The sequence below is a fragment of the Rathayibacter sp. AY1D5 genome, from assembly GCF_002932515.1.
Taxonomy (GTDB): domain Bacteria; phylum Actinomycetota; class Actinomycetes; order Actinomycetales; family Microbacteriaceae; genus Rathayibacter.
The window spans coordinates 56,172-169,328 of the sequence record NZ_PSVU01000001.1 but is presented as its reverse complement, the minus strand read 5'-3'; the positions used below and the strand labels follow the sequence as shown (position 1 = coordinate 169,328).

The following is a 113,157-nucleotide window of genomic DNA, read 5'->3' as shown; positions in this document are numbered from 1 at the left end:
GGCGATCGCCGACACCGACGCGGTGCTCGTCGCCCCCTCCAATCCCGTCGTCTCGATCGGCACGATCCTCGGAGTGCCCGGGATCGCGGACGCCCTCCGCCGGACCTCCGCACCCGTCGTGGGCGTCTCCCCCGTCATCGGAGGCGCGGTGGTGCGCGGCATGGCCGACGCCTGCCTCGCCGCGATCGGCGTCGAGACCTCCGCCGAGGCCGTCGGCCGGCACTACGGAGCCCGGAGCGGGGGCGGCCTCCTCGACGCCTGGCTCGTCGGCGAGGAGGACGCGGACGCGGTCCCGGCGCTCGAGTCGGCGGGGCTCCGCGCCCGCTCCGTGCCGCTCTGGCTGACCGGCCGGGACGCCTCCGTGCGGCTCGCCGCCGACGCTCTCGCCGCCGCGAGGGGCTGAGCGGAGCCTCCTCCCGGGGCCGCGGACCGCGTGTCGCAGCGCGGATGCGGTCACGCCTCCCACGGGGCGCCCCGTTCCCTTGTACGGTCGGAGGCGGACGAACTCCCCGATTCACCCCCGCACCGGACCCGGAATCCCTCGGTCGCGCCCCCGACCGCGTCCTCACCACGTCTCCGAGCCCTGCGGAACCGCGTGCCGTCCCGTCAGGAGGAAACCATGGAGCCCAGCTCGAGGATCAGCACCGAGCGGATCGAGCCCGACATCGTGGTGATCCGCCCCGTCGGCCGGCTCGACCTGTCCACGGCGTGGGAGCTCGAAGCGGTCCTCCAGCGCGCGCTCGAGGCGGGAGAGGTCCGCGTGGTCGTCGACCTGGCGGCCGTCGAGTTCCTCGACTCGTCCGGGCTCGGCGTCCTCGTCGCCGGACTCAAGGAGGCGCGGAAGGCGGGCGGCGAGCTGCGCGTGGCCGCCGCCGGCGAGCAGCCCGCCATGGTGCTCGGCCTGTCCAACCTCGACCGCCTGCTCGGGAGCGCCGAGACCGTCGAGGAGGCCTACCGTGCCTGAGCGCTCCTTCGTCGTGCGCACGCCGCCCGAGGACGGCGTCACCGCCGTCCACGAGGCGCTCGAGGAGCTGTGGCTCGAGGAGCCGGGCGTCGCGCCGGTCGACCGGATGTCGTTCGAGACCGCGCTGGTCGAGCTGACCTCGAACATCGTCCAGCACGCCCGGTCGTACCGGCACATCATCTGCCTGGTCGAGATCCGCGTCGACGCGACCGAGCTGCGCGCCTCGCTCAACGACTCCGCCGAGGAGGCGCCCGCCGAGGTCGCCGACCCCCGCGACATGCCGGACGAGTGGGACGAGGCAGGCCGCGGGATCCCGTTCATCCACGCCCTCGTCACCGAGTTCTCCTACCGCCGTGTCGACGGGCAGAACCTCTGGGCACTCGCCCGGACCCGCACGTGAGCGAGCCGACCGAGCGCGCCCGCCTCGCCGCGATCGCCGAGCTCGGGATCGGCCTGAGCACCCCCCAGGAGCGCTTCGACAGGATCACCCGCGTCGCCCGCCGACTCCTGCGCGTCCCCCTCGCCGAGATCAACATCCTCGAGGAGTCGACGCAGTTCACGAAGTCGCCCCAGCGCTCGGCGCGGGCGAGCAGGATGCTGCGCGCCGACTCGATGTGCGACGTCACGGTCCAGCAGGGCGACATCCTCGTCGTCGAGGACGCCACCGCCGATCCGCGGTTCGCCGACCGCGGAGTCGTCACCGGATCCCCTCACGTGCGCTTCTACGCGGGCCGCCCGCTCGTCGTCGGGGACGGCCTCCGCGTCGGCACGATCTGCATCATCGACAGCGAGGCGCGCGGCTTCTCGGAGGAGGAGCGCGAGATCCTCGAGGACCTCGGCCGGTGGGCGGAGCGGGAGCTGCGCGAGATCGCCTTCTCCGGACGCGCGAGCGAGACGCAGGAGCGGCTCTGGCCCCCGCGCCTCGACCTCGGCGAGTGGAGCCTCGACTCGCTGACCACGCCGCTGCACGACGTCGCCGGCGACTACACGGCGTGGCGTCGCAGCGGGGACGACCTCTCCCTCGAGCTGGTCGACGTGATGGGCAAGGGGGTGTCGGCGGCGATCGTCGCCTCCGCGATCCGCTCCGCGTTCCAGGCGCGGCCGGAGCTCCCTCCCGCGGCAGCCGTCGAGGCCGTCAACCGCCAGCTCCTGCCCGACCTGACCGCGACCGGGATGTTCGCGACCGCGCTGATCGCCCGGGTCGACCTCGCGAGCGGCGCCGTCGCGTTCGTGGACAGCGGCCACGGCCTCACCCTCCTGCTGCGCGCCGACGGCACCACGGAGCGGCTCGCCTCCACCGGCGTCCCGCTCGGCATCGCCGCCGACGTCTCCTGGGAGGAGGAGCAGCGCGTGCTCGCCCCCGGCGACGCGCTCTTCTCCTGCAGCGACGGCCTGCTCGACGTCTTCGGCGGGCGCCTCGACGCGCTCGACCGTCTCGCCGAGCTGGTGCGGAGCAACGACGACCCCGCTCTCTTCGAGCGTCTGCATGCTCTCGCAGACGACGCGCACGACGATGTGACAGCGTTGGTGTTGCGGCGCTCCGCAGCGCCCGCCCCCTCCTGATCCTGATCGAAAGGACCTCCCCCATGCCTGGTGCACTCGTCCTCGCCGGCGGCGGCCTCGCCGGAATCGCCTGGGAGCTCGGCGTCCTCCGCGGCCTCGCAGACGCCTCCCCCGAGGCGGCCCGCCTCCTGCTCGATCCGTCGACGACCTTCATCGGCACCTCCGCGGGCTCCGCGGTCGCCGCGCAGTTGAGCACCGGCACCGGCCTCGACGAGTCGTACGAGGCCCAGCTCCAGGAGGAGTCCGCCGAGATAGGAGCGGACGTCGACGGTGAGCGCCTCCAGGCCCTCTTCGCCGCGGCCGTCGAGGGCGCGACCTCGCCCCAGGACGCGCGGCGCCGCATCGGCACCCTCGCGCTCGAGGCCGAGACGCTCCCCGAGGACACGCGCCGGGCCGTCATCTCGGCCCGCGTGGGCGACGCCGACTGGCCCGAGCAGCGTCTGCTCATCACCGCGGTCGACACGGCCACCGGTGAGCTGCGCGTGTTCGACCGCGAGAGCGGTGTCGGCCTCGTCGACGCGATCTCCGCCAGCTGCGCCGTCCCCGGGGTCTGGCCTCCCGTCAGCATCGACGGCGTCCGCTACATGGACGGCGGCGTGCGCTCCGGCAGCAACGCCGACCTCGCCGCGGGAGCCGACTGGGTCCTGGTCGTCACTCCGCTGCCGGGAGTCGGCACGCCCGGCGCGGGCCTGATCCCGACCGGCGAGCTCGACGCCCTCGCGGACTCGCGGGTCGAGGTGCTCTACGCCGACGAGGAGTCGGTGCGCGCCTTCGGCCCGAACTCGCTCGACCCGGCCGTCCGCGCCGCCTCCGCCCGCGCCGGACGTGCTCAGGGCGCCCGGCTCGCCTCGCGGATCGCCGCGCTGGTCGGCGCCGAGTAGCCGGTCTCATCGCCGCACGCTGTAGCGCGTGAAGACCGTGCCGTCGGCGAAGCGGTGCTCCTCGCGCAGGTCGAGGCGCGCGTGGAACCCGCACGGGAGGAAGTGGGTCCCGCCGCCCACCGCCACCGGCACCGTGTAGACCTGCACCTCGTCGACGATCCCGGCGAGCAGCGCGTGCCGGGCGAGGGTCGGCCCGCCGATCGAGACGTCGTGGTCGGCGGCGCTGACTTGCGCGGCGACGACGACCGGGTCGAATCCGACCTCGACGCGGGTACGGCGGGTCTCGGCCGACTCCAGCGTCGTCGAGTACACGACCTTGTCGGCCGCCCGCCACATCTCCTGGAAGTCGCGGATGAACGCGAACTCCTCCGCGAGGGCCCAGGTCTGCTCCCACGCGCGCATGACCTCGTACATGCGCCGCCCGTACAGGTACGTGCGCACCCGCCCCTCGCGCTCCGTGATGAAGCGGTGCACGGCGGGTCGCGGCTCCGCCCAGGCGAATCCGCCGTCCGCGTCGTTCACGTAGCCGTCGAGCGACGCGATCGAGCTGTAGATGAGCGCGCCCACGTCGGCCTCTCTCCGTGGCCGGCTTCGGGACCGCCCACGGGCGCGACCGTAGGCCTCCCGCCTCCGTCCGGCAATGTCCGCCGGGTCCTCTGGCGCGGATCGACGGGTCGCCGCTGCTCCCGACGGCGCTCCCGGCGGTCGGCGCCCCCTCCCGGACCGCGTACCGTGGTCGTGCCGCAGAGAGCGGCCGTGAAGGGTTCGGGATGAAGATCAGCCAGCTGCGCCACTTCGTGGCGGTCGCCGAGGAGCTGCACTTCGTGCGCGCCGCCGAGCGCCTCGGCATCTCGCGGCAGAAGCTCGACTCCTCCGTCGCCGCCGTCGAGCTCGACCTCGGCAAGCCGCTCTTCGAGCCCGGTGCCGCCGCCACGACCCTCACCGCGGCCGGGCGGCAGCGCCTCGCCTCGGCCCGCGAGGAGCTCGCCGCGCTCGGCGACGAGCCGGAGGCGGCCCCGAAGTCGGGAGGCAAGGCCAAGGCCTCCAAGGGGACCGGGCGCGCGCCGATCGTCAAGGGCCAGCCCAAGCCCTACAAGCGCCGCCAGTCCCGCTGACGCGCAGTGTCCGATCGCCGGACGTGGTGGGCCCTACCGGGCTCGAACCGATGACATCCACGGTGTAAACGTGGCGCTCTACCAACTGAGCTAAAGGCCCCCGTCGCGGTCTCACCCGCGGACGATCGACTCGATCCTACGGCAGGCGGAGCGGCCCCCTGCGGGCACTAGCCTCGGCACATGACCGCCGACAGCGACTCCCGGGCGAGGCGGCGCGCCGAGAGCCGCTGGCCCGCCTCCGCCGCGATCCTGGTGGCCGTCGCCCTGAACGTGGCCGGCCACAGCGCCGACACCTCGGTGGTCCGCCTCGTCGCCGCCGGCATCACGCTCGCGCTGCTCGTGCCGCTGTTCGTCGTGAACCCGCACCGACTCGACAGCGAGACGCGCTGGTCGCGCGGGGTCTCCATCGCGCTGGCGGTCGTGCTCGCCGTGGCGAACCAGGTGAACGTGGTCGCCGTGGTGATCGACCTCGTCGACGGGACGGCCGACGGCCCTCCGCTGCTGCTCACCGCGCTCCAGGTCTGGGTCACCAACGTCGTCGCGTACGCGCTGCTGTTCTGGGAGCTCGACCGCGGCGGTCCGGTCGCCCGCGGAACGCTTCCCCGCACCGAGCTGCCGGCGGCCGACTTCGCCTTCCCGCAGGACACCTACCGCGACACCGCGCCCGAGGTCGCCGCGACCTCCTCCGAGCGCGCCGACTGGCGGCCCGGCTTCGTGGACTACCTCTCGGTGTCGACGACGAACACCATGGCGTTCAGCCCGACCGACACGATGCCGCTGTCGAGCCGGATGAAGCTCCTGATGATCGCCGAGGCGTTCACCGGATTCGTCCTGCTGGCCCTCGTGATCTCCCGGGCCGTCAACATCCTCAGCTGACGACCGGGGCGGTCCGCCTCCGGAGGGTCAGACGTGCGCGGGGACGAGCGCGTCGATCGCGGCGCGGTATGCGTCGATCGAGCGAGGCTCGCCCGGGGCGGTCATGAACGTGTCCCGGATGACGCCGGCCTTGTCGATGAGGAAGGTCGCGCGGGTCGCGTAGCCCTTCGCCTCGGTGAACACGCCGTACTGCTTGGCGACGTCGCCGTGCGGCCAGAAGTCGGAGAGGAGCGTGAAGTCGTAGCCCTGCTTCTCGCCCCAGGCGCGCAACGTGTGCTTGGAGTCGACCGAGATGCCGATCAGCTCCACGTCGGCGTGCTCGAAGAGGGAGAGGTTCTCGCGCAGCGCGCAGAACTCGCCCGTGCAGGTGCCGGAGAAGGCGAGGGGGAAGAACACCAGGGCGACGTTGCGCCGCCCGTGGAAGTCGCCCAGCTGGATGCGCTCGCCGTACTGGTTCGCGAGTTCGAAGTCGGGAGCCAGGGTCAGCTTCTCGAGAGCCATCGGTCCGATGTCCTTCCGTGCGCACGAGAGTCGCGCGAGCACGAGGGGCAATGCTAGACCCGCTCCGCGCAGACTCCAAGGAACGGCCCGTCTCCCCCGATCACGGGCCGGTCGACGCGTCCCGGCTGGCGCTCTCCTACAGTCGTCGGCGCCCATTCCTCGTGGATCACCACAGTGCGATTCCAGGTTCGGGGCACGGGAATCGCTAGGCTGACGGAGGTGCCCGCGCGCGGCTCGTCATCCGAGCCCCGGATCCGCGGATCCGCACCGCTTCATGAGAGTGATGTCTCGGGCACGATCTGCCCCCAGAGAGAGGTCGAGGGTGACTGTTAACGATCAGGACCCGTATTCCGTCGGTCACGTGGACTCGGACCCCGAGGAAACGTCGGAGTGGAACGAGTCGCTCGATGCGCTCGTCGAGGAGCGGGGCCGGGGTCGCGGGCGCGACGTCATGCTCAGCCTCCTCAAGCGCTCCAAGGAGCTCCACCTCGGCGTGCCGATGGTGCCCACCACGGACTACATCAACACCATCGCGCCCGAGAACGAGCCCGACTTCCCGGGCGACGAGGACGTCGAGCGCCGCTACCGCGCGTGGATCCGCTGGAACGCGGCCATCCTCGTGCACCGCGCGCAGCGTCCCGGCATCGGGGTCGGCGGCCACATCTCGACGTACGCGTCGAGCGCCTCGCTGTACGAGGTCGGCTTCAACCACTTCTTCCGCGGCCAGGACCACCCGGGCGGCGGCGACCAGGTCTTCATCCAGGGCCACGCCTCCCCCGGCCCGTACGCGCGCGCCTTCCTCGAGGGACGCCTGAGCGAGCACCAGCTCGACGGCTTCCGCCAGGAGAAGTCGCACCGGGGCGGCGGGCTCTCCAGCTACCCGCACCCGCGGCTCATGCCGGAGTTCTGGCAGTTCCCGACCGTGTCGATGGGCCTCGGCCCGATCAACGCGATCTACCAGGCGCAGGCGAACAAGTACCTCACCAACCGCGGCATCAAGGACGCCTCCGACCAGCAGGTCTGGGCGTTCCTCGGCGACGGCGAGATGGACGAGGTCGAGTCGCGCGGTCAGCTCCAGGTCGCCGCGAACGACGGCCTCGACAACCTGAACTTCATCGTCAACTGCAACCTCCAGCGCCTCGACGGACCCGTCCGCGGCAACGGCAAGATCGTGCAGGAGCTCGAGTCGTACTTCCGCGGCGCGGGCTGGAACGTCATCAAGCTCATCTGGGGCCGCGAGTGGGACGACCTGCTCGCCCGCGACACCGAGGGCGCGCTGCTCGACCTGATGAACAAGACGCCCGACGGCGACTTCCAGACCTACAAGACGGAGGACGGCGCCTACGTCCGCGAGAACTTCTTCGGCCGCGACCCGCGCGCCAAGAAGCTCGTCGAGGGCTACTCCGACGAGCAGATCTGGGGCCTGCGCCGCGGCGGCCACGACTACCGCAAGATCTACGCGGCCATGAAGGCCGCGACGGAGCACAAGGGCCAGCCCACCGTCATCCTCGCCCACACCATCAAGGGCTACGGTCTCGGCCGCAGCTTCGAGGGCCGCAACGCGACCCACCAGATGAAGAAGATGACGCTGGACAACCTCAAGTCGTTCCGCGACACCATGCGCATCCCGATCACGGACGCGCAGCTCGAGGAGAACCCCTACCTCCCGCCGTACTACCACCCCGGTCAGAACGACGAGGCGATCGAGTACCTGCAGGAGCGCCGCCGCGCGCTCGGCGGCTACCTCCCCGAGCGCCGCTCGAAGTACACGCAGCTGAACCTCCCCGAGGACTCGGCCTACGCGGTCGGCAAGAAGGGCTCCGGGACGCAGGAGATCGCCACCACCATGGCGTTCGTCCGCATCCTGAAGGACATCCTCCGCTCGAAGGACTTCGGCAACCGCGTCGTCCCGATCATCCCGGACGAGGCGCGCACCTTCGGCATGGACGCGTTCTTCCCGAACGCGAAGATCTACAACCCGCGCGGCCAGCACTACACGTCGGTCGACCGCGAGCTCCTCCTGGCCTACAAGGAGAGCCCGCAGGGCCAGATCCTCCACGTCGGCATCAACGAGGCGGGAGCCCTCGCGGCGTTCACCGCGATCGGCACCTCGTACTCGACGCAGGGCGAGCCGCTCATCCCGGTCTACGTCTTCTACTCGATGTTCGGGTTCCAGCGCACGGGCGACGCGATCTGGGCGGCCGGCGACATGATGTCGCGCGGCTTCATGATCGGCGCCACCGCGGGACGCACCACGCTGACCGGCGAGGGCCTCCAGCACGCGGACGGGCACTCCCCGATCCTCGCGGCGACCAACCCCGCCGTCGTGAGCTACGACCCGGCCTACGGGTACGAGATCGCGCACATCGTGCAGTCCGGTCTCGAGCGCATGTACGGCGGGAAGCACACCGACCCCAACGTCATGTACTACATCACGGTCTACAACGAGCCGATCGTGCAGCCGAAGGAGCCGGAGGACGTCGACGTCGAGGGCATCGTCCGCGGCATCCACCGCATCTCCTGGGGTCAGTGGGACGGGCCGAAGGCCCAGCTCCTCGCCTCGGGCGTTGCCGTGCCGTGGGCGATCGAGGCGCAGAAGCTCCTCGCCGAGGACTGGGGCGTCTCGGCGGACGTCTGGTCGGTCACCTCGTGGAACGAGCTGCGCCGCGACGGCATCAAGGCCGAGCAGCACAACTTCCTCCACCCCGAGGACGCCGAGCAGGTGCCGTACGTGACGCAGAAGCTGGCCGACGCGAAGGGCCCCTTCGTCGCCGTCTCGGACTTCTCGCACCAGGTCCCCGACCAGCTGCGCCAGTTCATCCCGGGCGACTTCGCGACGCTCGGCGCGGACGACTTCGGGTTCTCGGACACCCGTGCGGCGGCGCGGCGCTACTTCCAGATCGACGGCCCCTCGGTCGTCGTGCGGACGCTGCAGCTGCTCGCCAAGCGCGGCGAGGTCGACCCCTCGCTCGCCGTCCAGGCGATCGAGAAGTACCGCCTCCTCGACGTCAACGCCGGCACCACCGGCAACGCGGGCGGCGAGAGCTGACGGACGAGTCCGTGCTCTCGCAGGAACCCGCACCGTCGAGTGCGCGGGGTCCTGCTCCTGCGGCGGAGCGTCCGGCCACCCGGCCGGGCGCTCCCCGCACGAAGGAGCAGACCCTCGCCTGGCTGCGCACCCTCGCCGGTGAGCTCTCGACGCAGACGATCAAGCGCCTCGAGGACACGCTGCCCTGGTACGGCAGCATGCCCCCCGGTCGGCGCTCGGCGGTCGGCCTCGTCGCTCAGGCCGGCATCACCTCGTTCATCTCGTGGTTCGACGACCCGTCGGCCACGCCGTGGATCGCGGCGGACGTGTTCGGAGCCGCTCCCCGCGAGCTGCTGCGCTCCGTCTCGCTGACGCAGACGCTGCAGCTGATCAAGGTGACGGTCGAGGTCGTCGAGGACCGGATCAAGAACGGCGGGGAGGACCTCCGCGAGGCGATCCTCCTCTACTCGCGCGAGATCGCCTTCGCCGCGGCCGACGTCTACGCGCGCGCCGCCGAGGCCCGAGGCCTCTGGGACGCGCGCCTGGAGGCGCTGGTCGTCGACTCGATCCTCACGGGCGAGGCCGACGACGAGCTGCCCAGCCGGATCGCCGCCCTCGGCTGGCACGGCCACGGCGAGGTCGCCGTCCTGGTGGGCACCGCCCCCAAGATGCTCGACGTCGACCAGCTGCGCCGCACGGCCCGGCACATGGACGCCGACGTGCTGATCGGCGTGCAGGGCAGCCGGCTCGTCCTGGTCATCGGCCGCGCCGAGCCGAGCGAGAACGCCACGGAGGAGACCGGCCCGCCGGTCGCGTTCCTCGAGATCGCGGAGGCGCTCGAGCCCGGCTTCGGAACGGGCCACCTCGTCCTCGGCCACGAGGTGCCGACCCTGGTCGAGGCGTCCCGCAGCGCCCGCGCGGCCCTCGCCGGCTTCGCGGTCGCCCGCTCCTGGCGGAACGCGCCGCGACCGGTCAACGCCGACGACCTCCTTCCCGAGCGCGCCCTCGCCGGCGACCCGCTCGCCCGCCAGAGCCTCATCACGCAGATCTACCGGCCCCTGCAGAAGCACTCGACCGAGCTGCTGACCACGCTGTGGGCCTACCTCGACAACGGCCGCTCCCTCGAGGCGACCGCCCGCGAGCTGTTCGTGCACCCGAACACGGTGCGCTACCGCCTCAAGCGGGTCGCCGAGGTGATCGGCTGGGACGCGACGGGCGCCCGCGAGGCGCTCATCCTCCAGTCCGCCCTCATCCTCGGCTCCATGAGCGACCCGGACGGCGCCGTCCGCCGGAAGCCGTCCCGACGCTGAGGCCCTCCGCTCGCCGAACCCCTCCCGCCCCAGAACACTTGTAGACCCGCGACAAGCTCTTTGTGCTTTGTCAGTGGCTCCACGCGCCGCACGTGCGAGCGCAGATCGGAAGACTGGATACCGTGATCGTCGTCGTCGCCCCGGGTCAGGGCTCCCAGACCCCCGGATTCCTCGCCCCCTGGCTCGAGATCCCCTCCGTGGCCGAGCAGGTCGCCGCGCACTCGGAGGCGGTCGGCATCGACCTCGCCGCGCACGGCACCGTCTCGGACGCGGACACCATCCGCAACACCGCGGTCGCCCAGCCCCTGATCGTCTCCGCGGGACTCGTGAGCCTCGCCGCCCTCCTCGAGGGCGGACGGCGCGAGCGCATCGCGGGCATCGCCGGCCACTCCGTCGGCGAGATCACCGCGGCCGCCGGAGCCGGGGTCCTCACCGAGGCCGACGCGCTGGTGTTCGTCCGCGAGCGCGCCCGTGCCATGGCCGCTGCGGCCGCCGCCGAGCCGACCGCGATGAGCGCGGTCCTCGGCGGCGACGAGCAGGCCCTGATCGCCCGTCTCGACGAGCTCGGCCTCGAGCCGGCCAACTACAACGGCGGCGGGCAGATCGTCGTCGCCGGCGCGGTCGACGCGCTCGAGGCGCTCAAGGCGGAGCCGCTCCGCGGGACCCGCGTGATCCCCCTGCAGGTGGCCGGCGCCTTCCACACCCGCTACATGGCGCCCGCCCGCGACTCCCTCGCCGGCGTCGCCGCCGGGCTGACCCCCTCCGACCCGACGCTCCGGCTCTGGACGAACCGCGACGGGTCGGTCGTCGACTCCGGTGCCGCGTTCCTCGAGCTGCTCGTCGGCCAGGTCGCCTCCCCCGTCCGCTGGGACCTCTGCATGGCGGCCTTCGCCGACGCGGGCGTCACCGGGATCATCGAGCTGGCACCCGCCGGCGCGCTGGTCGGCCTCGCCAAGCGCGGCCTCAAGGGCATGCCGAGCATCGCCATCACGACCCCCGACGACGTGGACGCCGCCCGCGCCTTCCTCGACGAGCACGCCGCCTAGCAGGAGAGACCCCATGACGACCCCTTCCCTCACCCAGTCCAGCGGCAGCGCCTACACCCGGATCCTCGGCATCGGCGCGGCCCGCGGCGACCTCGTCGTCCCGAACGACGACCTGATCGAGCCGATCAACTCCTCCGACGAGTGGATCCGCCAGCGCACCGGCATCATCGAGCGCCGCAGGGCCTCCGCCGACATCCACGCGGTCGACCTCGCGACCACCGCCTCCCTCGAGGCGATCGAGAAGGCGGGCATCCGCCCGGACCAGATCGGCGTCGTGCTCGTCTCCACGATCAGCAACACCGTGCAGACCCCGTCGCTGGCTGCGCTCCTCGCGGACCGCATCGGGGCGAACCCCGCCCCGGCGTACGACATCTCGGCCGCCTGCGCCGGCTACACCTACGGCATCGCCCAGGCCGATTCCTTCATCCGCTCCGGCCTGGCCGAGTACGTGCTCGTCGTCGGAGCCGAGAAGCTGTCCGAGCTGGTCAAGTCGACCGACCGCAGCATCTCCTTCCTCCTGGGCGACGGCGCGGGCGCCGCGGTCGTCGGCCCCAGCGACACCGCCGGCATCTCGAAGACCGTCTGGGGATCCGACGGCTCCAAGTGGGACACCGTCGGCATGGACAACCCGCTCGCGGCCTACCGCGACGGCACCGCCGAATGGCCCACCCTCCGCCAGGACGGCCCGTCGGTCTTCCGCTGGGCGGTCTGGGAGATGGCCAAGGTCGCCAAGCAGGCGCTCGCGGAGGCGGGCGTCCAGCCCGAGGACCTCGCCGCGTTCATCCCCCACCAGGCGAACATGCGCATCATCGACGAGCTCGCGAAGCAGTTGAAGCTCCCCGAGACCGTCGCTATCGGCCGCGACATCGAGACCACCGGCAACACCTCCGCCGCGTCGATCCCGCTCGCCACCCACCGCCTGCTCGAGGAGCACCCGGAGCTGCACGGCGGACTCGCGCTGCAGATCGGCTTCGGCGCCGGACTGGTGTTCGGCGCGCAGGTCGTGGTGCTCCCGTGACCGGCGCGACCCCACCCCTAAACTGACCTACGGTCACTGACGAACACCCGAAGAACCCCCAAGGAGAGAACCATGGCACTGTCCAACGAAGAAGTCCTCGCCGGCCTGGCCGAGCTTGTCAACGACGAGACGGGCATCGCCACCGACTCCGTCGAGATGGACAAGTCGTTCACCGACGACCTCGACATCGACTCCATCTCGATGATGACCATCGTCGTCAACGCCGAGGAGAAGTTCGACGTGAAGATCCCCGACGACGAGGTCAAGAACCTCAAGACGGTCGGCGACGCGGTCCGCTTCATCGTCAAGGCGTCCGAGTAGTCGTCGCCCGCGCACCCCGTCCTCGTGGCGGACACCCCGGCCGGCGATCGTCGGCCGGGGTGAGCCCGGCACCCACCCACACGGAACAGAGAAGCTCGTCATGACCAAGAAGATCGTCGTCACCGGAATCGGTGCCAGCACTCCCCTCGGCGGGACCGCCCGGGAGTCCTGGAACGCACTCCTCGCCGGCGAATCAGGCGTCCGCTCCCTCGAGCAGGACTGGGTCGCCCAGTACGACATCCCGGTCACCTTCGCCGCCCAGGCCAAGGTCCGCCCGGAGGAGGTGCTCTCCCGCCCGGAGGCGAAGCGCCTCGACCCCTCCAGCCAGTTCGCGCTCATCTCGGCCCGCGAGGCCTGGGCCGACTCCGGCATCACCGACGTCGACCCGCTCCGCGTGGGCGTCGACTACTCGACCGGCATCGGCGGCCTCTGGACCCTCGTCGACGCGTGGGACACCCTCCGCGAGCGCGGTCCCCGCCGGGTCCTCCCGATGACCATCCCGATGCTCATGCCCAACGCGGCCGCCGCCGCGATCAGCATGGCCATCCCCTCCCGCGCCTACGCCCGCACCGACGTGTCGGCCTGCGCCTCCAGCACCGAGGCCCTCGCGAACGCCTACGAGCACATGCAGCTCGGCCTCGCCGACGTGGTCGTCGCCGGCGGCACGGAGTCGGTCGTCCACCCGCTCCCGATCGCCGCCTTCGCGTCGATGCAGGCCCTCTCGCGCCGCAACGACGACCCGGCGACCGCCTCGCGCCCCTACGACGTCTCCCGCGACGGCTTCGTCCTCGGAGAAGGCGCCGCGACGCTCATCCTCGAGACCGAGGAGCACGCCCTCGCCCGCGGAGCCCGCATCTACGCGGAGCTCGCCGGCGGCGCCGTCACCAGCGACTCGTACCACATCACGGCGCCGGACCCCGAGGGCTCCGCCGCCGCCCGCGCCATGATCGGCGCCCTCGAGCAGGCCGGAGCCGCGCTCACCGACGTCACCCACGTCAACGCCCACGCGACGAGCACCCCGGTCGGCGACATCGCCGAGTACCGCGCCCTGCTGCGCGTCTTCGGCGACCACCTCCCGAACATCGCCGTCTCCGCGACCAAGGCGTCCACCGGCCACCTCCTCGGCGGCACCGGCGCGCTCGAGGCCATCTTCACCGTGCTCGCCCTCCACGTGCGCACCGCACCCCCCACCATCAACCTCTTCGAGCAGGACCCCCAGATCCCCCTCGACGTCGTCACCAGCCCCCGCGCCCTCGGCGACGGACCGCTGGTCGCCATCTCGAACTCGTTCGGGTTCGGGGGGCACAATGCTGTTGCCGCTTTCCGGACGGTGTAGCGGGGCGTAGCCCCGCTCCACCGTGCAGAAAGCGGGCTGCGCCGCTCCTTGCGCGGCGCAGGCGCGTCCGCTGGGGAGGGGGGCGGGGTTCCCGAGGGCCGGTGCGGTGCGGCGACGGTGATCCGCTGGAACGCGGATCCCCGGATACGCCTCGTGCCGCGAGGGAGCTGCGCCGCCGTCTGGTGCGGGCTGGTGAGCACGCGGTGCTGGTGGGGGCGCGGGCTTCGCCGCGACTCGGGTCGGATGATCGGATCAACGAAGCTGTCCGGGTGGGAGCGCGGGCTTCGCCGCGACTCGCGTCGGATACTCCGATCGCGGAAGCTGTCCGGGTGGGAGCGCGGGCTTCGCCGCGGCTCGGGTAGAAAGCTTCGGTTCAAGCAGCTGTGCTCGAGGGGAGCGCGGGCTTCGCCGCGACTCGGGTCGGATGCTCGGATCAGGGCGGCTTCGCTCGTGGGGAGCGTGCGACTCGCCAATACTCGGACCGTCGGTGTCGTGCGCGACAGAGGTGCGGGCGGCTCCACGAGTCTTCCGACGCCCTCCGCCGGAACGCGGTGCTCCGCCGACCGTCTGGTCGACGTGCCAGCGAGCGGCAACCGTGAGGCGACGACGCGACTTCGAGGCGGACCTCTGCCGGAACGGGGGTCCGCTGGCCGCCTGGTTCAGGGGTGCGGGAGCGAGCGGCCCCCGCGAGGCGTATCCGCCGATCCGCGTGCCAGCGGATCGGCGTCGCCGGACGCCGGCCGCTCCACGGAACCCGACCACCCGACCGAGCCGACTGCGCGACGCCGCGCGAGGAGCGGCGTCGAATGAGCTCAGCCGACCCCGTGCATCCAGACGACGGGGGCGAAGTCGCCGCCGTAGCGGAAGGGCTCGAGCTCGTCCTCCCAGGCCTGGCCGAGGGCGAGGCGCAACTCGCGGTGCAGCTCGATGGGGTCGGCGCCGGCGAGCTCCATGGCGGAGCGGATGCGGTCCTCGGGCACGACGGTGTTGCCCGCGCTGTCGGTCTGGGCGTAGAAGATTCCGAGCTCGGGCGTGTGCATCCAGCGGCCGCCGTCGACGCCGGGCGAGGGCTCCTCGGTGACCTCGTAGCGGACATCGGCCCAGCCGCGGAGAGCGGACGCGACGACGGCACCGGTTCCGACCGGGCCCTCCCAGGCGAACTCGGCGCGCAGTGTGCTGCGGAGCACGGGCTGCTCGATCCAGGCGAAGTTCACGGCACGACCAAGGGCGCGACCTGTCCCCCACTCGAGGTGGGGGCAGAGCGCGCGGGGGGCGGAGTGCACGAAGAGCACACCCCGAGTCTGCTGCGCCACCATGGTGTCCTCCGTTCGTCCCGGTGCGTCTTCCCCAACGACCCGGACCACGGAACACTCTGCGGTGCGCCTTCTTCGATTATGACGGTGGACGTGCCACCACGCCCGATCATGCAGGAGCGGCGGACCTCCGTCAAGGCGGCTCGCCGCGCCTGCTCGACCGGCCGGGGGCGGCTCCTGCCTATACTCAGGTCGTCCGCGCCGCCGGACGCCGCACACCGCCAGACGCCCGCCGGGAGGAGCACCGTGTCCGTCCGCGACGGCCTGCTCGCCCTGCTCACGCTCGGCCCCGCCTACGGCCTCCAGCTGCACGCCGAGCTCCTCGACCGTGCCGCGCACCGGCCCCGGGTCAACGTCGGCCAGATCTACTCGACGCTCGAGCGCCTGCGCGAGCGGGGTCTCGTCGTCTCGGCCGGGTCCACCGACGACGGCCTCCCCCTGCACGCGCTCACCAGCGAGGGCCGCGCGGAGGCGGCCGCCTGGCTGACGGGTGACGGAGCGTCCCCGGAGGAGGACTGGGACGACGTCCTCGACCGCGTGCTGCTGGCCTCGAGCCTGTCCGGCGCCGACCTCGCCGCCGTCCTCGACGCGTACGAGAGCTCGCTGCCCGCCACCGCCGACGAGCAGGCGGAAGAGGAGGACGCGCACCCGCAGCGCCGCCTCGCCGCGATCGCCGCCGGCGTGCGGGAGGAGGCCCTGCGGCGCCTCCTCGAGGCCGCCCGCGACGAGCTCACGGGCGACGGGCCGGGACGGGGCGTCCGCGGATACGCTCTCGAGCGTCCCCGCCGGGGCCGTCGAGCCTCGAGCTAGGACGAGACAGGCGCGGGTGCCGTCGCCTAGGGTGGTTCGCATGTCCCGCACCCCCCTCGGTCTCCGCGTCCCCTCCCGGGCGCGCCGGCGCCTCGTCGCCGCCGGAGCGGGCACGGTCCTCGTCCTGTGCGCCGCCCTCGCCGCCCCGCTCTCCGCGTCCGCCGCCTACGACCCGTCCGACTACCCCTCGTGGTCCGATGTCGAGGCCGCGAAGTCGAGCGAGAGCGCCACCGCCGCCGAGGTCGACCGCATCACCGCCTTCCTCGCCGACCTGCGCGACCAGGCCGCCGCCCTCACCGACGCCGCCATCAGCCGGGCCGCCGAGGCGGACGCCGCGCAGAGCGCTCTCGACGAGGCGACCCAGCGCGTGAGCGCCCTGGAGGAGCGCGCCTCCGCCGCCCGCTCGGACGCCGACGCAGCGAAGGAGCAGGCCGGCCGTCTCGCCGCGCAGCTCTACCGCAACGGCGGGACCGATGCGACGCTCAACCTCCTCATCGGCGGCGACGAGTCGAGCGAGCTGCTCTACCGCCTCGGCACCATGACGCAGCTCACCCAGCAGACCAGCCGGCTCCAGACCGCGGCGCAGTCGACCGAGAACCAGGCCGTCTCCCTCGCCGCTCAGGCCGAGCAGGCCCGGGGCGAGCGCGTCTCCCTCGCCACCGCCGCGGCCGACGCGCTCTCGGTCGCCCGCTCCGCTCAGGCCGAGGCCGACGCCAAGGTCGCCGACCAGGAGAAGTACAGCCAGGAGCTCTACACCCAGCTCGCCTCGCTCAAGAACACCACCGCCGAGATCGAGCGGGAGTACGCCGACGGCCAGGACGCGAAGTCGGCGTTCGAGGAGCAGCAGCGCCTCTCCCGCCTCGCCGCCGAGGCCGAGGCCGCCCGCCAGCGCGCCGCGTCGGCTCCCGCCGCGGCCGCTGCTCCGGCAGCGCCCTCCAACAGCGGAGGTGGCGGAGGCGGCCCGGTCGAACTCGGCGACGACGACCCGACCGGCGCGCGCAACAGCTCCGCCAAGACCATCGCCGCCCTCGGCACCTACGCCGGACGCACGGACGGCCTCTCCCCCGCGCAGGCCCAGGCCTACGCCCGCACCGCTGTCGGCCGCTTCGGCTGGGGCGCCGACCAGGTCGACCGGTGCCTCATCCCGCTGTGGAACGGCGAGTCGGGGTGGCGCTGGAACGCGCTGAACCGCTCCTCCGGCGCCTACGGCATCCCGCAGGCCCTCCCGGCGAGCAAGATGGCCAACTCGGGAGCCGACTACCAGACGAACGCGGCGACGCAGGTCGACTGGGGGCTCTCGTACATCAAGAGCGCCTACGGCTCGCCCTGCAACGCGTGGTCGAGCTGGAACAACCGCTCGCCGCACTGGTACTGATCCCGCGTCTCACTTCGCCTGGTCGTAGGAGTCGACGACGGCGACGGTGACCGGGAAGTCGACCTCGCCCTCTCCGAAGAGCGAGCGTCCGGCGCGCACCGCCGCCTCGCGGACGATCGCGGCGACCCGCTCGCCGACGTCGGCGGGAGCGTGCACGATCACCTCGTCGTGCAGGAAGTAGACGAGGTGCGCCCGGCCGACCGTGCCACCCTCGGCGCGCAGTCGCGCCCGCAGCTCGCCCATCCAGCAGAGCGCCCACTCGGCCGCGGTCCCCTGCACCACGAAGTTGCGGGTGAAGCGTCCCCACTCGCGCGCTCGCGCCGCATCGGCCGAGAGCCCCTCGGGGCCCGGAGGCGAGCTGCGCCCGAGCCACGTCGAGACGCTCTCGCCGCGCTCCCCCGCCCGAGCCGCCGCCTCGACGTGCGCGACCGAGCGCGGGTAGGCACGGGCGAGCCTCGGGAGCAGCCGTCCGGCCTCCCCGCTCGTCGCCCCGTACATCGCCCCCAGCATCGCGACCTTCGCCCGCGGCCGGTCGGGGACCACGCCGGCGTCGACGATGCCCTGGTAGAGGTCGCGGCCCCGCCCGGCGGCGGCCATGGCCGAGTCGCCCGAGAGCGCGGCGAGGATGCGCGGCTCGAGCTGCGCGGCATCCGCGACCACGAGGCTCCAGCCCGGATCCGCGGTGACCGCGGCGCGGATCTGCCGCGGCAGCTGCAGCGCCCCTCCGCCCGAGGTCGCCCAGCGGCCGGTGACGACGCCGCCCACCACGTACTCCGGCCGGAACCGGCCGTCGCGCACCCACGCGTCGAGCCACGCCCAGCCGTTGGCGGTGAGCAGCCGGGAGAGCTTCTTGTACTCCAGGAGGGGCGGCACCGCGGGGTGCTCGAGGGACTGCAGCTCCCAGGAGCGCGTCGACTCGACCGGCAGCCCCGCGCGCCGCAGCGCCTTGAGGAGCTCGGCCGGCGAGTCGGGATTGAGCTCGGGCGCGCCGAGCTCGTCGCGCAGACGGACGGCCAGCGCCTCCAGCAGGGCCGGGCGGCCGCCGAAGAGCGGGCGGGGGCCGAGCATCCCGGTGAGCACCCGGTCGTGCACATCGGCGCGCCACGGCAGCCCCGCGTGGGCGATCTCGCGAGCGATCAGGGCGCCGACGGACTCGGCGGCGAGCAGCAGGCGGAGCCGGCCGGCCTCGGCGACGCCGGAGAGCGCCTCCTCCTGCCGGGCCAGCTCGAGGACGGGGTCGAGCTCGTCGGAGCCGCCCGCCGCCTCCTCGAACCCGATCAGCGTGTCCTGCGCGGCGGGGGCCGCGGCTCCCGCGTCCCACGGGTCGAGGGGCGAGCGCGCGAGAGCCGATGCGGCGGCGGAGACCGAGCGGCGGAGGATCGCGCGGGCCAGCCGGAGGTCGTGGCACCGGGCGACGACCACGCCGGCCGACAGCAGTGCGGGGTACCAGCGCGCGGTGTCGTCCCAGACCCAGCGCGGGCGCTCCGGCTCCCGCTCCCGGACGAACGCCGCCAGCTCGGCCGGGCCCCTGCCGCTCCCGGCCTCGGCGCCGCCGACGGGGTCGACCGCCCGCCACGCCCCCGTGGGGCCGCCGACGAGTGCGAGGAGCATCGGGCCATTCTCCCCCGTGGCGGACACGGAGGCCGCCGTCGCGGGGACGGCCGGGCCCCCTCTCGCTGAAGGAGTCACGGCGACGGCCGCGAGGGCGGGTAGCCGGGGAAGGGCTTCTCCTGCGCCGTCGGCGGCTGATGGGCCCACAGGGCGGCCGCGATGGTGTCCATCGAGCGGGAGTAGCCCACGAGCGTCCGCCTCTCCGGCTCCGCCGCCCAGGTCACCGCGCGGAACCAGGTCTCGCGGTACGGGCCGGTCTCGATGCGGCGCACCAGGCCGATCCGGCCGGTGCGCAGGGCGTCGACCATCACCCACTCGTCCTGCCCGCTGCTGCGCAGCATCTGGAGCGGACTCCACTCGATCATCGCGCCTCCCACCGGTCGATCCGCGGCCGTGGCGAGCACGAGCGCCGCGGCGTACACTCGCAGACTATCGAACACATGTTCGAACGGCCAACCGGGTCCGGCGAGTGAACGGGAGCACGACGATGGCGGTGATCGACGAGACGGCGCTGGTCTCGACCGACGGCGAGGGAGTGCCGATCGCGCTCGAGTGGCGGGGCGGGAGCTACCGGGTGACCGACCGGCCGACGGTGTGGACCTGCACGAGCGAGTGGTGGGCGCCCCTCGAGGGGTTCCCGCCGACGTTCGGGCGCACACCGGTGAGCATCGGCGGCTGGCGCTTCCAGGCGACAGACGTCGCGACCGGCGGAGCGTTCGTGCTCGACGTGGTCGCGTCGACGGAGCCGCAGTGGAGCGTGGTGCGGATCTACGAGTAGTGCCGGCGCGAGGCCGGTCGGGCGGCTACTTGTCGGCCGACCAGGGCGCCCGCGTCATGGCGATGAGAGCCGCGACTCCGGAGACGAGGCCGACACCGGCGATGGCGGACACGACGAGCCAGAGAACGAGTTCCATGCCACCAGTCTATCGAGCCCCGGAGCGGATCCTCTCCTCCCCGCTTCCATCCCCCGGCTGTGGAATAGCCTGGGCAGAGTGACCGACGCCCCCACCCGCGCGAGTGTCGGACTGCGCTCGGAGCGCGGCCCGATCCTGCTGTCCCTGATGATCTCGACCGCTCTGGTCGCCCTCGACGCCACGATCCTCTCGACGGCCGTGCCGTCCATCGTCGCCGACCTGGGGGGCTTCGAGCAGTTCCCCTGGCTGTTCTCGATCTACCTGCTGGCCCAGGCCGTCTCGGTCCCCCTCTACGGCAAGCTCGCCGACGTGATCGGGCGCAAGCCCATCATGCTGATCGGCATCGCCCTGTTCCTGGTCGGCTCGCTCCTGTGCGGCCTCGCCTGGAGCATGCCCGCGCTGATCGCGTTCCGAGCCCTGCAGGGCCTGGGGGCCGGAGCGATCCAGCCGATGGGCATCACCATCGCCGGCGACATCTACACGGTCGCCGAGCGTGCGAAGACCCAGGGCTACCTCGCGAGCGTCTGGGGCATCTCCTCGGTCGTCGGGCCGACCCTCGGCGGCGTGCTCTCGGACCTGGGCGCCTGGCGCGGCATCTTCCTCGTCAACATCCCCCTGTGCCTCCTGGCGGCGTTCCTCCTGATCCGCAGCTTCCGCGAGACCACGCGGGGCGAGAAGCAGCGGATCGACGTGGCGGGCGCCTCCGTGCTCGCCGTGGGCACCGCGCTGCTCATCCTCGGGCTGCTCGAGGGCGGCAGCGCCTGGCCGTGGCTCTCCCCCGCCGGAGTCGGCGTGTTCGTCGTCTCGGCCCTCGCGTTCGCCGGCTTCGTCGCGATCGAGCGGCGCGCGGCCGCCCCGGTGCTCCCCCTCTGGGTCCTCACGCGGCGCGTGCTGATCTCGACCAGCCTGGTCTCGGTGACCGTCGGCGCGATCACGCTCGGCGTCACCTCGTACTTCCCGACCTTCGCGCAGGGCGTGCTCGGCAGCTCCGCCCTCGGCGCGGGATTCGCCGTAGCGGCGATGACGCTCGGCTGGCCGGTCGCGGCGAGCCTGTCGGGCCGGCTCTACCTGCGCATCGGCTTCCGCAACACGGGCTTCCTCGGAGCGGGGCTCGTCGTGATCGGCACGGCGCTGACCGTCCTGCTCGGCGCCTCCTCGACGCTGTGGGAGATCGCCGGCTTCTGCGTGCTGATCGGCGCCGGCATGGGGCTCGTGGCGACTCCGACGCTGATCCGGGCGCAGTCGAGCGTCGACTGGAACGAGCGCGGAGTGGTCTCCTCGACCAACTTCTTCGCCCGGAACATCGGCAGCGCCGTCGCCGTGGCCGTGTTCGGCGCGATCGTGAACGCGAAGGCGGGCGGCGGCGTCCCCGCACCGGCGGACCTCGCCGAGGGCACCCGCTTCGTCTGCATCGCGCTCACGGTCCTCGCCGTGGGCATGCTCGCCGCGGTCTGGGCGATGCCGAAGGAGGGGCGCACCGCGCGCGGAGACGATCGGGCGGCGGAGGCCGAGCCCGACGCGGCCCGGCCGGACGCGGCCCAGCCCTAGCCGACAGGCGGCGCCGTCGGTTCTCGTCGTCAGCCGGAGCGGCGCGCCGCGGCCGTCGCTCGCAGGCGGTCGCGGTGGGTGCGGCGCACCCGGTGCGTCCAGCGCTGCAGGGACGACCCCATCCCGGGGTGCCGCGCCAGCGTGTGCAGAGCGCGGTCGAACCGGCGGAGCATGTCGGCGAAGGCGCCGAAGGGGCGGGCCGAGATGCCGACCTCGAGGTGGCGGTCGAGCACGATCCGGTGCCGGAGTCCCAGGTGCACGCTGATCTCGACGTCGTCGTGCACGTAGGCGTCGTGCCGGTGCATCTCCTCCGCGATCTCCTCCCACGCCGACCGGCGGACGGCGCAGTTGGAGCCGAAGAGCGGCCAGTTGGCCAGCGCCGACCCCATCAGCACGAAGTAGGCGTCCATGTAGGCGACCCGCGCGATCACCCGGGCGATCGGGCCGAGCTCGTCGAAGCGTCCGGGACCGGTCACCGCTCCGACCTCGGGATCGGCGAAGTGGCCGGCCAGGCGCGCCAGCCAGTCGGGTCCCGGGCGGGAGTCGGCGTCGAGCCGTGCGAGGACGTCGCCGTGCGCCTCGTCGAAGCCGTGCGCCGTGCTCGCCGGGATCCCGGCTCCGTCGTGCCGCACCACCCGCGCGCCCGCCGCTCGCGCGACGGCGGCGCTGTCGTCGGTGCTCCCGTCGTCGACGACGACGATCTCGAACGGAGCGAGCGTCTGCTCGCGGAGGAGCTCGAGCAGCTGCTCGAGGTGGCGGGCGTCGTCCTTCACGGGGACGACGACCGAGATGCGCCGGTGATCCATCCGCCCAGTCAACGCGATCGGGGCGCTCAGCGGGGACACCGCCACGCGTCTCGCGCGAGCCCGGACCTGTCAACCGGCTCCCGAGCGCGTCGGATCCCCTGATGGGATCGACCCGTGTCCGCCGGATCGGCGGCCCGATCGAGACAGGAGACGACATGACCCAGGGACCTCGAGACTTCCGGCCCACCCGTGCACTGGTGACCGCCTCGGACTCCGGCATCGGCCGGGCGACCGCGGTGGCACTGGCCGAGGCGGGCATGGACGTCGGCATCACCTGGCACAGCGACGAGGAGGGCGCGCAGGGCACGGCGGAGGAGGTGCGCTCCCTCGGCCGGCGCGCCGAGATCGCGCGCCTAGACACGACGGATCTGGAGGGCGCGGGCGACGTGAACGACGACCTCGCGGATCGACTGGGCGGGCTCGACGTCGCCGTCAGCAATGCGGGCGGAGGCGGGGGCGAGCCCTTCCTCGAGCAGAGCCTCGACAGCTGGCGCTCGACCGTCGCCCTGAACCTCGACGGAGCGTTCGTCTGCCTCCAGCGCGCCGCGCGGCGCATGGCGGCCCAGGGCACGGGCGGCAGGATCATCGCGGTCACCAGTGTCCACGAGCACCAGCCGCGGGTCGGCTCTGTCGCCTACACCGCTGCCAAGCACGGGCTGGGCGGCCTGCTGAAGGTGGCCGCACTCGAGCTCGGCTCCCTCGGCATCACCGTCAACGCCGTCGCCCCCGGGGAGATCGCCACGCCGATGAACGACGCCGAGGACGTGGACCCCGTCACGATCGACCGCCCCGGCATCCCCCTCGGCCGCCCCGGCGACGCCCGCGAGATTGCGGCGGTGGTCGCCTTCCTGGCCTCTCCCGCCGCCTCCTCCATCACCGGATCCTCGTACGTCGTGGACGGCGGGATGCTGCAGATGGGGCCGCAGGCCGGCTCCCACCTCCGGCAGGACGACTGGCGCGAGGCCTGAGCCGCCGACCACGGCGCCCGCCCGCCGGGTACTCTCGAAGAGGTGCTCCGGCGGGCGGGGCGCCTGCTCCGGGATGTAGGTGACGCACGTGTGGTTCCGGCGTCGACGCAGGTTCAAGATGGAGCCGTACGACCCCGATGAGAACCCGTCGCGCGAGCCCGCCTCCGTCGAGGAGGCCGCCGAGGAGGGCCTGATGCTCGCGCAGTACGCGAGCCGCATGGCCGTGAAGAACCGGGTGCTGATGGACGGCCTCGGCGCTGACGTCCCCTTCGACTCGGGCCGCTACTCCGTCGTCGCCGCGGAGGAGCTCGAGAAGCTGGCGCGCGAGTCCGAGGCGGCCGCCGAGCGCCTGCGCGGCATCGCCGCCGACGTGACCTCGGTGGGCGGCCGCTCCGACCACGTGCACGACTACCGCTCGGCCGACGTCGACAACCTCGACCACCGCGAGCGGCTCTCGCTCCTGGTCGCCGACTCCCTCCACAGGCGGGCGCAGGACGAGGAGTACCTCACGACGCTCGTCGACGACGCCCGTCAGGACGCGTGGCGCGAGCTCGCGCAGTCGATCGAGGAGACCCTCGACCGCACCTCGCGGATCGACCCGGACGACGAGGAGTACCGCCGCGACCGCTCGGTGCGGATGGCGCTCGTGGTCGTCGACGACCTGGTCAAGCTGGCGGAGGAGCGCGGCGTCAGCCTCGAGGACTGACGGGCTCGTCGTGGGACGCCGGGACGGGGCTCAGGCCCAGCCGGCGCGGAACGACTCGGTCGCCTCGGCGGAGCGCTCCCGGACCGACTCCAGCAGCTCCTCCATGGTGGAGCTGCGGAGGAACGCGAGGCGGTCGAGCTCGGTGACCGGTGCGACGCCGGCGAGCTGCCAGGCGTGCGCGGCCGGATCCTCGGCGAGCTCGACGACCGCGCCGTAGCGCTGCTCGACGAACTCGCTCGCGACCGCCAGTGCCGTGCGGACCGCCGACTCCGCCGCAGCCAGCGCGGGGGCGTGCTTCTCGTCCCACTCCAGATCGGGCAGCAGGCGGACCTCGGCGCGCGGGTACGGGTCGTCCTCGTACCAGCGGACGACCTCGAAGCGCTCCTCGCCCACGGAGTCGAGCGTGACGAACGACTCCGCCCCGTCGATGTTCAGGATGCGCGCGCGGGCGCCGACCGCGAACCGCTGGTCGCCGCCGCCCACCTCCTGGCCGCGCTCGATGAGCACGACGCCGAACGCGAGGGTCTCGTCCTCGAGGACGTCGCCGAGCATCCGCAGGTACCGCGGCTCGAACAGCCGGAGCGGGAGCGGCATGTGCGGCAGGAGCACGGAGCCGAGCGGGAACATCGGAAGATCAGGCACGGGTTCAGGCAATCACGTCGAGCGGAGAGCGGCCAGTACGGGCGCGGCGCGTCAGGACGTGCTAGCGCATCGAGCCACCGTGTCGTCCGCTCGCGGATGCTCGCCACGCCCCGGACGATCTCCGACGGCCCGCCCTCACCCGCGAGGCTCCCACTCAGACTGGGAGCATGGATCTCGCCGAACTCCGAGCCGTCGTCCGCGCGGACCTGGCCGCCAAGGGCCACGCCTCCGACCGGCTCACCGTCCTCGTCCTCCGACTCGGGCAGTACTCGAGCTCTCGGAGGACCCGGCTCCCCCTCCACCTCGTCTACCGCCTGGTCGATCTCGTCTGGACCCGCATGATCGTCGGAGCCGAGCTGCCGCCGGCCGCTCAGGTCGGGCCCGGCCTGCGGCTCCCCCACTGGGGCCGCGGCGTGATCCTGCACCCGCGCACGGTGATTGGAAGGAACGCGTTCATCTACCACGGCGTCACCATCGGCGAGTCGAAGGGTCGGACGCCCGTCATCGGCGACGACGTCTACATCGGCGCCCGCGCGACGATCGTCGGGGACGTGACCGTCGGCGACCGTGTGCGGGTCGGAGCCGGCGCCGTCGTCGTCCGCAACGTCGCCTCCGACTCGTCCGCGGTCGGCGTGCCGGCGAGGACCGCGTCGGCACCGTCCTGAGGCACGGCCCGTCGGCCTGACGGGGCCGGACCGCCCGCCCCGACGAGACCGACATCAGGTGGATGCCCGACCCGGCGCTGGAGAGAAGGAACCACCGCGGGTGGAGCGGAGTAGGGCGTACGGGACTTGAACCCGTGACCGACGGATTATGAGTCCGCTGCTCTGACCGGCTGAGCTAACGCCCCGCGGCGGCCGTCCGAGCGGCCGTCAGGTGGCGGCGGGTGCGGACGCTGCGTCGGAGACCGGATCGGCCACCGGCTCCCCACGATACAGGCTCTCGAAGGTGCTGATCGTGCGGTTGATGTCGTGCGCGGCGACGATTTGGAGGGAGGCGCGCTTCATCGCCTCGAGGTCCTCCTGGTCGGCCGTGAGCACGGCGGTGAGGCGGTCGGCGAGGGCCTCGGCGCTGCCCGGCGCGAAGAGGTAGCCGTTCTCGCCGTCGTGGACGAGGTGCGGGAGGGCCATCGCGTCGGCGGCGACGACGGGGAGGGCCGAGGCCATCGCCTCCATCGTCGCGATGCTCTGCAGCTCGGCGATGGACGGCATGGCGAACACGGTGGCGCGGGTGTACGCCTCCTTGAGCTCGGCGTCCGAGACGTAGCCCGTGAAGCGGACGCGGTCGGCGATGCCGAGGGTCGCGGCGAGCTGCTGGAGGTTGCGCATCTGGTCGCCGCCGCCGACGATCTCGAGCTTCGCGTCGAGCGCCGGGTCGAGCAGGGCGACGGCGCGGAGCAGGACGTCGATGTGCTTCTCGCCGGTCACGCGGCCGACGAAGAGGATCGAGTCGCCGGCGCGCGCCGAGAAGTCGGGCGTGTAGTTGTCGGCGTCGATGCCGCAGGAGATGGCGTGGACGCCCCGGAGGCCCGTGTACTTCTCGAGGAACTGCGCGGCCTTGCGGGTCGGCGTGGTGACCGCCTCCGCCCGGCCGAAGGTGCGGCGCGCGGCCCGCCACGCCATCGCCACGGCCTTGGCCTGCACGGCCTTCGGCAGGAGGGTGAACTCGAGCATGTTCTCGGGCATGAAGTGGTTCGTGCCGACGATGCGGATGCCGCGCTTGGCCGCCTCGATCCCGAGGCCGCGGCCGACGATGATGTGCGACTGGAAGTGCACGACGTCGGGCTTCACCTCGTCGAGGATGCGCGCGCTGTTCTGCCGGATGCGCCACGGCATCGCGAAGCGCAGCCAGTCGTGCGGGTACCAGCGCCAGCTGTAGAGCCGGTGCACGATGATCCGCTGGCCCTCGTGCGTCTCGACCCGGGTGCCGCTCCAGCCGTCGGCCGAGGGGGCGACGACGTGGACCTCGTGGCCGCGCTGCGCGAGACCGGCGGCGAGGCGCTCGGCGAACTTCGCGGCTCCGTTCACGTCGGGCGCGAAGGTGTCGCAGCCGATCACGACCGTCAGCGGTCGGGAGTCGGGCGATCCCGGTCGGGACGCGTCGCGGGGATCTGACACGGGAGGTCCTATCGGTGTCGTGCCGCTCGGGGAGAGAAGGGAGCGATCGGCGGAGGTCGGTCGGTTTCGTGGCTCTCGGCGCGGACCCATTGTAGGCAGAGGACTCCTCACCACTCGGGATCCCGCGCCGTCAGCGCGCCTGCGGGTGGTGCTTGGCGAGGAGGAAGACGCCGTAGATGGCGACGGCACCGGCCGCGATGAAGAGCGGGATCGCCCACGGGGCCGCGTACTGCGCCTCCCCGAGCACGACGATGCCGATCGCGACGGCGACCAACGGGTCGATGACGGTGAGGCCCGCGACGACGAGGTCCGGCGGGCCGGAGGAGTAGGCGTTCTGCACGAAGTACCCGCCGAGCGCGGTCGCGGCCAGGAGCGCCACGATGCAGACCACCGTCAGCGGGTCGAACTCGCCGTACTTGATGCGGTTGAGCACGACCTTCGCGAGAGTCGCGACGAAGCCGTAGACCACTCCGGCGCCCACGATGTAGAAGATCGCCTTCGCTCCGCGGCGGAAGACGCGGAAGGCGATGACGAAGACCGTGAGCACCACGGCGAGGATCACGAGGATCGTGATGAGCTCGGGCGTCTGGATGGACTTGTCGACCGCGTTGAACGCCGCCACGAGGACGAACGTGCCGACGCCTCCGACGCAGAGCACGATCGCCCGGATCGACGCCGCGTTCAGGCGCACCCGGCTGACCCGCGCGTTGACGACCGCGGTGATCACGAGCGCCACCGCTCCGAGCGGCTGCACCACGATGAGCGGGGAGAAGCCGAGGCTCGTCAGCTGGAAGACGATCGCGAGGCCGAGGAGCAGGGTGCCGATCACCCACGAGGGGCGCGAGAGCAGCGCGACCAGCTGGCCGCCGCTGAGCCCGGAGGAGCCGGAGCGCTTCGAGAACCGCTCCACCTTCGCCACTCCCCGGTGCTGGAACTGCGCGCCGAGGGAGAGGAACACCGCGCCCACGAGAGCGATCGGGATGCCGATGAACTTCGCCGGGTCGTTGAGGAGTTCGGCGAGATCGGCGGGCATGGGGTCGACCCTACCCAGAACGCCTCCGGGAGTCCTCCGACGCACGGGTGAGGGGCTGAGCCCAGCGGATGATCCTCGCGGACCCGGTCGACGGCCCCGCGGTACCCTGTCCCCATGGCCGTCCTCCCCATCCGCATCGCCGGCGACCCCGTCCTCCACTCCCCCGCCGCTCCCGTCACCGAGTTCGACGATGCGCTGCGCACCCTCGTCGCCGACATGTTCGAGACGATGGACATAGCCCCCGGAGTCGGTCTCGCCGGCCCGCAGGTCGGCGTCCCGCTGCGACTGTTCGTCTACGACTACGCCGACGACGACGGCACCCCCCGCCGCGGCGTCGCGATCAACCCCGAGCTGTTCGTCACGCCGACCCCGCTCGGCGAGGCGGACGAGGACACGGAGTCGGAGGGGTGCCTCTCCTTCCCCGGCGAGCGCTTCCCGCTCCGCCGCTCCGAGCGCGCGATCCTCCGCGCGGTCGACCTCGAGCAGGAGCCGTTCGAGATCGTCGCGGACGGCTGGTTCGCCCGCGTGTTCCAGCACGAGTTCGACCACCTCGACGGCGTGCTCTACATCGACCGTCTCGAGCACGACTACCACAAGCCGGTCGCGAAGATCACCCGCAAGCGCGGCTGGGGCGGCCCCGGCGTCTCGTGGCTGCCCGGCGTGGAGCACCTCGAGGACTGACTCAGGCCAGGTCGACCCCGTGCACGCCGTTGTGGTGGCGGATCACGGGGAACGAGGCGGTGACGCTCCGGCCGACGCCGGGCGTCCGCTTCTCGGTCACGTCACCGCCGAAGAGGGCGGCCCGCTCGCGCAGCTCGGCGAGCGCGGGGCTGTCGATGCGCTCGGTGAGCGAGCGCAGATCCGCCTCGAGAGCGCTGGCGTCCTGCTCCGCAGCGCCGTGCTGCTCGCGGTCGTCGTCGACCTCCACCCGGAGGCCGGTGGTCGTCCATCGGGAGCTGATGCGGACCTCGGTCCCCGCGCCGCCGGTCTCCAGCGCCGAGTCGAAGGCGTACTCGAGCACCCGGAGCACGGCCACCTCGGCGCCGTCCTGCAGCGGGAACGGCTCGCCGAACGACTCCTCGCGGACGCTCAGGCCTCGCTCGCGGGCGCCCTCGATCAGGGGGACGGAGCCGCCGGTGCGCGGCAGCTCCCCCGGATCGACGGAGGCGACGGTCGCGATGCGGCGCAGCTGCGCCAGCGAGGCCTCGGCCGCCCGCACGGCACGCTGCGCCGACCGCGCGGCTGCGGCGGGGTCGCGGTCGATCGTGAGCCTGACGCTCTCGGCCTCCTCGACGACGTGCGCGGCGCTGCGGACCGCGAGCTGCTCGAGCTCGCCGACGATGCGGAGCCTCGCCTCCTGCTCGCCGACCGCCAGCTCGAGGCGGACGACGCGCGCCGCCTCCTCCGCACGGCTCTCGGCGGCACGGCGCTCGGCGCCGACGGCGCGGCGCCACAGCACGACGACCGCGACCAGGGCGATCAGGGCGAGGACGAGGACGACTTCGAGCACGACGGCCTCCGGGGGGACGGGACGGGTTCGGCACAGGAGCGCCGGAGAGAGATCGTACCCGCGCCGCGGACAGCGGACCTGAGGCCGCGGAGGGGGTTGCGGAGCCGTACTCAGCCGTCGGAGCGAACGGAGCGGGTGACGGTGAAGCGGCGGTCGCGCGCCACCACCGTGGTCGGCCCGACCGCACGGCGCAGCTCGGCCGGATGCGCGAGGTGGGAGTTGAAGACCGTCCACAGCACGCCTCCGGGGCGCAGCACGCGGCCGGCCGCGCGCAGCATGCGCCGGGCGACGAGGTCGGTGACGGCTCCGTCGGAGTGGAACGGCGGATTGCAGAGCACGACGTCGACGGAGGACGCCTCCAGAGTCGAGGCGTTGTCGTCGCGGAGGACGCGGACGGCCAGCCCATTGGCCGCCGCGGTCGCCCGGGCGGACTCGACCGCGGCACGCGAGGTGTCCGTCGCGATCACGGCGAGGTCGGGGCGGGCCCGGGCCACCACGGCGGCGAGCACGCCGGTTCCGCAGCCGAGGTCGAGTGCGGTGCCCGCGGGGAGGGAGTCGAGATCGAGGGCGGCGAGGAGGGCGCGGGTGCCGAGGTCCAGTCGTGCACCTGCGAAGGCTCCCGGCAGTGCGACGACCTCGAGGTCGAGCTCGTCCAGACGGCGCCGCTCGGGCCCTGGCGCGGGCGGCTGGTCGGGGAGCGCGCCGCTCGCGAGCAGGGCGCGCGACTTCTGCCGGGCGAGGGAGACGTCGATCCGCTCGTAGCGCACGGCGAGCACGTCGTTCATCGTGCGGGTCATGTGCTTGATGCGGCCGGCGCCGATCAGGGTCGCCGCCGGGTTCGCGAGTGCGGTCCCGGCCGCGACGGCGGCCAGCGCGTCGAGCGAGCGCGGCAGGCGCAGGAGCACCGCGTCGGCGTCGCGGACGGCCTCCGCGACGGAGTCGACGATCTCGATCGGCGCGAGATCGACGCCCGACCCCCGCACCGTCTCGAGGTTCTGCGCGAGAGCGCGCTCGGCGGTGATCGAGTCCTGCACGACGCGTACGGCACGGCCGTCGGCGGCGAGGCCGAGGCTCAGTGCCCCGTAGGCGTCCCCGATCACGGCGAGGCGGCCGCGATCGGCGGCGAGGTCGAGCAGCAGGCGGTCGCTGGCGTCGACGGCGACGAGATCCGGCGCCTCGACGTCGGGGCGGCGGCGCAGGAGAGCGAGCACGTCCTCGCGCATCGCCCCTCCGATCGTCGGTCCGAGCGGGTGGGCCCTCGAGGGCGACCGCTCGCGGGCACGAAAAAAGGGCCCGAGAGTGGAGTCCCGGACCCTTCGCTCCCCGACTTGGACTCGAACCAAGAACCTACCGGTTAACAGCCGATTGCTCTGCCAATTGAGCTATCGAGGATCATCCGACCACCCGGAGGCGATCAGCGCGGTACTACTTTAGCAAACTCTCCGCGAACGCAAAATCGGGCGCGCACTCAGTAGCCGGAGCCCGGGTCGACGCGGCCGACGAACGGCCCGCCGGCGGCACAGGCGGCCACGTTGGCGCGCACGCGCTCGGCCAGGAGCGGCGCGGTGATCTCGGGGGTGTCCGCGCTGTGGGGCGTGATCAGGCACCGGGGCTCGCTCCAGAGCGGATGCCCGTCCGGCAGCGGCTCGGGGTCCGTCACGTCGAGCGCGGCGCCCGCGAGACGGCCTTCGGCGAGGGCCGCGACGAGCGCGTCCGTGTCGACGAGGCTCCCCCGGGCGACGTTGACGAGCGCGGCGTGGGCGGGGAGCCGCGCGAGCAGACCCGCGTCGACCATCCGCTCCGTGCCCGCGGTGGCGGCGGCGGCCAGGACCAGCACGTCGGCGTCCGCCGCGGCCTCGGCGAGCCGCGACGCCGGCAGGGTGCGGGCGGCGCCCTCCACCGGCTCGTCTCCGCGGCGGACGATCGTCACCTGGCAGTCGAAGACGGCGAGCAGCCGCAGGAGCTCGCGAGCGATCCCTCCTGCTCCGACGATCACCACGGAGGCGCGGTGCAGCGTGACCGCCTTCTTCGGCCCCCACGACACGGCGCGCGCCCGCTCCGGCAGCGAGCGCAGGAGGGCGAGCACCAGCGCGAGCGCGTGCTCGGCCACCGGCTCCGCGTAGGCGCCCTTGGCGCTGGTCCAGACGACGTCCGCGCGGGACGCGGCGAGCACGGGCGCGAAGACGTCGACGCCGGCCCAGGGCAGCTGCACCCAGCGGATCGACGGGTGCTCCTCCAGCACAGCGGCCAGCTCGTCCGTGCGGCCGTAGGACAGCCAGAGCAGCGCGTCCGGACTCTCGTCGAGTCCGACGACCACTCCACCGCCCGACTCCACCGCCTCGGCGAACACCGGCTTCGGCCGCGGGAGCACCGCGACGCGCGGGACGGTCACTGGTCGGCCGCCTCGACGCGCTGCGCTCGGGAGGCGTCGAAGCGCTCGTACTCGGCGAAGGCCGCTCCGAGCTCGCGCACGTAGGGGTGCCGGGCCTCGATCAGAACCTCCAGCAGCGGCCCGTACGCGACGACCTCGCCGCCGACGAGCACGGCGATCCGGTCGGTCGCCCGGCTCAGCACGTCGATGTCGTGGCTGACCACGACGGCGGCGAAGCCCTCCCGGCGCCGCAGGTCGGCGAGGAGGTCCACGATCGACTCGCGCACCGTCGCGTCGATGCCCGAGGTCGGCTCGTCGGCGATCAGCACCTTCGGCCCGAGCACGAGCGAGCGGGCCACAGCCACGCGCTGGCGCTGGCCGCTGGAGAGCTCGTAGGGGTAGCGGTCGAGCAGGAACAGCGGCAGGTGCACGGAGTCGAGCAGCGTCGCCACCCGCACCGCCGCGGCCTTCGGGTCGTAGTGGCGGTCGCGGAGGAAGATCGGCTCGGCGATCAGCTCCGAGACGGTCAGCTCGGGGCGGAGGGCCGCACCGGCGTCCTGCGCGAGATGCGCGACGTCGACGGTGAAGCGCTTGAGCTCGCGGGCGGGGAGCGAGCGGAGGCGGTGCCCCGCGACCGTCGCGTCCCCTCCGATGATCACCGGACGCGTGCGGCCGCCGTCGTGCCCCAGGCCGTCGCCGCCGAGCAAGCGCGCGAGCGTGGACTTGCCCGAGCCGCTGCCGCCGAGGATCCCGAGCACCTCCCCCGGCTCCACGCGGAGGCTCACTCCCCGCAGTGCCGTCCACCGTCGGCTGATGCCGCGCGGCGGGTACTCGACGCTGAGGTCGTCGACGACGATGGGGGCCTGATCCTCGGCGGTCCGGCTCACGCCCGGCGCTCCGCCTCGACGATGCTGCGCAGGAGCTCGCGCCTCGAGGCCTGCTCGACCGGGTCGGGCACGGGCAGGGAGGCGAGCAGGCGCTGCGTGTAGGGGTGCTTCGGCGCAGCGAGCACCTCGGCCCCCGTCCCCTCCTCGACCAGCTCGCCGCGGTAGAGCACCGCGATGCGGTCGGCGAGCAGGTCGACCACGGCGAGGTCGTGGCTGATGAACAGGGAGGCGAAGCCGAACTCGCGCTGCAGCTCGGCGAACAGCTCGAGCACGCGGGCCTGCACCGACACGTCGAGCGCCGAGGTGGGCTCGTCGGCGATCAGCAGCTTCGGCTCGAGGGCGAGGGCCCGGGCGAGGCTGGCGCGCTGGCGCTGGCCGCCGGAGAGCTCGTGCGGGTAGCGGTCGCCGTAGGAGCGGGGCAGCTGCACCGCCTCCAGGAGCTCGTCGACGCGCGAGCGCGCCCCGGCGGCGTCGCCGGCCCGTCCGTGCACGATCAGCGGCTCGGCGACGCACTCCGCGATGGTGAGCAGCGGGTTGAAGCTCGACGCCGGGTCCTGGAACACGAAGCCGATGTCGCCGCGGACCGGCCGGAAGGCTCGCTCGCGGATGCCGCGCATCTCCTTGCCGAGGACCTTCAGCGACCCGCCGGTCACCGGCGTCAGGCCCGCGATGGCGCGCCCGATGGTTGTCTTGCCCGAGCCGCTCTCGCCGACGAGGCCGAGCACCTCGCCCGCGCGGATGCGCAGCGAGACGCCGTCGACCGCGACGAAGCCGGGACGGCCGAGCCGGCCGGGGTACTGGATCCGCAGGCCCTCGGCGGCGACGAGCGTCTCGGCCTCGGGGGCCTCGGCGCGCTCGACGGCGCGGACGCGGGCGCGCTCGACGCCCTGGCCCACGTGCGGGACGGCGGCGAGGAGCTTCCTCGTGTACTCGGCCTTCGGCGCCGAGAACAGCTCGGAGACCGTCGCCTCCTCGACCAGTTCGCCCTGGTACATCACGGCGACGCGGTCGGCCAGATCGGCGACGACGCCCATGTTGTGGGTGATCAGCACGATCGAGGTGCCGAACTCGTCGCGGCACCGGCGGAGCAGGTCGAGGATCTCGGCCTGCACGGTCACGTCGAGCGCGGTGGTCGGCTCGTCCGCGACGATCAGGCCGGGATCCAGAACCAGGGCCATCGCGATGACGACGCGCTGCTTCTGGCCGCCCGAGAACTGGTGCGGATAGTAGTCGACCCGCTTCTCCGGCTCCGGGATGCCGACGGTGCGGAGGACGTCGATCGCGCGCTTGCGCGCCTCCTTCTTCGAGACGGAGCCGTGAGCGCGCAGTCCCTCCGCGATCTGCCAGCCCACCGTGAAGACCGGGTTGAGGGCGGTGCCCGGCTCCTGGAAGACCATGGCGACGTCGGTGCCGCGCAGCTCCCGGAGGCGGGCCTTCGGCACGGAGACGACGTCGGTCGCCGCGCTGCCGTCCTTCTTCGAGAGCAGGACCACTCCGGAGGCGCTGGCCGTCTCGGGCAGGAGGCCGAGGATGGTCTTCGCGGTCACGGTCTTGCCGCTGCCGGACTCGCCGACGATCGCCAGGACCTCGCCGCGCTCGACGCGCAGGCTCACCCCGGCGACGGCGCGGACGGCGCCGCGGTCGCTCGCGAAGGCGACCTCGAGGTCGGTGATGTCCACGATCGGACGCGCTGAGGCGTCCCGGACGATGCGCTGGTCGCTCATCGCGTCTCCTCCACTCCGGCGACGGGGTCGTGCCCCGGCGTCTCCAGGCCGTCGGCGGCGAGGACGCCGCCCGGCACGACGGACGTCGCGGCGACGTCGCCGGCACCGGCGGCCACCGCGCGCCGACCGCGCAGGCGCGGGTCGGCGAGGTCGTTCAGGCTCTCGCCCACGAGGGTGATGCCCAGCACCACGAGCACGATCGCCAGGCCCGGGAAGACCGAGGTCCACCAGATGCCGCTCGTGACGTCCGACAGCGCCTTGTTGAGGTCGTAGCCCCACTCCGCGGCCGACGTCGGCTCGATGCCGAAGCCGAGGAAGCCCAGGCCGGCGAGGGTCAGGATCGCCTCGGAGGAGTTCAGTGTGAAGATCAGCGGCAGCGTGCGCGTCGCGTTCCGCAGGACGTGGCGGAACATGATCCGGGGCGTCGACGCTCCGATGACCTTCGCCGACTCGACGAAGGCGTCGCCCTTGATCCGCACGGTCTCGGCCCGGATCACGCGGAAGTACTGCGGGATGTAGACCACGGTGATCGAGACCGCTGCGGCGAAGATGCCGGCCCAGAGGTTCGACTGCCCGCCGGAGATGACGATCGACATCACGATCGCCAGCAGCAGGGTCGGGAACGCGTAGATCGCGTCGCAGATCACGACGAGCACGCGGTCGGGCCAGCCGCCGAGGTAGCCGGAGACGAGGCCGAGGAAGACGCCGAGGAAGATCGACAGGACCACGGCGACGACGATCACGAGGAACGCGGTCTGCGCTCCCCAGATCACTCGCGAGAGGACGTCGTAGCCGCCGACGGTGGTGCCGAGCAGGTGCTCCGCGCTCGGCGGCTCCTGCGCGCCGAACGACTCGCCGCCCGAGCGCAGCTGCGAGTAGCCGTAGGGCGCGATCAGGGGCGCGAACAGGGCCACCAGCAGGAACGCGCCGGTGATGATCAGGCCGGTGACGAGCATCCCCCGCTGGAGGCCGACGCTCTGCCGGAGCTGGTGGACGACCGGCAGGCGGTCGACGAGGCGGCGGCGCGGACGCGCCGGGGAGGTGGTGCTCATGCTCAGTACCTCACTCGCGGGTCGATGAGCGCCGCGATGACGTCGACGATGAAGTTGGTCAGCGCCACGATGACGGCGAGCAGGGCGACGATGCCCTGCACGGCCACGAAGTCGCGGGCCTGGAGGTACTCGGCGAGCTGGAAGCCGAGGCCCTTCCACTCGAAGGTGGTCTCGGTGAGGACGGCGCCGCCGAGCAGCAGGGCGATCTGCAGGCCGATCACGGTGATGATCGGGATGAGCGCCGGCCGGTAGGCGTGGGTGCGGACGAGCCGGAACTCGCTGACGCCGCGCGAGCGCGCCGCGTCCACGTAATCGGTGCCGAGCGTGCCGATCACGTTGGTACGCACCAGGCGCAGGAAGATGCCCGCGGTGAGCAGGCCCAGCGCGACGGCGGGGAGCACCGCGTGCGAGAGCACGTCCGAGATCGCGGCCGGGTCGCCGGTCTGGATCGCGTCGATCAGATAGATGCCGGTCTTGTTCTCGAGGAACTGGAGCGAGAGCTCGGTGCTCGTCGAGGCGCGCCCGGCGACGGGGAACCACTTCAGCCAGACGGAGAACACCAGCTTCAGCAGCAGGCCCGCGAAGAACACCGGGGTCGCGTAGCAGAGGATCGCGAAGATGCGCAGCACCGCGTCGGGCGTGCGGTCGCGGTGGTAGGCGGCGAGCATCCCGAGCGGGATGCCGACCAGGAACGCCACGATCAGGGCGTAGAAGGCGAGCTCGACCGTCGCAGCGCCGTAGGTGAGGAGCACCTCGGTGACGGGGCGGTTGTCGCTCAGGGTGGTGCCGAAGTCGCCGGTCAGCAGCTTGCCGAGGTACTCGAGGTACTGCACGATCAGCGGCCGGTCGTAGCCGGCGGCGGCTACGCGCTCGGCGAGCTGGTCCGCGGTCAGGCGGCCGCCGAGGGCCGCCGTGATCGGGTCGCCCGTGGAGCGCATGAGGAGGAACACCAGCGTCACGAGGATGAAGACGGTGGGGATGATGAGCAGGAAGCGGACGAGCAGGTAGCGCCCGAGTCCGCCCCCGGAGCCGCGCGGTCGCCGGGTGGGCGCCGTCGCCGCAGCCGTCGTGGCTGTCGTCACGTGATGCCTTTCGTGGAGAACGGCCGGCGCCTCCTGTCGGGGAGGCGCCGGCCGCGAGGGGGGTGGATCAGCCCTTGCTGAGTGCCGCGTAGCGGAACTTGAACGAGGCGTCGAGGGTGTCCTCGGCTCCGCTCACGGTGCTGCCGACGACCGCGACCTGCGAGCCCTGCAGGTAGGGGACGGTCGAGAGCTGCGCCGCGACCTTCTCCTGGATCTGCTCGATCAGCGCGGTGCGCGCGTCGGCGTCGGTGGTCGAGACCTGCTGCGCGATCAGGCTCTGCACCTCGGCGTCGTCGAAGTGGTTCGCGAGGAAGTTCTCCTTGATGAAGAACGGCGAGAGGTAGTTGTCGGCGTCGGAGTAGTCGGGGAACCAGCCGAGCTGGTACGCCGGGTAGACGTCGCTCGAGCGGTCCTTCGAGTACTGCACCCACTCCGTGGTCTGCAGGTTCACGGTGAAGAGGCCGGTCGACTCCAGCTGGTCCTTGATCAGCGCGTACTCGTCGCCCGAGGACGGACCGTAGTGGTCGTTCGAGTACTGCAGGTTCAGGGTGACCGGAGCGGTGACGCCGGCGGCCTCGAGGGTCGCCTTCGCCTTGTCCGCGTCGGGCGCGCCGTTGCCGTCGCCGTAGAGCGACTTGAGCGGCTCGACCGCGCCGGTCAGGCCGGCGGGGACGTAGGAGTAGAGGGGGGTGTAGGTGCCCTTGTAGACCTGGTCGGCGATCTCGTCGCGGTCGATCAGGTCGGCGACGGCCTGGCGCACGGCGAGGGCCTTGGCGCTGTCGGCCTCGCCGGTCGTCGCACCGAAGGGCTGGGTGTCGAAGTTGAAGACGATGTAGCGGATCTCGCCGCCGGGGCCGTCCACGACCTTGACCGTGTCGTTGCCGCGGAGGTCGTCGATGTCCGTCGCCGAGAGGCTGCGGAACGCGACGTCGATGTTCCCCTCCTGGATGTCCAGCTTGAGGTTGGACGAGTCCGCGTAGTACTTGACGTTGACGGTGTCCGTCTTCGCCTCGCCGAGAACGCCCTGGTAGTCCGGGTAGGCCTTGTACTGGATGAGGTTGTTCACGTCGTAGTTCGCGATCGTGTACTGGCCGGCGAAGGCGTCGCCCGAGACGATGTCGGCGTCCGCGGTCAGCTCGTCGGCCGAGAAGACCTCCTCGTCCACGATCGGGCCGGCGGGGCTCGAGAGGATCTGCGGGAAGGTCTGGTCGTTCTCGGACTTCAGCGTGAAGACCACGGTCGTGTCGTCCGGAGCCGCGACGCTGTCGAGGTTCGCCAGGAGCGAGGAAGGGCCGTTCTCGGCCGCGATGCCGACCTGGCGGTCGAAGGAGAACTTCACGTCGGAGGAGGTGAGGTCGTGGCCGTTGGCCCACTTCAGTCCCTCCTTCAGCTTCACGGTGTACTCCGTGGGAGCGGTGAACTCCGCCGACTCGGCGATGTCGGGCTCGACGTCCGGGCTGCCGTAGGGGGTGTTCATCAGGAACGGGAACACCTGGTTCATCACGGCGAACGAGCCGTTGTCGTAGGAGCCCGCGGGGTCGAGCGTCGTGATCTTGTCGGTGGTGCCGATGGTCAGGGCCCCTCCGGCGCTTCCGCCGGACGAGTCGTTCCCGCCGGCGGCGCAGCCCGTCAGCACGAGCGCGACCGCGGCGAAGCCTGCGGCGGCGGCCAGTGCACGGGTGCCGCGAGTGGATGCGGAATTCATCTCCGTCTGCCTCTTCCTGTCAAGGATGGGATGCGGGCGCGCTCCGGGCGCGCGGACTCTCGGCACACAGATCTCCTGTGGGCTGTGGCGTCACGACACTGGACGCCCGCATTGCTGTTCCTCATAGGTAACACAGTTGGAAGCGCTCTCCGAACCGGCACGGGCGTGCGGCCCATTTCTTCACACGACCGCAACACGCTCACTCCGTGCGCAGCGCCCGCTTCTCGCGCTCGAGCTCGACCAGGCGCACCTGCACCGCGCGCGCCATCACCGGATCGGCGGACGCGCGCTGGAGCGCCCCGCGCAGCTCGGCGATCTCGCGGAGCAGGTCGCGCTCGATGAGCGAGATCGCCACGTCGCGGGAGTAGCGGGCGAGCCCCTCCTCATCGGCGGCCGGGATCGGCGCCACCGCGAGCTGGCGCACCAGCGAGGCGAAGGGACCGGGGACGTCGTCGGCGACGTGCTCGACCCAGTCGCGGTCCTCCGCCCGCTCGAGGTTCGCGACCACGGCGTCGCGGACCACGCGGAGGGTCTCGTTGGTGACCGCCGCGTGCGCCGCCCGGGCCAGGAGCTCCGGACCCATCGCCTGGGGCAGCTGGAGCATCGCCATCAGCGCCTCCCGCTCGATGCGCGTGACGACGTCGACGGGGAGGTCGGCGATGCGCGCGCCGAGGGGCGCCTCGGCCGCGGGTGATCCGCCGCCGCCCCGGCCGCCCTGCTGGTCGCGGCCGTCGGGTCCGGAGGAGCGGGGCCGGGATCCGGCGGAGCGCACGGAGGAGTTGACCTCGGCCATGTCCAGGCCGAGCATCCGGGCGAGCTCGCGGGAGTAGCCGGGCCGCAGCGCCGGGTCGCGGATCTCGGCGACGACCGGGGCGGCCGCGCGCAGGGCCGCGATCCGGCCCTCGACCGTCTCGAGGTCGTAGCGGTCCAGCAGCTGCCGGATCACGAACTCGAACATCGGCTTCTTGTCGTCGATGAGGCGGCGGACGGCGTCGTCTCCGCGGTTCAGGCGGAGGTCGCAGGGGTCCAGGCCCTCGGGCGCGACGGCGACGAAGGTCTGCGCGGCGAAGCGGTGCTCCTCCTGGAACGCGCGCATCGCCGCCTTCTGGCCCGCCGCGTCGGGGTCGAAGGTGAAGACGACCTCGCCGACGCCGCTGTCGTCACCCAGCACCCGGCGCAGCACCTTGATGTGGTCGACGCCGAAGGAGGTGCCGCAGGTGGCGACCGCGGTGGTGACGCCGGCGAGGTGGCAGGCCATGACGTCCGTGTAGCCCTCGACGACGACCACCCGGTGCCCGCGGGAGATGTCCCGCTTGGCGAGGTCGAGCCCGTAGAGCACCTGGGACTTGTGGTAGACGGGCGTCTCGGGGGTGTTGAGGTACTTGGGGCCCTTGTCCTCCTCGAGGAGGCGGCGGGCGCCGAAGCCGACGGTCTGGCCGGTCACGTCGCGGATCGGCCAGACGAGGCGGCCGCGGAAGCGGTCGTAGACGCCGCCGCGGTTGTTGCTGCTGACCAGGCCGGCCGTGGTCAGCTCCTCCTCCGAGAAGCCGCGGCGCTTGAGCGCGGTGGTGAGCCCGTCCCAGCCGTCGGGTGCGAAGCCGACGCCGAAGCGGTCGGCGGCGGCGCGGTCGAAGCCCCGCTCGCCGAGGAAGCGCCGACCGACGTCGGCGCCCGGGGTCGCGAGCTGCTCGCGGAAGTACTCCTCCGCGGCGTCGTTCGCGGCGAGGAGGCGCGCTCGCCCGCCGGTCTCGGGCGCGCGGCCGTCGCCGTCCTCGTACTGCAGCGGGAAGCCGATCCGCCCGGCGAGGCGCTCGACGGTCTCGCTGAACGAGCTGTGGTCCATCTTCATGACGAAGCTGTAGACGTCGCCCGACTCCTGGCAGCCGAAGCAGTGGTAGAAGCCGGCCTGCGGGCGGACGTGGAAGCTGGGGCTGCGCTCGTCGTGGAAGGGGCAGAGGCCCTTCAGCGAGCCGATGCCGGCCGACTTCAGCGTGACGTACTCGCCGATCACGTCGCCGATGTTCACCCGCGCCTTGACCTCCTCGACATCTGACTGTCGGATCCGAGGCATGGGGTCCATCGTATCGGCCGCCGGGGCCGCCGAGCCGGGGTGGGGAGAACTGCACCAGGGCGGCGCGGATCACCCCGAGACCTGTGATCCACCCGCACCCCGAGATCAGGGTCATCCCTGATCCGCACCCGCCCGCCGTCTCCGAGGATCGACCCATGCCCCCTGCCGCCTCCCGCCCGCCTCTCCTGCGTGCTCTGCTCGTCGCCCTGCTCGGCGGTCTCGTCCTGGGCGGGCTCACCAGCCTGCTGCAGGGCTCCCTCCCGCCGTCGGTGAGCTCGTTCGCCAACTCCTCCGGGGGCTGGTCCATGCTCGTGTTCGCGCTCGTGCGCCTCGGCGGCGCCCGACCGGCGGCGGCGACCGCTCTCGGCCTGCTGAGCTTCTGGGCTCTGCTCGAGGGCTACGACCTGGTGACCGCGGCGCGCGGCTTCGGCTACTCGCCTCCCTTCACGGACGTCTTCTGGCTGCTCGCCGTCCCCGCCGGGCCGATCCTGGGCGCCGCCGCCGCACTCACCCTCCACGGCTCGAGGACGTGGCGCGTCCTGGCTGTCGCGCCGCTCTCGGGCGTGCTGATCGGCGAGGGCGTCTGGGCGCTGGGCGTGGTCGCCGACACCACGAGTCCGGTGTACTGGTGGCTCCAGATCGTCCTGGGCGCGGGCTTCCTCGTCCTGGGCGTCGTGCGGAGGAGGCCGCGCGCACTCGTCTCGCTCGCGGCGCTCGGCGTCACCGCGGCGGCCGCCGTCGCCTTCTCCGTCGTCTACTCCGCGCTGTGAAGCGTTCGAGAGGGTCGTCGCGGACCCTCCGCGCACTCGCGGGTTCCGCCCTCCTCCTGGCCCTCGCCGGGTGCACCACCACCGCGGACGCCCCGGTCGCGCCGCCGTCGTCCGCCTCCGTGCCGTCGTCGGCGTCCTCCGCCACCCCTCCTCCGATCGACGTCTCCGCCGAGCTGGCCGTGCTCGAGAACGAGTTCGACGCCCGGATCGGCGTCAGCGCCGTCGACACCGGCTCGGGTCGCCGGGTCGATCACCGGGCCGACGAGCGCTTCGGCTTCGCCTCGAGCCTCAAATCCCTCGCCGCGGCGGAGTTCCTGCGCACCGTCCCCGCCGCCGAGCGGGACGAGGTGGTCACCTGGACCGTGGCCGACGTCGAGGCGGCGGGCTACTCCCCCGTCACGGAGGAGAGCACCGCCACCGGCCTGCCGCTGTCGCAGCTCGCCGAGGCGGCCGTCCGCCGGAGCGACAGCACAGCGCTGAATCTCGTCCTCCGGCGCCTCGGCGGACCCTCCGCCCTCGACCGAGGACTGGAGGCTCTCGGCGACACCACCACCGAGGTGGTGAACGAGGAGCCCGCTCTGAACACGATCGAGCCCGGCAGCATCGACGACACCACCACCCCGGCCGCGTTCACGGCGGACCTCGTCGCGGTCGCCACAGGTGACGTGCTGTCCGCGGAGGACCGGGCACTCCTGCTCGACTGGATGAGCGGCAACGCGACCGGCGACACTCTCGTCCGGGCGGGCGCTCCGGCCGGCTGGAGCGTCGCGGACAAGTCCGGGGGCGCCGGCGGGATCCGCAACGACGTCGCCGTGGTGACGCCTCCCGGGCGGGACGCGGTCGTGCTGTCGATCCTCTCGTCGCGCAACGACCCCGAGGCGGACTACGACGACGCGCTGGTCGCCCGAGCCGCGGCCGTCGTGCTGGGAGCCCTGCGGTAGCGTCCGCCCGGCGTCAGCAGTGCCGGTTCACGTAGCCCGGTGCGCCACGGGGGACGACGTCGCGGTCGCGGAGGGTGACCGAGATGCTCCGGCCCTGCGCGGCGCAGGCCTCGGAGTAGGCGGACCGGCCGTTGTCGGTGTACTCGATCTCGTAGACCTGGCGCCCGTAGACGTCCGTGTACGCCGCGCACTCGTCGTAGACCTGGCACTCCTCGACGACGGCGAAGTCGAAGCCGACCGTCCTCTTCCCGGCAGCGGCGAGATCGGCTCCGTTCTTCTGGCCGATCGCCAGGCCGGAGCGGTGAGCGCGCGCCGTCAGGAGGATGGCGAACGCCAGCGCCTGCGACTTCGTCAGCCTCCCGCCCGAGCGGGTGTAGCTGTCCAGATTATCGGCCTCGACGGCGTCGAAGCCGTCCTCGGCGCAGCCGTCGATCCAGGCGCCGACGATCGCGAGCAGAGCGGTCCGCTTCGCGGCGGTCGAGACGTCGAAGAGGTACTCGTCCGGCCAGCCCGGATCGGCGAGGGGCTTCCCGTCCGCTCGCCTCACCAGGAGCTCGGGGTGCCGCTTCGCGAAGGCGGCGCTCTCGCCGGGCTGGGTCTGGAAGGCGTTCACGTAGCAGATGCTGTAGCGGCCGGCGGCGGGCGCGTCCGTGCGGTCGCGGTCGACGATGGTGACGCTCGACGCCGGAGCGTAGGCGCCTCCCAGCTGGTAGTCGAGGACGCCGTTCGCGGGAGGGAGCAGCGGTGCCGCCGAGGCCGCGGCGGGCTGGACCAGCAGCAGCCCCGCGACGACCAGGGCGAGGAGGCCGAGACGCGGCCGACGCGGTCTCATCCGGGAGCTCCCGGCGTGCGCCCTGCGGCTCGCACGCCCGTGGCCGCCGGCAGCGCGCCGAGTGCGAGCTCGCCGATCACCGCGATGCGGTCCGCCGGTGCTCCGTCGCGGGCCTGCGTCGACATCCCGCTGAGCACGGCGACGACGAAGGCGGCGACGGATCCGGCGTCCGTCTCCGGCGGCACGTCGCCCTCCTCGATCCCGCGTTCGACCCGGGCAGCGACGAGCGCCTCCATTTCGCGGCGACGGGCCTCGAGCCGCGGCTCGCTCAGCACGAAGCAGCCGGCAGGAGTGCCGGGCGCGGAGTACCCCTCCGCACTGACGCGGACGACGGCGGCGACGGCCTCGCGCCCCGTCGGCCGGTGCGAGTACAGCATCGGCTTGCTCATCCCCGACCGTGCCGCGATGCGGTCGACCCGCGCTCCCGCCAGCCCGTGCGCCGCGAACTCCTCCGTCGCCGCCTCGAGGATCCGCTGCCGTGTCCGCTCCGCTCCCACGCCCTCACCGTACCCGCCGCCCCGCGCCCCTCCGCGCCTCGCGGTGCGGTGCACTCCCCGCCCTCCGAGCCGACCGGCCGACCCGCACACCAGCACATCGCCTCAGACGACGCACCCGGCTCCCTGGAACCCACCACCCCGACAAGCCGACCGCGGTGACGCCTGGCGGTGACCGGCGTGCCCCGGCACCGCTGAACGGCCGATCCGCGTCCCAGCGGATCGCCCCAGGCGGACGCACCCCGCTCCACGAAACGCACCACGTCGCCAAGCCGACCGCGCCACGCCGGGCAGGGACCGGCGTGGAATCGAGCACCGCCGACCGCGCCGAGCCAGGCAGAGACCGGCGTGCCACCGGCACCGCCGAACGGCCGATCCGCGTGCCAGCGGATCGCCCTAGGCGGACGCACCCCGCTCTACGAAACGCACCACCCCGAGAGGCCGACCGCGCCACGCCGGGCGAGGACCGGCGTGGAATCGAGCACAGCCGAACGGCCGATCCGCGTGCCAGCGGATCGCCCTAGGCGGACGCACCCCGCTCCACGAACCGCACCACCCCGAGAAGCCGACCGCGCCACGCCGGGCGAGGACCGGCGTGCAATCGAGCACAGCCGAACGGCCGATCCGCGTAACAGCGGATCGCCCTAGGCGGACGCACCCCGCTCCCTGGAACGCACCACCTCGGCAAGCCGACCGCGGTGACGCCGGGCAGGGACCGGCGGCACAGCTGAGCCGGGCGCCGCCCGGCTCAGCGCATCAGCACAGCCTCTCGAACCAGGCGAGGGCGCTCTGGTCGGTGAGGTTGGCGACCTGGTCGACGACGACGCGGCGGCGGGCGTCGTCGTCGTCGGGGGCGGCGTGCCAGTCCTCGGCGAAGCCGGGCTCGAGGGTTCCCGGGCCGCGGTCGAGGAGCGTGTCGGCGAGGCGGGTGAGGACTTCGCGCTGCTGGGCGTAGATGGGCTGGCGGGTGTTCCGCGACATCACGAACGTCGCGACGATCCCCTTGAGCACGGCGATCTCGGCCTGCTGCTCGCGGGGGACGACGACGTGGCCGCCGAAGCGGACGAGGTCGGGGTGCTGGTACGCCTCGCGGGTGGCCTCGGTGGCGGCGGCGGCGAAGCGGCCGATGAGCTGGCTGGTGAGGTTCTTGAGCCGGGCCTGGTCGCGGCGGGAGCCGTCCCAGGAGGAGACCCACACGTCGAGCGAGTCGAGACGGTCGAAGGCGGCGACGAGCTCGTCGTGTCCGACCTCCCCGCCGACCCAGGAGTGCATCGACTGCACGAGGTCCTCGTGGTCGGCGCGGGAGCCGAGTGCTTCGACGTCGATGTAGCCGGAGACCACCGCGTCCTCGAAGTCGTGCACGGAGTACGCGATGTCGTCCGAGAGGTCCATCACCTCGGCCTCGATGCAGCGCACCCCCTCGGGGGCGCCCTCGCGCATCCAGGCGAACGCGGGGGCGTCGTCGGCGTAGAAGCCGAACTTGGCGCGCCCCGACGGGTCGGCGACCGAGCGCGTGTCGGGCCAGGGGTACTTGCAGCTCGCGTCGATGCTGGCGCGGGTGAGGTTCAGCCCGTAGGGGCGGGCGTCGTCGCCGAACACCTTCGGCTCGAGCCGCGTGAGCAGCCGGAAGGTCTGCGCGTTGCCCTCGAAGCCGCCGATCCCCTCGGCCCAGATGTTGAGCGCGCGCTCGCCGTTGTGTCCGAACGGCGGATGCCCGATGTCGTGCGCGAGGCAGGCCGTGTCGACGACGTCGGGGTCGAGGTCGAGGCTCGTGGCGAGCTCCCGGCCGATCTGCGCCACCTCGAGCGAGTGGGTCAGGCGGTTGCGCGCGAAGTCGACGCCCGCCGTGGGGCTGAGCACCTGGGTCTTCGCGGCCAGGCGGCGGAGCGCGCTGGAGTGGAAGAGCCGGGCGCGGTCGCGGGCGAAGTCGGAGCGGCGGGTCGAGTGGTCCTCCGGCAGGAATCGCTCGGTGTCGACGAGCGAGTACCCCCAGAGCGCGCGGTCATCCACCGCTGTTGTGGATCTCGGCGGCCGAGACCGCGTCGCGCTGCCCGGCGTCGAGCTCGCGGGACTCGAGCCAGCGGTTCGGGAGGGAGGGGACCTTGGGCGAGCCGGCGCGGCCCCGCTGCCCCTCGGCCGCCTCGCCCGGGTAGGGCTGCGTCCAGTCGAGCGTCGCCAGGAGCTCGTCGAGCTGCGCGAGCGTCTCGACCGTGGCCAGGCGGGCGCGGAGGTCGCCGCCGACGGCGTAGCCCTTGAAGTACCAGGCGACGTGCTTGCGGATGTCGCGGCAGCCGCGCTCCTCGCTCTCGAAGAAGTCGACGAGCAGCTCCGCGTGGCGGCGGAACGCCTCGGCGACCTGCCCGAGCGAGGGGCGGAACCGCTCGTCGGAGCCGGCGAACGCGGCGGCGAGGTCGCCGAAGAGCCAGGGGCGCCCGAGGCAGCCGCGACCGACGACGACTCCGTCGCAGCCCGTCTCGGCCATCATCCGCAGCGCGTCCTCGGCCGACCAGATGTCGCCGTTGCCCAGCACGGGCACGCTCGTGACCGTCTCCTTGAGCGTGGCGATCGCCGACCAGTCAGCGTGCCCGCTGTAGAACTCGGAGGCGGTGCGCGCGTGCAGCGCGATCGACGCGACCCCGGCGCCCTCGGCGGCACGGGCGGCCTCGAGGTAGGTGAGGTGGTCCGGGTCGATGCCCTTGCGCATCTTGACGGTGAGCGGGACGTCGCCGGCGGCCTTCACGGCGCCCTCGACGATCTGCCGGAACAGCGGGAGCTTCCACGGCAGGGCCGCTCCCCCGCCCTTCCGGGTGACCTTGGGCACGGGGCAGCCGAAGTTGAGGTCGATGTGGTCGGCCCGGTCCTCGGCGACGAGCATGGTGACCGCCTCGGCGACCGTGACCGGGTCCACTCCGTAGAGCTGGATCGAGCGCACCGACTCGCTGGGGTGGTGGCGGATGAGGCGCATCGACTCCGGCGTGCGCTCGACGAGCGCGCGGGAGGTGATCATCTCGCTCACGTAGAGGCCGTTGCCGAACTCGCGGCAGAGGCGGCGGAACGCCGTGTTGGTGATGCCCGCCATGGGGGCGAGCACCACCGGCGCGTCGAGTTCGAGGGGGCCGATCCGGAGCGCCGGCGCGGTGCGCGCGGGCGGGGCGGCCGTGAGAATGGAGGACATCGGTATCGATTCTCCCAGATCCTGTGTTGGGGAAGGCGGAGTGACGAGCAGAGAGGCGGAGAGATGAACGGGAGCACACCTGTGGAGGACGGTTCGCAGCGGCTGGAGGCGGACGCGTCCGCCCGCGGCCTGGCGGTCGAGATCGTGGAGAGGCCCGCTGCCGGCAGCCTGCACGAGGCGGCCGCGCTGCTCGGCATCGAGCCCGGCGACATCGTGAAGTCGCTCGTGGTGAAGCGCCACGACGGCGGCTACCTGTTCGCCCTCGTCCCCGGCGGGCGGCAGATCGCGTGGCCGAAGCTGCGCGCGGTGGTCGGAGTGAACAAGCTCCGCCTCCCGGACGAGACGGCCGCCCTCGAGGCGACCGGCTACCGGCGCGGCACGATCACCCCGATCGGCTCCACGAAGGCCTGGCCGGTCTACGCCGACGAGCGGATCCTCGGCCGCCGCGTCGCGATGGGTGCGGGCGCCGACGGGCGCAGCGCCTTCGTCGACGCGGACGCCCTCGTGGCCGCCTACGGCGCGACCGTGGCCGACATCACCGTGGAGGAGCCTCCGCGCTGATCGGCGGCACCTCGGCCTGCGCTTCCGCGGCCTGCGGCACGGCGCAGACGCCGTCCTCGCACAGCGGCCCGCCGGAGTCGCCGAGCATCTCGAACGGCCCGCTCACGCGACGGCCGCCCGCTGCTCCAGCACGTGCTCGAGGACCTCGGTGAACGCCGCCGGCTCCTGGGCGCCGGAGACGCCGAAGCGCCCGTCGAGGACGAAGAACGGCACCCCCGAGATCCCGTACTCGCGGGCCTGGGCGATGTCGGACTGCACCCGCCCGAGGTAGCGCCGGTCCTCGAGAGCGCGGCGCGTCTCCGCCGGGTCGAGCCCGACCTCGCCGGCGAGCGAGGCGAGCACCTCCGGATCGGCCAGGTCGCGGCCCTCGACGAAGTACGCGCTCAGGAGACGCTCGACGAGCTCGAGCTGCAGTCCGTTCTCCTTGGCGTGGTGGAGCGCCTGGTGGGCGGTGACCGTCTTGACGTGGCGCACCGACTCGAAGTGGTAGTCGAGGCCGACGCTCGCCGCGATCGCCGTGACGGAGTCGAGCATCTGCTGCGCCTGCGCCTCCGGGATCCCCTTGTGCTCGGCGAGGAACGCCGCCTCTCCCCCGCGGTAGTCCTCCGGCGTGTCCGGCGAGAGCTCGAAGCTGCGGTACTCCACGACGACCTCCGGAGCCTCGGGGTGCGCGGCGCGGAAGGCCTCGAGCCCGCGCTCGAACCGGCGCTTCCCGATGTAGCACCAGGGGCAGGCGATGTCGGACCAGACGTCGACGGACAGGGGGCTCGGCTCAGCACTCACCCCCAGGACAACGGAGGGGGCGCCCCGCTATTCCCGCAGCACGCGGACGAGCTCGTCCACGTCGGACTCGTCGTTCCAGAGGTGGAAGGCGATGCGGAGCCGGCCGCCGCGGCCCGAGACGCGCAGACCCGCGGCCTGCAGCCGCTCCAGGTCCGCTCCCCCCTCGTCCGGCCAGGACACGAGCGCCCGGTGCTGAGGCTCCCGGTCCAGCCGCTCGCACAGCAGGTCGCCGAGGCCGGAGGCGTGCGCCCAGACCGCGTCGAGGTCGAGCGAGCGGAACAGGGCGAGCGACGCCTCGGCGCCGGCGAACGCCTGCCAGGCCGGCGAGACGTCGAAGCGGCGGGCGTTCTCGGCCAGGTGCATGGCCGGTCCGTAGCAGGACGACCACACGTCCTCCCCCGAGTACCAGCCCGCCTGCACGGGGACGAGCTCAGCCGCGTAGTCGGGCGAGACGGTGAGGAACGCCACTCCGCGCGGCGAGCACAGCCACTTGTAGGCGTGGGTGAGGGTCGCGTCGAAGCGGGAGGCGTCGACCGGCAGGACGCCGGCCGCCTGCGTCAGGTCGCACGCGGTCCGCACTCCGTGGCGCGCAGCCGCCTCGAGGACGGCGTCGAGATCGGCGAGCGCTCCGCTGCTGGACTGCACGGCGGAGAAGACGACGAGGTCGTCCCCGTCCTCGACGGAGTCGGCCAGCGCCTCGAGCGCGACGGAGCGCACGGTCACTCCGCGGTGCGCCTGGGCGAGGAAGGGGAACACGATGGAGGAGAAGTCGCCGTCCACGCAGAGCACGCGGGCCCCGTCGGGCAGCGAGGCGGCGAGCACGGCGGCCATGGCGGAGGTCTGCGAGCCGATGGCGACCCGGTCGACCGGAACGCCGGAGATCGCGGCGAACGAGGCACGCGCGCGCTCGGCGACAGCGCCGTAGGCGGCGGCCGTGCTCTCCCCGGACGACCAGCCGTCGAGGTCCGCCCGCAGCGCCTCGACGGTCTCCCGCGGCGGCAGACCGAGGGTGCAGGCGTTGTGGTAGCCGCGGGCACCGGCGAAGCGCGCGCGCAGGTCGGCGGAGTTCGGCAGTGCGGTGCTCACCTCTCGAGGATGACGCTCCGGAGCCGGATCGCCAAGACCGGGGAGCGACCGGGCGCGTCGGCGGCGGGCCCGGTCAGCGGGCGGCGAGGGCGTGCGCCTGCTCGAGCACGGCGACGACCTCGCGGGCCTCGCGGACGTCGACCGGCGAGGGAGCGCCGTCCTGGAGGGACCGCGCGTCCTGCTCGAGGAACGCGGCGTATCGTCCCCGCTCACTCGGCACGGGGTGTGCGCCGGAGTCGTCGACGAGGACGCCCCATCCCTCCGGCGCGACCTCGCCGAAGCCGTCGTCGTCCGGTCGGGCGCCGCCGGTGCGGAGCGCGGTCTCCTGCGGATCGAGACCGTCGACGCTGAAGGCGGCGCGGGTGCCGAGCACGCGGAAGCGGGGGCCGGTCGCCCGGGCGACGCGGCTCATGGTGAGGTGGGAGCGGACGCCGCTGTGATGCAGGAGCGAGACGAACGCGTCGTCCTCGCTCGCGGAGCCCTCATGGACGGTCCGGGTCTCGGCCGCCGTGACGACCGCCGGGCCGAACAGCAGCAGCGCCTGGTCGACCAGGTGGCTGCCGAGATCGAAGAGGATCCCGCCACCCTCGGCCGGACCCGTCTCGCTCTGCCACCGGCCCGTCTTCGGCGCGCTCCAGCGCTCGAAGGTCGACTCGAAGCGGAGGACCTCGCCGAGGACCCCTTCGCCCAGGAGGCGGCGGAGGGTGAGCAGATCGGCGTCCCAGCGCCGGTTCTGGAAGACGAAGACGGGCGCACCGCTCCGCTCGGAGGCGGTGATGATCGCATCCGCGTCGGCGGCGCTCGGTGCGAAGGGCTTGTCGATCACGACGGCGACACCGGCCTCGAGCACCCGGACGGCCTGCTCCCGGTGCACCGACGGCGGCGAGGCGAGCACGACCAGCTCCGGCCGCTCGGCGAGCACCGCGTCGAGGTCGGGCACGATCCGGGCCTCCGGATGCGCGGCGGAGGCCGCGGCCCTCCGACCGGCGTCGCGGGTGGAGACGGCGACGACCTCGAAAGCCGGGTCGGCCGCGAGGAACGGACCGTGGAAGACGCTGCCGGCGAGCCCGAAGCCGACGATCCCGGCCCGGATCACGAGGAGGCCCCCGGCACGTCGACCGCGCCGCCGAAGCGGCGGGAGCGGCCGGAGTAGTGCTCGATCGCGTCCCAGAGGTCGGTCCGCGTGAAGTCCGGCCAGAGCCGGTCGAGGAACACCATCTCGGCGTAGGCGCTCTGCCAGAGCAGGAAGTTGCTGGTGCGCTGCTCGCCGGAGGAGCGCACGAAGAGGTCGACGTCCGGCATCTCGGGCACGTAGAGCGCCTTGGCGATGGTCTTCTCGGAGATGCCGGAGGGCTTGAGCCGCCCCGCCTGGACCTCGGCGGCGAGCCGCTGCACCGCGTCGGCGATCTCGGTGCGCCCGCCGTAGTTGACGCACATGGTGAGGGTGAGCACGTCGTTGCCCGCGGTCATCCGCTCGGCGAACTGCAGCTCGTTGATCACCGACGCCCACAGGCGCGGCTTCCGCCCGGCCCAGCGGATGCGCACGCCCCACTCGTTGAGCTGATCGCGGCGGCGGTGCAGCACGTCGCGGTTGAAGCCCATCAGGAAGCGCACCTCCTCGGGCGAGCGCTTCCAGTTCTCGGTCGAGAACGCGTAGACGCTGAGGTGCTTCACGCCGATCTGGATCGCTCCGGCCACGACGTCCAGCAGCGCCGTCTCGCCGCGCTTGTGCCCCTCGATCCTCGTCAGGCCGCGGGAGTTCGCCCAGCGGCCGTTCCCGTCCATCACGATGGCGACGTGCCCCGGAACGGCCTTCCGCGGGATCGCGGGCGGGTGGATCCCGGTCCAGTCGAGAGGGCGGTACGGCTCGGCGTCCTTGTGGGTGAAGGGCTTCATCGGGTGACGTGCTCCAGGGATCTCAGACCGCGTTCGAGGTGGAACTGCGTGTAGGCGGCGACCACTCCGCTCGCCCGCGACCGCGTGGTCGGCTCGGTGGTCTCGGCGTGGGCCCAGTCTCCCGTGAGCAGCGCACCCAGCAGGACCACGACCTCCGGAGCGACCCGCGGTGCTCCGGGCGGCGTGCAGTCGGCGCAGACGACGCCTCCGAGCTGCACCACGACCGCGCCGTGGGGCCCGGGGGCGCCGCAGCGCGCGCAGTCCTCGAAGCTGGGCGCCCAGCCCGCGATCGAGAGCGCCCGCAGGAGGTAGGAGTCGAGCGTCAGCACCGGCTCGTGCTCGTGCTTCGAGAGCGATCGCAGGGCCCCGACGAGCAGCAGGTACTGCTGCAGGGAGGCGTCCGCGTCGGTGAGGCGGTCCGCCGTCTCGACCATCGCGCTCGCGGCCGTGTAGCTGTCGTAGTCGGCGGCGATCAGCGCACCGTAGGCGCCGAGCGACTCGGCCTGCGTGACGATGTCGAGGCTCCGGCCCTCGTAGAGCTGGAGGTCGGCGACCATGAACGGCTCGAGCCGCGAGCCGAACTTGGAGCCGGTCTTGCGCACGCCCTTCGCCACCGCGCGGATCTTGCCGTGGCTGCGCGAGAGCAGCGTCACGATGCGATCGGCCTCGCCCAGCTTGTGCGTGCGGAGCACCACGGCTTCGTCGCGATAGGTGGGCATCCACCGATTATCCCCCCGACCCCCGACACCCGGCTGGCAGCCCGGCCGGAGCAGGGCCCGCGCCGTGGAACGATGTCCGGGTGGCAGCCTCCCTCTTCGAGATCCCGGCCTGGGCCGACCTGCTCGCGATCGCCATCGGCTGCCTCCAGGGCGCGATGTTCGCGGGCGAGTTCCGCGACCGCCGGATCGACCTGCTCGGCGTCACGATCATCGGCACGGCCACCGGCCTCGGCGGCGGCGTGCTCCGCGATCTGCTGCTCCAGACGCCCCTGGTGGCCCTGCACACCGACGCGTACCTGATCGTCGCGGTGACCGCCTCCCTGCTCGGGATGCTGCTCCAGCACCTGCTGAACCGGGTCGACGGGACGATCACCGCCCTCGACGCGCTGACCCTCGGGCTCTTCGGCGCGATCGGCACCACGAAGGCCCTGTCGCTCGGCGTGCCGGAGGTGCCGGCCGTGTTCGTCGGCACCGTCTCGGCCGTCGGCGGATCCGTCGTCCGAGACATCCTGCTGAACCGGCCGATCGCGCTGATGCACGTCGGCTCGCTCTACGCGGTCGCCGCCTCGGTGGGCACCGGCGTCCTGGTCCTCGCGCTGCGCTTCGGAGTGACGATCGACTTCGCCGCGCCGCTCGCGGTGGGCGTGACCACGGTCATCCGCCTGCTCGCGGTCCGCTACGGCTGGAGCCTGCCCGAGCAGCGCGCGCTCAGCGGGGTGCCGCGCCTGCGCTGGCGCCGCCGGACCTAGCGGCGGCCGACCCGGACGCAGGGAGCGGAGTCCCGCGCGGTCCGCGCACGGGAACGCCGGGGGAGCCGCGACGCATCACGGCTCCCCCGGCGGGGATCGGGCCCGATCAGGCGGAGGCGCCGGCCAGCTCGCGGACCGGGACCTCCTCGCGCAGGGCGCGGTTGACGGCAGAGACGATGGCCTTGAGGGAGGCGGTCGAGATGTCGGCGTCCACGCCCACGCCCCACAGGGTGCGGCCGTTCACCGTGCACTCGACGTACGAGGCGGCCAGCGCGTCGCCGCCGGCGCTGAGCGCGTGCTCGACGTAGTCGAGGACCCGGACCTCGACGCCCTGCTGCTCCAGCACGGCCTCGAAAGCGTTGATCGGGCCGTTGCCCCGCGAGCTGGCCGAGACGCGCTCGTCGCCCACCCGGAGGACCGCGTCCAGCGCGATGCTGCCGCCCAGATCGCTCGACGTGTTCGTGCGCAGCAGCTCGAAGCGGCCCCACTTCTCGTCGGCGCGCTCGGCGGGCGCCGGCAGGTACTCGTCCTGGAACACCGTCCAGATCTGCTCGCTCGTGACCTCGCCGCCCTCGGCGTCGGTCTTGGCCTGCACGACGCCCGAGAACTCGATCTGCAGTCGGCGCGGCAGGTCGAGCGCGTGGTCCGTCTTCAGCAGGTACGCGACTCCGCCCTTGCCGGACTGCGAGTTGACGCGGATGACCGCCTCGTAGGAGCGGCCCAGGTCCTTCGGGTCCACCGGCAGGTAGGGCACGGCCCAGGTGAGCTCGTCGACGCTGCGGCCGGTCCGCTCGGCCTCGGCGTGCATCGCCTCGAAGCCCTTCTTGATGGCGTCCTGGTGCGAGCCGCTGAAGGCGGTGAAGACCAGGTCGCCCGCCCAGGGGCTGCGCTCGGGCACGGGCAGCTGGTTGCAGTACTCGGCGGTGCGCTTGATGCCGTCCATGTCGCTGAAGTCGATCTGCGGGTCGATCCCCTGGGTGAACAGGTTCACGCCCAGCGCGACCAGGTCGACGTTGCCGGTGCGCTCGCCGTTGCCGAAGAGGCAGCCCTCGATCCGGTCCGCGCCGGCCAGGTAGCCCAGCTCGGCGGCCGCCACGGCCGTGCCGCGGTCGTTGTGGGGGTGCAGCGACAGCACGATGTTCTCGCGCTGCGCGAGGTTGCGGCTCATCCACTCGATCGAGTCGGCGTAGACGTTCGGGGTGGCCATCTCGACGGTGGCGGGCAGGTTCAGGATGACCTTGCGCTCGGGAGTCGGCTCGAAGACCTCGACGACGCGATCGCAGATCTCGCGGGCGAAGTCGAGCTCGGTGCCGGTGTAGCTCTCGGGCGAGTACTCGTAGTAGACGGCCGTGCCGGGGACGGTCGACTCCATCTCGCGGCACTTGCGGGCGCCGGCCAGCGCGATGTCGATGATGCCCTGACGGTCCTTGCGGAACACGACCTCGCGCTGCAGCACGCTCGTGGAGTTGTAGAGGTGCACGATCGCCTGGCGCGCGCCGCGGATCGACTCGTAGGTGCGCTCGATCAGGTGGTCGCGGGCCTGGGTCAGCACCTGGATGGTGACGTCCTCGGGGATCGCGCCCTCCTCGATGAGGCTGCGCACGAAGTCGAAGTCGGTCTGGCTCGCGCTCGGGAACCCGACCTCGATCTCCTTGTAGCCCATCCGGACCAGCAGATCGAACATGATGCGCTTGCGCTCGGGGCTCATCGGGTCGATGAGCGCCTGGTTGCCGTCGCGGAGGTCCACGGCGCACCAGCGGGGCGCGGCGGTGATGCGCTTCGACGGCCAGGTGCGGTCGGGCAGGTCCACGGCGATCAGCTCGTGGAAGGGGCGGTACTTGCCGATCGGCATGGGCGACGGCTTCTGGTTGTTCAGCATGAGGTGCTCTCCCGGCGCAGTGGTGCGCACGTGTCTGTTCTCGCTCGTGACCGATCCCGCTCGCGTGCGGCTCCGCTGGTGGGCGGTGCCGGTCGGGCGGTCTCGCGGGGATCCGGATGCGGATCGACCTCGCGGGCGAGGGATGGTTCAGCCGACGACGGACTCCGCGACGAGGATGGCCTGAGGATCAGATCTCGTCGCGGCGGAGAAGGAGGAGCTGTCCGAAGCGCACCCGGTCAGGGTAGCACCGCCCCCGCGGCGCGTCACCCCGGCGTCCCGCGCTAGGAGACCAGGCCGTTCTCGTAGGCGTAGACCACCAGCTGCACGCGGTCGCGCAGGCCGAGCTTGCCGAGGGTGCGGCTGATGTGCGTCTTCACCGTCGCCTCGCTCAGGAACTCGGCGCGCGCGATCTCGGTGTTGCTCATCCCCCGCGCGGCCAGGTGGAAGATCTCGCGCTCGCGGTCGGTGAGGGTCGCGAAGGCGGGCGGGGTCTCCCGTCCGCTGCCCGCCGCTCCGAAGTGCTCGAAGAGCTCGCGGGTCGCGGAGGCGGCGACCACGGCGGTCCCCGCGTGCACGGTGCGGACGGAGGCGAGGAGGAAGCCGGGCTCCGTGTCCTTCAGGAGGAAGCCGCTCGCGCCCGCCCGGATGGCGCGCGCGGCCGCCTCGTCGAGGTCGAAGGTGGTCAGCACGAGAATGCGCGGAGGCTCGACCCGCCGCTCCTGCGCGTCCGCGAGGATCCGCCGGGTCGACTCGATCCCGTCGACGCCCGGCATCCGGATGTCCATCAGCACGACGTCGGGGGCCAGCCGCGCGACCAGCTCCGCGCCCTCCGCCCCGTCCGAGGCCTCCCCGACCACCTCGAGGTCGGGCTGCGAGCCGAGCAGCATGCGGATGCCGGCGCGGAAGAGGGCCTGGTCGTCGACGAGGACGAGGCGGATGGTGTCGGTCATGCGGGGCTGCCTCCGGAGGCGAGGGGTGGGGCGGTGCGGGCGAGGGACGGGGAGGAGGGCAGGCGCGCGTCGACGACGAAGTCGTCCCCGACCGGGCCGGCGGCGAGCACTCCCCCGACGAGCGCGGCGCGCTCGCGCATGCCGACCAGGCCGTGGCCCTCGCCCGGCAGGGAGTCGCGCTCGACGTCGGCGCACCGGGCGTTGCGCACGGTCAGGGCGAGCTCGCCGCCGTCCTGGCGCAGGGCGATGTCGAGCGGCGAGCCCGGGCGGCCGTGGCGGAGAGCGTTCGTGGTCGCCTCCTGGGCGATGCGGTACAGGGCCAGACCGACGGCGCGCGGCACCGCCTCCAGGTCGACGGCGAGCTCGGCGCGGACGGGGGCTCCCGCTCCGCCCACGCTGTCGAGGAGGGCCGGCAGGTCGCGGGCGCCGGGCTGCGGGCCGTCGCTCTGCGAGTGCCGCAGCTGGGCGAGGAGCACGCGCACGTCGCCGAGGGCGTCCCGGGCGACGGAGGAGATGGTCAGCAGCGCGGCGTCGGTCTGCTCGGGGCTGGTGGCGCCGAGGTAGCGCGCGCCGTCGGCCTGCGCGATCACGACGGCGAGGGAGTGGGCGACGACGTCGTGCATGTCGCGGGCGATCCGGTTGCGCTCCTCCACGGTGTCGAGCTCGCGCTGCGCCCGCGCGCGCTCCTGCTCGGCCTGCGCGCGCAGGGTCTGGCCCTCCCGCGCCCGGCGGACCGAGCGGGAGAGCAGTCCGATGGTCCAGGAGAGGCCGAGCGTCGCGAGGATCCCGCCGAAGGTGGCGCCGGCCGACAGCAGGCCGTCGTAGGCGCTCGCGACGAGGTCGAAGACGAGGACGAGGTAGACGACGGCGACCACGGCGCCGAGGACGGCCGACACCGCGCCCGCGATCCGCACCCGCCGCGACTCCGACGCGCCGGCGCCGAAGAGGACGGCCAGGATGGCCAGATCCGCGGGTCCGGGAGCGAGGCTCGCGCTCATCTGGAGGGCGGCACCGGCCCAGGCGATCGAGAGGGCGAGGACCGGGGACCGCCGGTGCAGCACCAGCGCGACCGCGAGCACGCCCGCGACCAGCAGCTGCATCGCGCCGTCCACCCCGGCGAACGGGAGGCCGGCGACGAGGAGGAGCACCAGCGCCTGACCACCGGCGACCCCCACCGCGAAGGGGTCCTGCGGACCGGCGACCCGGGTCAGCAGCGCGTCGATCCGATCGCCCGCGAGGACCGGCGCCCGCAGCGCGTTGAGGTACACGAGGACCTTCGCCGCACCGAGCACGGAGGCGACCGCGAGGGCGACCAGGGCGAGGACCACGAACTCCACGCGCGCCGGGAGCCCGGACGGATCGAGCGGGCCGGAGAGGCCGAGCGCGACGGTGACGCCGCCGATCCCGGCGAGGATCAGGCCGCCCGCGAGCGCCAGGGCACGGGTCCAGGGGCCCACCCGGCGGGTCGTCTGCCAGAGGACGACCAGGCCGACGAGCACCCCGTCGACGGGGACACCGCCGAGCAGGACGCCTCCGTCGGCGAGCGCGCCGACCGCGACGAGCGAGGGGGCGAGCGCGGGCAGGAATCCCGCGACGGCGAGGGCCAGCGCGAGCACGAGGCCGCCGGCGATCCGCTCGGTCGGAGTGACCCCGGTGAGCCCGAGCAGCAGGTGGAGGGCGGCGAGCAGCGCCCCGGCGATCGGCAGGGCCGCCGGTCGGTCGAGGAGGGCGCGCATGAGGACCACGCTACGGGTCCGCGCGCCCGGGGGCGTCGTCCTGGAGGGTGACCGCGGTCGTCCTCCGGCGTCAGAAGCCCAGGCGCCCCAGCAGCTTCGGGTCGCGCTGCCACTCCTTGGCGACCTTCACCCGGATGGAGAGGAACACGCGGCGGCCCAGCAGGCGCTCGATCTGCTCGCGGGAGACGGCTCCCACCTCGCGCAGGCGCTGGCCGCCCTTGCCGATGATGATGCCCTTCTGGCTGTCGCGCTCCACGAAGACGTTGGCGTAGATGTCGATCAGCGAGCCGTCCTCGCGCTCGACCATGTCGTCGAGCGTCACGGCGAGGGAGTGCGGCAGCTCGTCCGAGACGCCCTCGAGGGCGGCCTCGCGGATGAACTCGGCGATCCGCGAGGACAGGTCCTCGTCGGTCACCGCCTCCTCCGGGTAGAGGGCGGGCGAGACCGGCATCAGGCGCAGGAGCTCGACGGCCAGGACGTCCAGCTGCTCCTCGGTCACGGCCGAGATCGGCACGATCGTGTCCCACTCGCGCAGCTCCGAGACGGCGAGCAGCTGCTTCGCCACGGACTTCTTCGAGGAGAGGTCGACCTTCGAGACGATCGCGACCTTCCGGGCGCGCGGGAAGGAGTCGAGCTGCTCGTTGATGAAGCGGTCTCCGGGGCCGATCGGCTCGTCCGCCGGGAACAGCATCCCGATGACGTCGACGTCGCCGAGGGTCGAGGTGACGAGCGAGTTCAGCCGCTCGCCGAGAAGCGTGCGCGGCCGGTGGATGCCGGGGGTGTCGACGACGATCAGCTGGCCGTCGGTGCGGTGCACCACTCCGCGGATAGCGCGCCGCGTGGTCTGGGGCTTCGAGCTCGTGATGGCGATCTTCTCGCCGACGAGGGCGTTCGTGAGCGTCGACTTGCCCACGTTCGGGCGGCCGACGAAGGACACGAAGCCCGCCCGGTAGGGAGCGGCGGCGGGAGTGGTGTCGGTCATCGTGCGTCCTCGTGCTGATCGCCCGTGGCTCCGCGGGTGGGAGCCGTGCTCGGGCTGGGGGTGGTGGTGCCGCCGTCCGCGATGATCGCGACGGGGCCGGTGCCGGGCTCGCCGGCGGTGTCCAGATCGGGATCGCGGCGGACGATCACCGTGGAGATGGTCCCACGGCGCGGGTCCGCCTGCTCGGCCTCGAGCAGCACTCCGCCGATCCGCGCCGTCGCGCCGCGCTCGGGGAGGCGCCCGTAGGCCTTGGTCAGCAGTCCGCCGACCGAGTCGACGTCGTCGTCCTCGAGGTCGAGCTCGAACAGCTCGCCGAGCTCGTCCACCGGCAGGCGCGCCGAGACGCGGTAGACCCCGGGCGCCGTCTCCTCGAAGAGGTCGACCTCGCGGTCGTACTCGTCGGAGATGTCGCCGACGAGCTCCTCGATCAGGTCCTCCAGCGTCACCAGGCCCGCGATGCCGCCGTACTCGTCGACCACCATCGCGAGGTGGTTGGACTCGAGCTGCATCTGGCGGAGCAGCTCGTCGGCCTTCTTCGACTCGGGCACGAACAGCGCGGGGCGCGCGAGATCGGCGACCGTGTCGTCGTCGTCCGGCCGCTCGTAGGTGTGCCGGGCCACGTCGCGCAGGTAGAGCACGCCGAGGACGTCGTCGACGCCGTCGCCGATGACGGGGAGCCGGGAGATGCCGCGGCTCAGCAGGAGCCCCATGCCGGCGCCGACGGAGGAGGTCGCCTCGATCGTCACCATGTCGGTGCGGGGCACCATCACCTCGCGCACGAAGGTGTCGTTGAACTCGAAGATCGAGTGGATCAGCTCGCGGTCGTCCTGCTCGAGCACGTCCTGCTCCGTCGCCTCGTCGACCATGCTGAGCAGCTGCTCCTCGGAGGAGAACCCCGCCGAGCGCCCGGTCCCCGGCGTCACCCGGTTGCCGAGAGCCACGAGCCCGTGCGCGACCGGGCCCAGCGCGAGCCGGAGCACGTGCACGAGCGAGGCGCTGGTGGACAGGACCGCACGCGCGTTCGCGCGCCCGACGCTGCGGGGGCTGGAGCCGACCAGGACGAACGAGACCGCCGCCATGATCAGGACCGCCAGCAGGAGCGCGAGCCAGAGCTGCGGGACCTCGACGACCAGCACCGTGGTGACGAACACCGCGGCCGTCGTCTCGGCCGCGATCCGCGAGAAGTTGACGACGTTGACGTGGGCGCTCATGTCGCCCGCGATCGCGCGGAGAGCGCGGGCGCTGCGGGAGTGCTGGGCCATGTCGAGCAGGTCGCTGCGCGAGAGGACGCCGAGTGCGGCGTCGGTCGCGGCGAACCAGCCGCCGACGGCGACGAGCGCGAGGGCGGCGATGAGGAGCTGGAGAGTGGGCACGGCGCGCTCTAGCGGCGTCGCTCGCTGATGTGGAAGCCGACCAGGATGTCGCGCTGGATGCCGAACATCTCGCGCTCCTCCTCCGGCTCGGCGTGATCGAAGCCGAGCAGGTGCAGGAGCCCGTGGGCGGTCAGCAGCTGCAGCTCGTCGAGCACGGAGTGGCCGGCCGACTCGGCCTGGGACTGCGCGACCTGCGGGCAGAGCACGATGTCGCCGAGGAGCCCCGCGGGGGTCTGCTCGTCCTCGGTCCCGGGCCGCAGCTCGTCCATCGGGAAGCTGAGCACGTCGGTCGGCCCCGGCTCGTCCATCCACTGCACGTGCAGCTGCTCCATCGCGCCCTCGTCGACCAGCACGATCGCGAGCTCGGCGTCGGGGTGCACGTGGAGCGAGTCGAGCGCGTAGCCGGCGAGGCGCAGCAGGGCGGCCTCGTCGACGGGGACGCTCGACTCGTTGTTGATCTCGATGCTCACGGGGGCGGGTCTTCCTTCGGTTCGGGAGGGGCGGGCGGGCTCAGCCGCGCGGAGGCTGGCGGTCGCCGGGCGGGCGGGCGGCCTGGCCGCGGCGCTCGGCGCGGTTCGCGAACTCCCGGGCCTGCTCGCGCTCGAAGTGCTGCGCCTGCTTCTGCTGGTCGTACTCGGTGTACGCGTCCACGATGCGGCCGACCAGGCTGTGGCGCACCACGTCCTCGCTGGTCAGGCGCGAGAAGTGGATGTCGTCGATGCCGTCGAGCACGCGCGTCACGAGGCGGAGTCCGCTCGCGCCGGTCGGCAGGTCGACCTGGGTGATGTCGCCGGTGACGACCATCTTGGAGCCGAAGCCGAGGCGGGTGAGGAACATCTTCATCTGCTCGGGCGTCGTGTTCTGCGCCTCGTCGAGCACGACGAACGAGTTGTTGAGCGTGCGCCCGCGCATGTAGGCGAGCGGTGCGACCTCGATCGTGCCGGCCGCGAGCAGCTTCGGGACGATCTCTGGGTCCATCATCTCGTTCAGCGCGTCGTAGAGCGGGCGCAGGTACGGGTCGATCTTGTCGGTGAGCGAGCCTGGCAGGTAGCCCAGCCGCTCCCCCGCCTCGACCGCCGGGCGGGTCAGGATGATCCGCTCGACCTCCTTGCGCTGCAGCGACTGCACGGCCTTCGCCATCGCCAGGTAGGTCTTGCCGGTTCCGGCCGGGCCGATGCCGAAGACGATGGTGTTCTGATCGACCGCGTCGACGTACTCGCGCTGCCCGAGCGTCTTGGGCCTCACGCTCCGTCCGCGTGCCGTGAGGATGGCCTGGCCGAACGCCTCGGCCGGGCTCACCGGCCCGCCGTTCTGCAGGATGCGGGCGGACTCGCGCACGCCCTCCGGGTCGAGATCGTGCCCGCTCGCGGTCATGCGCACCAGTTCTTCCACCAGGCGCGTCGCCGCGGCGACGGGCTCGCGCTCGCCGTCGAGCGTCACCTCGTTGCCGCGCACGTGCACCCGGACATCGGGGAATCGTCCTTCGACCGCTCGGATGAGGCGGTCCTGGGGTCCGAGGAGGCGCACCATCGCGACTCCGTCGACGGCGACGACGCGCCGCGTCGTCTCGGACGCGTCCGCGCCGGGGGCGGGACGCTCGTCGGGGCTCGCGCCCGTGTTCTCAACCGGTGGCAAGGGAGCCTTCCGTCTGGTGGCCGCCCAGGACATGGGCGTGCACGTGGAACACGGTCTGGCCCGCCTCTTCGCCGGAGTTGAAGACGAGGCGGAACTGACCGTTGCTGTGGGCGTCGGCGAGCGACTGGGCGACCTGCACCATCTCGGCGAGCAGGGCGGGATCGGCGGCGGCGAGGGCGGCGACCGTGGCGTGCTCCTGGGTCTTCGGGAAGACGAGGAGGTGGACGGGCGCCTTCGGCTCGATGTCGGTGATCGCGAGGATGCGCTCGTTCTCGAACACCACATCGGCCGGGATCTCGCCCTGGACGATTCGCGTGAAGACGGTGGGTTCGCTCATGCACCCATCTTAAACGGGGCCCGTGCGCGACGGGTGCCGCGTTCGCCCACGGCACCCTGCTCCGGCGCCCCGAGTCGGCTGTGGAGGAGCGTCACCAGCGGCCCAGGCGGGCCGAGAGGACGGCGATGGCGGCGGGACCTGCGGTCGAGGTGCGCAGGACGGAGTCGCCGAGCGCGACGGCCTCGGCGCCCGCCTCCGCGAGCAGCCGCAGCTCCTCCGGAGCGATGCCGCCCTCGGGCCCGACGACGAGCACCAGGTCGCGTCCGTCCGGGACCACCTGGGAGAGCCGCGCCTGCGCCGAGGGCTCGAGGACCAGCACGCGGGACGTCGCGGCGCGCGCGACGAGACCGCGCACCTGCTCGAGCGGCGCGACCTCGGGCACCCGGGGGCGCAGCGACTGCTTGCTCGCCTCGCGCACGATGGCGCGCCAGCGCTCGCGCCCCTTCTCCTCCTTCGGGCCGGACCACCGCGAGATCGACCGCGCGGCCTGCCACGGGACGACCTCGTCCACCCCGAGCTCGGTCGCCGCCTGCACGGCGAGCTCGTCGCGGTCGCCCTTCGCGAGGGCCTGCACGAGGACCAGGCGCGGGGACGGCACCGGGGACTCCTGCACCGACTCCACGACGAGCACCACTCGCGCCGGCTCCGCGCTCTCGACGACCGCGGTCGCGACGAGTCCGCGCCCATCCCCGACCCGGACGCTCTCGCCCGCGCGGATCCGGCTGACGGTCGCGGCGTGCCGTGCCTCCGCGCCGGTGAGCGCGAGCCGGCCCCCGACGATGAAGCCCTCGGAGTCCAGCGACTCGTCGATGTAGTGGTGCGCCACGGGCTCAGCCCAGGAAGCGGTCGCGGAGCTTGGAGAACAGGCCCTGCTGGAAGTGGGTCAGCGCGGGCTTCTGCGGCTTGTAGTGCTTCGCCAGCTCCTGGACCAGCTCCCGCTCGCGGTGGCCCAGCTTCGTCGGGGTGACGACCTGGATGCCGATGCGGAGGTCGCCGCGTCCGCTGCCGCGCAGGCGCGTGACTCCGCGTCCCTTGATCGTGACGATCTCGGTGCTCTGCGTGCCCGGCTTGATCTCGATCTCGATGTCCCCGTCGAGCGCCTTGAGCGACGCCGTGGAGCCGAGGATCGCGTCCGTCATCTGCACCTCGAGGGTGCAGAGAAGGTCGTCGCCGTTGCGGCTGAAGACGTCGTGGTGCTTGACCTTGATCTCGAGGTACAGGTCGCCGTTGGGGCCGCCGGCCGGGCCGACCTCGCCGCTGCCGGGCATCTGCAGGCGCAGGCCCGTGTCGACTCCCGCGGGGACGTCGACGGGGATGGTGCGGCGGGCGCGGACGCGTCCCTGGCCCTGGCAGGTGGAGCAGGGGGTCGCGATGACGGTGCCGTAGCCGCGGCAGGTGCCGCAGGGGCTGGCCGTCATCACATTGCCCAGGAGCGAGCGGACCGTGCGCTGGATCTGGCCGGAGCCGTGGCAGATGTCGCAGGTCACCGGCGAGGTGCCGGGCTGGCAGCACGAGCCCTGGCACGTCTCGCAGAGCACCGCCGTGTCGACCTCGAGGTCGCGGTGGGTGCCGAAGATGACCTCGTCGAGCGAGACCTCCACGCGCAGCAGGGCGTCCTGGCCGCGCTCGCGGCGGGAGCGCGGCCCGCGAGACGAGCCCTGCGCGCCCTGCCCGAAGAAGGTCTCGAAGATGTCGCCGAACCCGCCGAAGCCCTGGCCGCCGCCGCCGAAGCCCTCCTGGGGCCCGCGGTCGTACTGCGCCCGCTGCTGGGCGTCGCTCAGGACGTCGTAGGCGTGCGTGACGAGCTTGAAGCGCTCGGAGGCGTCCGCGCTCGGGTTGACGTCGGGGTGCAGCTCGCGGGCGAGTCGGCGGTACGCCTTCTTGATCTCGTCGGCGGAGGCGTCGCGGTCGACGCCCAGCACTTCGTAGTGATCGGCCACAGGTGGCTTCGTCCTTCGTTCGTGGGTCGGTGGGCCGGGCACGGCGCACCGGGGGGATCCGGCGGGGGCCGGGAGGTCGGGCCTACTCCTCGCCGAGGAGGCGGGAGAGGTAGCGGGCGACGGCGCGCACCGCGGTGATGTTGCCGGAGTAGTCCATCCGGATCGGGCCGAGCACGCCCAGGCGCGAGACCTGGCCGCCCGCGGTGTTGTACCCGCTCGTGAGCACCGAGGTCTCCTGCAGCCCGAACGGCGCGTTCTCGCGGCCGATGCGCACCGAGATGCCCCGGGGGTCCGGGGTCATCTCGGCGAAGAGGCGCAGCAGCTCCACCTGCTCCTCGATCGCCTCGAGCACGGGGTAGATGCTGCCCGAGAAGTCCTCCTCGGTGCGGACGAGGTTCGCGGCGCCGGCCATGACCAGGCGGTCCTGCCGGTTGGCGCCGACCTGCTCGAGCAGGGTCTGCACGATCGGCGTCAGCACGTGGCGCCGCTCGGGGCTGAAGCGCTCCGCGACGGAGCCGAGCGTCTCGGCCGCCTGCTGGAGCCCGAGGCCCAGCACGGCCGTGTTGAGCTTCGCGCGGATCTCGCCGAGGAGCGCGTCGTCCACGTCCTCCGGGGTCTCGAGCACGCGCTGGTCGACCCGGCCGGTGTCGGTGATCAGCACCGACAGGAGGCGGCGGGGAGCGAGGGCGACGAGCTCCACGTGGCGCAGCCGCGCGGCTCCGAACGACGGGTACTGCACGAGCGCGACGCTGTTGGTGAGCTGCGAGAGCAGGCGGACGGTCTTGACCAGCACCTCGTCGAGGTCCGGGCTCTGCCCGAGGAACGTCTCGATCGCCTGGCGCTGCGCGGAGGTGAGCGGGCGCAGGTCGGCGAGCTGGTCGACGAAGAGGCGGTAGCCCTTATCGGTCGGCACGCGGCCGGACGAGGTGTGCGGAGCCGCGATCAGCTCCTCCTCCTCCAGCTGGGCCATCTCGTTGCGGATGGTGGCGGCCGAGACGCCGAACGCGTGGCGCTCGACGATCGACTTGGAGCCCACCGGCTCCCGGTTCGCCACGTAGTCCTGCACGATCACGCGCAGGACCTGGAGACCGCGCTCCGTGACCATACGACCGACCTCCCGCCGGACTCCGAGTGCCCGCGGGCACGACCGTCTGCGGCGCTGACGCCGCGCGGAGCCTGGCACTCCGCAACTCTGAGTGCCAATCATAACCGGGAGGCGGACCGCCCGGCGGGGTTGCGCGGGGATCGGCCGGGGTGCACTCCTGCAGGGCCGCGGGGAGGAGCCCCGTCATCCCCGAGGAGGAGGTCCCGCGCGGCCCGGTGCGGAGGGAGTCGCCGCATGCCACGATGGACGCCGAGCGCACGGGGGACGCCCGTCGCCGCCGCCGGAACGGAGACCATCATGTCGGCCACCCCTCCCCCGCCCCCCGTCTACGGGACCCCGGCTCCGCCGCTGAACCCGGCGGACGAGAAGACCTGGGCGATCGTCACGCACGTGACCGGCATCTTCTTCAGCTTCCTGCCCTCGCTGATCGTCTTCCTGGTCTTCAAGGGGCGCGGACCGTTCCTCGAAGCGCACGCCAAGACGGCCCTCAACTTCCACCTGACGACGCTGATCGCCTACGTCGCCGGGACGATCCTGTCCTTCGTCCTCGTCGGCTTCATCGTGTTCCTGGTCGTGCCGATCCTGGTGATCGTCTTCGCGATCATCGCCTCGGTGCGCGCCAGCGCGGGCGAGTACTACACGTACCCGCTCAGCATCCCGTTCTTCAAGTAGCCGCGGAACCGGGGCGGCCGTGCGCCTGCCGCCCCGGGATCCGGCCTCAGCCGTCGGTGAGGCGCCGCACGACCGCGTCGGCCAGCAGACGGCCGCGCAGGGTCAGCACGATCCGCCCCCGGAGCGCCGCCCGGCCGTCGACGAGGCCGTCGGCGATGAGCCCCGCCACCTCGCTGCGCCGACCGGCGTCGATCGAGTCGATCGGCAGCCCGTCCGCCAGGCGCGAGCGCAGCAGCACGTCCTCCACCCGCCGCGTGCCCGCGTCGAGCGTCTCCCGCCCGGCAGCGGGCGAGGCCCCGGTGCTCAGCCGGTCGGCGTAGGCCGCCGGGTGCTTCACGTTCCACCAGCGCACGCCCCCGACGTGGCTGTGCGCCCCGGGGCCGACGCCCCACCAGTCGTGGCCGAGCCAGTACGAGAGGTTGTGCCGGGAGCGGTGCGCGTCGTCGCGCGCCCAGTTGCTGACCTCGTACCAGGAGTACCCGGCCGCGGCCAGGCGCGCGTCGGCGAGCTCGTACATGTCGGCCGTGAGGTCGTCGTCCGGGGTCGCGACCTCGCCGCGGCGGATCTGCCGGGCGAGCTTCGTGCCGTCCTCCACGATCAGGGCGTAGGCCGAGAGGTGGTCCGGCCGGTTGGCGAGAGCGGAGTCGAGCGAGCGCTCCCAGTCGGCGAGGGACTCCCCCGGTGTGCCGTAGATGAGGTCGAGGCTGACCTGCAGGCCGGCCTCCCTCGCCCACTCGACCACGAGCGGGACCCGCTCCGGGTCGTGGGTGCGCTCGAGCGTGGCGAGGACGTGCGGCACGGCCGACTGCATCCCGAAGCTGACGCGGGTGAAGCCCGCCTCGGCCAGCGCGCGGAGGTAGGCGGCGTCGACGGAGTCCGGGTTCGCCTCGGTGGTGATCTCGGCGTCGGGCGCGACCCCGAAGTGGGTGCGGAGGCCGTCTAGCATCCGCACCAGGTCGCCGGCGGGCAGGAGGGTGGGCGTCCCGCCGCCGAAGAAGACCGTGCGGGCGGGGCGTCGGGGCAGACCCGCGCGCTCGAGCACCTCGGCACCGAGAGCCATCTCGGTGATCGCCTCGTCGGCGTAGTCCTGCTGCTTCGCCCCGCGGAGCTCGGTCGCCGTGTAGGTGTTGAAGTCGCAGTACCCGCAGCGGACCCGGCAGAACGGCACGTGCACGTAGAGGCCGAGGTCGCGCTGCTCCACGCCGTCGACGACGGACGCGGGCAGTCCGCCGTCGAGCGGAGCAGGATCGGCGATCGGGAGGGCGCTCCCCACGTCAGCTGACGCGCGCCGGCAGCAGCGCGCGCAGGTACTTGGCGACCTGGCGCTTCTGCACGGCGCGCAGCACCGGCGCGCCCAGGCGGTAGAGGCGGGTGGAGGGTCGCGAGAAGACCCGGATGACGAGCCAGACCGAGTCGTCCGCGCGCTTCTCGACGACGAAGGACTCCTCGCCGCTCTCGGGGTGGCCCTCGAGAGTGCCGTAGGCGAAGCCGACCTGGTCGGGCTCGTCGACGACGTAGACCACGCGCACCGGGGCGTCGAAGACGCGGCCGAGCAGTGTCACGCGGAGCACGGCGGTCACGCCCGCGGTGATGTAGGGGGTGCCGTCGGGAGCGAAGTGCTCCTCCGTCGGCCGGCTGACGAGGTCGATCGGGGTGCCCGCGGCGTCGAAGTTGACCCCGGTGTACTGCACGCCGCTGCCGCTGGTGATGTCGGTCACCTCGATGCCGCTGCCGCGCTGCACGCCCCAGGTCATCAGGGAGGCGGTGGTGATGGCGAAGCGCTCGTCGCCCGAGCCGAGCCGGGCCTCGAAGCGCTCGGCCGTGAAGCCGTCCGGCGGGTACTCGAGCAGGTCGGGGGCCAGAGTGCCGCCGACGGCCGCGTAGGTGACCTGCGGCTGGCCCTCGAAGTTGGAGCGGCGGATGCTCACGTCCCGACCTTCTTCCCGGACTCCTCGAGCGCGGCGCGCGTCGAGTCCGCGTGCCGGGTGGTGCTGTCCATCCGACCCAGCGTATCCGACCGTCGCCGCCCCGAGCCGGGAACGACGGAGGGCCCTCCCCCGCCGGAGCGGGAGGAGGGCCCTCGTCGTGGTGCGGGTCGGGTCAGCTGCAGGGCGTCAGCTTCGCCACGGCGTCCGAGAGGGTGCCGGTGCCGCCGAGGAGGACGACGCGCGTCGCTCCGCCGGCCTTGATGTCCTGCAGCACCTTGACCGGCACGCAGGTCGGGGGCACGGCGAAGAGGGGGCTCCCCGTAAGCCCGGCGGCCGCGGCTCCCGCCAGAGCGTCGGGGAAGTTCTCTCCGGTGGCCAGGAACACGGTCTTCGACCCGCGGGGGAAGGCCGCCAGGTTGAGCTGCTCCGAGGTGTCGTAGCGGTCGACCCCGCCGATGCGGTTGACGACCGGTCCGGCCGGCACCGTGAGGGAGTTCTGGATGCCGGCGCTGACCGACAGCTCGGATCCCGCGATGGTGAGCACCGGCGGCCGGAGCCGCGTCAGGATCCCGACAGTGGTCGGGTCGGCCGCCGGGAGGCCGCCGTTCACGAGGACGACGGGGGCGGAGTTCTTGCCCGCGGCGGCGGTGGCGCTGAGCGCGTCGGGGAACTTCTCGCCGGTCGCGAGCCAGGCCCCCTTCGGCGAGGTGCCGAAGGCGCTCTCGATGATCTTCCGCGACGTGTCGTAGCGGTCGGTGCCTCCGAGGCGGAAGACCCTCCCGTTCGCGTACTGGCCGAGGTCGGTCGCGAGGGCGTCGCTGACGCTGAGGTCGGAGCCGACGACGACGATCCGCTGGGGCTTGAGACGGGTGAGCTCGTCGCGCACGACCTGGCTCACAGAGTCGCGGTCGACCAGGAGGAGCGGGCCGCCCTGCTTCGCGGCGGCGGGACCGGCGCTGAGCGCGTCGGGGAAGTTCGCGCCGGTGGCGATGTAGACGACGGGGACGCCGGGGGTGTCGAAGGTCGCCTTCGAGATCTCGACGGCGGTGCCCTGGCGGTCGGTGCCCGCGAGGCGGACGACCTCCAGGCCGGTGCCCGGCGTCGGGGTGGTGGTCGACGGGACGACGCGCAGCGGCGCGCGCACGATGACACCGGTGCCTGCCGGCTGCTCGCCGCCGCGGCTGAGCCCCTTCACCTCGACGGACGGGGCGCCGAGCGGCGTCGTGTCGCTGAAGGTGAGGTAGCGGTCGAAGAACTCCTGGGTCGGGGTGATCGCGATGCCCCGGCCGTCCTGCACGACCTTGGGGACGGCCTTCAGGCGGCCACCGTCCTCCGTTCCGACCGTGGCGCTGAGGCCCGCGAGGTCGAAGAAGCCGGGGACACCGGAGTCGAGGACGATGACGTCGCCCGCGCCGGCCTCGGTGACAGTGCCGCCGCCGGCCCAGAATTCGCCGCCGGCGCGCTCGGAGGAGGTGGACGTCGACAGGTCGAGGTCGGCCTCCGCGGACCCGCTCGCAGCAGTCACCTGGAGGTCGGCGGAGAGGGCGAGGACGAAGCCGGTCCGGTCGACGCCGGCCGGAGCGTACGCGTCGTCCGCCTCGTCCTCGGCGCCGTTCAGGAGGAGCGAGAGCGAGGTGCCTCCGAAGGAGCCGGCGGCGCGTCCGATCGGGATCTGGATCGAGTTGGTGGCGGTGTCGACGACGGATTCGCCGCTCTCGAGGTCCGTCGCGGTGCTCCTCAGCTGCCACGTCACGACCCGGTAGCCGGGGTGCGACCACTCGGTGAAGGTGTCGGGAGCGGTGGAGTCGGGCAGCTCGACGGTCAGCGTGGTCGCGTCTGCGGCCACCGGAAGCGGCACGTCGGTGCCGAACCGGGCGCTGTCCGACCAGGAGTAGGGCGCGGGCGCGACCGGGATCACCTTGTTCGCTGCCGAGGCCGGTCCCGCCGCCACCAGCGATCCCGCTGCGACGGCCGCGATGCTCGCGAGCGCCGCCCCCGTCCTGATCCAGCGCTTTCTCGTGCTCGTAGGCACCACGGACTACCACCCTTCGTCATGGTGGAGGACCGGTCGTCGACGCTGCAGCCCCCCGTGCGGATCGATCTCGATCCACGGCCGCGTCCTGGCGTCCGAAAGCTATCGGTCCGCTGTGAGGCGCCGCAATCCCCGCGGACACGATGTCCCGGACGGGGGGTGCGTCACCCGTCCGGGAGGGGGGACGGGCGCCGGCGACGGGGCTCGCGCTACTTCTTGTCCTTGGTCTCGACGTCGCCCGAGAGCGCGGCGATGAACGCCTCCTGGGGGACCTCGACGCGGCCGACCATCTTCATCCGCTTCTTGCCCTCCTTCTGCTTCTCGAGGAGCTTGCGCTTGCGGGTGATGTCGCCGCCGTAGCACTTGGCCAGGACGTCCTTGCGCATCGCGCTGATCGACTCGCGGGCGATGATCCGGGCGCCGATGGCGGCCTGGATCGGCACCTCGAACTGCTGACGCGGGATCAGCTTGCGCAGGCGCCCCGTCATCAGCACGCCGTAGGCGTAGGCCTTCTCCCGGTGCACGATCGCGCTGAACGCGTCGACCTGCTCACCCTGCAGCAGGATGTCGACCTTCACGAGGTCGGCCTCCTGCGAGCCGGCGGGCTCGTAGTCGAGCGAGGCGTAGCCGGCGGTCTTGGACTTGAGGTTGTCGAAGAAGTCGAAGACGATCTCGCCGAGGGGCATGTGGTAGCGGATCTCGACCCGGTCCTCGCCCAGGTACTCCATGCCGATCAGGGTCCCGCGGCGGCTCTGGCAGAGCTCCATGATCGTGCCGACGTAGTCCTTCGGCGCGAGGATCGCGGCCTTGACGATCGGCTCCGTGACGGCGGCGATCTTGCCGACGGGGAACTCGCTCGGGTTCGTGACGGTGACGGTCTTCTTGTCCTCCGTCGAGACCTCGTAGATGACCGAGGGCGCCGTGGTGATGAGGTCGAGACCGAACTCGCGCTGCAGGCGCTCGGTGATGATCTCGAGGTGCAGGAGGCCGAGGAACCCGCAGCGGAAGCCGAAGCCGAGCGCCACCGACGTCTCGGGCTCGTAGACGAGTGCCGCGTCCGAGAGCTTGAGCTTGTCGAGGGCCTCGCGCAGGTCCGGGTAGTCGCTGCCGTCGATCGGGTACAGGCCCGAGAAGACCATCGGGAGCGGCTCGGTGTAGCCGGGCAGCGCCTGCGTCGCGGGCTTCGACGCCGTGGTGACGGTGTCGCCGACCTTCGACTGGCGCACGTCCTTCACACCGGTGATCAGGTAGCCCACCTCGCCGACCGCGAGACCCTGCGTCGCGACGGGCTCGGGGCTCGACACGCCGATCTCGAGGATCTCGTGCGTGGCGCGGGTCGACATCATCTGGATCTTCTCGCGCGGCGAGAGCTTGCCGTCGATCATCCGGACGTAGGTGACGACCCCGCGGTAGGCGTCGTACACGGAGTCGAAGATCATGGCGCGCGCAGGGGCGGAGGGGTCGCCGACGGGCGGCGGGATGAGCTCGGTGACGCGGTCGAGCAGCGCCTCGACGCCCATGCCGGTCTTGCCGGAGACGCGGAGGACGTCGTCCGGGTCGCCGCCGATCAGGCTCGCGAGCTCCTTCGCGTACTTCTCGGGGTCCGCGGCCGGCAGGTCGATCTTGTTCAGGACAGGGATGATCGTGAGGTCGTTCTCGAGCGCGAGGTAGAGGTTCGCGAGCGTCTGGGCCTCGATGCCCTGCGCCGCGTCGACCAGGAGGATCGCGCCCTCGCAGGCCGCCAGCGAGCGGCTGACCTCGTAGGAGAAGTCGACGTGCCCCGGAGTGTCGATCATGTTCAGGGCGAACGTGCGCCCGTCGCGCTCCCACGGCATCCGCACGGCCTGCGACTTGATCGTGATGCCGCGCTCGCGCTCGATGTCCATGCGGTCGAGGTACTGCGCGCGCATCGCCCGGTCCTCGACGACACCCGTGATGCCGAGCATCCGGTCGGCGAGGGTGGACTTGCCGTGGTCGATGTGGGCGATGATGCAGAAGTTGCGGATGGACGCCGGATCGGTCGCGGCGGGCTCGAGCCCGGAGTGTGCACGTGGAGACATCGTGGGACCAGTGTCCCATGCCCGGCGGCGGAGGCCGGGACCGGCGGCTACAGATCGAGTCCATAGGTGCGGGTGGGCTCGACGCCGGGCGGGTTCTCCCGCTCGCCGAGGCGGACGAAGCCCATGCTCTCGTAGAGGGCGTGCGCGGTGGTCATCAGCGTGCCGCTGTTCATCACGACCCGCTGGAGGCCCCGCTCGGCGGCGAGCATCACGACGAACTCGGTGAGCAGCCGCCCGAGACCCCGCCCGCGTGCCTCCGGGGCGACGGCGAGCAGCCGCCAGTCCAGCTCGCCGGGGCGGCCGAGCTCGTACAAGTTCGCGCCCGGGCGCGCAGTGGTGACCGTCGCGAGGATCCGCCCGTCGCCCTCGACGGCGACCCAGACCTCGCCCTCGACGTCGTGCCGGGCGACCGCGGCGACGTCGGCGGCGTACTCCTCCCCCAGCTCGTAGTCGTGGGCGTAGGCGGCGAGCCGCAGGCGCGAGACCTCGTCGTACTCCTGGGCCCGGACGCGCCGGACCAGCACCTCGGCGGCGCTCATCCGCGCACCGGGGCCGGGAGAGCGCGCAGCCCGTGCTCCAGCGCGGCGGGGTCAGCGGCGAGGCAGACGCGGATCCAGCCCTCGCCGGTGCGGCCGAAGGCGCTGCCGGGAGCGACGGCGACGAGGGTCTCGAGGAGGAACGACTCGACCCAGGAGGCGACGTCCCCGCCGGTCGCGTGCGCCATGTCGATCCACAGGTAGAACGCGCCCTCGGGCTCGCGGTAGGCGATCCCCCGCTCGTCGAGCACGCCCGTCGCGAGCCGCAGGTTGGCGAGGTAGTGGTCGGAGGCGGCGGCCACCGCGTCCTGCGGCCCGGTCAGAGCGGCGAGGGCGGCGCGCTGGTCCGGAGTGGCGACGCAGCTGATCGCCGCCTCCTGCACCGTGACCATGATCGACGTGAAGCCGGGAGGCGTCACGAGGTAGCCGACGCGGACGCCGGTCATCGCGTAGGTCTTCGAGAAGGAGAAGACGCTGAGGACGCGGTCGGCGTCGTCCCCGCGCTCCTGCGCGATCGCCGCGAGGCTCACGTGCGGGCGCCCGTAGGTGAAGTACTCGTAGACCTCGTCGCTGAGCACCCACAGGTCGTGGCGCCGGGCGATGTCGAGCAGGCGCTCGAGGACCTCCCTCGGGAACACCACGCCGAGCGGGTTGGACGGGCTGTTGACGATCAGGACGCGGGTCCGGTCCGTGATCAGGCGCTCGACCTCCTCGGGATCGGGGAGGAAGGCGTTCTCAGCGCGCAGCGTGTACGGCACGGGCACGGCGCCGATGGTCCGCGCATTGGTCGTGAAGACGGTGTAGCCCGGGTCGGGGATGAGCACCTCGTCGCCGGGCCCGAGCAGGAGCGTCATCGCCTGGTGCAGCGCCTGCGTGGCGCCGACGGTCACCCACACCTGCTCGACGTCCGCCTCGATGCCGTTGTCGCGCGCCAGCTTCTCCACGATGGCCCGCCGGAGCTCGGGCACGCCGCCGTTGGGCCCGTAGCGGGTGTCGTCGGCCGCCCACGCCGCCCGGGCCGCCTCGATGATGTGCGGCGCGGTCGGCACGTCGGGCTCGCCCACCGCGAGGAGGGTGACTCCATCGAGCCGCAGCGCGATCTCGAACAGGTGGCGGATGCCCGAGGGCGGCACCGCGGAGAGGTGATCGGCGAGACGGGGCACCGGCGTCACGTTACCGGCGGGCCCGGGCCGCGAGACGCCGCGGCGGTCCGCCTCCCCCGGCGTGTCGCCCGGCGGGCCCGACCCGGACGGCGCCGCACTCGCGGGCGCGGCGCGGTTGAAGGGTGACGACGGGTGCGCTAAAGTTCCTTGTTGGCTTGCGCTCCCCCTCCGGACACCCGGCAGGCGTGGAGTGATCAGAAGCCGGCGACCTCCAGTCGCACCGCAGGGCGTTCAGACGCCCGCGGAAGGGGCACTCCGTCGAGTAGCCGGCTGCACACACGCACATCCGAGAAGAAGGTAATCCACGTGGCAAACATCAAGTCGCAGATCAAGCGCAACCTCACCAACAAGAAGGCGAACGAGCGCAACAAGGCCGTCAAGAGCGAGCTGAAGACCGCCATCCGCTCGGTCCACACCGCCATCGCCGCCGGCGACACCGAGAAGGCCGGCACCGCCCTCGCCTTCGCCGCCAAGAAGCTCGACAAGGCCGCCAGCAAGGGCGTCATCCACAAGAACCAGGCCGCGAACCGCAAGTCGGCCATCGCGAAGCAGGTCGCCGCGCTGTAATACTGCGCGAAGCGGAAACGACGAAGGGTCCGGCCTCTGGCCGGGCCCTTCGTCGTTTCCGCTTCGCGGTCGACGGGCTCCTCGTGCCTCGTCGCCCGTCGCGCAGTCGGCTTCCGCGCTTGGTTGCGGTGGGAGGAGCGGGTTCCGTTCCGGGTACGTCGATCCGCTGACACGCGGATCGCCGGTGACCCTGCGAGGGCATCGTCCGGCTCTCGATCGGCTGCGGCCCGGTCGGCTACCGCGGAGGGTCGCGGGGGGAGGAGCGGAGAGCGTTTCGGGGTACGACGATCCGCTCGCACGCGGATCGCCGGTGACCCGCACCGATCTCGACGAGCTCCTCGTGCCTCGTCGCCCGTCGCGCAGTCGGCTTCCGCGCTTGGTCGCGGTGGGAGGAGCGGGGAGCGTTCCGGGTACGACGATCCGCTGACACGTGGGTCGCCGGTGACCCTGCGAGGTCGTTGTCCGACTCTTCGTCGGCCGCGGTGCGACCCTGCGAGGGGAGGTGATCCCCTCACTGCTGGTCGAGTGGACGCGGAGCGGCGTATCGAGAACCGCCGGGGACGAGGTCGGTGCGGATCGCGGGCGCAGGGTCTTTCGGGCGGGTCAGAGGCCCCGGGCGGAGACGACGGAGACCATGCGCTCGAGGGCGTACACGGGGTCGCGGGTGGCGCCCTTCACGTTCGCGTCGGCGTCGGCGACCGTCAGGATCGCGGTGCCGAGGCCCTCGCCGGTCCAGCCCTGCAGGTCGCGCCGGGCCCGGTCCACCTGCCACGGAGCGAGGCCCAGACGCGAGGCGACCTGGCCCGAGCCCTCGCGCGAGCCGGCGACCTTCGCCATGGTCCGCAGCTTGCTCGCGAACGCGGCGACGATCGGTACCGGGTCGGCGCCGGAGGCGAGGGCGTGGCGGAGCCCGAGCAGCGCCTCGCCGTGACGGCCCGCGATCGCGGAGTCGGCGACGGTGAAGGCCGTGGTCTCGACGCGGCCGCCGTAGTACTTCGCCACGGTCGCCTCGGTGATCTCGCCGGTGACGTCGGACAGCAGCTGCTGGCACGCCGACGCGAGCTCGTCGAGGTCGTCGGAGAAGGCAGACACCAGGGCTCGGACGGCACCGGTGGTCGCCGTGCGGCCGGCGGTGCGGAACTCGGCGATCGCGAAGTCGACCTTGTCGCTCTCGCGCTTGAGCTCGGCGCAGACGATCTCGATGCCGCCGCCCGTGCCCGAGCGGATGGCGTCGAGGAGCTTCTTGCCCCGGTTGCCGCCGCCGTGGCGGAGCACCAGGGTCGCCCCGTCCGCGGGCGCCGAGAGGTAGTCGAGGGTCTCGAGGAGGAACGCGTCCGTGCACTTCTCGACGTTCGAGACGCGGATGAGGCGGGGCTCGTCGAAGAGGGACGGGCTCGCGAGCGTCAGCAGCTCCCCCGGCGCGTAGCCGCCGGCGTCGATGTCGCTGACCTCGAGGCTCGGATCCTCGGCCCGGAGGAACTCACGGAGGAAGCGCAGCGCGCGGTCGGCGAGGAACTGCTCCGGGCCGGTGATCAGCACGATCGGCGCCGGCCGGGTCTGGTTCCAGGCGAGCTGCGGGATCGCCGCCTTCGAGGGCGCTGCCTTCGCGCGCGCCGGGGCCCTGCCTGCCATGCCGTGTCCTTCCGTGCCGCGCCCGTCCGAGCGCCCTCCACCCTACGGCCCGCTCACGGCGCCCCGAGGCCGCCGCGGGAGCCGTCGCGCCGCTCACCCAGACCGCGATCCCGTCGCTGCGGGACGCGAGCACGACCGTACCCTCGACATCCGACCTCAGCGCCTCGACCCCGCGCTCGGCCAGCAGAGCGAGGAGCGACGGATTCGGATGTCCGTAGTCGTTCTCCGCCCCGACGGAGATCAGCCCGACAATCGCGCCGAGCGCGTCGTAGAGGGCGGGCGACTGGTCGGCGGAGCCGTGATGCGCGACCTTGACGACGTCGACCCGGCCGACCGGCAGCCGGGAGACGCGTCCCTGCTCCTGCTCGCCGAGGTCGCCCAGGAGCGCGACGGAGAGCGGGCCGCCGCGGGCGTCCGGGCCGATGTCGACCCGGAGGGTCACGCTCGCCTCGTTCCCCCGCAGCGCGCTCCGCCGCTCCGGCCACTCGACCCGCCAGCGCAGCGAGCCGAGCGCGCCGCTGTCGCCGCGGACCGCCTCCTGCACGGCGACCCCCGCGCCGGTGAGCGCCGCCCGGTCGCGCTCGTCGTCGCGGCCCGCGGCGGGCCCGACGAGCGCGGCGTCGGTCCGTCCGAGGACGGCCTGGAGCCCGCCGACGTGGTCGAGGTCGTAGTGAGTGAGCACCAGCAGCGGGATCCGGTCCACTCCCATCAGGCGGAGGCAGGCCTCGAGCGGTGCGGGCTCGGGCCCCGTGTCGACGAGCAGCACGCCCGCGTCTCCGCGGAGGAGGACCGCGTCGCCCTGCCCGACGTCGCACATCGCGACACGCCAGTCCTCGGGAACCGAGGCGGCGCGGAGGAGCGGCGTGGCGACGGTGGTGCCGCCGGCGGCGGCGATCGCGCACGCCAGCCCGACGGCGGCGACCCGGCGCACCCGCGCGAGCCGCGGCGACTGCGTGACGAGCACGAGGGCGAGCAGGGTCAGCACGGTGAGCGCGAGCGCTCCTCCCACTCCGGGCCACCAGGCGATCCTCGGGGCGGGCCACGAGTCGACGGCGCGGGCGATCGAGGCGATCCACCAGGCGGGGACGGCGGCGAGCCGGATCGCCGCGTCGGCGGCTCCGGGCCACCAGGGAGCGAGCAGGCAGCCGATGAGCCCGAGCCCGGTCGCGGCGGGTGCCGCGGGCTCGGCGAGCAGGTTGGCGAGCACTCCGTACACCGGCACCGACGGGTCCACGAGCAGCAGCACGGGCTGGCAGGCGAGCTGCGCCGCGGTCGGCACCGCGAGCAGCAGGGCGAGAGGCCGGGGCAGCACTCGACCGAGAACGCCCGCGATCGGCTCGGCGAGCAGCAGGAGTCCGGCGGTGGCGAGGACGGACAGCACGAAGCCGAGCCTCCCCGCGATCGAGGGGTCGGCGGCCACGAGCACGACGACGGTCGCGAGCAGGGCGGGCACGGCCGCTCCGGAGCGACGCCCGAGCCGCGCGAGGAGGACCACCGTCGCCATCATCGCGGCCCGCACCACGCTCGGCTCGGGGGTCACCAGCACGACGAAGCCGGCGAGCAGGGCGAGGGCGGCGACGGTCCGGAGGCGGCGCCCGGCGCCGAGGAGCGCCACGATCGTCCAGCCGGCGACCACCACCACGGCGCAGTTGGCGCCCGAGACGGCGGTCAGGTGGGTGAGTGACGCGGTGCGCATCGCCTCCTCGAGCCCCGCGTCGAGCGCGGACGTGTCGCCGGTCGCGAGGCCCGGCAGCAGACCCGCCACGTCGCCGCCGACCAGCGCCGCGCGTTCGAGGAAGCGCGAGCGCAGCACCTCCGCGACGGCCGCCGCTCCCCCGGGACCGCGCCGGTCCTCAACGGACGCCGCTCTCAGCATCGTCGCCTCGCCGACGGACCCCTTCTGCGCCGCAGCACGCGCCTCCAGGTCGAGCTCGGCGCCCACGGGCAGACGACCGCCGGGATCGGCGAGCAGCACGCGGACGGGGGCCGCGGTCGACGCGTCTCCCACCCGCAGCGCCGTCGCGTCGAACCACACTCCCCCGGTCGCGAGCGGTCGGGCACCCGTATCGACGCGCACGGTGACCGGAGTGAGGGCGCGATCCTCCTGGGCCTCCCGCAACAACGCCGGGTGGCCACCGGGCGCCGCAGCGACGACGGAGGTGAGGGCCAGGGCGGCACCCGCGCCCGCGACGAGCACCGCTCCGACCAGCCGCCCGCCGAGACCGCGCCGGAGCAGGACGCACGCCGCCCCGAGGAGCACCCAGCCCGCGGCGCACCACGAGAGGCCCCCGTCGAGCACTGCCGCGACCGGCAGCATCCCGGCCGCCCACGCGGTGGTCCAGGCGGCCACCGCTGCCGGCAGGAGCCGCAGGTCCGCCGCCCGCACGCTCCTCACGGCGCGACCTGGTCGCGGAACGCGGCGAGCGTCTTCTCGCCGATCCCGGGGACCTCGAGCAGCTGGTCGACGGAGGAGAACGGGCCGTTCGCCTCCCGGTGGGCGACGATCTTCTTCGCGGTCGCCGGGCCGATCTCGGGCAGCTCCTCCAGCTGGGCGGCCGTCGCCGTGCTCAGGCTCAGCACGGATCCGGCGGCGGAGGCCCCTCCCGGAGCGGATCCGCCCGGAGCCGCTCCCGCCGCGGCCGGCGCCGCTCCCACGGCCGGCACGACGATCTGCTCGCCGTCGACGAGCCTCCGGGCCAGGTTGACCGCCGCGCGCTCCGCCGACTCGTGGAACCCGCCGGCCGCGGCGACCGCGTCCGCCACCCGCGCCTCCGGCGACAGGACGTACAGCCCCGGGGCGGCGACCTCGCCGGCCACGTGCACGTAGAGCGACTCGGCCACCGCAGCGGGCGCATTCGTCGTCACGGCGGGCTCCAGGACGCGCTCGTGCCCGCTCGACCGCGCTCCGGCGAGCAACACCGCGACGACCGCGGCGCCGATCACGAGCACGACCGCCGCTCCCACCCCCACGCGCCAGCGCGGGCGGGCGCGCCGGGGCCGCAGCAGCGCCGTCGGCTGCTCGTCGTCCGTCCCGCTGGTCTCTGGCATCCGACGACGGTAGGACCCGGAGCGGGAGCCCCGCGGGCGGCCGAGGCCGTTCCAGGGACAACTTCCCGATTCGCGTCCTGTGAAGGAGACGCCGAGGTCACGGTGGTGCAGCCATCTCGAATGCGCGGCTCGCGAGATTCGTGTCCCATCGCTCTCTTCCTCGTGTCTTCGGAGAACGAGGACTCCGCAAGAGTAGAACACTCTCGATATCCATAAATCCTCGTCCTGAATCGCCAGGGAGAGCGTGAAAGAAACCGTGGGAAGGAAGCAGTAGACAAGCTAGGCTCCGTTACATGAGCGAGCCGATAGATCCCACGACGACGAAGCCGCCAGGCGACCCGTGGAGATCCGGTCGATTCTGGCGGATGACTGTCGCTCTCATACTGACGATCGGCTATGCGATCGCCGCCGTGTGGTTCTACAGGGAATGCAGCGGGATCCGACTTTATGAGGGCGGAGCGTTGCAGAGCACGTCTCTGACGTGCGCCCCTCCTGATCTGAGCAGTGCGTCCGTTCTTGCCCTGGTCCTCGTCGTCGTCGCACTCCTCTGGCCCGACCTCTCCGAGATAGCGGTTCTCGGCATTTCTTTGAAGAGACGAGTCGAGGCCGTCGAGGCGGGTGGCGAGGTTATCCGGGACGAGGTGGAACTCCTGCGCAACACTGTGCAGCTCCAACTCGTGCAGCAGGACGCCTCCGCTTCCGCCAGCACCACGACGTCGACCATCATTCACAACTATCCCACCCCCTGGAATGCTGAGGACAGCTTGAACCTCCAGGGCGTGAGCGGATCCGGCACCGGATTGGCTCCCGAATCCACCGGCTCGAGCAAGGAAGAACGGAGTAACTCGGATCTCGTCGTCGACATTCTGCGCGAATACGAGTCTCTCGCCACGCAAGTGGGATTCAATGCCGTGCGTGGACGAGGACGGCCGAGCCTGGCCGAGGCCGACCGGAGGAAGAGGGAGACGAATTTCGTCTCGAATCACGCGGACGCCATCCGGACCGTTAGGAACCTGCGGAATGCCGTCGCTCACGCCCAAGAAGTTCCACGACGAGACCTCGAACGTGGAATCGAACTGCTCGAGGAACTGAACACCGAGGCGGCCAAGGCCCTTCCGGCCTCCGAGGGGGAACCCGAGCAGAGCTGACCCTCAGGCGAGCGTCATCGAGCAGATCGTGCGCACGACGGGGCCCCTCCTGCGAGAGGAGGAGCCCCGTCGGGACGGATCGGCGGCTAGACCGCCTTCGTCACCAGGTTCACCAGGCGCGGCGCCCGCACGATCGCCTTCACGACCTCGCGGCCGACGAGAGCCCGGGCGACGCCGGCCGTGGCGCGCGCCTTCTCCTCGAGCTCGTCGGAGGAGATCTTCGGCGAGACCTCGAGCCGGTCGCGGACCTTGCCGTCGACCTGCAGGATCGCCGTGACCTTCTCCTCGACCAGCAGCGACGGGTCGGCCTTGCGCCACAGCGCGTGCGCGACGGTGCCCTCGTAGCCCAGGCGGTGCCACATGTCCTCGGCCGTGTACGGCGCGAACAGGTTGAGAGCCATCGCGACCACCTCGACCGCCTCGCGGACCGCGGGGTCCCCGGCTCCGGCGCCCGAGTCGACGACCTTGCGGGTCGCGTTGACGAGCTCCATCAGCCGCGCGACCACGACGTTGAACTTGAACGCCTCGATCAGCGACGGGGACTCCGCGAGGAAGCGGTGGGTCTGGCGGCGCAGAGCCGCGTCGCCCGACTTCCACTCGACGTCGGGCCTCGAGGTGACGTCCTTCGCCAGGCGCCAGGCGCGGGCGAGGAACTTCGCGCTGCCGCCGGGCGAGACGTCGGCCCAGTCGATGTCGTCCTCGGGCGGGCCGGCGAACGCCATCGTCAGGCGCACGGCGTCGACGCCGAACTCGTCCAGCTGGTCCGAGAGGCGGACGATGTTGCCCTTCGACTTCGACATCGCCGCGCCGTCCATCTGCACCATGCCCTGGTTGAGCAGCGCCGTGAACGGCTCCGTGAACGACACGTAGCCCAGGTCGAACAGCACCTTGGTGATGAAGCGCGCGTACAGCAGGTGCAGGATCGCGTGCGTCACGCCTCCGACGTACTGGTCGACGGGCGCCCACTTCTCGGCGAGCTTCGGATCGAAGGCCTGCGTGTCGTCCTTCGGCGAGAGGAAGCGGAGGAAGTACCACGAGGAGTCGACGAAGGTGTCCATCGTGTCCGGGTCGCGGCGCGCGGGCGAGCCGTCCACCGGGTGCGGCACGTTCACCCAGTCCTCCGCCGCTCCGAGCGGCGACGAGCCCTTCGGCTGCAGATCGAGGCCGTCGGTGGAGGGCAGGACGACGGGCAGCTGGTCCTCGGGCACCGGCACGAGCTCGCCGTCGGCTCCGTGGATGATCGGGATGGGGGTGCCCCAGTAGCGCTGACGCGAGATCAGCCAGTCGCGCAGGCGGTAGTTCTTGGCCGAGCGGCCGCGGCCGCGCTCCTCGAGCATCCTGATGACGCGCTCGATGGCGGTGCGCTTGGAGAGCCCGTCGAGCGGCCCGGAGTTGATCAGGCGGCCGTCGCCGGTCAGCGCCTCGCCGGTCGTGGCGGGGTCGAGCGAGTACTCCTTCTCGAGCGCGGCCAGCTCCTCCGGATCCTCGGGGATGACCGGGATCGCCCCGGTGACGGAGGCGTTGGTGTCGACGACCACGCGCACGGGCAGGTCGAAGGCGCGGGCGAAGTCGAGGTCGCGCTGGTCGTGCGCGGGCACGGCCATGACGGCTCCGTGGCCGTAGTCGGAGAGGACGTAGTCGGCGGCCCAGATCGGCAGCCGCTCGCCGTTCACGGGGTTCACCGCGTAGCGGCCGAGGAACACGCCGGTCTTGGGGCGGTCGGCGGTCAGGCGCTCGATCTCGCTCGACTTCTGCACCGTCTCGAGGTAGCTGCGGAACGTGTCGCGGATCGCGGGCTCGGAGCCCTCGACCAGCTCGGAGGCGAGGTCGGAGTCGGGTGCGACGACCATGAAGGTCGCCCCGTAGAGCGTGTCGGGGCGCGTGGTGAAGACGGTGACGCGCTCGTCGCGGCCCTCGATCTCGAACTCGACGTCGGCGCCGATGGAGCGGCCGATCCAGTTGCGCTGCATGGCGATGACCTTCGACGGCCAGGAGCCCTCGAGCTGGTTCAGGTCGTCGAGCAGCCGGTCGGCGTAGTCGGTGATCTTGAAGTACCACTGCGTGAGCTTCTTCTTGACCACGACCGCGCCGGAGCGCTCGGAGGTGCCGTCCGCCAGGACCTGCTCGTTCGCCAGGACCGTCTGGTCCACCGGGTCCCAGTTGACCCAGCTGTCCTTGCGGTAGGCGAGGCCCTTCTCGTACATCTTGAGGAACAGCCACTGGTTCCACTTGTAGTACTCGGGGTCGGAGGTGTGCAGCACGCGGTCCCAGTCGAAGGACGCGGCGTAGCGCTTCATCGAGCGCTTCTGCTGCTCGATGTTGTCGTAGGTCCAGGTGACCGGGTTCAGCCCGCGCTTGATCGCGGCGTTCTCGGCGGGCAGGCCGAAGCTGTCCCAGCCGATCGGGTGGAGGACGTTGAAGCCCTGCTGGCGCCAGTAGCGCGCGATCACGTCACCGAGCGCGTACGCCTCGGCGTGGCCCATGTGCAGGTCGCCCGAGGGGTACGGGAACATGTCGAGCACGTACTTGCGGGGGCGCTTGTCGTCGGGGTCGTCCGTCGCGAACGGGCGCGTCTCCTCCCAGATCGGGAGCCACTTCTCCTGGAGCGCTCGGAAGTCGTAGCGCTCCTCGTCGCTCGCGCCGGTCTGCCGGGAGGTGTCTTCTGCCACAGGTGCTTCTCACTTCTGAAGGAGGGGGAGAACGCGCACGCGTGGGCGGCTGCGTTCGACCATCAACCCTACTGGCCCCGCGCGCACGGCAGACGAACGCGGCGCCCGCTCACTCCTCGGCGGCGCCCAGCACCGCGAGGAGCGCCCGCGCCTTCAGCCGCGTCTCCTCGACCTCCTCCTCCGGCACCGAGAGCGCGGTGATGCCGCCGCCGGTCCCCAGGCGGGCGCGCTCGCCGTCGAGCACGAGGGTGCGGATCGTCATCGCGAGGTCCAGCGAGCCGTCCGAGCCCAGGCGGCCGAAGGCGCCGGAGTAGACGCCGCGGGGACCGCCCTCCCACTCCCGCAGCAGCTCCACGGCCCGGCGCTTGGGCGCTCCCGTCATCGAGCCGGCCGGGAAGAGGGCTGCGATCAGCTCGGCGATCCCGACGCCGGGCGCCCGGCGGGCCGAGACCTCGCTGACCAGCTGGTGGACGTGCGGGTAGCTCTCCACCTCGAGCAGGCGGTCGACGACGACGGAGCCGGGGGCGGCGATCCGGGCGAGGTCGTTGCGGACGAGGTCCACGATCATCACGTTCTCGGCCCGCTCCTTCACGCTCGACACGAGCTCGTCCCGGAGCGCGCGGTCCTCGTCGGCGTCCCGGCCCCGGGGGCGCGTGCCCTTGATGGGATGCGTGGCGACGCGTCCATCGGCCCCGCCGGTGAGGAACCGCTCGGGCGAGGCGCTGACGAGCGCGAGCGGGCCGAGGCGGATCAGCCCGCCGTGATGGCTCGGGCTGGAGCGGCGGAGGCGACGGTACGCCTCGACCGGATCGAACCGGCCCTCGACGACGATCTCGTCGGTGAGGCAGAGCTGGTAGGCGTCCCCCGCGCGGATGGCCTCCTGGCAGCGGCCGATCAGCGCCGTGTACTCGGCGGCGGAGTGACGGCGGACCGGGACGCCGGCGGGCTCGGGATCCGCGGGGTCCGCGGGTGCGAGCGCGCCGACGAGCTCGAGCAGGCGCACGGTGAGCTCCTGCGCGTCTCCTGTCGCGACCAGGCGGACGGTCCGGGTGCCGTGGTCGAACTCGAGCACGGGGTCGCCCCGGAGCAGGGCGAGGGCCGGCGGATCCGCGGGGCCGGTCGGCGCCGAGGGCAGGGAGACGGAGGCGGCTCCCGCCTCGTAGGAGATCCAGCCGTAGCGGCCGAGCGCGCGGTCGCCCGCGGGGGCCTCGTCGTCGATCGCGGCGAGCGCCGCCGCCACGTCGCCGCCGGCCTCGACGAGGAGCACGTCCTCGCGGGCGCACGCCCCGAGGTAGGAGCGGCCGCTCGTCGCTCCGAGGCCCGAGTCGAGCCAGAACGACGCCTCGGCCGTGGCGAACAGGGCGTGGTGCGCGAGCTCCGGATCGACCCAGGGCAGCTCGACCGAGCGGACGTGCCGATCCTCCGAGACCACTGGGCTAGCGTAGGCGGTCGTGGACGGCGAGCAGGTTCGGGAGTGGGACGGGCGGGCCCTGACGACCGTTCCCGAGCCGCCCGGCACGTCCCTGGACGCCGCCGACTCCTGGCTGGTGGACGAGGGACGGGTCCGCGGGCTCGACCTGCACCGCGAGCGGTTCGCCGCCTCCGTCGCCTCGGCGGGCGGGCACCCGGACGTCGAGGCGTTCCTCGACGCCGCGATCGCCGCCCTTCCCCGCGAGGGCCGCTCCTTCCCCCGCGTCGAGCTCTCGGGTGGCGCCCTGCGGCTCCGGCTGCGACCCGCCCCGCCGACGACCCGCTCCGTGGTGCTGTGGACGAGCCCGGTGGATCCGCGCCGGACACCCTCCTGGAAGGGGCCGGACATCGCACGTCTTGCCCTCCTCCGCACGCGCGCGCACGCCGCGGGAGCGGACGAGGCCGTGCTGCTCGACGCCGAGGGCGCTGTCATCGACGGAGCGAGCAGCGCGATCCTGTGGTGGCTGGGCGACGCGCTGGTCGTCCCTCCGGCGACGAGCACCCGCGTGCGCAGCGTGACGGCTCGCACCGTCTCGGTGCTCGCCGGCGCGCTCGGCGTGGACGTGATCGAGGCCCCGGCCGAGCCGGAGTCGCTCGAGGGCCGTGAGGTCTGGACGGCCAACGCCCTGCACGGTCTGCGGCTGGCGACCGCCTGGGCGGACGGACCGGCGCTCGCCGCGGAGCCGGGCCGCCTGGACGCCTGGCGGAAGCGGCTGGACGCTCTCAGGCGGCCTCTCCCGGCGCTCTGACCCGCGGAGGACCTCAGCTCCCGCGCGTCCCCCAGACGGAGGGCCCCCGTTCCGGTCGCACTCGTGCGTCCGCCGTGCGAGCATCGAGTACCCCCTCTGCCGGCCCCCGCCGGCCACTCGAGAAAGTCCTGCGATGACGCGTTCCCCCTCCCCCCGCCCCCTCGCCTCCGGGCTGATCGCGCTCGTCGCGACCGGTGCCCTGCTCTTCGGCGCGACCCCGGCCCTCGCCGCGGAGAACCCGCAGAAGCCCCTCTCCTCCTCCGAGGAGGCGCCGACCGGCCTCGCTCCCGCGAGCGAGTCGCCCGAGGCCGCCCAGCAGACCGCCCGCGCGGCCGTCAGCTACTACAACGCCCTCGTCGGCGGCGAGGAGCTGGCCGCCGGACAGCGGATCGTCTCGGGCACGAACGGCTACTCGTTCCGGATGCAGACCGACGGCAACGCGGTGGTCTACGACCCGCAGGGCCGCCCCACCTTCGCGACGAACACCCAGGGCCGCGGCGACCACCTGGTCATGCAGACCGACGGCAACATGGTCGTCTACTCCGCCAAGGGCGGTCCCGTGTGGAGCACGAACACGATCAACGAGGCGGGCGCCTCGGTGATCATGCAGCCCGACGGCAACCTCGTCGTCTACCGCGAGAACGGCTCGCCCGCCTGGGCGAGCAGCGTCCGCCGCGTCATCGCCGAGCCGGTGACCGACACGCTGTTCACGGAGCAGACCCTCCGCCCCGTCCACCAGCTCACCTCCGCCGACGGCCGCTTCAGCGCCGTCATGCAGAACGACGGCAACTTCGTCGGCTACGGCCCCCAGGGCGCCGTCTGGGGCACCGGCACCGGCGGCTCCGGCAACCGCATCACCATGCAGAAGGACGGCAACGCCGTCATCTACGGCTCCGACGGCTCCGTCAAGTGGTTCTCGGGCACGCGCGGCAAGGACCTCCGCCTGGGCATCAACAACGCCGGCTCGCTGATCATCGTGAACCCGTCCGACGACGTGATCTGGACCAGCCAGGCCGCCTTCCCCTCGACCACTCTCTACGCGGCGAACTCGCTCGAGGCGGGCAGCTTCCTCCGCTCCGCGAACGGCGTCTACCGAGCGGTGATGCAGGCGGACGGGAACTTCGTCGTCTACGGCAAGAACGGCCCGATCTGGGCGTCGAAGACCACCCGCGCAGGCGGCTTCTTCGCCCTCGACACCAGCGGGCAGATCGCCGTGGGCACCGAGACGACGAGCGGATGGTCGGTCGTCCCGCCCGCCGCGTCGGTCGGCCCCTACAAGCTCGTCATGCAGGACGACGGCAACCTCGTCGAGTACGACAGCCGCCGCGCGGTCTGGGCCAGCCGCGGCTGACGCCCCTCCGCCACGACGCCCCCTGGTCCCCGGACCGGGGGGCGTCGTCGTCTCCCCCGCCGTGGGACGATTCCCCCGACCCCGCCGCCCTCCCCGACAGGACTCCTGCGATGACGCACCTCCCCTCCGGCCGCTCCCTGACTGCCTCCCTCGCGGCGCTCGCCGCCACGGGCGCGCTCCTGCTGAGCTCGCTGCCCGCCGCCGCGGTCGAGGCCCCGCCCTCGGCGTCCTCCGCCGTCGCCTCCGCCGCGGTCCTCCGTGCCGGCGAGCAGCTCGCGCGCGGCGAGCGCCTGGTGTCCCCCGACGGCGCCTCCTCCCTCGTGATGCAGACCGACGGCAACGCCGTGGTCTACGCCGCCGGCGGCCGTCCCACCTGGGCCTCGGGCACGCAGGGGCGCGGCGACAGCCTGCGGATGCAGGACGACGGCAACCTCGTCGTGTACGCCGCGGACGGGCGCCCGGTCTGGGCGAGCGGCACGGTGGCCGACCCGGGCGGCGAGCTGCGGATGCAGGACGACGGCAATCTCGTGATCTACCGCCGCAGCGGCTCGGCGGCCTGGGCCAGCAGCATCGGCGGCCGGATCGACGAGCCGCGCACCGACACCCTCCGCCGCGGCAGCACCCTCTACGCGGGGAACCGGCTCGCCACCCAGGGAGGCACCACGGCGGTGATGCAGGCGGACGGTAACCTCGTCGTCTACGGGCAGGGCGGGGCTCTCTGGGCGAGCGGCACCCGCGGCCGGGGCAACGTCCTCCGGATGCAGGACGACGGGAACGCCGTGGTCTACACCGCGGACGGCGCGCCCCTGTGGGCCTCGGACACGTCCGGCGAGCCGGGCGCCACGATGGTCCTCCGCGAGGGCGATCTCCGGATCGCGGACGACTCCGGCGTCCTCTGGAGCAGTGCCGCGCTCGTCGTGCGCGACTCGCTCTCCCCGAGCGGCCTCGTCGTCGCGGGCACGCGGCTGACCTCGGCGAGCGGGCAGTGGCGGGCCGAGATGCAGCGCGACGGCAACTTCGTCGTCTACGGGCCGAACGGCGCGGACTGGGCGACGAACACCTCCTCCGCCTCCGGTGCCGCCTTCTCGATGAGCTCCGAGGGCCGGCTCGACGTGGCCGACTCCCGGATCCTCTGGCTGCGGTTCCCGAGGATCTCCTTCGGTATCGGCCAGACCGGCGTCGTCGCGCCCTACCGCCTCGTGCTGCAGGACGACGGCCGCCTCGTCGAGTACGACGGCATCGGACGGGCCGTCTGGGCCAGCCGGGGCTGACGCGCGACGCATGATGGAGGGGTGAGCGACCCCGGCGACTTCATCCGCTCGGCCCTGGAGTACGAGGGCGACGTCTGGCGCGCGCAGGACGTGCGCGAGCGCCTGGGAGCAGGGCTCGACTCGACGGGCGCCTCGGTCGGGGCGGTCCGCGGCACCGTCCGCGACGCGCTGAGGAAGTTCCGCTCGCTCGAGCACGACGACGTGACAGCCCTCTCCTCCGAGCTGTGGGAGCCGGCGGTGTTCGAGCCGCGGCTGGCGGCCGTCGTGCTGCTGCAGTCCCGAGCCGAGTGGCTGCGCGGCTCCGACCTCACCCGGCTCGAGGGCTTCGTCCGCGACTCCCGCGTGGACGAGCTGAGCGACCCGCTGGCCCGCGACGTCGTCGCTCCGCTCCTGGCAGGGCTGCTTGGTGCGGCGCGGACCCGGGCGGACGCGGTCCTCGACCGCTGGGAGGCGGAGGGCGGGCGCCTGGCGCGCGCGGCCTCCCTGGCGCGGGCCTCGGTCCCGACGGAGCACGGCTGAACGGCCGCTCGGACCGACCGCCCCGCGGAGCCGGACGCCTGCTCAGGCGGCCCGGTACTCCTGAGCCGCCGTGCCGTCCGCCACCCGGATCCGCGTGTCGAACTCCAGGCCCGGATCGACCCGGTGCGCGATCAGGACCACCGTCCGCCCCTCGGCGGCGCGGAGCAGATCCCCGAGCAGGGCGTCGGCCACGGGAGCGTCCACCGACGCCGTCGGCTCGTCCAGCACCAGGACGCGGAAATCGGCAAGAAGTGCACGTGCGAGGGCGATCCGCTGAGCCTGGCCGCCCGAGACGAGCGAGCCCCGCTCCCCCACCCGCGCGTCGAGCCCGCCGCGTGCAGCGACCCAGGGCCCGAGCCCGACCCGCTCCAGCACCGCCTCGAGCACGGCGGCGTCGGCCTCGGGCCGCGCGAAGAGGAGGTTCTGCCGGATCGTGTCGTCGAAGAGGTACGGCTGCTGCTCCACGAGCCCGACCCGCTTCCGCACCTCCACCTGCGGCAGCGTGCGCGCCTCGACTCCGCCCAGGAGGTAGCTGCCGGAGTGGTCGAGGAAGCGCACCAGAGCGTGCGCGAGCGTGGTCTTCCCGGACCCGCTGCCGCCGGTGACGAGGACGCGCGCACCCTCCGGCAGGTCGAGCGAGACGCCCCGCAGCGCGGGCGTGTGCGCGCCGGGCCAGCTCACCGTCAGATCGCGCAGGACGATGCCGGCGCCCCGGGGAGCCGGGGCGTCCGGGTCCACGTCCGCGTCGGTCGCGAGCGCCGGCGACGCCGCCTCGGCGTCCAGATCGGCCAGGCGCTGAGCGCTCGAGAGCGCGGTGCGCGCCGCCTGCACGGCGAGCGGCGCGGCGGCGGCGACCTCGAAGACCGCGAGCGGCACGAGCGCGACGACTCCCAGCGCCGGACCGCCGAGGTCGCCGATCGCCGGGATCCCGAGCGCGAGGCCCGCCCAGACCGCACCGCCCGAGCAGAGGGCGAGGACGGCCGCGGCCAGTCCGGCGGAGGCCGCCCGTCGACGCGCCGCCCGGGCGAGCGACTCCTCCGCGCGTGCCACGTCCGCCAGAGCGTCACCCGCGGCATCGAAGGCGATGAACACGTCGAGGCGGGTGACCAGGAGGTTGAGGCGCTCGGCCAGCTCCCCGCGCAACGGCGCCAGCTCGCGGTCCGCCTGCGCGGAGAGCCGGCCGGCGCCCAGAGCCCCGCCGGCGAAGGCGAGGACGAGCAGCGCCAGCAGCACGGCGCCCATCGCCGGCAGGAGCAGCCAGACGCCGACCACGGAGACCGCAGCGACCAGCGCCGCGACGACCAGCGGCTGCACGACGCGCAGCGGCACGTCCTGCTGGGCGTCGACGTCCGCCACCACCCGGGAGACCAGGTCGCCACGGCGCACGCGGCCCAGCCCGTCCGGCGCGACCGGCACCAGGCGCTCGTAGACGCCCGCCCGGAGCTCCGCGAGCGCGCGGAAGGCGGCGTCGTGGCCGGTCAGCCGCTCGAGGTAGCGGAAGAAGGCCCGCGCCAGCGCGAACGCCCGCACGCCCACGACGGCCATGGAGAGGAACAGGATCGGCGGCTGCTCGGCCGCGCGGACGATCAGCCAGGCGGAGCAGGCCAGCAGCGCCACGACGGCGGAGGAGGAGAGCAGCCCGAAGGACAGCCCCGGCAGGAAGCGGCGCGGCCCGGGCATCGCGGCGCGGAGGACGTCGGAGCGGTTCACCTCGCGACCGCCCCCGCCGGCGCCAGGGCGATCACGGCGTCGGCCGCCGCGACGGTCGCGGGCCGGTGGCTGGCGACGACGACGATCGTCCCGCTCTCCGCCAGCGACCTGAGTCCGGCGAGCAGCGCCCGCTCGGACTCGTCGTCGAGGGCGGCGGTCGGCTCGTCCAGGGCCAGCACCGCGCACCCGCGCTCGAGCAGGCGGTGCACGGCGCGGGCGACGGCGACACGGGCGCTCTGCCCGCCCGAGAGGCCTGTCCCCTCGGCGTCGAGCCGACGCTCGGGGTCCACGTCGACCGCGGCGATCGCCAGGGCCCGCCGCACGCGCTCGGGGTCCGGCGAGAGTGCTCCGAGCCCGACGGCGGAGGCGACGCTCCCCGGGAGCAGGTCGGGCCGCTGGCCCGCCCAGGCGAGCGTCGACCGCAGATCCGCGACCGGCGACCCGCCGAGCAGCAGCGTGCCCGAGAAGGGCACGAAGCCCGCGAGCGCGGCGAGCAGCGTCGACTTCCCGGACCCGCTGGGCCCGGTCACCACGGTGATCGACCCGACGGGGAGCACCGCGTCGACAGGAGCGAGCGTCCGCCCGCGTCCGTCGTCGACCGCGAGACCCCGCAACTCGAGCACCCCCGTCGCCGCCGGAGCCGTCCCGCGAGCGGGCAGCGCCGCCGCGCGCTCGAGGACGGCGAAGGCGCGGTCCGCCGCCTGCACCCCGTCGGCCGCCGCATGGAACTCGGCACCGACCTGGCGCACCGGCAGGAACACGTCCGGCGCCAGCACCAGGACGAACAGCCCGACGGCCAGCCCCAGCGAGCCGTCGACCAGCCGCAGCCCGATCGACACGGCGACCAGTGCGACCGAGAGCGAGCCGGCGAGCTCCAGCACGAAGCCGCTGACGAAGGTCACCCGCAGCACCTTCATCGTGTGCACGCGGTAGTCCTCGGTCAGCGCGCGGATCCGCGTCGCCTGCCGCTCGGCCCGCCCGAAGATCTTGAGCGTCGCGAGGCCGCCGACGGTGTCGACGAAGCCGGACGCGAGGGCCTGCAGCCGCTCCCACTGCCGTGCCTGCACGGCCTGGGTCGCCCAGCCGATCAGCACCATGAACACCGGGATGAGCGGCAGGGTCACCACCAGGAACACCGCGCTGAGCGGATCGGCGAGGAAGACCACGAGTGTCAGGAGCGGCGTCGCGACCGCGGTGGCGATCAGCTGCGGGAGGTAGCGGGCGAAGTAGCCGTCGAGGGAGTCCAGTCCGCCGCCCAGCAGCGCGACGACCCCGCCCGAGCCCCCTTCGGAGCGGCCCGCCGGGCCGAGCTCGACCAGTGCGGCGAGGACCGCCTGCCGCAGCTGCGCCTTCGCTCCTGCTCCTCCGCGCACAGCGTTCACCTCGGTCGCCCAGGCGAGAGCCGCCCGCGCCGCGACGACCGCGAGCAGGGCGGCCAGCAGCGGCGCGAGATCGTCGGCGCTCCTCCCGTCGACCGCACCGGCCACCAGCTGCGCCACGAGCCACGCGAAGGCGACGATCGCCAGGGTCCTCGCCAGCGCGAGCACCCCGCCGAGCAGGAGGAACACGCGGGCCGCCCGGGCGTAGCGGAGCAGGCGCGGATCGAGGGGCTTCACGTCAGTGGGCGTCGACCGGGATGTGCGCGCGGCTGATGCGCTTGCGGAAGATCCAGTAGGTCCAGGCCTGGTAGCCGACGATGAGCGGCACGAACACCAGGGCGGTCCAACTCATGACCGTCAGCGTATAGGGCGTGCTGGAGGCGTTCTCGATCGTCAGCCCGTAGGCGGGGACGTTCGAGGCCGGCATCACCACGGGGAACAGCGTCGCGAAGAGGGCGAGCACGGCGAGCGCGATGGTGCCGGCCAGCAGCGCGAAGGCGCGTCCCTCCCGGCCCCGCGTGATCGCGAGCCAGCCGCCGACGAGGGTCGCGGCCGCGCCCGCCGAGAGCGCCCAGGAGGCGGTGCTCCCCTGGCCGAGGTTGGTCCAGGCCAGGAAGACCGCGGCGACGACCACGGTGAGCAGCCCCGCGCGGGTCGCCAGGCGGCGCGCACGCTCGCGGATCTCCCCCTCCGTCTTCAGGGCGACGAAGACGACTCCGTGCGTGAAGAACAGCAGGAGGGTCGTCGCTCCACCCAGCAGGGCGTAGGGGTTCAGCAGGTCGAGGACGGTGCCGGTGAAGTTGTGGTCGGCGTCCATCGGGACGCCCTGCACGATGTTCGCGAAGGCCACGCCCCAGAGGAAGGCGGGCACCGCGGAGCCGACGACGATCATCGTGTCGAAGCGCCGCTTCCACTGCGCCTCCGGACGCTGGTGCCGGTACTCGAACGAGACGCCGCGGGCGATCAGCGCGAGCAGGATGAGCAGAAGCGGCAGGTAGAACCCGCTGAAGAGCGTGGCGTACCACTCCGGGAACGCGGCGAACAGGGCGGCGCCGGCGACGATCACCCACGTCTCGTTCAGGTCCCACACCGGGCCGATCGTGTTGATCAGCACGCGGCGGTCGGTGTCGTCGCGCCCGAGGAACGGGATCGACATGCCGACGCCGAAGTCGAACCCGTCGAGGACGAAGTAGCCGATGAAGAAGAACGCGACGATCCAGAACCAGAGAACGGCGAGATCCATGAGGGGTGCCTCCTAGTAGACGGTGCCGACGAGCTGCGGGCGACCGCTCTCCTCGTCGACCTCGGGAGCGTCGTCGGGGCCGGCCTGCGCGGCCCGCTTGATCAGGCGGAACTCGACCACGGCGAGCGTGCCGTAGATCGCGGTGAAGGCGAGCAGCGAGATCAGGACCTCGAGGCCGCTCACTCCGGGCGAGACTCCGTCGGCGGTCTTCAGCAGTCCGAACACGAGCCACGGCTGGCGGCCCATCTCGGTGAAGACCCAGCCCACGATCATCGCCATCAACGGCAGCGGGGCGGCCCAGATCGCGACCTTCCACATCCACTGCTTCGGCTCGCGGCCCTTCCGGGTGAACCAGAGGCCGGCCGCGGCGACGCCGATGGCCAGGACGCCGAGGGCCATCATCCAGCGGAACGACCAGTAGGTGACCCAGATGATCGGCGTGTAGTCGCCGGGTCCGTAGACCTGGGTGTACTGCGCCTGGAGGTCGTTGATGCCCTCGACCGTGCCGGTGAAGGTGTGCGTCGAGAGGAAGGAGAGCAGGTAGGGGATGCGGATCGAGAACAGCTCGCTCGAGCCGTCCGGCGTGCCCCAGGTGAAGACGGAGAAGGAGGCGTCGACGCCCGTGGAGGTCCTGTAGAGCGCCTCCGCGGCCGCCATCTTCATCGGCTGCGTGTCGACCATCGCGAGGCCGAGCGAGTCGCCGGTGAACAGGGTCAGGCCGCCGCTGACGAGCATCATCCAGGCGCCGAACCTCAGCGCGGGGCGCATGGTCTCGAGGTGCTGGTTCCGCGAGAGGTGGTAGGCCGCGACGCTGATGATGACGGCGGCCGAGACCATGAAGCAGGCGAAGATCGTGTGCGGGAACGCGGCGAGCGCGACCTTGTTGGTGAGGAGCGCCCAGATGTCGGTGAGCTCCGCGCGGCCCTTGGTCTCGTTGATGCGGAAGCCGACCGGGTTCTGCATGAACGCGTTCGCGGCGATGATGAAGTAGGCCGAGAGCGTGGTGCCCAGCGTGGTCAGCCAGATGGTGGCCAGGTGCAGCTTCTCGGGCAGCTTGTCCCAGCCGAAGATCCAGAGACCGATGAAGGTCGCCTCGAGGAAGAAGGCGAGCAGGCCCTCGAACGCCAGCGGGGCCCCGAAGACGTCGCCGACGAAGCGGGAGTAGTCGCTCCAGTTCATCCCGAACTGGAACTCCTGGACGATCCCGGTCACGACGCCCATCGCGAAGTTGATCAGGAAGAGCTTCCCGAAGAACTTCGTCAGCTGCAGGTAGTGCACCTTCCCGGTGCGCACCCAGCAGGTCTGGAAGATCGCGACGGTGAGCGCCATGCCGATCGTGAGCGGCACGAACAGGAAGTGGTAGATCGTCGTCAGACCGAACTGCCATCTCGACAGCAGGAGCGGGTCCAGGAGTTCGTTCACAGCTCCGAGAGTAGGTCGGCGGAAGGGGTCCCACGGCCTCCGATCCCAGTACTGGGGCGGATGTGCGGCCTTCCGCGAGCTCCTGGCGGCACCCTTTCCGGGGTGGCCCCGGACGCCCCTCCGAGCGCTCCAGCTGACCGGTCGCTCGACGTCGAGACAGTCCCTCTCGACGTCGAGGGAGTCCCCCGCGCGGCGACTGCCGAGCGGGGCTCGCCTCCGTCGGACCCGCCGCAGGCGACCTCTCGACGCCGAGCGATCAGGCGGGCGACGGAGCGCTGAGACTTCCTCTCACGAACCTTCAGCGGATTCCCAGGCGCACATCCGCGAGATCGGCTCTGGGAATCCGTTCACTGCGCGACGCCATCGACGGACTCGCCCGGTGAAGAGACTCCCGGAGCCGATGCCGATGTGCCGTCGGCGGGCGCCCCGCGGTCAGCCGGCGTCGACGCGCGAGCGGGAGCCGGAGAACCAGGCGGGCGCCTGGAAGCCGTACTTCAGCACGGGCAGGTCGCGGGTGAGGCGCCAGTAGCCCAGCGCCGCCGCGACGCCGATCCCGCAGACCAGGAGCGGCACGACCGGTCCGATGACGTCGAGCCAGCGCTCTCCGTCGAAGAGCAGCAGGGCACTCGTGGCGAGCGAGACGAAGAGGACGTGCACCACGTACACCGGGAGCGTGTTGCGGCCGATGAAGGTGATCCAGCCCGCGCCGCGCCGGTTCGAGAGGAAGCGGGCGACCACGAGCCCGGCGAGGACCGCCAGCACGCTCACCAGGACCAGCCCGATCGTCAGCAGCGGGAAGCGGGCGCGGACGGCGAGGATCACGCCGGCGAGCACGAGGAACAGCACGCCGAAGCCGACTCCGCTGAGGATCCCGCGGCGCTCCACGAACGCGATCACCGCGTTCCGCAGGTAGAGGCCGAGCAGGAAGAACATCAGGTAGCGGGCCATGCCGTCCCAGGCGATGTTCCCGGTGCCCTCGGAGGTGCTGGAGCGGACGGCGTACCAGACCACGGCGATCGCGGTCGCGATGCCGATCTGCACCCGCCAGTCGATCCGGCCCTGCGCGAGCTTGGCGGCCACGAAGAAGATCGTGAGCGCGTAGAGGAACCAGAGCCCGTTGTGCGGCATCACCGGCTGGAGGAGCAGCGCGAGCGGGTCGGACTCGTCGGTGCCGCCCGGGTTGGGCACCACCAGGAAGAAGAGGAACCGCACCACGGACCAGAGCAGGAAGGCCCAGACCAGCAGGCTCAGCCGCGAACGCCAGAGCTCCGGCCACGACCGGGTGAGCACGGAGCCGGCGAACAGCCCCGAGGCGAGGAAGAACAGCGGCATCCGGAAGGTGATGAGGAGGAGGTTGATCTCGTTCCACGAGTCGGGGGCGATCCCGGCCGTCGTGGTCCACTGTACGGAGTGGGCCAGGGCGACCAGGATGATCGCGATGCCCTTCGCCGTGTCCACCCAGGTGATGCGTGCGCGTGCCATGAGTCCTCGTCGTGATCGTCCATCGGAAGTCGGCCGGCGGCGACGATGACGATGGCGATGTGCAAGTGTTGCACGGCTGTGCATCCTCTGTGATGTTCTGCGCGGATCCGATCACGGCGATCCGGTGACGGAGAGACGGCCACCGGGTGCGCGGGTCCTCGGACGGCCTCCTCGTGGACGACGCGCCCCCGCCGATGCCCGAGGATCGAGCCATGACTCGAGCGACGCCCTCCGGCTCCGCCCCCGGCCCCCGCCGCATCCGCCTCCGCCTCCTGGTCGCGCTGCTGGTGCTCGCGCTGGTCCTCGCCGGCGCGGGCATCGCCCTCTCGCTCGCCTCGCGGAGCGGAGGCGCGGGCGCTCCGGCCGCGAGCTCCCCCGACCCCGGCCCGACCTCCTCCGTCGACATGGCCGAGCGCGTCGCCGGTCTCGAGAAGCGCTTCGCCGCCGGGTTCCCGCAGCACAGCATCGTCCTCACGGGCAGCTCCACGATCGGCCGCTGGACGACCTCCAAGGAGGACCTGCGTCCGCTCGAGACCTACAACATCGGGATCGGCGGCACGACCGTCGCCGATCACCTCGCGTGGCTGGACCGCATGGTCGCCCCTTTCGATCCCCGCGCCGTGATCGTGTACGTGGGAGCGAACGACATCAGCGGCGAGGAGGGCTCGCGCACCGGCGCCCAGACCGCCGGCGCCGTCGTCGAGTACCTCCAGCGCGTGGAGGAGGTCGCCCCCGACGCCGAGCTGTTCTACGTCGAGATCGCGGAGACGCCCGCCCGCGCCTCCGTCGGCGCCGAGGTCCGCGCCGCCAACACCGCGGTCAGCGCCTACGCCGAGACGGACGACCGCGTCACCTTCGTCCCCACCGCCGACGCGCTCGTCACCTCCGACGGCTCTGTCGACCCCTCCCTCTTCGTCGACGACGGCCTGCACTTCGACGAGGCCGGCTACGCCCGGTTCTCGGAGGCGGTCCGCGCGGTGGTCCTGCCCGCTCTGGAGTGAACCGGCGGGCCGACGCACTGCAGCCCCGCTCGACGTGAGCGGCCCGGGGACACCGCGCCCGGAGCCCCCAGTGTTGACCCTGAAGGGGGACACGGCCCCTCCGCCGCGCGCGCCTATCCTGGCCCCGCGTCATCGCCGACAGCGCCCTCTGCACCGCCGCAGACCGCCGCTCGCTCAGCAGCGCCGACCGTCTCGGAGTCACCGATGCCCCGCTCGAGGATCCGCCCCCGTGGTCTCGCCCTGCTCACCGTCCTGGCGATCACGGCCGCCGCGCTCGTCGCCGGGCCCGCGGGTCCGGCGTCCGCCGCTCCCGTCGTGCCCGCCGGCTTCACCGACTCGCGGGTGGCGGCCGTCCCCGCGCCGACCGCCCTCGCCTTCACGACCGACGGGCGCACCCTCGTCTCCTCGCAGACCGGCGCGATCCGGGTGATCCGCGCCGGCGGCCTGGTCGCCACCCCGGCCCTCGACCTGCGCTCGAAGGTCTGCGCCAACGGCGAGCGCGGCGTGCTCGGCCTCGCGGTCGACCCGGCACCGGGCTCGCGCACCGTCGTCGTCTACTACACCGCGAAGGGCTCCGACTCCTCCTGCCCGACCAACGCCGGCGGCACGGTGAACCCCGCGGGAGCCCCGCGCAACCGCGTCTCCTCGTTCCAGCTCGGCACCGACGACCGCATCGACCCGGCCTCCGAGCGCGTCCTCCTCGACGGCATCTACTCCCCCGCGAGCAACCACAACGGCGGCGACCTCGCCATCGGCAAGGACGGCCTGCTCTACGTCAGCGTCGGCGACGGCGGCTGCGACTACCGCGGCGGAGTCGGCTCGCCGGGCGGCAGCGGCTGCGGCGGCCGGAACGACGCCGCCCGCGACCCGAACATCCTGAACGGCAAGATCCTCCGGATCACCCTCACCGGGGGCGTCCCGGCCGGCAACCCCTACCTGGGCACCGGGACCGCCTCCTGCCGGCTCGCCCCGGCCGCCGCGGGCGTGCGCTGCCGCGAGACGTTCGCGAGCGGCCTGCGCAATCCGTTCCGGATGGCCTTCGACCCGAACGCGACCGGCACCGTCTTCCGCATCAACGACGTGGGCCAGGACGCCTGGGAGGAGATCGACCAGGGCGTCGCCGGCGCCGACTACGGCTGGAACACCCGTGAGGGCCACTGCGCGAAGACCGGCTCGGCCTCGAACTGCGGAGCCGCGGCGCCCGCCGGGCTCACCGACCCGGTCCACGACTACGCGCACAGCAGCGGCTGCGCCTCGATCACGGGCGGCGCCTACGTCCCCCGCGGCGTCTGGCCGGCCGCCTACGACGGCGCGTACCTTTTCGGCGACTACGTGTGCGGGAAGATCCGGACCCTCGGCCGCACCGGCGCGGCCGGCGACCTCGTGACCGGCCTCGGCGGCAGCAGCGCCGTCGCCATGGCCTTCGGTCCCTCGCGCGGGACCCAGGACCTCTTCTACACCAGCTACGCGAACGGCGGCGAGGTCCGGCGCCTCGCCTACACCGCCGCGGCGAACCGCGCTCCGACCGCGGCCCTCACCGCCGCCCCCTCCTCCGGCGCGGCTCCTCTCGCCGCGCGGCTGAACGGCTCGGGCAGCAGCGACCCGGAGGGCGGTGCCCTGACCTACCTGTGGTCGTTCGGCGACGGCACCCCCGACCGCATCACGACCGGCCCGACCTTCACCCACAGCTACGCCGCCGGCAGCTGGACCGCGTCCCTCCGCGTCCGCGATCCGAAGGGAGCCGTCTCCGCCCCCGCGACGACGAGGATCACCTCGGGCGACAGTGCCCCGACGGTGAGCATCACCGCACCCGCCGACGGAGGGGTGTTCGTCACGGGCCGGAGCTACGGCCTCCGCGCCACGGCGACCGACGCCGAGGACGGCGTCCTGCCCGCCTCGGCGCTCACCTGGACCGTCCAGCGCCGCCACGCTCAGCACACGCATCCCTTCCTCGGGCCGCTGAGGGGGAACGACCTCTCCTTCGTCGCCCCCGGCCCGGAGGACCTCGCCGCCGCCGCGGACAGCGACCTCCTGATCAGCGTCACCGCGACTGACTCGAGCGGAGTGTCGACGACGGCGACGCGGACGTTCTCCCCGCAGAAGGTGTCCGTCACCCTGGCCACCGCTCCCGCCGGCCGGACGGTCGTCGTCAACGGCACCGAGGTCGCCGGAGGCACGACCGTCGTCTCGTGGGCGGGCTCGGCCCTCCAGCTGGAGGTCCCGGACCAGACCGACGCGTCGGGCACGGCCTACCGGTTCTCGTCCTGGTCGGACGGCGGCGCCGCCTCGCACAGCGTCGTCACTCCCGGGAGCAGCACCACGCTGACGGCGACCCTCGTCGCCGCCGGGCTCCCCGGCGCGCCGACCACGGTCACCGCCACGGCGGGCTCGGACGGCACGGCGACGCTCGCGTGGTCGCCCCCCGCGGGGACCGGTGGCTCGGCGGTCACCGGCTACCGGGTGTCGCGCGACGGGTCCGACACGAGCGGAGCCGGAGCCTGGAGCGCCGTGGTCGCCGCGACCAAGCGCTCGCAGACCTTCACGAAGCTGGTCCCGGGCCGCAGCTACACCCTCTCGGTGCAGGCGGTCACGGCGAACGGCACCGGCCCGGCGGCCTCCGCGCTCGTCGCCGTCCCCTGACCGCCCGGCGTCCACCGGCCTCCCGGGCGCAGCCCTGCCGCCGCCCAGCCGTGCGCCCCTACGATCGAGCCATGCCGAGCATCCGGAGCCGCCGTCGGCCCCAGCCCCCGATCGAGTCCCCGGCGGGCGGGGGCGCCCGGTGAACGACACCCTCACCGGGATCCTGGACTTCGTCGTCAGCGTCCCCCCGGTCTGGCGGACGCTCCTCGCCGGACTCGCGATCTTCTTCGAGACCACGATCCTGGCGGGCCTCGTCGTCCCCGGCGACACGATCGTGATCGTCAGCGCGACCGGCGTGACCAGCCCGCTGCAGTTCGCGGCGCTGGCCGTCACGGTCGTCATCGGCGCCCTCTGCGGCGAGTCCGTCGGCTTCTACCTCGGCCGCTGGTTCGGGCCGCGGATCCGCGCGTCGCGCCTGGGACGCCGGCTCGGCGAGAAGAACTGGCTGAAGGCCGAGCGCTACCTCGCGCGGCGCGGCGGGTTCGCCGTGTTCCTCTCGCGCTTCCTGCCGGTGCTGCACTCGCTGATCCCGCTGACGGTGGGGATGAGCGGGATGCGCTATCGGACCTTCATGGCCTGGACGATCCCGGCGTGCGTGCTCTGGTCGTCCGCCTACGTCGGCGTCGGCGCGGCCGCGGCGGGCAGCTACCGGGAGCTCTCGGAGAGCCTGCACGGCGCCGGCTACGTCTTCGTGGGCGTCATCGTCGTCTTCGCCCTGCTCGTGCTCCTCGGGAAGAAGCTCCTGAACAGAGCGGAGGCGCGTCACCTCGACGAGTGACGCGCCTCCGGGCGTGGATCCGGGGAGGATCAGTCGACGAGACCCGCCGACTTCAGCCACTCGCCCGCGATCGCGGACGCGGACTTCTGCTCGTTGACGCTCTCGGAGTTGAGGGCGACGAGGTCGTCCGCCGTGAGCTTCGCGCTGACCGCGTTCAGCACCTCGGCCGCGTCGTCCGTGATCTTGCTCGAGACGATCGGCACGACGTTGTCGGCCACGAACAGTCCGTCCGGGTCCTCGAGAGCGACGAGGTCGTTCTTCTGGATGTTCGGGTCGGCCGTGTAGACGTTCGCCAGCTGGATCTGGTCGCTGGTGAGCGCGTCGACGGTGGTCGATCCGCCGCTGTCCTCGATCGCCTGGAAGGTGGTCGTGATGCCGTACTTCGACTGCAGGGTGTCGGGCCCGTAGGGGCGCGTCTGCAGCTCGGAGTTGCCGCCGACCACGATCGGGTCGGTGACGTTCTTGAGCGACGCGATGTCGGTCAGGTCCCACTTGTCGGCGAAGGCCTGGGTGACGGTGTACGAGTTCTGGTCGCTGGCCTCAGCGGCGTCGAGGGCGCGGAGGCCGTCGGGCAGCGCGTCGCCGAGCGCGGAGTACACGTCGTCGGCGGTGGTGGCCGTCGCGTCGGGCTCGAGCGCCTGCAGGAGGCTGCCGTCGTACTCCGGGAAGACGTCGATGGATCCGCTCTCGATCTCGGGCAGGTAGATCTCGCGCTGGCCGATGCGCAGCTGGCGGTCGACGGTGAAGCCGTCGTTCTCCAGCGCCTGCGCGTAGATCTCGGCGAGGATCTCGTTCGAGTAGTAGTCCTGCGAGCCGACCACGATGGTCTCGCTGCCCGCAGTCGCACCCGATCCCTCATCGAGCGGATCGCTCGAGGAACACCCTGCCAGTGCCACGACGGCACCGACCGCGAGTGCGCTGAGCGCGACACGGCCCTTCGTGAAATGTGCTGTGAACATTGCTATTTCCCTTCTTCGATGGGGATTCCCATCACCGCGCGTCGTCGGGGCGACGAAGCGCGGGAACCTGTGCGGCCGGCGGTGCCGGCCAGGCCGAGCACGACTCCGCGCGGCACGGCGAGCCGCTGGAGGAGGGCGAACAGGACCTCGCTGAGGAGCGTCAGCACGATCACCAGGATCGAGCCGGCGAGCATCTGCGGGTAGTCCCCCGACTTCACTCCGCGGAAGATGTACTGCCCGAGGCCGCCGGCGCCGATGTAGTCGGCGAGCGTGGCGGTCGCGATGATCTGCAGCGCCGCCGAGCGGAGCCCGCCGATCAGCAGCGGCAGCCCCAGCGGGATCTCGACCTTCGTCAGGATCTGCCACTCGGTCATGCCCATCGAGCGCGCCGCGTCGACCGTGCGGCGGTCGACCGCCTCGAGCCCGGAGTACGCGCCGGCGAGCACCGACGGGATCGCGAGCACGACGAGGGCGATCACCGGAGCGCCGAGGCCGAGCCCCAGGCTCATCGCCGCGAGGACGAGCACGCCCAGTGTCGGCAGGGCGCGCAGGCCGCCTGCGACCGGCACGGCGATGCCCTTGCCGCGCCCGGTGTGCCCGATCAGGTAGCCGATCGGGATCGCGATCGCGGCCGCGATCACGAGCACCAGCAGGCTGATGCCGACGTGCTGGGCGACACGGGTCGGGATCGCGTAGACCCCGGTCCAGTGCGCGGGGTCGGCGATCCAGGCGAAGGCCTCGGCGATGAGGTTCACGACGTCACCGCCCTCTCGACCGCGACCGGTCTGCGCGAGCGGCGCGTGCGGTCCAGAGCCGTCCAGGGCATGAGGAGACGGCCGATCAGCACCAGCAGTCCGTCGAGTACCAGCGCGAGGACGATCGTGAGGACGATGCCCGTGACGATCTCACCGGTGATGCCGCGCTGGAAGCCGTCGGTGAAGAGCAGGCCGAGGCTCTGGATCCCGAGCACCGCGCCGACCGTCACCAGGCTGACCGTGCTGACCGTGACCACGCGCAGGCCCGAGAGCAGGACCGGGCCGGCCAGCGGGAACTCGACCCGCCAGAAGCGCGCCCAGCCGGAGTAGCCCATCGCGGTCGCCGACTGGCGGACGTCGTCCGACACCGCGCCCAGTGCGTCCGAGGTGGTGCGGACCATCAGCGCGACGCCGTAGAGGGTGAGGCCCGTGATCACGTTGGCGGTCGAGCGGAGCGGGATGCCCAGCAGGACCGGCAGCAGGATGAACATGGCCAGCGAGGGGATGGCGTAGAGCACGCCGAGCCCTGTCAGCAGGGTGCCGCGGCTCCAGCGGTAGCGGTTCGCGAACCAGCCGAACGGCAGCGAGACGAGGAAGCTGAGCAGGATCGGCGGGACCGACAGGGCCAGGTGCGCCAGCAGGTTCGCGACGATCGCGTCCGTGTTGTTGACGACCCAGTTCACGCGGCGGGGCCGTCCTGCGCGCGCAGCACTCCGGTCGGACGCCCGTCGCCGTCGACCACGATGCGGGCGCCGTCGCGCTCCTCGATCCGGAGCGAGCGCTTGCCGCGGTCGGCGCCGACGAAGCCGGCGACGAACTCGCTCGCGGGGTTCGCCAGGATCTCGGCGGGCGACCCCTTCTGCGCGATCCGGCCGCCCTTCTCGAGGATGACGACCTGGTCGCCGAGGAGGAACGCCTCGTCGATGTCGTGGGTGACGAAGACCACGGTCTTGTCGAGCTCGTCCTGGAGCCGCAGGGTCTCGCGCTGCAGGTCGGCGCGCACGAGAGGGTCGACCGCGCCGAACGGCTCGTCCATCAGCAGGATGTTCGGGTCGACCGCCAGGCCGCGCGCCACACCGACGCGTTGCTGCTGGCCGCCGGAGAGCTGGCTGGGGTACCGGGCGGCGAGCGCACGGTCCAGTCCGACCGTGTCCATCAGCTCGAGCGCGCGGGCGTGCGCCTGCTTCTTGGCGACCCCGTTCAGCCGCGGCACGGTCGCGATGTTGTCGATGACCTTGCGGTGCGGCAGGAGGCCGGAGTTCTGCATCACGTAGCCGATGCGGCGGCGGAGCGCGACGGCGGGCAGGGACGAGATGTCCTCGCCGTCGATCTCGATGGTGCCGGAGGTCGGCTCGATCATCCGGTTGATCATGCGGAGGATCGTGGTCTTCCCGCAGCCCGAGGAGCCGACGAAGACGGTCGTCTGCCGGGAGGGCAGCACGAGCGAGAAGTCGTCGACCGCCCGCGTGCCGTCCGGGTACTGCTTGCTGACGTTGCGGAACTCGATCACGAGGCCGCCCGCCGTCCGGCGGTGTGCGCGCCGATCTGTCCCTGGTCCACGACTGTGCCCGCTCTCGCTCCGCGCGTCCGGCCGTTGCACGGCCCGCGGCCCCGAACGGGGCCAGGCGGCAAGGAAAACACCAATAGCAGCCGCCTGCCAACCCGGACCGCGAAGTGTTGCGGGATGTTCCGGGAGCGACTAGGGCCTTGACAGTCCTAGCCGGTCAGGACTCCTCGACGGCTCCGTAGTGCGAGGTCATGTAGTGGCGCAGCAGCGAGCGGCTCTCGTCGATGAAGCGCTGGTCGCCGTTGGGGTCGATGAGGAACGCGCGCGTGAGCAGCGCGTCCGCGACCTCGATGGTCACCTCGAGGCGGAACGACAGCTGCGCGCCGCCCGGGAGGCCGTACTCGGACGCGAGGATCTCGGCGAAGCGGCGGGCGAAGAAGCCGGCCTCGAACGCCTCGCCCGCGACCTCGGGGGCATGGATCGTGTCGACGAAGCGGATGGAGCGGAAGCCCGGCTCGCTGCGGTGCATCTCGCAGAAGGCGTCGATGGCGCAGTCGACCGCGCCCCACCAGTTGCCCGGGTGGGTGTCGCGGATCTCGGTGATGACGCGGCGGCGGAAGCGCTCGAGGGCCCGCTCGCGCAGCGCCTGGAGGACGGCGATGCGGTCCGGGAAGTAGCGGTAGACCGTGCCGATCGCGGCTCCCGCGCGCTCGGCGACCATCGCCGTGGTCAGGCGGTCGAAGCCGACCTCGTCGACGACGGCGGCCGCCGCGTCGAGCAGCGAGGCGAGACGGGCGGCGCTGCGCACCTGCACCGGCTCGTTGCGGACCTGGGACGATTCACCGAACGGTCGATCGACGAGGTTTCCAAGAGGCACGGCGGGCTCCTTCGGTCGTGGTTCCTACAATCGTACGCACGGCGACCGCCGGTCGGGGTCGTCTCATCGAAAGTCCCTCGTGTTTCGCGCCCCCGGAAGGGCGACGGCTCCGCGGGTCCGATCCACCCGGGAGAAACCATGTGCGGACGCTTCGTCCTCTCGCAGACCACCGCCGACCTGGTGGCGCTCTTCGACATCGACGAGCCGGGCGCCGACCTGCCGGAGCCGTCCTGGAACATCGCGCCGACGCAGCGGATCGCCGTCGTCGCGGAGTCGATGAAGGGGGTCGAGGAGGGCAGCCCGCCGCGGCGCCGGCTCGCCGGAGCCCGGTGGGGCCTGGTGCCCCGCTCCGCCGCCGACCCGTCCGCGGGGCCGCCGCTGTTCAACGCGCGGATCGAGTCCGTCGCCGAGAAGCCGTCGTTCCGCGAGTCCTACGCCTCCCGGCGCGCGATCGTGCCCGCCTCGGGCTGGTACGAGTGGCGGGTCGGCGCGGACGGGGCGAAGGCCCCCGTCTACGTCTCGCCGGGCGAGGGCTCGCTCCTCCTGTTCGCCGGTCTCTACGAGTGGTGGCGCTCGGCCCAGCCGGGCTCTCCGTGGCTGCTCTCGGCGACGGTCCTCACCCGCCCCTCCGCCGGGCCGCTCGCCGAGGTGCACGAGCGGATGCCCGTGCTGCTGCAGCCGGAGCTGATCGAGGACTGGCTGGACCCGGCGTCCCCCGGGGACGGCGAGCTGCTGCGTGCGGCCGCCGAGGGCGCGGCCGAGCTGGCCGAGGAGCTCGAGATGCACGGCGTCGGCGCGGCCGTGGGCTCCGTCTCGGCGAACGGCCCCGAGCTGATCGAGCCCACCGGAGCCTGACGATCGCGTGAGAGCGCGATCCGCGGTCCGGCATCCGGTCTGACAGACTGGGTGGATGCCGCTGACGCCCGAGAGCAAGCCCCTGAGCGCAGGCAAGGCGGAGGTCATGCACCGCGCCGCCCGCCTCGAGGACCGACTCCACTCCTTCCGGATGAGGCGCGTGAAGCGCAAGGGCTACGTCCCGAGGGTCATCCCCTACACCGGCTACGGCTCGACGACGCAGCTGCGCGTCCTGGCCCGCGTCCTCTACACGCGGCCGACCCCTCCCGGGGTCGAGGAGGTCCGCCCCGTCGAGGGCGTGCGCGGCTGGCGGAGCTTCACCAGCGTCTTCGTGAGCGGGGCCGTCGTGACCGTCGAGGCCGACGGGCAGACCCACCGGGTGACGGCCGACCGCGGCGGAGTCGTCGACGCGGACCTCCCGATCACGCTCGAGCCCGGCTGGCACACCATCACCTTCTCGACCGCGGGCTCGAAGCCCGTCGAGGCGCCCGTCTTCATCGTGCGTCCGGAGTCTCGGCTCGGCGTCGTGTCGGACGTGGACGACACAGTGATGGTCACCGCGCTCCCCCGCCCCTTCGTCGCCGCCTGGAACACCTTCGTGCTCGACGAGCACGCCCGGATGCCCACGCCCGGCATGGCGGTCTTCCTCGACCGCTTCGCCCGGCAGTACGAGGGCTCCCCGGTCATCTACCTCTCCACCGGCGCGTGGAACGTCGCCCCGGCGCTCACCCGCTTCCTCTCGCGGCACCTGTACCCGGCCGGAGCGCTCCTCCTGACCGACTGGGGCCCGACGCACGACCGCTGGTTCCGCAGCGGCAAGCAGCACAAGGAGATGAACCTCCGCCGACTCGCGGCCGAGTTCCCGGACGTGCGCTGGCTGCTGGTCGGCGACGACGGGCAGCACGACGAGGAGATCTACTCCGACTTCGCGGACGAGCACCCCGACAAGGTCGCCGCTATCGCGATCCGCCAGCTCTCCACCGGCGAGGCGGTGCTTGCGGGAGGCCGCTCCAAGGCCGAGGACCGCTCCCTGACCAGCGGCACGACCTGGGTCTTCGCGCCCGACGGCGCCGGCATCTCCGAGCAGCTGACGGAGCTCGGCATCCTCTGATCCCGCACCGGCTCCGGGAACGACGGAGCCGTCCGCTCCCCGGGGGGAGGGACGGCTCCGGTCGATCGGCTCGGACTACGCCTGGTGGGCGGCCTGCAGGTCGAGGGTGATGGTGACCTTCTCGCCGATGAGCACGCCACCGGTCTCGAGGGCCGCGTTGTAGGTCAGACCGAAGTCGGTGCGGTCGATGGTGGCCTTGGCGGTGAGGCCGGCCTTGTAGTTGCCGTAGGGGTCGGTGCCGAAGCCGCCGAACTCCACCTCGAAGGTGACGGGCTTGGTGGTGCCCTTGATGGTGAGCTCGCCGTCGACGAGGAAGTCGTCGCCGTTCGGGCGGACGGCGGTCGAGACGAAGTGGATCTCCGGGTACTGCTCGGCCTCGAAGAAGTCGCCGGTGCGGAGGTGGCCGTCGCGGTTGGGCTCGTTGGTGTTGACGGAGGCGACCTCGGCGGTGGCCTCGACCTTGGAGTCGAGCGGGTTCTCGCCGGTGGTGAACGTGGCGGTGAAGCGCTCGAACTTGCCCTTGACCTTGCTGATCATCAGGTGGCGGACGCTGAACGCGACCTCGCTGTGGGTGGGGTCGATGACCCAGGTGCCGGCCTTGTAGCCGGGGATGGTGACGGTGTCGGTCATGGTTTCTCCTCGAGTGTGACGGTCGTCGCGGGGAGAGCGTCCCCGTCCGATGTATGCAAGCGCATCGACGTCGATCAGTATTCCATGTAGCGACAACTATTTCATCCACGTTCCGTCGAAGGATCGGCGGACACCGCGTGAACACGGAGCGCCGCACCCCGGACGGGGGTCGGAGACGCTCCCCGAGCAGTCGTCAGCGGTCGGCGGGAGCCGGGTTGCGGATGCCGAGGAGGGAGACGACGCCGCCGGCGACCAGGAGGGCGGAGGTCGCGACGGCGGCACGGGAGAAGCCCTCGACGTCGAGCGAGTCGCCGACCACGAGCGAGGTCGCGGCGATGGCGACCAGCCCCGCGATGCGCGAGACGGCGTTGTTCACGGCGGAGCCGACTCCGCTGTGCCCGTCCTCCACCGCGCCGAGGATCGTCGAGGTCAGCGGAGCGACCGTCACCGCGAGGCCGAAGCCGAACAGGAGGATGCCCGGCAGCAGCTGCGTGGCGTAGTCGGCGCCCTCGTCGACGAAGGAGAGCAGGAGGAACCCGGCCGCGGCGATCAGCGGTCCGACGCCCATGAAGAGCCGCGGGCCGAACCGCGCCGACAGCGACCCGGAGACCTGCGAGAGCAGGAGCAGCAGGATCGTCGGCGGGAGCGTCGCGAGCCCGGCCAGGGTCGCCGAGAAGCCCAGGGTCTGCTGCAGGAACAGGCCCAGCGCGAAGAAGCCGAAGGAGAGCGCGCCGTAGACGAACGCCGTCGAGACGTTGCCGACGGTGAAGTTCCGCGACGCGAAGAGCGACAGCGGCAGCATCGGATGCGCCGCTCGCCGCTCCCACACGACGAACGCGACGAGGGCGGCGACTCCCCCGATCAGGGCGGTCAGCACGAGCGGATGCTGCATCCCGAGCCGCTCCTGCTCGATCAGCGCGAACACCGGCCCTCCCAGGCCGATCACCCCGAGCACCGCGCCGACGCCGTCGATCGGCACCCGGGTCCCCGAGTCGACCGCGCCGAGCCTGCGCAGCAGGACCAGCGTCACCGCGATCGGCAGCAGGTTGAGCGCGAAGACGTACCGCCACGAGCCCGCGTCCACCAGCAGGCCGCCGAGCACGGGCCCGGCGATCGTCGCCGTGCCGGTCCAGGCCGTCCACGCACCGATGGTCCGAGCCTGCGCGGCGCCGTGGACGGTCGCGATGATGAGGGCGAGCGAGCTGGGCACGAGGATCGCGCCGGCGGCACCCTGGAGCATCCGCGCCACGATGAGGACCTCGGCGGTGGGGGCCAGCGCGCACAGCAGCGAGGTGACGCCGAAGCCGATCAGGCCGATGGTCATGCTGCGGGCCCGGCCGATGCGGTCGGCGAGCGAGCCGGCCACGAGGATCAGCGCGCCGAGCGTGATCAGGTACCCGTCGACCACCCACTGCTGCACCGCGAGCCCGCCGCCGAGCTCGCGGGTGATGGCGGGCAGGGCGACGTTGACGACGGTGCCGTCGAGGAAGGCGACGAAGGAGGCGAGGACGGCCACCACGAGCACCGCGCGGCGGCGCGTCTCGGCGGGGTCGGCGGAGGCGGTCATGCTCGGGCTCTGGTCACCCGCTCACCGTACCGGCGGCCGCCGCTCCCGGAGCCGGGAGGGCGGGCATCAGGGCCCCCGAGCGCGGCCGCACGACGGATCCAGACTCGTCGCCTACTCTCGTAGCCATGTCTGCGCAAGGAACCGCCCGCGGCGGCGTGCTCGCCCGGGTCCTCGGGATCGTCGGAGCCAGCCTCGCCGGGGGCCTGCTGATCACGGTCGGGGTCACTCCCGCCCTCGCCGTCACCGGTCTCGCCGAGAACAACCCGATCGGGCTGTTCGAGACGGTGCCGGAGTACCTCGAGCTCGGCCAGCTGGCCCAGAAGACCGAGATCTACGCCAAGCGCACCGACGGCTCGGACGAGCTGCTCGCCTCCTTCTACGCGCAGAACCGCGAGGAGGTGGCCTTCGACCAGGTCAGCCAGTCCGTGAAGGACGCGGCGGTCTCGACCGAGGACCCGCGCTTCTACGACCACGGCGGCGTCGACCTGCAGGGCACGATCCGCGCGGTGCTCAGCAACATCGTCGGCGGGGACCTCCAGGGCGGATCCTCCATCACTCAGCAGTACGTCAAGAACGTCCTCGTGCAGAAGGCGGAGTCGCTGAGCGCGACCGACGAGGCGGCCTCCGAGGCCGCCTACGAGGAGGCGACCGCGACCACTCCGAGCCGCAAGCTCAAGGAGATGAAGCTCGCCGTCGACCTCGAGAAGAAGTACAGCAAGGACGACATCCTCCTCGGCTACCTCAACATCGCCGGCTTCGGCGGCCAGGTCTACGGCATCCAGGCGGCGGCCGAGTACTACTTCTCGACCAGCGCGGCCGACCTGAGCCTCGCGCAGGCCGCGAGCCTGATCGCCACGGTCAACAACCCCAACGGCCTCAGGATCGACCAGCCCGAGAACATCCCGGACAACAAGATCCGCCGCGACTACGTCCTCGACCAGATGCTCCAGGAGGGGAAGATCTCGCAGGCCGACCACGACGCCGCCGTCGCCGAGGAGGTCGTCCCCGCGATCACGCAGACGCCCACCGGCTGCCAGACCGCCGGCAACGCGGCCTTCTTCTGCGACTACATCACCCGCGTCGTCCAGAACGACCCGGCGTTCGGCGACGACGCGGACACCCGCCTCGCGAACTTCCAGCGCGGCGGCTACAAGATCTACACGACGCTCGACCGCGACCTGCAGGACACCGCGGCCAACGCGACGAACAACGCCGTCCCCAAGGTCCCCACCCTCGACACCAACATCGGCAGCGCGACCGTCTCGATGGAGGTCGGCACCGGCCGGATCCTGGCGATGGTGCAGAACAAGGACTACGACGCGGCCGGCGCCGTGAACGGCGCGAACTTCTCCGCCGTCAACTTCAACACCGACACGGCCTACGGCGGCTCCGCCGGGTTCCAGGTCGGATCGACCTACAAGGTGTTCACGCTCGCGCAGTGGCTCGCGAGCGGACGCAGCCTGAACGAGACGATCAACGGCCGAGAGCGCACCTTCTCGGGCTTCCCCGCCAGTTGCGCGCCGGGCGGCGAGCTCGACACCTCCTACGAGGTCAACAACGACGACAGCGAGAACGGCAGCTACAGCGTGCTGACCGGCACGATGCAGTCGATCAACACCGTCTACGTCTCGATGGCGCAGCAGCTCGACCTCTGCGCGATCCGCGACCGCGCGGTCGGCTTCGGCGTGAAGGCGGCCGACGGCGGCGAGGTCGACTACAAGCCGTCCGCCGTCCTCGGCTCGGACACGCTCATCTCCCCCCTCTCGATGGTCACCGCCTTCGCCGGCTTCGCCAACAACGGCACCGCCTGCTCCGCGATCGCCATCGACTCGATCACCGACGCGACCGGCGCCGCCGTCCAGCCGCCGACCTCCACCTGCAACCAGGCCCTCAGCCCCGAGCTGACGGCGGTCGCGAACTACGCCCTGCAGCGCGTCGTCACCGGCGGCACGGCCGCCCAGTCCGACCCGGACGACGGCATCGAGCACATCGGCAAGACGGGCACCACCGACAACGCGGAGTCGACCTGGATGGACGGGGCGAGCTCGCGCGTCGCGACCGTGGTCTGGGTGGGCAACATCGACGGCCACACCTCGATGCGCGAGGTCCGCTTCCCGAACTCGGAGCTCGAGAGCCGCCCGTACGCCTCCAACATCCGCCACTACATCTGGAACTCGGTGATGACCCGCGCCGACCAGAAGTACGGCGGAGACGACTTCGAGGAGCCCAGCAGCGCCCTGCTGAACGGCCGCCAGATCGCCGTGCCGACCGTCTCCGGCCGCTCGGTCGACGACGCCACGGAGGCGCTGGAGGACCTCGGCTTCGACGTCGAGGAGGGGGCGACCATCGACTCGTCGCTCCCGGCCGGCGTGGTGGCGGGCACCGACCCGGCCGCGGGCACGACCGTCGCGCGCTACTCCGACATCGCCCTGCTGATCAGCAACGGCTCGCAGGTCCCGGCTCCCGCCACCCAGGCACCGGCTCCGGCTCCGACCGGCACGGGAGTCCCCGCGACCGAGGCTCCCCCGGCGACGCCCACGGCGACCCCGACAGCGACAGCCACGGCGACTCCGACGGCGGAGGTCGAGGAGTGAGCTTCGACGCGGACTTCCTCGGCGTCCCCGCGGGTGCGCCGCTCCTGAGGGTCGAGCGCCCGGTGCGGCTCCTGCCGTACACGCACTTCGAGGTGCTGCTGGATCCGGAGCGGCGCCTGGCCGTCTCGACGGCCGTGAACATCGACGGCGCGCGCCTGGTCGAGCTCGGCCGCGGCGACGACTGGCACCTCGACGACCGCATCCCCGCCTCCGAGCAGACCGGGCCGGAGGTGTACGCCCGCAACGACCTCGACCGCGGCCACCTGGTCCGCCGCCGCGACCCCGTCTGGGGCGACCGGGACGAGGCCGCCGCGGCCAACCGCGACAGCTTCTGCTACACGAACGCCGCGCCCCAGGCGAGCGGCTTCAACCAGTCGCAGGAGCTGTGGCTCGGGCTCGAGACGCTGGTGCTCGAGTACGCGCAGACCTGGCGCACGCGCCTGAGCGTCTTCACCGGGCCCGTGCTCGCGGACGACGACCCGGTCTACCGCGGTACGGGCATCCCCCGCCGCTTCTGGAAGATCGCGGCGTGGAGCCCGGACGGATCGACGCTCGCGACGAGCGCGTACCTGCTCGACCAGAGCGAGCTCGTGGAGCGCGTGCGCGAGGGCCTGGTGCCGCTCGGCGGCTTCAGGACGTTCCAGCTGCCGGTCGCCGTGATCGGCGAGCTGACCGGTCTCGACGTGGACCTCCTCGCCGGGGCCGACGTGCTCGGCTCGGCAGGACTCCGGCCGGAGCCGTGGCGCGAGATCGTCGAGCCGTCCGACGTGGCGAGCGGCCTCCTCCCCCGCTGAGGCTCCGCCGGGGGCAGGATGGGCGGATGAGCACCCCCGTCCTGGTCGAGATCACCTCCTGCGCCGTCGTCCTCCGCGACCCGGAGGGTCCGCTCGTCCGCGTCGACGAGGCGGGCTACCTCCGCGGCGACGGGGTCTTCGAGACCGTCGCGGTCCTCGACGGACGTCCCCGCGCGCTCGGCGAGCACCTCGCGCGGCTGGCCGGATCGGCCCGGGCCGTCGGGCTGACGATCCCGGAGGCGCCCCTCTGGTCCCGAGCGGTCGACCTCGCCGTGGCGGAGCACGATCGGGTCGACGACCTGACGGTCCGCTTCATCGCCGCCCACGGGTCGGGCGACTCCGCCCGGTGCACCGTGCGCGCGGCTCCGACTCCCGACTCGAGGGCGCTCCGGGAGAAGGGCGCGGCCGTCGTCGTGCTGGACCGCGGGTACGAGAGCGGTCCGCTCGCGCCGTGGCTGCTCCCGGGCGTCAAGACCACCTCGGGCGCCGTCACCCGGGCGGCGCTGCGCGAGGCGGCATCCCGGGGCGCGGACGACGTGGTCTGGCGCACGAGCGACGGGCTGCTCCTCGAGGGAGCGACGTCGAGCCTGGTGCTCCTCGGCGACGGGGTGCTCGCGACGCCGCTCTCGGGCAGCGTGCTCGCCGGCACGACGGTCGAGCGGGTCCTCGCGCTGGGCGAGCGCCGCGGGCTCGCGTCGTCGCGCCGCGAGCTGCCGGTCTCGGCGCTCACCGGTGCCGATGCGGCGTGGCTGGTGTCGAGCACCCGGCGGGCGATCCCCGTCCGCTCGGTCGACGGCGCACCGCTCGCGATCGACGCCGGCCTGACGGCGGCGTTCGAGGCGGGGCTGCTCGCCGGCTGACCGCGTCCGCGGCTCGGACTCCCTGCGCGTCAGGCCGCTGCGGCCAGCGCGCGGGAGGTGTGCGGGCCGACGCCGGCCTCCTCCGCGTCTCCGAGATCGGCGAGCGTGTCGACGTCCAGCCTCAGCGTCGACGAGCCGGGCAGCACGACGACGGCGCAGCCCGCGTCGCGGTGCCGGGCCAGCGAGCCCGGGCCGAACGCCGGAGCGACGAGGGCTCCGGCCGCCAGCAGGAGCGCCGTGGTGCCGCTCCCCTCGCGGTCCGGGACGACGGCCGGGAGCGACCGCGTCGCGAGCGCCTCGGAGAGGTCCGACGGCAGCAGGGCGGGCAGGTCCCCGGTCAGCACGATCACCGGGGCGCCCGGCCGGCGGTGCAGGGCGGCCTCGGCTCCCCCCGACACGGCGGTGTCGAGGGTCCCCGGGTCGGGCACCACCACCAGCTGCGGGTGCTCCGCCCGTGCGCGGTCGGCCGCACCGGCGTCGGAGGTGACCAGGAGAAGGCTCGTCACCGCCTCCGCGGCGGCCACCGCGGCGAGCGTGTCCAGGAGGAACGCCTCGGCCAGCGCCGCGCGGCCCGGCACGTCGAGGCGCGTCTTCGAGCCGCCGCGGCCCTTGAACACGACGACCGCGCTCCAGCCGGTCACGCGCGCTCCTCGCGCGAGGCGGCTCCGGCCGCGAAGCCCTCAGCGAAGGCCTCGTCGGCGCCGAGGCGGAACATGTCGTCGGGGCCCGTGCGGGTCAGCGTGCGGGCGCCCGGGCTCTCGACTCCCGTCACCAGGCGGGCGAGCCCGCGGACGACGGCGACGGGGCGACCGCTCGCCTTGCCCTTCACCAGGTCGCCGAGCGCGGCGATCTCGTCCGCCACGGCCGGCATGGTCACTCCCAGCGTGCGCCCCAGGGCGTCGACCCCGCCGCGGAGGTCGTCGATCACGAGGACGCCCGCGGCTCCGATGGCCGCGTCGGTCTGCCCGACCCGCCACGCGCGGCCCAGGGTGTCGCTGACGAGCACGCCCACCTCCACGCCGAGCCGCTCCCGGAGGCCCGCGCAGAGGGCCCGTGCCGAGGCGTCCGGGTCGACGGGGAGGAGGAGGACCGTCCCCTCCGCGACGTTGCTGGCGTCGACTCCGGCCGCCGCCTGCACGATCCCGAGGCGGTTCTCCACGATGCGGGTGACGCCGGACCCGTGCGCCCGGGTGGCGACGACGCGGACGGTCTCGGCCGTGATCGCGTCCTCGCGGTCGGTCGCGGCGACGACGCGCCCCTCCGCCTTCGAGACGATCTTGCTCGTGACCACGAGGATGTCGCCGTCCGCGGGCCGGTCCTCCTCGAGGGCGGCGGCGACGGCCGCGAGGATCAGCTCGAGCAGGTCGTCACCGGGAGTCACCTCCGGGATGCCGTCGAGGGCCCAGGCCTGCACGCGCGTCTCGCTCACCGGTCCATTCTCCCGGCTGCCGCGGGCGCACGGGTCCACGGCCCGAGATCGCCCGGGCAGGCGATCGGCGGCGCCTCAGCCGGCGGCGAGGTACGCGGCGACCGCGGGCGGCACGTAGGGGGCGACGTCGCCGCCGAGGGAGGAGACCTGCCGCACCAGCGAGCTCGACACGTGGGCGTGCGCGGGGTCGGGCAGGAGGAACACCGTCTCGACGTGCGCGAGGTTGCGGTTCACGATCGCCATGGGGGTCTCGTACGCCACGTCGACCTGCGAGCGGATGCCCTTCACCAGGATGCTCGCCCCGACGTCGGTGCAGTAGTCGACGAGCAGGCCCATGCTCCACGAGGCGACGACGATCCGCCCCTCGACCCCCGCCTCCGCGATCGACTGCTCGATGAGCGAGACGCGCTGGGCGATCGGCAGCAGCGCCGTCTTGGCGGGGTTGTGCACCACCACGACGTGCAGCTCGTCGACCAGGCGCGCGGCCCGCTCGATCACGTCGAGATGACCGAGGGTCACGGGGTCGAAGGAGCCGGGGACGACGGCGATGCGGGCCATGCCGACAGAGTAGCGGGCGGGCACCGCCTAGCTCTTGGCGAGGA

At 72.7% G+C, this 113,157-nt stretch carries 105 protein-coding genes and 3 tRNA genes (2 of these 108 running past the window's edge); 40 read left to right on the top strand and 68 right to left on the bottom strand.

Features of this window, described 5'->3' with window-relative positions; all coding sequences use genetic code 11:
- The 5 genes from cofD to C5C82_RS00770 form a co-directional block, all read left to right on the top strand.
- Positions 1-403: the final stretch of a 2-phospho-L-lactate transferase gene (cofD, locus tag C5C82_RS00790; RefSeq protein ID WP_104234201.1), read on the top strand. The gene continues 584 nt to the left of window position 1, outside the view; the window shows 403 of its 987 coding nt (coding positions 585-987); the start codon falls outside the window, past its left edge; the stop codon is at positions 401-403.
- 216 nt (positions 404-619) lie between these two features.
- Positions 620-964, top strand: coding sequence for an STAS domain-containing protein (locus C5C82_RS00785; RefSeq protein ID WP_104223474.1), 345 nt, complete (start codon positions 620-622; stop codon positions 962-964).
- Positions 957-1,364 (top strand): ATP-binding protein, encoded by a 408-nt coding sequence (locus C5C82_RS00780; RefSeq protein ID WP_104223473.1) that lies wholly within the window; start codon positions 957-959, stop codon positions 1,362-1,364. Before C5C82_RS00785 ends, C5C82_RS00780 begins: the two co-directional genes overlap by 8 nt.
- Positions 1,361-2,527 (top strand): PP2C family protein-serine/threonine phosphatase, encoded by a 1,167-nt coding sequence (locus C5C82_RS00775; RefSeq protein WP_181067857.1) that lies wholly within the window; start codon positions 1,361-1,363, stop codon positions 2,525-2,527. The genes C5C82_RS00780 and C5C82_RS00775 overlap by 4 nt, the downstream gene beginning before the upstream one ends.
- A 23-nt stretch (positions 2,528-2,550) precedes the next feature.
- Complete coding sequence (locus C5C82_RS00770; protein WP_104234198.1) at positions 2,551-3,408, top strand: patatin-like phospholipase family protein; 858 nt, start codon at positions 2,551-2,553, stop codon at positions 3,406-3,408.
- 6 nt (positions 3,409-3,414) lie between these two features.
- Here C5C82_RS00770 and C5C82_RS00765 read toward each other — a convergent pair whose 3' ends face one another.
- Complete coding sequence (locus C5C82_RS00765) at positions 3,415-3,975, bottom strand: dihydrofolate reductase family protein (RefSeq protein WP_104234197.1); 561 nt, start codon at positions 3,973-3,975, stop codon at positions 3,415-3,417.
- A 203-nt stretch (positions 3,976-4,178) separates the two neighbouring features.
- On the opposite strand from C5C82_RS00765, the gene C5C82_RS00760 reads away from it, so the two are divergent.
- Positions 4,179-4,523, top strand: coding sequence for a LysR family transcriptional regulator (locus tag C5C82_RS00760; protein WP_104223469.1), 345 nt, complete (start codon positions 4,179-4,181; stop codon positions 4,521-4,523).
- A gap of 24 nt (positions 4,524-4,547) precedes the next feature.
- Here the strand turns inward: C5C82_RS00760 and C5C82_RS00755 are convergent.
- Positions 4,548-4,623 (bottom strand) — tRNA-Val (locus tag C5C82_RS00755).
- 80 nt (positions 4,624-4,703) lie between these two features.
- Between C5C82_RS00755 and C5C82_RS00750 the strand changes: the two genes are divergently transcribed.
- Entirely contained in the window at positions 4,704-5,399 is a 696-nt protein-coding gene (locus C5C82_RS00750; RefSeq protein ID WP_104226669.1) for a hypothetical protein, read from the top strand.
- 27 nt (positions 5,400-5,426) lie between these two features.
- On the opposite strand, the gene C5C82_RS00745 is transcribed toward C5C82_RS00750, so the two are convergent.
- The gene (locus C5C82_RS00745) at positions 5,427-5,900 is read right to left on the bottom strand and encodes a peroxiredoxin (RefSeq protein ID WP_104295897.1); all 474 of its coding nucleotides are present in this window, start codon (positions 5,898-5,900) and stop codon (positions 5,427-5,429) included.
- A 322-nt stretch (positions 5,901-6,222) separates the two neighbouring features.
- Here C5C82_RS00745 and aceE point away from each other — a divergent pair, with 322 nt between their 5' ends.
- The 6 genes from aceE (at position 6,223) to C5C82_RS00715 (ending at position 13,959) form a co-directional block, all read left to right on the top strand.
- Positions 6,223-8,949, top strand: a complete 2,727-nt coding sequence (aceE, locus tag C5C82_RS00740) for a pyruvate dehydrogenase (acetyl-transferring), homodimeric type (RefSeq protein WP_104247522.1) — start codon at positions 6,223-6,225, stop codon at positions 8,947-8,949.
- Between the two features lie 122 nt (positions 8,950-9,071).
- Entirely contained in the window at positions 9,072-10,238 is a 1,167-nt protein-coding gene (locus C5C82_RS00735; RefSeq protein WP_181027189.1) for a CdaR family transcriptional regulator, read from the top strand.
- Positions 10,239-10,360: 122 nt separating this feature from the next.
- Positions 10,361-11,284 (top strand): ACP S-malonyltransferase, encoded by a 924-nt coding sequence (locus C5C82_RS00730; RefSeq protein WP_104354461.1) that lies wholly within the window; start codon positions 10,361-10,363, stop codon positions 11,282-11,284.
- A gap of 13 nt (positions 11,285-11,297) precedes the next feature.
- Positions 11,298-12,302 carry a beta-ketoacyl-ACP synthase III gene (locus C5C82_RS00725; RefSeq protein WP_104223464.1) on the top strand — a complete coding sequence of 335 codons (1,005 nt, stop codon included), beginning with the start codon at positions 11,298-11,300 and terminating at the stop codon, positions 12,300-12,302.
- A gap of 72 nt (positions 12,303-12,374) precedes the next feature.
- A complete protein-coding gene (locus tag C5C82_RS00720; RefSeq protein ID WP_104223463.1) occupies positions 12,375-12,623 on the top strand; it encodes an acyl carrier protein in 249 nt (82 codons plus the stop codon).
- 100 nt (positions 12,624-12,723) lie between these two features.
- Positions 12,724-13,959: a beta-ketoacyl synthase gene (locus tag C5C82_RS00715; RefSeq protein WP_104295895.1), complete on the top strand. Its 1,236-nt coding sequence runs from the start codon at positions 12,724-12,726 to the stop codon at positions 13,957-13,959.
- A gap of 812 nt (positions 13,960-14,771) precedes the next feature.
- Here C5C82_RS00715 and C5C82_RS00710 read toward each other — a convergent pair.
- The gene (locus tag C5C82_RS00710; protein WP_104295894.1) at positions 14,772-15,275 is read right to left on the bottom strand and encodes a DUF3145 domain-containing protein; all 504 of its coding nucleotides are present in this window, start codon (positions 15,273-15,275) and stop codon (positions 14,772-14,774) included.
- Between the two features lie 243 nt (positions 15,276-15,518).
- Here C5C82_RS00710 and C5C82_RS00705 point away from each other — a divergent pair, with 243 nt between their 5' ends.
- Together C5C82_RS00705 and C5C82_RS00700 are read left to right on the top strand one after the other, a co-directional pair.
- The gene (locus tag C5C82_RS00705) at positions 15,519-16,082 is read left to right on the top strand and encodes a PadR family transcriptional regulator (RefSeq protein ID WP_181067942.1); all 564 of its coding nucleotides are present in this window, start codon (positions 15,519-15,521) and stop codon (positions 16,080-16,082) included.
- A 40-nt stretch (positions 16,083-16,122) separates the two neighbouring features.
- Positions 16,123-17,457 (top strand): hypothetical protein, encoded by a 1,335-nt coding sequence (locus tag C5C82_RS00700; protein ID WP_104269256.1) that lies wholly within the window; start codon positions 16,123-16,125, stop codon positions 17,455-17,457.
- 9 nt (positions 17,458-17,466) lie between these two features.
- Here C5C82_RS00700 and C5C82_RS00695 read toward each other — a convergent pair whose 3' ends face one another.
- The gene (locus C5C82_RS00695) at positions 17,467-19,068 is read right to left on the bottom strand and encodes a bifunctional 3'-5' exonuclease/DNA polymerase (RefSeq protein ID WP_104295892.1); all 1,602 of its coding nucleotides are present in this window, start codon (positions 19,066-19,068) and stop codon (positions 17,467-17,469) included.
- A gap of 74 nt (positions 19,069-19,142) precedes the next feature.
- Positions 19,143-19,433 carry a hypothetical protein gene (locus C5C82_RS00690; RefSeq protein ID WP_146076962.1) on the bottom strand — a complete coding sequence of 97 codons (291 nt, stop codon included), beginning with the start codon at positions 19,431-19,433 and terminating at the stop codon, positions 19,143-19,145.
- A gap of 104 nt (positions 19,434-19,537) precedes the next feature.
- Between C5C82_RS00690 and C5C82_RS00685 the strand changes: the two genes are divergently transcribed.
- Both C5C82_RS00685 and C5C82_RS00680 read left to right on the top strand, forming a co-directional pair.
- Positions 19,538-19,846, top strand: a complete 309-nt coding sequence (locus C5C82_RS00685) for a hypothetical protein (protein WP_146080951.1) — start codon at positions 19,538-19,540, stop codon at positions 19,844-19,846.
- A 283-nt stretch (positions 19,847-20,129) separates the two neighbouring features.
- Complete coding sequence (locus C5C82_RS00680; protein ID WP_104295908.1) at positions 20,130-21,530, top strand: MDR family MFS transporter; 1,401 nt, start codon at positions 20,130-20,132, stop codon at positions 21,528-21,530.
- 29 nt (positions 21,531-21,559) lie between these two features.
- Here C5C82_RS00680 and C5C82_RS00675 read toward each other — a convergent pair whose 3' ends face one another.
- Positions 21,560-22,336, bottom strand: a complete 777-nt coding sequence (locus tag C5C82_RS00675; protein WP_104223456.1) for a glycosyltransferase family 2 protein — start codon at positions 22,334-22,336, stop codon at positions 21,560-21,562.
- A 155-nt stretch (positions 22,337-22,491) separates the two neighbouring features.
- On the opposite strand from C5C82_RS00675, the gene C5C82_RS00670 reads away from it, so the two are divergent.
- Together C5C82_RS00670 and C5C82_RS00665 are read left to right on the top strand one after the other, a co-directional pair.
- Complete coding sequence (locus C5C82_RS00670; protein ID WP_104295907.1) at positions 22,492-23,304, top strand: SDR family oxidoreductase; 813 nt, start codon at positions 22,492-22,494, stop codon at positions 23,302-23,304.
- A 118-nt stretch (positions 23,305-23,422) separates the two neighbouring features.
- A complete protein-coding gene (locus C5C82_RS00665; protein ID WP_104295891.1) occupies positions 23,423-24,010 on the top strand; it encodes a hypothetical protein in 588 nt (195 codons plus the stop codon).
- A 30-nt stretch (positions 24,011-24,040) separates the two neighbouring features.
- Here the strand turns inward: C5C82_RS00665 and C5C82_RS00660 are convergent, their stop codons facing one another.
- Positions 24,041-24,652 carry an LON peptidase substrate-binding domain-containing protein gene (locus tag C5C82_RS00660; protein ID WP_244229436.1) on the bottom strand — a complete coding sequence of 204 codons (612 nt, stop codon included), beginning with the start codon at positions 24,650-24,652 and terminating at the stop codon, positions 24,041-24,043.
- A 167-nt stretch (positions 24,653-24,819) separates the two neighbouring features.
- Between C5C82_RS00660 and C5C82_RS00655 the strand changes: the two genes are divergently transcribed.
- Positions 24,820-25,317 (top strand): DapH/DapD/GlmU-related protein, encoded by a 498-nt coding sequence (locus C5C82_RS00655; protein ID WP_104295890.1) that lies wholly within the window; start codon positions 24,820-24,822, stop codon positions 25,315-25,317.
- Between the two features lie 111 nt (positions 25,318-25,428).
- On the opposite strand, the gene C5C82_RS00650 is transcribed toward C5C82_RS00655, so the two are convergent.
- The 3 genes from C5C82_RS00650 to C5C82_RS00640 all read right to left on the bottom strand — a co-directional run bounded on the left by C5C82_RS00650 (position 25,429) and on the right by C5C82_RS00640 (position 27,802).
- Positions 25,429-25,502: transfer RNA gene (locus C5C82_RS00650), tRNA-Ile, on the bottom strand.
- A gap of 22 nt (positions 25,503-25,524) precedes the next feature.
- Entirely contained in the window at positions 25,525-26,769 is a 1,245-nt protein-coding gene (locus C5C82_RS00645; RefSeq protein ID WP_258065874.1) for a glycosyltransferase, read from the bottom strand.
- Positions 26,770-26,899: 130 nt separating this feature from the next.
- Positions 26,900-27,802, bottom strand: coding sequence for a DMT family transporter (locus C5C82_RS00640; protein ID WP_104223451.1), 903 nt, complete (start codon positions 27,800-27,802; stop codon positions 26,900-26,902).
- Positions 27,803-27,916: 114 nt separating this feature from the next.
- On the opposite strand from C5C82_RS00640, the gene def reads away from it, so the two are divergent.
- Positions 27,917-28,483, top strand: a complete 567-nt coding sequence (gene def / locus C5C82_RS00635) for a peptide deformylase (RefSeq protein WP_104234187.1) — start codon at positions 27,917-27,919, stop codon at positions 28,481-28,483.
- 1 nt (position 28,484) lies between these two features.
- Here def and C5C82_RS00630 read toward each other — a convergent pair whose 3' ends face one another.
- The 10 genes from C5C82_RS00630 to dnaG all read right to left on the bottom strand — a co-directional run bounded on the left by C5C82_RS00630 (position 28,485) and on the right by dnaG (position 40,204).
- Positions 28,485-29,312 carry a hypothetical protein gene (locus C5C82_RS00630; protein WP_104354459.1) on the bottom strand — a complete coding sequence of 276 codons (828 nt, stop codon included), beginning with the start codon at positions 29,310-29,312 and terminating at the stop codon, positions 28,485-28,487.
- Between the two features lie 110 nt (positions 29,313-29,422).
- Entirely contained in the window at positions 29,423-30,535 is a 1,113-nt protein-coding gene (locus C5C82_RS00625) for a class I SAM-dependent methyltransferase (RefSeq protein ID WP_104223448.1), read from the bottom strand.
- A gap of 96 nt (positions 30,536-30,631) precedes the next feature.
- A tRNA-Asn gene (locus C5C82_RS00620) sits at positions 30,632-30,704 on the bottom strand.
- A gap of 76 nt (positions 30,705-30,780) precedes the next feature.
- Positions 30,781-31,704 (bottom strand): NAD(P)-dependent oxidoreductase, encoded by a 924-nt coding sequence (locus C5C82_RS00615; protein WP_258065873.1) that lies wholly within the window; start codon positions 31,702-31,704, stop codon positions 30,781-30,783.
- Positions 31,701-32,570, bottom strand: coding sequence for an ATP-binding cassette domain-containing protein (locus C5C82_RS00610; protein WP_258065872.1), 870 nt, complete (start codon positions 32,568-32,570; stop codon positions 31,701-31,703). The genes C5C82_RS00615 and C5C82_RS00610 overlap by 4 nt, the downstream gene beginning before the upstream one ends.
- A complete protein-coding gene (locus tag C5C82_RS00605; RefSeq protein WP_104223446.1) occupies positions 32,567-34,294 on the bottom strand; it encodes an ABC transporter ATP-binding protein in 1,728 nt (575 codons plus the stop codon). The genes C5C82_RS00610 and C5C82_RS00605 overlap by 4 nt, the downstream gene beginning before the upstream one ends.
- Positions 34,291-35,346 (bottom strand): ABC transporter permease, encoded by a 1,056-nt coding sequence (locus C5C82_RS00600; RefSeq protein WP_104354458.1) that lies wholly within the window; start codon positions 35,344-35,346, stop codon positions 34,291-34,293. Before C5C82_RS00600 ends, C5C82_RS00605 begins: the two co-directional genes overlap by 4 nt.
- A gap of 2 nt (positions 35,347-35,348) precedes the next feature.
- Positions 35,349-36,428 (bottom strand): ABC transporter permease, encoded by a 1,080-nt coding sequence (locus tag C5C82_RS00595; RefSeq protein ID WP_104223444.1) that lies wholly within the window; start codon positions 36,426-36,428, stop codon positions 35,349-35,351.
- Between the two features lie 67 nt (positions 36,429-36,495).
- Positions 36,496-38,133 carry an ABC transporter substrate-binding protein gene (locus tag C5C82_RS00590; RefSeq protein ID WP_104223443.1) on the bottom strand — a complete coding sequence of 546 codons (1,638 nt, stop codon included), beginning with the start codon at positions 38,131-38,133 and terminating at the stop codon, positions 36,496-36,498.
- Positions 38,134-38,332: 199 nt separating this feature from the next.
- A complete protein-coding gene (dnaG, locus tag C5C82_RS00585) occupies positions 38,333-40,204 on the bottom strand; it encodes a DNA primase (RefSeq protein WP_104354457.1) in 1,872 nt (623 codons plus the stop codon).
- Positions 40,205-40,359: 155 nt separating this feature from the next.
- Between dnaG and C5C82_RS00580 the strand changes: the two genes are divergently transcribed.
- Together C5C82_RS00580 and bla are read left to right on the top strand one after the other, a co-directional pair.
- Complete coding sequence (locus C5C82_RS00580) at positions 40,360-40,974, top strand: DUF6518 family protein (RefSeq protein ID WP_104354456.1); 615 nt, start codon at positions 40,360-40,362, stop codon at positions 40,972-40,974.
- Complete coding sequence (gene bla / locus C5C82_RS00575) at positions 40,971-41,915, top strand: class A beta-lactamase (protein WP_104354455.1); 945 nt, start codon at positions 40,971-40,973, stop codon at positions 41,913-41,915. Before C5C82_RS00580 ends, bla begins: the two co-directional genes overlap by 4 nt.
- A gap of 13 nt (positions 41,916-41,928) precedes the next feature.
- Here the strand turns inward: bla and C5C82_RS00570 are convergent, their stop codons facing one another.
- From C5C82_RS00570 to dusB, 4 genes are all read right to left on the bottom strand, one after another.
- Entirely contained in the window at positions 41,929-42,747 is an 819-nt protein-coding gene (locus tag C5C82_RS00570) for an endo alpha-1,4 polygalactosaminidase (RefSeq protein ID WP_104354454.1), read from the bottom strand.
- Positions 42,744-43,244: a TetR family transcriptional regulator gene (locus C5C82_RS17905; RefSeq protein WP_181134385.1), complete on the bottom strand. Its 501-nt coding sequence runs from the start codon at positions 43,242-43,244 to the stop codon at positions 42,744-42,746. The genes C5C82_RS00570 and C5C82_RS17905 overlap by 4 nt, the downstream gene beginning before the upstream one ends.
- A 753-nt stretch (positions 43,245-43,997) precedes the next feature.
- Positions 43,998-45,251, bottom strand: a complete 1,254-nt coding sequence (locus C5C82_RS00560; protein ID WP_104354452.1) for a deoxyguanosinetriphosphate triphosphohydrolase — start codon at positions 45,249-45,251, stop codon at positions 43,998-44,000.
- Entirely contained in the window at positions 45,244-46,416 is a 1,173-nt protein-coding gene (gene dusB / locus C5C82_RS00555; protein ID WP_104354451.1) for a tRNA dihydrouridine synthase DusB, read from the bottom strand. Before dusB ends, C5C82_RS00560 begins: the two co-directional genes overlap by 8 nt.
- A gap of 63 nt (positions 46,417-46,479) precedes the next feature.
- Between dusB and C5C82_RS00550 the strand changes: the two genes are divergently transcribed.
- Positions 46,480-46,977, top strand: a complete 498-nt coding sequence (locus C5C82_RS00550) for an aminoacyl-tRNA deacylase (protein WP_104295883.1) — start codon at positions 46,480-46,482, stop codon at positions 46,975-46,977.
- 102 nt (positions 46,978-47,079) lie between these two features.
- Here C5C82_RS00550 and C5C82_RS00545 read toward each other — a convergent pair whose 3' ends face one another.
- The 5 genes from C5C82_RS00545 to recO form a co-directional block, all read right to left on the bottom strand.
- Positions 47,080-47,760 (bottom strand): DsbA family protein, encoded by a 681-nt coding sequence (locus tag C5C82_RS00545; RefSeq protein ID WP_104238217.1) that lies wholly within the window; start codon positions 47,758-47,760, stop codon positions 47,080-47,082.
- A 27-nt stretch (positions 47,761-47,787) separates the two neighbouring features.
- Positions 47,788-48,846 carry an aminotransferase class V-fold PLP-dependent enzyme gene (locus C5C82_RS00540; protein ID WP_104295882.1) on the bottom strand — a complete coding sequence of 353 codons (1,059 nt, stop codon included), beginning with the start codon at positions 48,844-48,846 and terminating at the stop codon, positions 47,788-47,790.
- Between the two features lie 73 nt (positions 48,847-48,919).
- Positions 48,920-49,942 (bottom strand): Gfo/Idh/MocA family oxidoreductase, encoded by a 1,023-nt coding sequence (locus C5C82_RS00535; RefSeq protein WP_104354450.1) that lies wholly within the window; start codon positions 49,940-49,942, stop codon positions 48,920-48,922.
- Positions 49,939-50,742 carry an isoprenyl transferase gene (locus C5C82_RS00530; protein WP_104295880.1) on the bottom strand — a complete coding sequence of 268 codons (804 nt, stop codon included), beginning with the start codon at positions 50,740-50,742 and terminating at the stop codon, positions 49,939-49,941. Before C5C82_RS00530 ends, C5C82_RS00535 begins: the two co-directional genes overlap by 4 nt.
- Positions 50,739-51,461 (bottom strand): DNA repair protein RecO, encoded by a 723-nt coding sequence (recO, locus tag C5C82_RS00525; RefSeq protein ID WP_104223431.1) that lies wholly within the window; start codon positions 51,459-51,461, stop codon positions 50,739-50,741. Before recO ends, C5C82_RS00530 begins: the two co-directional genes overlap by 4 nt.
- 80 nt (positions 51,462-51,541) lie before the next feature.
- Here recO and C5C82_RS00520 point away from each other — a divergent pair, with 80 nt between their 5' ends.
- Positions 51,542-52,210, top strand: a complete 669-nt coding sequence (locus C5C82_RS00520; protein WP_104223430.1) for a trimeric intracellular cation channel family protein — start codon at positions 51,542-51,544, stop codon at positions 52,208-52,210.
- A gap of 106 nt (positions 52,211-52,316) precedes the next feature.
- Here C5C82_RS00520 and leuA read toward each other — a convergent pair whose 3' ends face one another.
- The 11 genes from leuA to hrcA form a co-directional block, all read right to left on the bottom strand.
- The gene (gene leuA, locus C5C82_RS00515) at positions 52,317-54,089 is read right to left on the bottom strand and encodes a 2-isopropylmalate synthase (RefSeq protein WP_104234458.1); all 1,773 of its coding nucleotides are present in this window, start codon (positions 54,087-54,089) and stop codon (positions 52,317-52,319) included.
- A 281-nt stretch (positions 54,090-54,370) separates the two neighbouring features.
- Positions 54,371-55,039 (bottom strand): response regulator transcription factor, encoded by a 669-nt coding sequence (locus tag C5C82_RS00510; RefSeq protein ID WP_104234459.1) that lies wholly within the window; start codon positions 55,037-55,039, stop codon positions 54,371-54,373.
- Positions 55,036-56,775 (bottom strand): sensor histidine kinase, encoded by a 1,740-nt coding sequence (locus tag C5C82_RS00505; protein ID WP_146078490.1) that lies wholly within the window; start codon positions 56,773-56,775, stop codon positions 55,036-55,038. The genes C5C82_RS00510 and C5C82_RS00505 overlap by 4 nt, the downstream gene beginning before the upstream one ends.
- Positions 56,776-56,845: 70 nt before the next feature.
- Positions 56,846-57,757 carry a GTPase Era gene (era, locus tag C5C82_RS00500; RefSeq protein WP_104223426.1) on the bottom strand — a complete coding sequence of 304 codons (912 nt, stop codon included), beginning with the start codon at positions 57,755-57,757 and terminating at the stop codon, positions 56,846-56,848.
- Positions 57,754-59,130 (bottom strand): hemolysin family protein, encoded by a 1,377-nt coding sequence (locus C5C82_RS00495; protein WP_104223425.1) that lies wholly within the window; start codon positions 59,128-59,130, stop codon positions 57,754-57,756. The genes era and C5C82_RS00495 overlap by 4 nt, the downstream gene beginning before the upstream one ends.
- Before the next feature lie 8 nt (positions 59,131-59,138).
- The gene (gene ybeY / locus C5C82_RS00490) at positions 59,139-59,600 is read right to left on the bottom strand and encodes an rRNA maturation RNase YbeY (protein WP_104223424.1); all 462 of its coding nucleotides are present in this window, start codon (positions 59,598-59,600) and stop codon (positions 59,139-59,141) included.
- Between the two features lie 40 nt (positions 59,601-59,640).
- On the bottom strand, positions 59,641-60,660 hold the full coding sequence (locus C5C82_RS00485; RefSeq protein WP_104225204.1) for a PhoH family protein: 1,020 nt from the start codon (positions 60,658-60,660) through the stop codon (positions 59,641-59,643).
- 91 nt (positions 60,661-60,751) lie between these two features.
- Positions 60,752-61,102 carry an HIT domain-containing protein gene (locus C5C82_RS00480; protein ID WP_104225201.1) on the bottom strand — a complete coding sequence of 117 codons (351 nt, stop codon included), beginning with the start codon at positions 61,100-61,102 and terminating at the stop codon, positions 60,752-60,754.
- Positions 61,103-61,193: 91 nt separating this feature from the next.
- Positions 61,194-61,928 carry a 16S rRNA (uracil(1498)-N(3))-methyltransferase gene (locus C5C82_RS00475; RefSeq protein WP_104258276.1) on the bottom strand — a complete coding sequence of 245 codons (735 nt, stop codon included), beginning with the start codon at positions 61,926-61,928 and terminating at the stop codon, positions 61,194-61,196.
- Positions 61,929-61,932: 4 nt separating this feature from the next.
- On the bottom strand, positions 61,933-63,042 hold the full coding sequence (dnaJ, locus tag C5C82_RS00470) for a molecular chaperone DnaJ (protein ID WP_104225203.1): 1,110 nt from the start codon (positions 63,040-63,042) through the stop codon (positions 61,933-61,935).
- Positions 63,043-63,124: 82 nt separating this feature from the next.
- Positions 63,125-64,147, bottom strand: a complete 1,023-nt coding sequence (hrcA, locus tag C5C82_RS00465; protein WP_104223131.1) for a heat-inducible transcriptional repressor HrcA — start codon at positions 64,145-64,147, stop codon at positions 63,125-63,127.
- 297 nt (positions 64,148-64,444) lie between these two features.
- Here hrcA and C5C82_RS00460 point away from each other — a divergent pair, with 297 nt between their 5' ends.
- Positions 64,445-64,819 (top strand): DUF4870 domain-containing protein, encoded by a 375-nt coding sequence (locus C5C82_RS00460; RefSeq protein WP_104223130.1) that lies wholly within the window; start codon positions 64,445-64,447, stop codon positions 64,817-64,819.
- 46 nt (positions 64,820-64,865) lie between these two features.
- On the opposite strand, the gene hemW is transcribed toward C5C82_RS00460, so the two are convergent.
- The 6 genes from hemW to C5C82_RS00430 all read right to left on the bottom strand — a co-directional run bounded on the left by hemW (position 64,866) and on the right by C5C82_RS00430 (position 72,538).
- Positions 64,866-66,092 (bottom strand): radical SAM family heme chaperone HemW, encoded by a 1,227-nt coding sequence (hemW, locus tag C5C82_RS00455; RefSeq protein WP_104354448.1) that lies wholly within the window; start codon positions 66,090-66,092, stop codon positions 64,866-64,868.
- A gap of 1 nt (position 66,093) precedes the next feature.
- On the bottom strand, positions 66,094-66,747 hold the full coding sequence (locus C5C82_RS00450) for a DUF1990 family protein (RefSeq protein WP_244229440.1): 654 nt from the start codon (positions 66,745-66,747) through the stop codon (positions 66,094-66,096).
- 172 nt (positions 66,748-66,919) lie between these two features.
- Positions 66,920-68,782 (bottom strand): cell wall-binding repeat-containing protein, encoded by a 1,863-nt coding sequence (locus tag C5C82_RS00445; protein ID WP_104292948.1) that lies wholly within the window; start codon positions 68,780-68,782, stop codon positions 66,920-66,922.
- A gap of 206 nt (positions 68,783-68,988) precedes the next feature.
- On the bottom strand, positions 68,989-70,839 hold the full coding sequence (gene lepA, locus C5C82_RS00440) for a translation elongation factor 4 (RefSeq protein ID WP_104223127.1): 1,851 nt from the start codon (positions 70,837-70,839) through the stop codon (positions 68,989-68,991).
- Between the two features lie 47 nt (positions 70,840-70,886).
- Complete coding sequence (locus C5C82_RS00435) at positions 70,887-71,378, bottom strand: GNAT family N-acetyltransferase (protein ID WP_104223126.1); 492 nt, start codon at positions 71,376-71,378, stop codon at positions 70,887-70,889.
- On the bottom strand, positions 71,375-72,538 hold the full coding sequence (locus C5C82_RS00430; RefSeq protein WP_104248213.1) for a pyridoxal phosphate-dependent aminotransferase: 1,164 nt from the start codon (positions 72,536-72,538) through the stop codon (positions 71,375-71,377). Before C5C82_RS00430 ends, C5C82_RS00435 begins: the two co-directional genes overlap by 4 nt.
- A 306-nt stretch (positions 72,539-72,844) precedes the next feature.
- Between C5C82_RS00430 and rpsT the strand changes: the two genes are divergently transcribed.
- The gene (gene rpsT / locus C5C82_RS00425; RefSeq protein ID WP_097165711.1) at positions 72,845-73,105 is read left to right on the top strand and encodes a 30S ribosomal protein S20; all 261 of its coding nucleotides are present in this window, start codon (positions 72,845-72,847) and stop codon (positions 73,103-73,105) included.
- 603 nt (positions 73,106-73,708) lie between these two features.
- Here the strand turns inward: rpsT and holA are convergent.
- The 3 genes from holA to C5C82_RS00410 are packed head-to-tail and all read right to left on the bottom strand — an operon-like array spanning position 73,709 to position 77,785.
- Positions 73,709-74,686, bottom strand: a complete 978-nt coding sequence (gene holA / locus C5C82_RS17900) for a DNA polymerase III subunit delta (protein ID WP_258059737.1) — start codon at positions 74,684-74,686, stop codon at positions 73,709-73,711.
- Positions 74,586-77,132, bottom strand: a complete 2,547-nt coding sequence (locus C5C82_RS00415) for a ComEC/Rec2 family competence protein (protein ID WP_146085937.1) — start codon at positions 77,130-77,132, stop codon at positions 74,586-74,588. The genes holA and C5C82_RS00415 overlap by 101 nt, the downstream gene beginning before the upstream one ends.
- Positions 77,129-77,785 carry a helix-hairpin-helix domain-containing protein gene (locus C5C82_RS00410; protein WP_104354446.1) on the bottom strand — a complete coding sequence of 219 codons (657 nt, stop codon included), beginning with the start codon at positions 77,783-77,785 and terminating at the stop codon, positions 77,129-77,131. The genes C5C82_RS00415 and C5C82_RS00410 overlap by 4 nt, the downstream gene beginning before the upstream one ends.
- 293 nt (positions 77,786-78,078) lie before the next feature.
- Here C5C82_RS00410 and C5C82_RS00405 point away from each other — a divergent pair, with 293 nt between their 5' ends.
- Positions 78,079-78,933 carry a hypothetical protein gene (locus C5C82_RS00405; RefSeq protein ID WP_146085936.1) on the top strand — a complete coding sequence of 285 codons (855 nt, stop codon included), beginning with the start codon at positions 78,079-78,081 and terminating at the stop codon, positions 78,931-78,933.
- Positions 78,934-79,019: 86 nt separating this feature from the next.
- Here the strand turns inward: C5C82_RS00405 and leuS are convergent, their stop codons facing one another.
- Complete coding sequence (leuS, locus tag C5C82_RS00400) at positions 79,020-81,602, bottom strand: leucine--tRNA ligase (RefSeq protein WP_104354444.1); 2,583 nt, start codon at positions 81,600-81,602, stop codon at positions 79,020-79,022.
- 109 nt (positions 81,603-81,711) lie between these two features.
- Positions 81,712-83,034, bottom strand: coding sequence for an aminodeoxychorismate synthase component I (gene pabB, locus C5C82_RS00395; RefSeq protein ID WP_104354443.1), 1,323 nt, complete (start codon positions 83,032-83,034; stop codon positions 81,712-81,714).
- 19 nt (positions 83,035-83,053) lie between these two features.
- Between pabB and C5C82_RS00390 the strand changes: the two genes are divergently transcribed.
- The 4 genes from C5C82_RS00390 (at position 83,054) to C5C82_RS00375 (ending at position 86,962) form a co-directional block, all read left to right on the top strand.
- Complete coding sequence (locus C5C82_RS00390) at positions 83,054-83,821, top strand: aminotransferase class IV (RefSeq protein ID WP_258065870.1); 768 nt, start codon at positions 83,054-83,056, stop codon at positions 83,819-83,821.
- A gap of 133 nt (positions 83,822-83,954) precedes the next feature.
- Positions 83,955-85,172 (top strand): hypothetical protein, encoded by a 1,218-nt coding sequence (locus tag C5C82_RS00385; protein ID WP_104251260.1) that lies wholly within the window; start codon positions 83,955-83,957, stop codon positions 85,170-85,172.
- 110 nt (positions 85,173-85,282) lie between these two features.
- On the top strand, positions 85,283-86,443 hold the full coding sequence (locus C5C82_RS00380) for a hypothetical protein (protein ID WP_181072718.1): 1,161 nt from the start codon (positions 85,283-85,285) through the stop codon (positions 86,441-86,443).
- A gap of 21 nt (positions 86,444-86,464) precedes the next feature.
- Positions 86,465-86,962, top strand: coding sequence for a DNA alkylation repair protein (locus C5C82_RS00375; RefSeq protein WP_104233754.1), 498 nt, complete (start codon positions 86,465-86,467; stop codon positions 86,960-86,962).
- Positions 86,963-87,004: 42 nt separating this feature from the next.
- Here C5C82_RS00375 and cydC read toward each other — a convergent pair whose 3' ends face one another.
- The 5 genes from cydC to C5C82_RS00350 all read right to left on the bottom strand — a co-directional run bounded on the left by cydC (position 87,005) and on the right by C5C82_RS00350 (position 94,198).
- Positions 87,005-88,672 (bottom strand): thiol reductant ABC exporter subunit CydC, encoded by a 1,668-nt coding sequence (gene cydC, locus C5C82_RS00370; RefSeq protein ID WP_104354442.1) that lies wholly within the window; start codon positions 88,670-88,672, stop codon positions 87,005-87,007.
- Complete coding sequence (cydD, locus tag C5C82_RS00365; protein ID WP_104354441.1) at positions 88,669-90,288, bottom strand: thiol reductant ABC exporter subunit CydD; 1,620 nt, start codon at positions 90,286-90,288, stop codon at positions 88,669-88,671. The genes cydC and cydD overlap by 4 nt, the downstream gene beginning before the upstream one ends.
- Position 90,289: 1 nt before the next feature.
- Positions 90,290-91,294 (bottom strand): cytochrome d ubiquinol oxidase subunit II, encoded by a 1,005-nt coding sequence (cydB, locus tag C5C82_RS00360; RefSeq protein WP_104354440.1) that lies wholly within the window; start codon positions 91,292-91,294, stop codon positions 90,290-90,292.
- Between the two features lie 12 nt (positions 91,295-91,306).
- Complete coding sequence (locus C5C82_RS00355) at positions 91,307-92,716, bottom strand: cytochrome ubiquinol oxidase subunit I (RefSeq protein WP_104233758.1); 1,410 nt, start codon at positions 92,714-92,716, stop codon at positions 91,307-91,309.
- 432 nt (positions 92,717-93,148) lie between these two features.
- Positions 93,149-94,198 carry an acyltransferase family protein gene (locus C5C82_RS00350; protein ID WP_104348320.1) on the bottom strand — a complete coding sequence of 350 codons (1,050 nt, stop codon included), beginning with the start codon at positions 94,196-94,198 and terminating at the stop codon, positions 93,149-93,151.
- Between the two features lie 212 nt (positions 94,199-94,410).
- Here C5C82_RS00350 and C5C82_RS00345 point away from each other — a divergent pair, with 212 nt between their 5' ends.
- The 3 genes from C5C82_RS00345 (at position 94,411) to C5C82_RS00335 (ending at position 98,617) form a co-directional block, all read left to right on the top strand.
- Positions 94,411-95,199 carry a GDSL-type esterase/lipase family protein gene (locus tag C5C82_RS00345; protein ID WP_146083679.1) on the top strand — a complete coding sequence of 263 codons (789 nt, stop codon included), beginning with the start codon at positions 94,411-94,413 and terminating at the stop codon, positions 95,197-95,199.
- A 204-nt stretch (positions 95,200-95,403) separates the two neighbouring features.
- Complete coding sequence (locus C5C82_RS00340; RefSeq protein WP_104354439.1) at positions 95,404-97,839, top strand: PQQ-dependent sugar dehydrogenase; 2,436 nt, start codon at positions 95,404-95,406, stop codon at positions 97,837-97,839.
- A gap of 139 nt (positions 97,840-97,978) precedes the next feature.
- Positions 97,979-98,617: a DedA family protein gene (locus tag C5C82_RS00335; RefSeq protein WP_104223112.1), complete on the top strand. Its 639-nt coding sequence runs from the start codon at positions 97,979-97,981 to the stop codon at positions 98,615-98,617.
- A 29-nt stretch (positions 98,618-98,646) separates the two neighbouring features.
- Here the strand turns inward: C5C82_RS00335 and C5C82_RS00330 are convergent, their stop codons facing one another.
- From C5C82_RS00330 to C5C82_RS00310, 5 genes are all read right to left on the bottom strand, one after another.
- Entirely contained in the window at positions 98,647-99,576 is a 930-nt protein-coding gene (locus tag C5C82_RS00330) for an ABC transporter substrate-binding protein (protein ID WP_104223111.1), read from the bottom strand.
- 2 nt (positions 99,577-99,578) lie between these two features.
- Complete coding sequence (locus C5C82_RS00325) at positions 99,579-100,331, bottom strand: ABC transporter permease (protein WP_104225632.1); 753 nt, start codon at positions 100,329-100,331, stop codon at positions 99,579-99,581.
- Positions 100,328-101,014 (bottom strand): ABC transporter permease, encoded by a 687-nt coding sequence (locus tag C5C82_RS00320; protein ID WP_104223109.1) that lies wholly within the window; start codon positions 101,012-101,014, stop codon positions 100,328-100,330. The genes C5C82_RS00325 and C5C82_RS00320 overlap by 4 nt, the downstream gene beginning before the upstream one ends.
- Positions 101,011-101,841: an ABC transporter ATP-binding protein gene (locus tag C5C82_RS00315; protein WP_104225631.1), complete on the bottom strand. Its 831-nt coding sequence runs from the start codon at positions 101,839-101,841 to the stop codon at positions 101,011-101,013. Before C5C82_RS00315 ends, C5C82_RS00320 begins: the two co-directional genes overlap by 4 nt.
- 214 nt (positions 101,842-102,055) lie before the next feature.
- Positions 102,056-102,715, bottom strand: a complete 660-nt coding sequence (locus tag C5C82_RS00310; protein WP_104354438.1) for a TetR/AcrR family transcriptional regulator — start codon at positions 102,713-102,715, stop codon at positions 102,056-102,058.
- A gap of 138 nt (positions 102,716-102,853) precedes the next feature.
- On the opposite strand from C5C82_RS00310, the gene C5C82_RS00305 reads away from it, so the two are divergent.
- Together C5C82_RS00305 and C5C82_RS00300 are read left to right on the top strand one after the other, a co-directional pair.
- Complete coding sequence (locus C5C82_RS00305) at positions 102,854-103,570, top strand: SOS response-associated peptidase (RefSeq protein WP_104354437.1); 717 nt, start codon at positions 102,854-102,856, stop codon at positions 103,568-103,570.
- Between the two features lie 55 nt (positions 103,571-103,625).
- Complete coding sequence (locus C5C82_RS00300; protein ID WP_244230626.1) at positions 103,626-104,681, top strand: App1 family protein; 1,056 nt, start codon at positions 103,626-103,628, stop codon at positions 104,679-104,681.
- Positions 104,682-104,756: 75 nt separating this feature from the next.
- Here C5C82_RS00300 and C5C82_RS00295 read toward each other — a convergent pair whose 3' ends face one another.
- Together C5C82_RS00295 and C5C82_RS00290 are read right to left on the bottom strand one after the other, a co-directional pair.
- A complete protein-coding gene (locus C5C82_RS00295) occupies positions 104,757-105,311 on the bottom strand; it encodes a YceI family protein (protein WP_104237910.1) in 555 nt (184 codons plus the stop codon).
- 193 nt (positions 105,312-105,504) lie between these two features.
- Positions 105,505-106,878: a DHA2 family efflux MFS transporter permease subunit gene (locus C5C82_RS00290; RefSeq protein WP_104354436.1), complete on the bottom strand. Its 1,374-nt coding sequence runs from the start codon at positions 106,876-106,878 to the stop codon at positions 105,505-105,507.
- A 125-nt stretch (positions 106,879-107,003) separates the two neighbouring features.
- Here C5C82_RS00290 and C5C82_RS00285 point away from each other — a divergent pair, with 125 nt between their 5' ends.
- Genes C5C82_RS00285 through C5C82_RS00275 form a run of 3 tightly spaced genes read left to right on the top strand, consistent with a single transcriptional unit; the run spans position 107,004 to position 111,126 of the window.
- On the top strand, positions 107,004-109,472 hold the full coding sequence (locus C5C82_RS00285; RefSeq protein ID WP_104354435.1) for a transglycosylase domain-containing protein: 2,469 nt from the start codon (positions 107,004-107,006) through the stop codon (positions 109,470-109,472).
- Positions 109,469-110,266, top strand: a complete 798-nt coding sequence (locus C5C82_RS00280; protein WP_258065867.1) for a DNA/RNA non-specific endonuclease — start codon at positions 109,469-109,471, stop codon at positions 110,264-110,266. Before C5C82_RS00285 ends, C5C82_RS00280 begins: the two co-directional genes overlap by 4 nt.
- Positions 110,267-110,292: 26 nt before the next feature.
- Complete coding sequence (locus tag C5C82_RS00275) at positions 110,293-111,126, top strand: aminotransferase class IV (RefSeq protein WP_104354434.1); 834 nt, start codon at positions 110,293-110,295, stop codon at positions 111,124-111,126.
- A gap of 29 nt (positions 111,127-111,155) precedes the next feature.
- Here the strand turns inward: C5C82_RS00275 and cofC are convergent, their stop codons facing one another.
- The 4 genes from cofC to C5C82_RS00255 form a co-directional block, all read right to left on the bottom strand.
- A complete protein-coding gene (cofC, locus tag C5C82_RS00270; RefSeq protein WP_104291481.1) occupies positions 111,156-111,767 on the bottom strand; it encodes a 2-phospho-L-lactate guanylyltransferase in 612 nt (203 codons plus the stop codon).
- Positions 111,764-112,555, bottom strand: coding sequence for a coenzyme F420-0:L-glutamate ligase (locus C5C82_RS00265; protein ID WP_258062832.1), 792 nt, complete (start codon positions 112,553-112,555; stop codon positions 111,764-111,766). Before C5C82_RS00265 ends, cofC begins: the two co-directional genes overlap by 4 nt.
- Before the next feature lie 75 nt (positions 112,556-112,630).
- Positions 112,631-113,113, bottom strand: coding sequence for a pantetheine-phosphate adenylyltransferase (gene coaD, locus C5C82_RS00260; RefSeq protein WP_104223138.1), 483 nt, complete (start codon positions 113,111-113,113; stop codon positions 112,631-112,633).
- A 27-nt stretch (positions 113,114-113,140) separates the two neighbouring features.
- Positions 113,141-113,157 carry the 3' end of an ATP-dependent DNA helicase RecG gene (locus tag C5C82_RS00255; protein WP_374953764.1) on the bottom strand. 2,155 nt of this gene lie beyond the right edge of the window, so 17 of the gene's 2,172 nt are visible here — the last part of the coding sequence; its start codon lies beyond the right edge, outside the window; its stop codon occupies positions 113,141-113,143.

Bases quoted from the DNA above. Each gene is read 5' to 3' on its own strand.
- era (WP_104223426.1), bottom strand. From the start codon at position 57,757: ATGACCGACACCACTCCCGCCGCCGCTCCCTACCGGGCGGGCTTCGTG.
- coaD (WP_104223138.1), bottom strand. From the start codon at position 113,113: ATGGCCCGCATCGCCGTCGTCCCCGGCTCCTTCGACCCCGTGACCCTC.
- C5C82_RS00285 (WP_104354435.1), top strand. From the start codon at position 107,004: ATGTCTGCGCAAGGAACCGCCCGCGGCGGCGTGCTCGCCCGGGTCCTC.
- C5C82_RS00640 (WP_104223451.1), bottom strand. From the start codon at position 27,802: ATGCCCGCCGATCTCGCCGAACTCCTCAACGACCCGGCGAAGTTCATC.
- C5C82_RS00725 (WP_104223464.1), top strand. From the start codon at position 11,298: ATGACGACCCCTTCCCTCACCCAGTCCAGCGGCAGCGCCTACACCCGG.
- C5C82_RS00290 (WP_104354436.1), bottom strand. From the start codon at position 106,878: ATGACCGCCTCCGCCGACCCCGCCGAGACGCGCCGCCGCGCGGTGCTC.
- C5C82_RS00655 (WP_104295890.1), top strand. From the start codon at position 24,820: ATGGATCTCGCCGAACTCCGAGCCGTCGTCCGCGCGGACCTGGCCGCC.
- C5C82_RS00695 (WP_104295892.1), bottom strand. From the start codon at position 19,068: ATGCTCCTCGCACTCGTCGGCGGCCCCACGGGGGCGTGGCGGGCGGTC.
- C5C82_RS00590 (WP_104223443.1), bottom strand. From the start codon at position 38,133: ATGAATTCCGCATCCACTCGCGGCACCCGTGCACTGGCCGCCGCCGCA.
- C5C82_RS00340 (WP_104354439.1), top strand. From the start codon at position 95,404: ATGCCCCGCTCGAGGATCCGCCCCCGTGGTCTCGCCCTGCTCACCGTC.
- C5C82_RS00295 (WP_104237910.1), bottom strand. From the start codon at position 105,311: ATGACCGACACCGTCACCATCCCCGGCTACAAGGCCGGCACCTGGGTC.
- dnaG (WP_104354457.1), bottom strand. From the start codon at position 40,204: ATGCCTCGGATCCGACAGTCAGATGTCGAGGAGGTCAAGGCGCGGGTG.
- C5C82_RS00680 (WP_104295908.1), top strand. From the start codon at position 20,130: ATGATCTCGACCGCTCTGGTCGCCCTCGACGCCACGATCCTCTCGACG.
- C5C82_RS00380 (WP_181072718.1), top strand. From the start codon at position 85,283: ATGACGCACCTCCCCTCCGGCCGCTCCCTGACTGCCTCCCTCGCGGCG.
- C5C82_RS00300 (WP_244230626.1), top strand. From the start codon at position 103,626: ATGCCGCTGACGCCCGAGAGCAAGCCCCTGAGCGCAGGCAAGGCGGAG.
- C5C82_RS00505 (WP_146078490.1), bottom strand. From the start codon at position 56,775: ATGCGCGCCCTCCTCGACCGACCGGCGGCCCTGCCGATCGCCGGGGCG.
- C5C82_RS00600 (WP_104354458.1), bottom strand. From the start codon at position 35,346: ATGAGCACCACCTCCCCGGCGCGTCCGCGCCGCCGCCTCGTCGACCGC.
- def (WP_104234187.1), top strand. From the start codon at position 27,917: ATGGCCGTCCTCCCCATCCGCATCGCCGGCGACCCCGTCCTCCACTCC.
- C5C82_RS00435 (WP_104223126.1), bottom strand. From the start codon at position 71,378: ATGAGCGCCGCCGAGGTGCTGGTCCGGCGCGTCCGGGCCCAGGAGTAC.
- C5C82_RS00605 (WP_104223446.1), bottom strand. From the start codon at position 34,294: ATGAGCGACCAGCGCATCGTCCGGGACGCCTCAGCGCGTCCGATCGTG.
- C5C82_RS00745 (WP_104295897.1), bottom strand. From the start codon at position 5,900: ATGGCTCTCGAGAAGCTGACCCTGGCTCCCGACTTCGAACTCGCGAAC.
- C5C82_RS00785 (WP_104223474.1), top strand. From the start codon at position 620: ATGGAGCCCAGCTCGAGGATCAGCACCGAGCGGATCGAGCCCGACATC.
- C5C82_RS00580 (WP_104354456.1), top strand. From the start codon at position 40,360: ATGCCCCCTGCCGCCTCCCGCCCGCCTCTCCTGCGTGCTCTGCTCGTC.
- recO (WP_104223431.1), bottom strand. From the start codon at position 51,461: ATGCCCACCTATCGCGACGAAGCCGTGGTGCTCCGCACGCACAAGCTG.
- C5C82_RS00570 (WP_104354454.1), bottom strand. From the start codon at position 42,747: ATGAGACCGCGTCGGCCGCGTCTCGGCCTCCTCGCCCTGGTCGTCGCG.
- C5C82_RS00760 (WP_104223469.1), top strand. From the start codon at position 4,179: ATGAAGATCAGCCAGCTGCGCCACTTCGTGGCGGTCGCCGAGGAGCTG.
- C5C82_RS00710 (WP_104295894.1), bottom strand. From the start codon at position 15,275: ATGGTGGCGCAGCAGACTCGGGGTGTGCTCTTCGTGCACTCCGCCCCC.
- C5C82_RS00670 (WP_104295907.1), top strand. From the start codon at position 22,492: ATGACCCAGGGACCTCGAGACTTCCGGCCCACCCGTGCACTGGTGACC.
- C5C82_RS00305 (WP_104354437.1), top strand. From the start codon at position 102,854: ATGTGCGGACGCTTCGTCCTCTCGCAGACCACCGCCGACCTGGTGGCG.
- C5C82_RS00770 (WP_104234198.1), top strand. From the start codon at position 2,551: ATGCCTGGTGCACTCGTCCTCGCCGGCGGCGGCCTCGCCGGAATCGCC.
- C5C82_RS00700 (WP_104269256.1), top strand. From the start codon at position 16,123: ATGTCCCGCACCCCCCTCGGTCTCCGCGTCCCCTCCCGGGCGCGCCGG.
- C5C82_RS00480 (WP_104225201.1), bottom strand. From the start codon at position 61,102: ATGAGCGAACCCACCGTCTTCACGCGAATCGTCCAGGGCGAGATCCCG.
- C5C82_RS00385 (WP_104251260.1), top strand. From the start codon at position 83,955: ATGACGCGTTCCCCCTCCCCCCGCCCCCTCGCCTCCGGGCTGATCGCG.
- C5C82_RS00485 (WP_104225204.1), bottom strand. From the start codon at position 60,660: ATGGTGCGCCTCCTCGGACCCCAGGACCGCCTCATCCGAGCGGTCGAA.
- C5C82_RS00720 (WP_104223463.1), top strand. From the start codon at position 12,375: ATGGCACTGTCCAACGAAGAAGTCCTCGCCGGCCTGGCCGAGCTTGTC.
- lepA (WP_104223127.1), bottom strand. From the start codon at position 70,839: ATGTCTCCACGTGCACACTCCGGGCTCGAGCCCGCCGCGACCGATCCG.
- C5C82_RS00345 (WP_146083679.1), top strand. From the start codon at position 94,411: ATGACTCGAGCGACGCCCTCCGGCTCCGCCCCCGGCCCCCGCCGCATC.
- hrcA (WP_104223131.1), bottom strand. From the start codon at position 64,147: ATGGTCACGGAGCGCGGTCTCCAGGTCCTGCGCGTGATCGTGCAGGAC.
- C5C82_RS00750 (WP_104226669.1), top strand. From the start codon at position 4,704: ATGACCGCCGACAGCGACTCCCGGGCGAGGCGGCGCGCCGAGAGCCGC.
- C5C82_RS00405 (WP_146085936.1), top strand. From the start codon at position 78,079: ATGAGCGAGCCGATAGATCCCACGACGACGAAGCCGCCAGGCGACCCG.
- C5C82_RS00675 (WP_104223456.1), bottom strand. From the start codon at position 22,336: ATGGATCACCGGCGCATCTCGGTCGTCGTCCCCGTGAAGGACGACGCC.
- C5C82_RS00510 (WP_104234459.1), bottom strand. From the start codon at position 55,039: ATGACCGACACCATCCGCCTCGTCCTCGTCGACGACCAGGCCCTCTTC.
- cydB (WP_104354440.1), bottom strand. From the start codon at position 91,294: ATGGATCTCGCCGTTCTCTGGTTCTGGATCGTCGCGTTCTTCTTCATC.
- C5C82_RS00350 (WP_104348320.1), bottom strand. From the start codon at position 94,198: ATGGCACGCGCACGCATCACCTGGGTGGACACGGCGAAGGGCATCGCG.
- dusB (WP_104354451.1), bottom strand. From the start codon at position 46,416: ATGTCCTCCATTCTCACGGCCGCCCCGCCCGCGCGCACCGCGCCGGCG.
- C5C82_RS00330 (WP_104223111.1), bottom strand. From the start codon at position 99,576: ATGTTCACAGCACATTTCACGAAGGGCCGTGTCGCGCTCAGCGCACTC.
- C5C82_RS00690 (WP_146076962.1), bottom strand. From the start codon at position 19,433: ATGATCGAGTGGAGTCCGCTCCAGATGCTGCGCAGCAGCGGGCAGGAC.
- C5C82_RS00665 (WP_104295891.1), top strand. From the start codon at position 23,423: ATGGAGCCGTACGACCCCGATGAGAACCCGTCGCGCGAGCCCGCCTCC.
- leuA (WP_104234458.1), bottom strand. From the start codon at position 54,089: ATGCTGAACAACCAGAAGCCGTCGCCCATGCCGATCGGCAAGTACCGC.
- C5C82_RS00550 (WP_104295883.1), top strand. From the start codon at position 46,480: ATGAACGGGAGCACACCTGTGGAGGACGGTTCGCAGCGGCTGGAGGCG.
- C5C82_RS00460 (WP_104223130.1), top strand. From the start codon at position 64,445: ATGTCGGCCACCCCTCCCCCGCCCCCCGTCTACGGGACCCCGGCTCCG.
- C5C82_RS00625 (WP_104223448.1), bottom strand. From the start codon at position 30,535: ATGCGCGAGGACGTGCTCGCTCTCCTGCGCCGCCGCCCCGACGTCGAG.
- C5C82_RS00410 (WP_104354446.1), bottom strand. From the start codon at position 77,785: ATGCCAGAGACCAGCGGGACGGACGACGAGCAGCCGACGGCGCTGCTG.
- C5C82_RS00530 (WP_104295880.1), bottom strand. From the start codon at position 50,742: ATGAAGCCCTTCACCCACAAGGACGCCGAGCCGTACCGCCCTCTCGAC.
- C5C82_RS00275 (WP_104354434.1), top strand. From the start codon at position 110,293: ATGAGCACCCCCGTCCTGGTCGAGATCACCTCCTGCGCCGTCGTCCTC.
- C5C82_RS00715 (WP_104295895.1), top strand. From the start codon at position 12,724: ATGACCAAGAAGATCGTCGTCACCGGAATCGGTGCCAGCACTCCCCTC.